General features: G+C 41.5%; 86 protein-coding genes, 5 tRNA genes and 1 other RNA gene. 68 read left to right on the top strand and 24 right to left on the bottom strand.

Translation table 11 applies throughout. The annotated features are described in order from the left end of the window. The 7 genes from AN214_RS11740 to purF form a co-directional block, all read left to right on the top strand. On the top strand, nucleotides 1-1616 hold a 1616-nt coding region (locus tag AN214_RS11740), incomplete at its 5' end, for a FimV/HubP family polar landmark protein (RefSeq protein WP_327077694.1). Nucleotides 1617-1716: 100 nt separating this feature from the next. After that, nucleotides 1717-2508, top strand: a complete 792-nt coding sequence (truA, locus tag AN214_RS11735; protein WP_054979893.1) for a tRNA pseudouridine(38-40) synthase TruA — start codon at nucleotides 1717-1719, stop codon at nucleotides 2506-2508. A gap of 132 nt (nucleotides 2509-2640) precedes the next feature. Beyond that, nucleotides 2641-3516, top strand: coding sequence for an acetyl-CoA carboxylase, carboxyltransferase subunit beta (accD, locus tag AN214_RS11730; protein WP_010559658.1), 876 nt, complete (start codon nucleotides 2641-2643; stop codon nucleotides 3514-3516). Between the two features lie 29 nt (nucleotides 3517-3545). Beyond that, nucleotides 3546-4814 carry a bifunctional tetrahydrofolate synthase/dihydrofolate synthase gene (gene folC, locus AN214_RS11725; RefSeq protein ID WP_054979892.1) on the top strand — a complete coding sequence of 423 codons (1269 nt, stop codon included), beginning with the start codon at nucleotides 3546-3548 and terminating at the stop codon, nucleotides 4812-4814. Nucleotides 4815-4816: 2 nt separating this feature from the next. Beyond that, the gene (locus AN214_RS11720) at nucleotides 4817-5467 is read left to right on the top strand and encodes an SPOR domain-containing protein (protein WP_054979891.1); all 651 of its coding nucleotides are present in this window, start codon (nucleotides 4817-4819) and stop codon (nucleotides 5465-5467) included. 60 nt (nucleotides 5468-5527) lie between these two features. Next, nucleotides 5528-6016: a CvpA family protein gene (locus AN214_RS11715; protein WP_010559661.1), complete on the top strand. Its 489-nt coding sequence runs from the start codon at nucleotides 5528-5530 to the stop codon at nucleotides 6014-6016. A gap of 26 nt (nucleotides 6017-6042) precedes the next feature. Then, nucleotides 6043-7563, top strand: coding sequence for an amidophosphoribosyltransferase (gene purF / locus AN214_RS11710; RefSeq protein WP_054979890.1), 1521 nt, complete (start codon nucleotides 6043-6045; stop codon nucleotides 7561-7563). A 92-nt stretch (nucleotides 7564-7655) separates the two neighbouring features. On the opposite strand, the gene AN214_RS11705 is transcribed toward purF, so the two are convergent. Then, nucleotides 7656-8258 carry a Yip1 family protein gene (locus AN214_RS11705; RefSeq protein ID WP_010559663.1) on the bottom strand — a complete coding sequence of 201 codons (603 nt, stop codon included), beginning with the start codon at nucleotides 8256-8258 and terminating at the stop codon, nucleotides 7656-7658. Between the two features lie 262 nt (nucleotides 8259-8520). Between AN214_RS11705 and miaE the strand changes: the two genes are divergently transcribed. Then, a complete protein-coding gene (miaE, locus tag AN214_RS11700) occupies nucleotides 8521-9297 on the top strand; it encodes a tRNA isopentenyl-2-thiomethyl-A-37 hydroxylase MiaE (RefSeq protein ID WP_054979900.1) in 777 nt (258 codons plus the stop codon). Nucleotides 9298-9321: 24 nt separating this feature from the next. On the opposite strand, the gene AN214_RS11695 is transcribed toward miaE, so the two are convergent. Further along, nucleotides 9322-10047 (bottom strand): UDP-2,3-diacylglucosamine diphosphatase, encoded by a 726-nt coding sequence (locus tag AN214_RS11695; protein WP_054979889.1) that lies wholly within the window; start codon nucleotides 10045-10047, stop codon nucleotides 9322-9324. Between the two features lie 44 nt (nucleotides 10048-10091). Next, nucleotides 10092-10586 carry a peptidylprolyl isomerase gene (locus AN214_RS11690; protein WP_054979888.1) on the bottom strand — a complete coding sequence of 165 codons (495 nt, stop codon included), beginning with the start codon at nucleotides 10584-10586 and terminating at the stop codon, nucleotides 10092-10094. Between the two features lie 141 nt (nucleotides 10587-10727). Between AN214_RS11690 and cysS the strand changes: the two genes are divergently transcribed. After that, the gene (cysS, locus tag AN214_RS11685; protein ID WP_054979887.1) at nucleotides 10728-12104 is read left to right on the top strand and encodes a cysteine--tRNA ligase; all 1377 of its coding nucleotides are present in this window, start codon (nucleotides 10728-10730) and stop codon (nucleotides 12102-12104) included. A 68-nt stretch (nucleotides 12105-12172) separates the two neighbouring features. Here the strand turns inward: cysS and folD are convergent, their stop codons facing one another. Continuing rightward, entirely contained in the window at nucleotides 12173-13027 is an 855-nt protein-coding gene (gene folD / locus AN214_RS11680) for a bifunctional methylenetetrahydrofolate dehydrogenase/methenyltetrahydrofolate cyclohydrolase FolD (RefSeq protein ID WP_054979886.1), read from the bottom strand. Between the two features lie 271 nt (nucleotides 13028-13298). Between folD and AN214_RS11675 the strand changes: the two genes are divergently transcribed. The 11 genes from AN214_RS11675 (at nucleotide 13299) to AN214_RS11625 (ending at nucleotide 22694) form a co-directional block, all read left to right on the top strand. Continuing rightward, nucleotides 13299-13375 (top strand) — tRNA-Pro (locus AN214_RS11675). Between the two features lie 43 nt (nucleotides 13376-13418). Then, a tRNA-Arg gene (locus tag AN214_RS11670) sits at nucleotides 13419-13495 on the top strand. Between the two features lie 37 nt (nucleotides 13496-13532). Then, nucleotides 13533-13608, top strand: a tRNA-His gene (locus AN214_RS11665). A gap of 19 nt (nucleotides 13609-13627) precedes the next feature. Further along, nucleotides 13628-13704, top strand: a tRNA-Pro gene (locus tag AN214_RS11660). Between the two features lie 26 nt (nucleotides 13705-13730). Next, nucleotides 13731-13807: transfer RNA gene (locus AN214_RS11655), tRNA-Pro, on the top strand. Between the two features lie 306 nt (nucleotides 13808-14113). Further along, a complete protein-coding gene (tig, locus tag AN214_RS11650) occupies nucleotides 14114-15418 on the top strand; it encodes a trigger factor (RefSeq protein WP_054979885.1) in 1305 nt (434 codons plus the stop codon). A gap of 190 nt (nucleotides 15419-15608) precedes the next feature. Then, on the top strand, nucleotides 15609-16220 hold the full coding sequence (gene clpP, locus AN214_RS11645) for an ATP-dependent Clp endopeptidase proteolytic subunit ClpP (RefSeq protein WP_054979884.1): 612 nt from the start codon (nucleotides 15609-15611) through the stop codon (nucleotides 16218-16220). Between the two features lie 110 nt (nucleotides 16221-16330). Continuing rightward, nucleotides 16331-17614: an ATP-dependent protease ATP-binding subunit ClpX gene (gene clpX, locus AN214_RS11640; RefSeq protein WP_054979883.1), complete on the top strand. Its 1284-nt coding sequence runs from the start codon at nucleotides 16331-16333 to the stop codon at nucleotides 17612-17614. A gap of 173 nt (nucleotides 17615-17787) precedes the next feature. After that, nucleotides 17788-20145 (top strand): endopeptidase La, encoded by a 2358-nt coding sequence (lon, locus tag AN214_RS11635; RefSeq protein WP_054979882.1) that lies wholly within the window; start codon nucleotides 17788-17790, stop codon nucleotides 20143-20145. Between the two features lie 204 nt (nucleotides 20146-20349). Next, nucleotides 20350-20622, top strand: a complete 273-nt coding sequence (gene hupB / locus AN214_RS11630) for a nucleoid-associated protein HU-beta (protein WP_010559673.1) — start codon at nucleotides 20350-20352, stop codon at nucleotides 20620-20622. Nucleotides 20623-20786: 164 nt separating this feature from the next. Further along, nucleotides 20787-22694, top strand: coding sequence for a SurA N-terminal domain-containing protein (locus AN214_RS11625; protein WP_054979881.1), 1908 nt, complete (start codon nucleotides 20787-20789; stop codon nucleotides 22692-22694). Between the two features lie 100 nt (nucleotides 22695-22794). On the opposite strand, the gene AN214_RS11620 is transcribed toward AN214_RS11625, so the two are convergent. The 6 genes from AN214_RS11620 to pspF are packed head-to-tail and all read right to left on the bottom strand — an operon-like array spanning nucleotide 22795 to nucleotide 29205. Next, a complete protein-coding gene (locus AN214_RS11620) occupies nucleotides 22795-23556 on the bottom strand; it encodes an ATP-binding cassette domain-containing protein (protein WP_054979880.1) in 762 nt (253 codons plus the stop codon). Next, entirely contained in the window at nucleotides 23556-24554 is a 999-nt protein-coding gene (locus tag AN214_RS11615) for an oligopeptide/dipeptide ABC transporter ATP-binding protein (RefSeq protein WP_054979879.1), read from the bottom strand. The genes AN214_RS11620 and AN214_RS11615 overlap by 1 nt, the downstream gene beginning before the upstream one ends. Next, a complete protein-coding gene (locus AN214_RS11610; protein WP_010559677.1) occupies nucleotides 24555-25448 on the bottom strand; it encodes an ABC transporter permease subunit in 894 nt (297 codons plus the stop codon). Continuing rightward, complete coding sequence (locus AN214_RS11605) at nucleotides 25435-26469, bottom strand: ABC transporter permease subunit (RefSeq protein ID WP_054979899.1); 1035 nt, start codon at nucleotides 26467-26469, stop codon at nucleotides 25435-25437. The genes AN214_RS11610 and AN214_RS11605 overlap by 14 nt, the downstream gene beginning before the upstream one ends. Next, on the bottom strand, nucleotides 26469-28151 hold the full coding sequence (locus AN214_RS11600) for an ABC transporter substrate-binding protein (RefSeq protein ID WP_152960759.1): 1683 nt from the start codon (nucleotides 28149-28151) through the stop codon (nucleotides 26469-26471). Before AN214_RS11600 ends, AN214_RS11605 begins: the two co-directional genes overlap by 1 nt. After that, a complete protein-coding gene (gene pspF, locus AN214_RS11595; RefSeq protein WP_054979878.1) occupies nucleotides 28135-29205 on the bottom strand; it encodes a phage shock protein operon transcriptional activator in 1071 nt (356 codons plus the stop codon). Before pspF ends, AN214_RS11600 begins: the two co-directional genes overlap by 17 nt. A 184-nt stretch (nucleotides 29206-29389) precedes the next feature. On the opposite strand from pspF, the gene pspA reads away from it, so the two are divergent. The 8 genes from pspA to AN214_RS11555 all read left to right on the top strand — a co-directional run bounded on the left by pspA (nucleotide 29390) and on the right by AN214_RS11555 (nucleotide 36061). After that, nucleotides 29390-30055 (top strand): phage shock protein PspA, encoded by a 666-nt coding sequence (gene pspA, locus AN214_RS11590; RefSeq protein ID WP_054979877.1) that lies wholly within the window; start codon nucleotides 29390-29392, stop codon nucleotides 30053-30055. 31 nt (nucleotides 30056-30086) lie between these two features. Beyond that, a complete protein-coding gene (gene pspB, locus AN214_RS11585) occupies nucleotides 30087-30320 on the top strand; it encodes an envelope stress response membrane protein PspB (RefSeq protein ID WP_010559682.1) in 234 nt (77 codons plus the stop codon). Further along, on the top strand, nucleotides 30317-30727 hold the full coding sequence (gene pspC / locus AN214_RS11580) for an envelope stress response membrane protein PspC (RefSeq protein WP_010559683.1): 411 nt from the start codon (nucleotides 30317-30319) through the stop codon (nucleotides 30725-30727). Before pspB ends, pspC begins: the two co-directional genes overlap by 4 nt. Nucleotides 30728-30764: 37 nt before the next feature. Further along, nucleotides 30765-32201: a YcjX family protein gene (locus AN214_RS11575; RefSeq protein ID WP_082428562.1), complete on the top strand. Its 1437-nt coding sequence runs from the start codon at nucleotides 30765-30767 to the stop codon at nucleotides 32199-32201. Next, nucleotides 32198-33229 carry a TIGR01620 family protein gene (locus AN214_RS11570; protein ID WP_054979876.1) on the top strand — a complete coding sequence of 344 codons (1032 nt, stop codon included), beginning with the start codon at nucleotides 32198-32200 and terminating at the stop codon, nucleotides 33227-33229. Before AN214_RS11575 ends, AN214_RS11570 begins: the two co-directional genes overlap by 4 nt. A gap of 125 nt (nucleotides 33230-33354) precedes the next feature. Continuing rightward, a complete protein-coding gene (locus AN214_RS11565) occupies nucleotides 33355-34536 on the top strand; it encodes a PLP-dependent aspartate aminotransferase family protein (protein WP_054979875.1) in 1182 nt (393 codons plus the stop codon). A gap of 372 nt (nucleotides 34537-34908) precedes the next feature. Further along, complete coding sequence (gene phhA / locus AN214_RS11560) at nucleotides 34909-35706, top strand: phenylalanine 4-monooxygenase (RefSeq protein WP_054979874.1); 798 nt, start codon at nucleotides 34909-34911, stop codon at nucleotides 35704-35706. Nucleotides 35707-35719: 13 nt separating this feature from the next. Beyond that, entirely contained in the window at nucleotides 35720-36061 is a 342-nt protein-coding gene (locus AN214_RS11555) for a 4a-hydroxytetrahydrobiopterin dehydratase (RefSeq protein ID WP_010559688.1), read from the top strand. Nucleotides 36062-36133: 72 nt separating this feature from the next. Here AN214_RS11555 and dapD read toward each other — a convergent pair whose 3' ends face one another. Genes dapD through map form a run of 3 tightly spaced genes read right to left on the bottom strand, consistent with a single transcriptional unit; the run spans nucleotide 36134 to nucleotide 40389 of the window. Next, a complete protein-coding gene (gene dapD, locus AN214_RS11550) occupies nucleotides 36134-36961 on the bottom strand; it encodes a 2,3,4,5-tetrahydropyridine-2,6-dicarboxylate N-succinyltransferase (protein ID WP_054979873.1) in 828 nt (275 codons plus the stop codon). Between the two features lie 9 nt (nucleotides 36962-36970). After that, nucleotides 36971-39586, bottom strand: coding sequence for a [protein-PII] uridylyltransferase (gene glnD, locus AN214_RS11545; protein ID WP_054979872.1), 2616 nt, complete (start codon nucleotides 39584-39586; stop codon nucleotides 36971-36973). Nucleotides 39587-39597: 11 nt separating this feature from the next. Then, nucleotides 39598-40389: a type I methionyl aminopeptidase gene (gene map / locus AN214_RS11540; RefSeq protein WP_054979871.1), complete on the bottom strand. Its 792-nt coding sequence runs from the start codon at nucleotides 40387-40389 to the stop codon at nucleotides 39598-39600. Between the two features lie 303 nt (nucleotides 40390-40692). Between map and rpsB the strand changes: the two genes are divergently transcribed. The 19 genes from rpsB to AN214_RS11445 all read left to right on the top strand — a co-directional run bounded on the left by rpsB (nucleotide 40693) and on the right by AN214_RS11445 (nucleotide 61409). Further along, nucleotides 40693-41421 carry a 30S ribosomal protein S2 gene (rpsB, locus tag AN214_RS11535; RefSeq protein WP_054979870.1) on the top strand — a complete coding sequence of 243 codons (729 nt, stop codon included), beginning with the start codon at nucleotides 40693-40695 and terminating at the stop codon, nucleotides 41419-41421. 111 nt (nucleotides 41422-41532) lie between these two features. Continuing rightward, complete coding sequence (gene tsf, locus AN214_RS11530; protein ID WP_054979869.1) at nucleotides 41533-42384, top strand: translation elongation factor Ts; 852 nt, start codon at nucleotides 41533-41535, stop codon at nucleotides 42382-42384. Between the two features lie 119 nt (nucleotides 42385-42503). Then, the gene (pyrH, locus tag AN214_RS11525) at nucleotides 42504-43241 is read left to right on the top strand and encodes a UMP kinase (protein ID WP_010559694.1); all 738 of its coding nucleotides are present in this window, start codon (nucleotides 42504-42506) and stop codon (nucleotides 43239-43241) included. 22 nt (nucleotides 43242-43263) lie between these two features. Next, entirely contained in the window at nucleotides 43264-43821 is a 558-nt protein-coding gene (gene frr, locus AN214_RS11520) for a ribosome recycling factor (protein WP_054979868.1), read from the top strand. A 111-nt stretch (nucleotides 43822-43932) separates the two neighbouring features. Then, nucleotides 43933-44694, top strand: coding sequence for a polyprenyl diphosphate synthase (uppS, locus tag AN214_RS11515; RefSeq protein WP_010559696.1), 762 nt, complete (start codon nucleotides 43933-43935; stop codon nucleotides 44692-44694). Nucleotides 44695-44714: 20 nt separating this feature from the next. Further along, nucleotides 44715-45581 (top strand): phosphatidate cytidylyltransferase, encoded by an 867-nt coding sequence (locus AN214_RS11510; protein ID WP_054979867.1) that lies wholly within the window; start codon nucleotides 44715-44717, stop codon nucleotides 45579-45581. Next, entirely contained in the window at nucleotides 45581-46786 is a 1206-nt protein-coding gene (gene ispC / locus AN214_RS11505) for a 1-deoxy-D-xylulose-5-phosphate reductoisomerase (RefSeq protein WP_054979866.1), read from the top strand. Before AN214_RS11510 ends, ispC begins: the two co-directional genes overlap by 1 nt. After that, nucleotides 46786-48132, top strand: coding sequence for a sigma E protease regulator RseP (gene rseP, locus AN214_RS22500; RefSeq protein WP_054979865.1), 1347 nt, complete (start codon nucleotides 46786-46788; stop codon nucleotides 48130-48132). The genes ispC and rseP overlap by 1 nt, the downstream gene beginning before the upstream one ends. A gap of 18 nt (nucleotides 48133-48150) precedes the next feature. Beyond that, nucleotides 48151-50622, top strand: a complete 2472-nt coding sequence (gene bamA, locus AN214_RS22495; protein ID WP_054979864.1) for an outer membrane protein assembly factor BamA — start codon at nucleotides 48151-48153, stop codon at nucleotides 50620-50622. A gap of 13 nt (nucleotides 50623-50635) precedes the next feature. Further along, nucleotides 50636-51157 carry an OmpH family outer membrane protein gene (locus tag AN214_RS11490; protein ID WP_010559701.1) on the top strand — a complete coding sequence of 174 codons (522 nt, stop codon included), beginning with the start codon at nucleotides 50636-50638 and terminating at the stop codon, nucleotides 51155-51157. Beyond that, nucleotides 51157-52185 (top strand): UDP-3-O-(3-hydroxymyristoyl)glucosamine N-acyltransferase, encoded by a 1029-nt coding sequence (gene lpxD / locus AN214_RS11485; protein WP_408002962.1) that lies wholly within the window; start codon nucleotides 51157-51159, stop codon nucleotides 52183-52185. Before AN214_RS11490 ends, lpxD begins: the two co-directional genes overlap by 1 nt. Nucleotides 52186-52260: 75 nt before the next feature. Then, nucleotides 52261-52713, top strand: coding sequence for a 3-hydroxyacyl-ACP dehydratase FabZ (fabZ, locus tag AN214_RS11480; RefSeq protein ID WP_010559703.1), 453 nt, complete (start codon nucleotides 52261-52263; stop codon nucleotides 52711-52713). Nucleotides 52714-52716: 3 nt separating this feature from the next. After that, the gene (lpxA, locus tag AN214_RS11475) at nucleotides 52717-53487 is read left to right on the top strand and encodes an acyl-ACP--UDP-N-acetylglucosamine O-acyltransferase (RefSeq protein WP_054979862.1); all 771 of its coding nucleotides are present in this window, start codon (nucleotides 52717-52719) and stop codon (nucleotides 53485-53487) included. Further along, nucleotides 53487-54647 (top strand): lipid-A-disaccharide synthase, encoded by a 1161-nt coding sequence (gene lpxB, locus AN214_RS11470; protein ID WP_054979861.1) that lies wholly within the window; start codon nucleotides 53487-53489, stop codon nucleotides 54645-54647. The genes lpxA and lpxB overlap by 1 nt, the downstream gene beginning before the upstream one ends. Further along, a complete protein-coding gene (gene rnhB, locus AN214_RS11465) occupies nucleotides 54640-55242 on the top strand; it encodes a ribonuclease HII (RefSeq protein WP_054979860.1) in 603 nt (200 codons plus the stop codon). The genes lpxB and rnhB overlap by 8 nt, the downstream gene beginning before the upstream one ends. Nucleotides 55243-55273: 31 nt before the next feature. Continuing rightward, nucleotides 55274-58765, top strand: coding sequence for a DNA polymerase III subunit alpha (gene dnaE / locus AN214_RS11460; protein ID WP_054979859.1), 3492 nt, complete (start codon nucleotides 55274-55276; stop codon nucleotides 58763-58765). Nucleotides 58766-58777: 12 nt separating this feature from the next. Beyond that, entirely contained in the window at nucleotides 58778-59734 is a 957-nt protein-coding gene (accA, locus tag AN214_RS11455; protein WP_054979858.1) for an acetyl-CoA carboxylase carboxyl transferase subunit alpha, read from the top strand. Nucleotides 59735-59779: 45 nt separating this feature from the next. Further along, nucleotides 59780-61084 (top strand): tRNA lysidine(34) synthetase TilS, encoded by a 1305-nt coding sequence (gene tilS, locus AN214_RS11450; RefSeq protein WP_054979857.1) that lies wholly within the window; start codon nucleotides 59780-59782, stop codon nucleotides 61082-61084. Then, nucleotides 61074-61409 carry a hypothetical protein gene (locus tag AN214_RS11445; RefSeq protein ID WP_054979856.1) on the top strand — a complete coding sequence of 112 codons (336 nt, stop codon included), beginning with the start codon at nucleotides 61074-61076 and terminating at the stop codon, nucleotides 61407-61409. Before tilS ends, AN214_RS11445 begins: the two co-directional genes overlap by 11 nt. Nucleotides 61410-61437: 28 nt before the next feature. Here the strand turns inward: AN214_RS11445 and AN214_RS11440 are convergent, their stop codons facing one another. After that, entirely contained in the window at nucleotides 61438-62331 is an 894-nt protein-coding gene (locus AN214_RS11440) for a GGDEF domain-containing protein (RefSeq protein WP_054979855.1), read from the bottom strand. Between the two features lie 181 nt (nucleotides 62332-62512). On the opposite strand from AN214_RS11440, the gene AN214_RS11435 reads away from it, so the two are divergent. Next, nucleotides 62513-64498: a cation:proton antiporter gene (locus AN214_RS11435; RefSeq protein ID WP_054979854.1), complete on the top strand. Its 1986-nt coding sequence runs from the start codon at nucleotides 62513-62515 to the stop codon at nucleotides 64496-64498. A 16-nt stretch (nucleotides 64499-64514) separates the two neighbouring features. Here AN214_RS11435 and AN214_RS11430 read toward each other — a convergent pair whose 3' ends face one another. Next, nucleotides 64515-65672, bottom strand: a complete 1158-nt coding sequence (locus AN214_RS11430; protein WP_054979853.1) for a patatin-like phospholipase family protein — start codon at nucleotides 65670-65672, stop codon at nucleotides 64515-64517. A gap of 77 nt (nucleotides 65673-65749) precedes the next feature. Between AN214_RS11430 and AN214_RS11425 the strand changes: the two genes are divergently transcribed. The 9 genes from AN214_RS11425 (at nucleotide 65750) to AN214_RS11390 (ending at nucleotide 75690) form a co-directional block, all read left to right on the top strand. Then, nucleotides 65750-66601: a DUF3014 domain-containing protein gene (locus tag AN214_RS11425; RefSeq protein ID WP_054979852.1), complete on the top strand. Its 852-nt coding sequence runs from the start codon at nucleotides 65750-65752 to the stop codon at nucleotides 66599-66601. A gap of 125 nt (nucleotides 66602-66726) precedes the next feature. Further along, nucleotides 66727-66823, top strand: an RNA gene (gene ffs, locus AN214_RS22235) — signal recognition particle sRNA small type. 521 nt (nucleotides 66824-67344) lie between these two features. Continuing rightward, nucleotides 67345-68601: an efflux RND transporter periplasmic adaptor subunit gene (locus AN214_RS11420; RefSeq protein ID WP_054979851.1), complete on the top strand. Its 1257-nt coding sequence runs from the start codon at nucleotides 67345-67347 to the stop codon at nucleotides 68599-68601. 24 nt (nucleotides 68602-68625) lie between these two features. Then, nucleotides 68626-69330 carry an ABC transporter ATP-binding protein gene (locus AN214_RS11415; protein ID WP_010559735.1) on the top strand — a complete coding sequence of 235 codons (705 nt, stop codon included), beginning with the start codon at nucleotides 68626-68628 and terminating at the stop codon, nucleotides 69328-69330. 2 nt (nucleotides 69331-69332) lie between these two features. Then, a complete protein-coding gene (locus AN214_RS11410) occupies nucleotides 69333-70646 on the top strand; it encodes an ABC transporter permease (protein WP_054979850.1) in 1314 nt (437 codons plus the stop codon). Between the two features lie 10 nt (nucleotides 70647-70656). Further along, on the top strand, nucleotides 70657-71865 hold the full coding sequence (locus AN214_RS11405) for an ABC transporter permease (protein ID WP_054979849.1): 1209 nt from the start codon (nucleotides 70657-70659) through the stop codon (nucleotides 71863-71865). A 68-nt stretch (nucleotides 71866-71933) separates the two neighbouring features. Then, the gene (locus AN214_RS11400; RefSeq protein WP_054979848.1) at nucleotides 71934-73265 is read left to right on the top strand and encodes a sigma-54 dependent transcriptional regulator; all 1332 of its coding nucleotides are present in this window, start codon (nucleotides 71934-71936) and stop codon (nucleotides 73263-73265) included. 9 nt (nucleotides 73266-73274) lie between these two features. Continuing rightward, nucleotides 73275-74597, top strand: a complete 1323-nt coding sequence (locus AN214_RS11395; protein ID WP_054979847.1) for a PAS domain-containing sensor histidine kinase — start codon at nucleotides 73275-73277, stop codon at nucleotides 74595-74597. Between the two features lie 265 nt (nucleotides 74598-74862). Then, nucleotides 74863-75690: a hypothetical protein gene (locus AN214_RS11390; RefSeq protein WP_054979846.1), complete on the top strand. Its 828-nt coding sequence runs from the start codon at nucleotides 74863-74865 to the stop codon at nucleotides 75688-75690. A gap of 16 nt (nucleotides 75691-75706) precedes the next feature. Here the strand turns inward: AN214_RS11390 and AN214_RS22230 are convergent, their stop codons facing one another. The 6 genes from AN214_RS22230 to dinG form a co-directional block, all read right to left on the bottom strand. After that, complete coding sequence (locus tag AN214_RS22230) at nucleotides 75707-75871, bottom strand: YbaM family protein (protein ID WP_082428560.1); 165 nt, start codon at nucleotides 75869-75871, stop codon at nucleotides 75707-75709. Next, nucleotides 75864-76136: a late competence development ComFB family protein gene (locus AN214_RS11385; RefSeq protein WP_054979845.1), complete on the bottom strand. Its 273-nt coding sequence runs from the start codon at nucleotides 76134-76136 to the stop codon at nucleotides 75864-75866. Before AN214_RS11385 ends, AN214_RS22230 begins: the two co-directional genes overlap by 8 nt. A 61-nt stretch (nucleotides 76137-76197) precedes the next feature. After that, nucleotides 76198-77094, bottom strand: coding sequence for a histone deacetylase (locus tag AN214_RS11380; RefSeq protein WP_082428559.1), 897 nt, complete (start codon nucleotides 77092-77094; stop codon nucleotides 76198-76200). Further along, nucleotides 77094-77690 (bottom strand): primosomal replication protein, encoded by a 597-nt coding sequence (locus AN214_RS11375; RefSeq protein ID WP_054979895.1) that lies wholly within the window; start codon nucleotides 77688-77690, stop codon nucleotides 77094-77096. Before AN214_RS11375 ends, AN214_RS11380 begins: the two co-directional genes overlap by 1 nt. Further along, on the bottom strand, nucleotides 77683-78459 hold the full coding sequence (locus AN214_RS11370; protein WP_054979844.1) for a TSUP family transporter: 777 nt from the start codon (nucleotides 78457-78459) through the stop codon (nucleotides 77683-77685). Before AN214_RS11370 ends, AN214_RS11375 begins: the two co-directional genes overlap by 8 nt. Further along, nucleotides 78459-80531: an ATP-dependent DNA helicase DinG gene (dinG, locus tag AN214_RS11365; protein ID WP_054979843.1), complete on the bottom strand. Its 2073-nt coding sequence runs from the start codon at nucleotides 80529-80531 to the stop codon at nucleotides 78459-78461. The genes AN214_RS11370 and dinG overlap by 1 nt, the downstream gene beginning before the upstream one ends. 120 nt (nucleotides 80532-80651) lie before the next feature. Between dinG and AN214_RS11360 the strand changes: the two genes are divergently transcribed. The 9 genes from AN214_RS11360 to AN214_RS11320 all read left to right on the top strand — a co-directional run bounded on the left by AN214_RS11360 (nucleotide 80652) and on the right by AN214_RS11320 (nucleotide 93302). Continuing rightward, a complete protein-coding gene (locus AN214_RS11360; RefSeq protein ID WP_054979842.1) occupies nucleotides 80652-82994 on the top strand; it encodes a DNA polymerase II in 2343 nt (780 codons plus the stop codon). Between the two features lie 316 nt (nucleotides 82995-83310). Then, complete coding sequence (locus AN214_RS11355) at nucleotides 83311-86166, top strand: TonB-dependent receptor domain-containing protein (RefSeq protein WP_054979841.1); 2856 nt, start codon at nucleotides 83311-83313, stop codon at nucleotides 86164-86166. Nucleotides 86167-86263: 97 nt separating this feature from the next. Beyond that, nucleotides 86264-87964 carry a tetratricopeptide repeat-containing sulfotransferase family protein gene (locus tag AN214_RS11350; protein ID WP_054979840.1) on the top strand — a complete coding sequence of 567 codons (1701 nt, stop codon included), beginning with the start codon at nucleotides 86264-86266 and terminating at the stop codon, nucleotides 87962-87964. A 348-nt stretch (nucleotides 87965-88312) separates the two neighbouring features. Beyond that, the gene (locus tag AN214_RS11345) at nucleotides 88313-89083 is read left to right on the top strand and encodes a DUF3450 domain-containing protein (RefSeq protein ID WP_010559750.1); all 771 of its coding nucleotides are present in this window, start codon (nucleotides 88313-88315) and stop codon (nucleotides 89081-89083) included. 5 nt (nucleotides 89084-89088) lie between these two features. Further along, nucleotides 89089-90453 (top strand): MotA/TolQ/ExbB proton channel family protein, encoded by a 1365-nt coding sequence (locus AN214_RS11340; RefSeq protein WP_054979839.1) that lies wholly within the window; start codon nucleotides 89089-89091, stop codon nucleotides 90451-90453. Further along, nucleotides 90453-90977 (top strand): MotA/TolQ/ExbB proton channel family protein, encoded by a 525-nt coding sequence (locus AN214_RS11335; RefSeq protein ID WP_010559752.1) that lies wholly within the window; start codon nucleotides 90453-90455, stop codon nucleotides 90975-90977. The genes AN214_RS11340 and AN214_RS11335 overlap by 1 nt, the downstream gene beginning before the upstream one ends. Before the next feature lie 14 nt (nucleotides 90978-90991). Next, the gene (locus AN214_RS11330) at nucleotides 90992-91396 is read left to right on the top strand and encodes a biopolymer transporter ExbD (RefSeq protein WP_054979838.1); all 405 of its coding nucleotides are present in this window, start codon (nucleotides 90992-90994) and stop codon (nucleotides 91394-91396) included. Beyond that, nucleotides 91396-92010, top strand: coding sequence for an energy transducer TonB (locus tag AN214_RS11325; RefSeq protein ID WP_054979837.1), 615 nt, complete (start codon nucleotides 91396-91398; stop codon nucleotides 92008-92010). The genes AN214_RS11330 and AN214_RS11325 overlap by 1 nt, the downstream gene beginning before the upstream one ends. Nucleotides 92011-92018: 8 nt before the next feature. Then, on the top strand, nucleotides 92019-93302 hold the full coding sequence (locus tag AN214_RS11320) for a lipopolysaccharide assembly protein LapB (RefSeq protein ID WP_054979836.1): 1284 nt from the start codon (nucleotides 92019-92021) through the stop codon (nucleotides 93300-93302). A 387-nt stretch (nucleotides 93303-93689) separates the two neighbouring features. Here AN214_RS11320 and AN214_RS11315 read toward each other — a convergent pair whose 3' ends face one another. Then, a complete protein-coding gene (locus tag AN214_RS11315) occupies nucleotides 93690-94196 on the bottom strand; it encodes a GGDEF domain-containing protein (protein ID WP_054979894.1) in 507 nt (168 codons plus the stop codon). 42 nt (nucleotides 94197-94238) lie between these two features. On the opposite strand from AN214_RS11315, the gene AN214_RS11310 reads away from it, so the two are divergent. Further along, nucleotides 94239-95219: a hypothetical protein gene (locus AN214_RS11310; RefSeq protein WP_054979835.1), complete on the top strand. Its 981-nt coding sequence runs from the start codon at nucleotides 94239-94241 to the stop codon at nucleotides 95217-95219. 3 nt (nucleotides 95220-95222) lie between these two features. On the opposite strand, the gene AN214_RS11305 is transcribed toward AN214_RS11310, so the two are convergent. Both AN214_RS11305 and AN214_RS11300 read right to left on the bottom strand, forming a co-directional pair. Further along, nucleotides 95223-95552: a TraR/DksA C4-type zinc finger protein gene (locus AN214_RS11305; protein ID WP_010559758.1), complete on the bottom strand. Its 330-nt coding sequence runs from the start codon at nucleotides 95550-95552 to the stop codon at nucleotides 95223-95225. Nucleotides 95553-95634: 82 nt separating this feature from the next. After that, a complete protein-coding gene (locus AN214_RS11300) occupies nucleotides 95635-96600 on the bottom strand; it encodes a tRNA-dihydrouridine synthase (protein WP_054979834.1) in 966 nt (321 codons plus the stop codon). Nucleotides 96601-96824: 224 nt separating this feature from the next. Here AN214_RS11300 and AN214_RS11295 point away from each other — a divergent pair. Next, on the top strand, nucleotides 96825-97184 hold a 360-nt coding region (locus AN214_RS11295; protein WP_054979833.1), incomplete at its 3' end, for a hypothetical protein.

Here is a 97184-nt window from a genome sequence, read left to right as displayed (position 1 = left end):
ATGTTGCTGATGTAAACGTTGAAGCAGCTGCCCTTGAAGATGAAATAATCTCTGAAGAGTTAGACGAACCAGTAGAAGAATTTCTCGAACAATCGCTAGATGAAGCACTTGAAGAGTCGTTGGATGATTCACTTGCATCAAGTGAAGAGACGTTAGCGGGATTAGATGAACTTGATGCGATTGAGCCTGAAGCGGATGAAATAGAAGCGCTTGAATCTGATGAAGCGTCTAGTGAAGCTGAAATTGATGTTGATGATGTAAACGATGAAGCTGCAGCCCTTGAAGACGAAATCATCTCTGAAGAATTAGACGAGCCTGTAGAAGAATCAGTTGAAGAGTCACTTGAAGAATCATTAGATGATTCACCTGTATCTAATGAAGAGGCGTTAGACGAGTTCGATGAACTTGATGCAATTGAGCCAACAGCCTCAGAAGATATTGACGCACTTGAGTCTGATTTAACGGATATTGATGCTAACAACTTCGAAAATTTAACTGAGCAAACGGCCGAGCATGATTTATCGATGCTTGATGAATCTGCATCTGACGTGCAAACAGCAGATGAAGCGTTACTCGATGCACTTGATGGTGACGATGCATTATTAGATGCGCTTGATGAGCCCCTTGAAATAGCTGAGCAGACTGAATCAGTAGAAAGTGATGAGGTAACGGATACGCTTGAGTCAGAGCAATTGCTTGAAGATATGGCTTTTCCTGATGGTGAATCGTTAAGCGACGATGAATTAGAGAATGATCTTAATGACGCGCTTGATATTGGCATCGACGACAGCATTCTATCTGAAGAAAATGTTGATTTTGGTGATGATCCATTAGCAATTGATGTCGATCTCGGTGCTGAAGATGAGCGTCTGTCTGAGCAATTTGAAAGTGACGAGCAATTACGCGCCGATACGCCAAGTCAAACGCTTGATGAATACCCAGAACTTGAACTGGATGAAGCGCTTGAAGAATTGGATGCGCCAGTGTTTGATAACGAGCAACCGTTACCAGAAATTGAACAAGCGCAAGCAATTAATGATGAAGTCATTACAACAGAAGATTTATCAGCGACAGAATCAGAAAATGACGACTTACTTGATGATGATTTGTTAGGTAGTGACTTAGACAATAGCAATGATATGCTAATCGATGAGCTAGAGAGCACTGACTTTGACAGCTTGTTGAATGAATTAGCTGAGCCTGAGCCTATTTCTAGTGAATCTCAGAAAGATTTTGAATTAGATTTTGATTCTTTGCTTGATGAAAAGTCAGAAGCGCAACCGTTTGAAGTAGAAGAGATTGATACTGCCGAATCAGATTATTTAGATATTGATGATCTGCTTGACGAAAGTGATGACTTAGATGTCGATAATGAGCCTTATCAAAATGTTGATATGGACGTTGGTTTAGGTGATTTTGACGATTTACTGGCAGGGGAAGATTCGCTCGATGTAGATACCGAGAACCAAGGCTTTTCTGCAAAACTAGACCTTGCCCGCGCGTACCTTGAAATTAACGATTCAGAAAGTGCGCTGAAAGTTATTGACGAAGTGATCAAAGACGGACCGCCAGAAGTACAAGACGAAGCGATTGCATTAAAACAGCAACTGTCTTAAGTTTAATTTGAAAAAGCCCGCATAGCGGGCTTTTTTATACTTGGTATCAAGGCAAGCTCTCGGTATAATTAGGGTTTTTCAAATTCACGGAATAGTGTTCATGCGAGTCGCTCTAGGCGTAGAATATGATGGTTCTCAGTACAGTGGTTGGCAGCGCCAACAACACGTAAACAGTGTACAAGAAGAGCTCGAAAACGCGCTTTCAAAGATCTGTAACGAAAAAATAGAAGTGACTTGTGCGGGTAGAACCGATGCTGGTGTACATGGAACAGGGCAGGTAGTGCATTTTGATACCACCGCTGACAGAGCCATGGTGGCGTTTACGCTCGGTGTGAATGCCAACTTACCGGATGCCATTGCAATTCGCTGGGCAAAACAAGTAAGTGAAGACTTTCATGCGCGTTATAGCGCAACAGCAAGACGCTATCGCTACATTATATATAACAGTACTTATCGACCAGGCATTTTACGTTCGGGTCTTAGTCATTATCACCACCCACTCGATGTAAAACAAATGCAGTTAGCTGCGCCTTATTTGTTGGGCGAGCAAGATTTTACATCGGTGCGCGCTGTGCATTGTCAATCAAAAACGCCGTTTCGAAACATTCTGCATTTAAATGTTGAACGTTATAACGACTTTATTGTGATTGATATTAAAGCCAATGCGTTTGTGCATCACATGGTACGAAATATTGCCGGATGTTTAATTGATATTGGCCAAGGCAAGTACCCACCAGAGTGGATGCAACACGTATTAGCGCTTAAAGATCGCACCCAGGCATCTGCAACGGCAAAGCCTGGTGGGTTATATTTAGTGGAAGTGGATTATCCTGAACATTTTGAAATACCTAAATCGAATCCAGGGCCGCTATTTTTACCAAATAGCTTATAAAAAAACCGATTAATTAACACAATTTAGCGACATATTAGACCAGTTTTTTATACCTTAGTCGCACGATTAGTGTTTTAATTGCAAAAATTTTCTGTGTAGTTCAAAGCAGATATAGCAGTGAGAGAGATTTAAATGAGCTGGTTAGAAAAAATCTTACCAAAAACAACCAAGTCTACGGGTCGTAAAGAAATTCCTGAAGGTGTTTGGGCTAAATGTGGTGATTGTGACACGATCGTTTACAAGGCAGAACTAGAAAAACAACAACATGTTTGCCCTAAATGTGATCATCATATGCGTATCGGCGCACGTAAACGTCTTGAGCAGTTTTTAGATGACGGTGAGCGTCTAGAGCTTGGCCAAGAGTTTGAGCCAAAAGATGTTTTAAAATTTAAAGACTCAAAGAAATACTCAGACCGTATTTCAAGCGCACAAAAAGTAAGTGGCGAAAAAGACGCACTTGTTGCGATGACTGGCCGCTTAAAAGGTGTACCGGTTGCTGCTGTGGCATTTGAATTCTCATTTATGGGTGGTTCAATGGCATCGGTTGTTGGTGCGCGCTTTGTTGAAGCAGTTAACAAATGCTTAGAGCATAAAATGCCGCTAATTTGTTTCTCTGCATCAGGTGGTGCACGTATGCAAGAAGCCCTTATGTCACTAATGCAAATGGCAAAAACCAGTGCTGCACTGGACAAAATGAGCGAGCAAGGCTTGCCGTTTATTTCTGTACTTACTGACCCAACTATGGGTGGTGTTTCTGCATCATTAGCAATGCTAGGTGATATTAATATTGCTGAGCCGAAAGCACTAATTGGTTTTGCCGGTCCGCGTGTAATTGAGCAAACAGTACGTGAAACGTTACCAGAAGGTTTTCAGCGTTCTGAGTTCCTTTTAGAGCACGGCGCAATTGATATGATTGTTGACCGTCGTGAAATGCGTGACACCATTGCACGCCTAGTTGCGAAATATATGCACTTGCCGTCAACTGAACAAGAGCATAGAATTGCATAATCTAAACTGATTTAGCAACTTATTGCACTATGACACATGTTGTACCAAGCCAATCATCGAGTCTAGATGATTGGCTTTGTTATTTAGAAAGTATTCATCCTTCAAACATTGATATGGGTTTAACGCGCGTTCGCCTGGTCGGTGAAAAGCTCGGTTATACCACACTTCCTAATGTTATTTTAATCGCAGGTACCAATGGTAAAGGCACAACAGCACGTTGTTTAGAAGCCTTATTACTATCTCAAGGTTATTCAGTTGGCACTTATGCATCTCCCCATTTAATTCGTTATAACGAACGTGTACGTATTAATGGTTCGGAATTATCAGACCAAGATCATGTTGCAGCGTTTCATGCGCTAGAGCAGGGGCGTGGTGATATTAGTCTGACTTATTTTGAATTTGGTACACTGGCGGCACTTGAAGTATTTAAGCAAAAACAGCCAGATTACATTTTGTTAGAAGTAGGATTAGGCGGGCGCTTAGACGCAACTAATATTGTAGAGCCTATCGCTTCTGTTATTACTACTATCGATTTAGACCATAAAGAATACTTAGGTGATACACGTGAGTTGGTCGGTCGCGAAAAAGCAGGTATTTTCAGAGCTAATGCACCTGCGATTGTTGGTGATTTGGCTATACCAAGCTCTATTTGGCAATATGCAAAAGAGCTGGGCACACAGGTAACTGCGGCACAGCAAAACTATTCATTTGCACTGACAGCTGATTTGCTAACATACCAAAATGGCGATTTAACTTTGTCTTTACCGGTACCGAATATTCCAGCGCAAAATGTGGCAACGGCGATTACAACGCTTTACACATTAGGTTTGCTGCCAAATGAAAATACCATTTGTGATGTATTGACTAACCTTACGGTTGAAGGACGTTTTCAATGCTTGAGCGAACAGCCGCTGGTGTATGCAGATGTTGCACATAACCCTGAATCGGCACGATATTTAGCATCGAAATTAGCGACATTTCAAGCACAGGGAAAAACGATTATTGCACTTGCCGGTATGTTGCAAGACAAAGATCAAAAAGCCGTGTTCAATGCGGTTAAGTCAAATATTGATCAATGGCATTTAGCCAATCTAACGTGCTTTAGAGGCGATAAAGCCGATAATTTATTACAGCAATTACACAGTGAAGTGGACACGGCAAACGCAACAATTCATGACAGTGTGGCAAGCGGCTTGCAAACGGTTTTAGCAAATATGACCGAAGATCAGTTGCTAATTGTATTTGGCTCATTCTACACTGTGGCTGATGCAATCGCGTTTTGGCAAAATAAGGAGTAAAGGTGAATAGTCAATTTATCAATCGCTTAGTGGGTACGGTTATTGTTGTAACAGCGGCGATTGTATTTATTCCTAATATATTAGATGGCGAAAAAGTACAAAAACGCGAAACGTTTAAAGATATACCTGAACGCCCAGAATTTAAAGCTATCGATTTAGATCCAGAACCAGATCAAGTGCTTGCACGCGAGTCATTGCCAAGTACGCCAGTGATTGAAGAAGCCGCAATCGATGAAGGCGAAAATTCGCCATTCAATATTGATTTGGTTGAAAAAGCGCAAAATGAAGCTGAGTTTACGGAAGAAAAGAAAGTCGCAACGGTTGATTTAGGTGAAACACCAACAGTGAACGATACTAAGGTTGAACCAAAAGTTGCGGTTAAACGACCTGAAAAAAGTAATCTTGAGGATTTCGCTTGGGTGATTCAATTAGGTAGTTTTTCGCATAAAGCGAACGTTGAATCGTTACTAGCGAAGCTTAAAGGTGCGGGCTTTACCGCATTTACAAAACCGATTAAAACCCCATCAGGCACACTAACAAAAGTGTTTGTAGGGCCTGAGCTTGATAAGCAAAAGTTAGAATCACAATTACCCCAATTGAAAAAATTAACCAAGCTGAATGGCCGAGTGACACAATTTGAAATCACAAATTGAGCTGGCAATTAGGCGTAAGCTTATATAAAATGCGCGCGAAACATAAAAGGGCAGGTTAATATGATCTGGGTAGATTACACCATTTTGGGTATCATCGGACTTTCATCCTTAGTAAGTTTGATGCGCGGCTTTGTTAAAGAAGCAATGTCGCTTGCTGTATGGATCGCTGCCTTTTTTATCTCAAGCATGTTTTATGAACATCTCGCCGTCTTCCTTGCTGACACTATCTCCGAACCCCTAGTACGTAATGGCGCTGCAATCGCAATCTTGTTTTTCTCTACCTTGATTGTTGGCAGTTTAGTGAATTATGTACTTGGAGAACTCGTTCAGCGCACAGGTTTATCAGGTACAGACCGAATTATTGGTTTAGTGTTTGGCGCATTGCGTGGCGTGCTCATAATTAGTGCACTATTATTTTTTCTCGATGCTTTCACCAGTGCCCCAAGTAAAGACTGGTGGAGTAGTTCAAGTTTAATTCCAGAGTTTAGCTTTATTATCGAATGGTTTTTTGAATACCTCGAAGATAATTCAAGCTTCTTAACTCAATAACCCCTTATCAGGCGAGGATTTTTCTCATGTGTGGTATCGTTGGTATCGTCGGAACTACCCCGGTAAATCAAACTCTTTATGACGGTTTAACCGTTTTACAACACCGTGGTCAGGATGCGGCGGGTATTATTACCATTGACAATAACACCTTTAGCTTACGTAAAGACAATGGCCTAGTGAAAGATGTATTTCACACACGCCATATGAAGCGTTTACAAGGCGATATGGGTATTGGTCATGTTCGTTACCCAACGGCAGGTTCTTCGAGCTCAGCTGAAGCACAACCGTTCTACGTAAACTCGCCATTCGGTATTGCGCTTGCGCACAATGGCAACTTAACCAATGCAGAAGCGTTAAAAGAAGACTTATTTAAAACAGCAATGCGTCACGTAAATACGACGTCAGACTCTGAAATTTTACTTAACATCTTAGCGCATGAGCTAGCCAAGCCGAATAAACTTGAGCTATCGCCTGAAGATGTATTCACTGCAGTAACAACGGTAAATAGCAAAGTTGTTGGTGGTTACGCGTCAATTGCGATGATTATCGGTCACGGTATGATTGCATTTCGTGATGCTAACGGTATTCGTCCACTTGTATTTGGTAAACGCGAAACTGAGCAGGGTGTTGAGTACATGTTTGCATCAGAAAGCGTTGCACTAGATGCTTGTGGTTTTGAATTTATTCGTGATGTTGCGCCAGGCGAAGCCATTTTTGTATCAAAAGACGGTCAGCTACATTCACAACATTGCGCACAAAATGCAGCATACAGCCCATGTATTTTTGAATTTGTATACTTTGCACGTCCAGATTCGACAATCGATAAAATCTCGGTTTACGCTGCACGTGTAAACATGGGTACTAAACTAGGTGAAAAAGTAAAACGCGAGTGGGCTGACAAAGAAATTGATGTTGTTATTCCAATTCCTGAAACTTCGTGTGATATCGCACTAGAAATGGCAAACGTACTTGAGCTTCCTTATCGTCAGGGCTTCGTTAAAAACCGTTACATCGGTCGTACCTTTATTATGCCTGGTCAAGAAATGCGTAAAAAATCGGTTCGCCGTAAGCTAAATGCCATCGCACAAGAGTTTAAAAGTAAAAACGTATTACTTGTAGATGACTCAATTGTACGTGGTACAACATCGGCACAGATTGTTGAAATGGCGCGCGAAGCAGGTGCTAAAAATGTTTATTTCGCATCAGCAGCACCGGAAATTCGTTTCCCTAACGTATATGGTGTTGATATGCCATCAGCGCAAGAACTGATTGCGCATGGCCGCGAAGTTGAAGACATCAATGCAAGCATTGGTGCAGATGGACTAATTTATCAATCGCTGCCTGATCTTATTAGTGCAGTAAGCAAAGAAAACCCTGAAATTACTAATTTTGAAACATCTGTATTCGATGGTAACTATGTTACAGGTGATATTGACCAAGCTTATTTAAATCGTATCGATGCACTGCGTAATGATGCAGCTAAATCTGGTCGCGAATCAGCGATGTCATCGGGTTTAGAATTGCATAACCAAGATGCGAGTGAATAATTTCTAAGAAGTAAATCGATAAAAAAGGAGCTATTTAGCTCCTTTTTGTTTTTTTAACTATATAGTTTGCTGGAAATAGGAATTTATTGGGTTTAGCCCGATGTAAACATAGGGCCAAAACCCGATGTCCACATAATCGCGGTTGCCGCAAGAATTATCACCAGTAACACTAAACCGCAGGTCACTACTGAACTTGCGTAAATAAAGCCTCGCTCTTCAGGAATGTGCATTAAAATAGGTACGCCGGTATACAATAAGTAGACTGAGTAAGCGACCGCGCCACAACCCACAATCACGATAAACCATAGCTCTGGATATACCGCCGCTAGTGCCGACATGAAAATAGGTGTTGAAGTGTAAGCGGCAAGCTCAAGTGTTTGTGTATAACTTGGCTCTGCACCAAACGTAATTGCCATCCAATGTGCTAGGTAGGCGAGTGTAAATACGCCGGCAATGAGGGCGAAGTACATTGATATAGCAAGTAGCATTGCGCTTGATTCAGTTAAGAAAATCCGGTCGCCTACGCCAACACTCCAGCCTAAGTAAACCGATGAAAAATACCCCATAATGCTTGGTACTAAAGCAATCAGTAAAATATGTGACATGCTGTATCCAAAGCTTTCGTGGCGAGCATCAATTGTTTGCCATTCTTCTTTTGGGTGAGCATATAAGCCCCAAAGATGATTTAATATCATAGTGTGTTCCTTGTATTACCCTACACGGATTGGCTAATGTGGTTTTTGACTTCAAATTCATCACTTAGCGTTTGTTGTTTTTTTAAACAAGCTCACTACTACTTATTGGTTATTGTTAATAAAATGTCAAGAAATATAATTTAAGGTTGCTTTTGAAATCTGATAAAGATCAATCTAAGCAAAGGCGGTGCAAGAAGAATCAAGACTTAGTTTAAGTTGTTATGATAAAATTAATTATTATTCATTTTTGTCTAACATAGATATGAGTCTAGCGAAATATCAGGAACTACTTGCGCCCATTTATCAGTTTTTACAGTGTGAAACTCCCGATGAATGGATCACTGAAGCCAAAAAAGCAGAAAACTTACCGGTTTTATTACTCGATCATTTAATTTGTGAATTAAAAGCTGGGCAAACGGCTATGTGGTTAATTCGTAAATATGCCGCAGACAAAAAAAGTGGCGAAGCCTTACTTGAATGGTTTCAGCCATACGAGAAGTTTGTCTATAAAAAAGAAGGTTCGCTTGAATCCTTGGCTGAACATTACAAATTAAGTAAAGAAATTGTTCCAAAGAGTGACTCTAACTTTGGTCAAGACTTAATTGATAAAATGGTATTGCTAATTAAAGAAGAGCTTCATCATTTTTACCAAGTATTAGAGATAATGGCTGCTCGTGGTATTGATTATGAAAATATTACGGCAAGCCGTTACGCTAAAGGCATGATGACTCATGTACGTACTCACGAGCCTGCGATTTTGGTAGATAAACTGATTTGTGGCGCTTACATTGAGGCACGTTCTTGCGAGCGTTTTGCCAAGCTCGCACCACACTTAGATGATGAACTGTGTAAGTTCTATATTTCATTGCTTCGCTCAGAAGCGCGTCATTATGAAGATTATCTGGCCCTTGCAGAGCAAGTTGCCGGAGAAGATATTTCCGATCGCGTAAAGTTTTTCGGTGAAATAGAAGCCGAACTTATTTCATCACCGGATGATGATTTTAAATTTCACAGTGGAAAACCAAAAGAGCGCAGTTAGCGCTCTTTTTGATTGTGTTACATTTTATAAAGGCTCACTAATCAGTTTAATGCCTTGTTGTGATGCCTCGATATACCATAAATCAGTATACCAATCGCCAAGTACATAGCGCGTTTTATTATTATCATACTTATGTACATTAGGGCGGTGAGTGTGGCCGTGGATCATCTGGCTGACGTTAAATTTAGTAAAGATGTCACTCACAGCTTGCTCGTTAACATCCATAATGGCCTGTGACTTCATTTTTTTTGATTGTTTGCTGTGCGCACGAATCTTAGCCGCTTTTTTTTGGCGAAAACTGAGCGGTAAATTAAGCATTAATGTTTGCCACCACCAAGAGCGACTCTTTTTACGGAATTTTTGGTATTCGATATCGTCGGTGCAGAGCTCATCGCCATGACAAACTAGCGTTGGCGTGCCGTATAAATTAATGATTGTTTGCTCTGGCAGGAGCGTCATATTGCAGGCTTTGGCGTAGCGCTTTTTAATTAAAAAGTCGCGATTACCATGGGTAAAATAGAGTTTTACCCCTGCCTGACTCAATTCGTTTAATTCATTGGCAACTTTTTGATTGAGTGCTGTTTGATTGTCATCGCCAATCCAGGCTTCAAAAAAGTCACCCAAAATATACAGGGCATCTACCGATTTTGCGTTCTGCTTTAAGTTATCTATAAAGTTAAAAAAGCCTTGATTGATCAAGGAGGTGTCGTCGCTTAAGTGCAGATCTGCAATAAAGTAGGTTTTATTCATAGTAGGTAAGAATTTGCCCCAGTTACCCGAGGCAAATATGCTTATTAAGCGTCGATAGTTGCGCTTTCAATCACAACTGAATCAAGCGGCACGTCTTGGTGGAAACCATAACTACCTGTTGGTACTGCTTTGATTTTCTCTACGATGTCCATGCCTTCAACAATCTCGCCAAATACACAGTAACCCCAACCTTGCGATGTTTCGCTAGTGAAGTTTAAGAAGTCATTGTTGTTCACATTAATGAAAAACTGTGCTGTTGCTGAGTGTGGATCTGGCGTACGCGCCATTGCAACCGTGCCTACTTTGTTTTCTAGGCCGTTATTTGCTTCGTTTTCAATTGGTGCTTGTACGTCTTTTTGTTCCATGTCAGCAGTGAAACCACCACCTTGAACCATAAAGCCGTCAATAACACGGTGAAAGATAGTACCGTCGTAAAAACCCGATTTTACGTAGTTAATAAAGTTTTCTACTGTTTTCGGTGCTTTTTCTGCATTTAAAGCGATTTTGATGTCGCCAAAATTGGTTTTAATAGTAACCATGTTTATTCCAACTGTTAGTTTTTAATAAGTGTCAGGCTATTTTATAAAATATCTGGTAATAGAACAAAGAAAGATTTATCCGTAAACCACAACCATGTTAAAATGCGGCTTTAGTATGCGCAAACATAGAGGAAATTATAAATGTTGCAGATTTACAACACACTTACACGACAAAAAGAAGCCTTTAAACCACTTGTAGCTGGCAAAGTAGGCATGTATGTGTGTGGTATCACCATTTATGATTACTGTCACGTTGGTCATGCACGCACATATGTGTCGTTTGATGTGATGAATCGTTTTCTTCGCCACAGTGGCTTTGATGTTACTTATGTACGTAATATCACAGACGTTGATGATAAAATTATTAAACGTGCAAACGAAAATGGTGAAGCAATTGATGCGCTAACCGTACGTATGACCAAAGCGATGCACGAAGATTTTGATGCGCTGAATATGTTGCCCGCTGATATCGAGCCAACAGTAACCGGTCATATGGATGAAATCATTGAGATGATTGAACGTTTGATTGAAAAAAAGAATGCCTATGTAGCAAGCAATGGTGATGTGCTTTTCGATGTATCAACCTTTGAGCAGTACGGTTCACTGTCGCAGCAAGATTTAGATATGTTGCAAGCAGGTGCGCGCGTAGACGTTGCTGAAGGCAAAGACGATCCACTTGATTTTGTTCTTTGGAAAAAAGCCAAAGTAGACGAACCATCATGGTCAAGTCCGTGGGGTGAAGGCCGCCCAGGTTGGCATATTGAGTGTTCAGCAATGAGCAACAAGCATTTAGGCGCGCATTTTGATATTCACGGTGGTGGTTCAGATTTACAATTCCCTCACCATGAAAATGAAATTGCCCAGTCATGCTGCGCTACCGGTGAAAAGTATGTGAATACGTGGATCCACACTGGCATGGTACAAGTAAATAAAGAAAAAATGTCTAAGTCGTTAGGCAACTTCTTTACACTGCGTGATGTACTGAAAGAGTATGACCGTGAATCGGTACGCTTTTTCTTAATTAACGGTCATTATCGTAGTCAGCTAAATTACTCAACCGAGAATTTAGAACAAGCGCGTGCAGCAATGGAGCGTATCTATACTGCACTTCGTGGTGTTGAGGTGGTCGAAACTTCACTTGAAAATGACTATGTAGCACGCTTTAACACTGCGATGAATGATGATTTCAATACGCCTGAAGCACTACCTGTTATTTTTGAACTGGCAAAAGAAATTAACCGTTTAAAAGATGAAGATGCGAACCAAGCTGGTCAACTTGCATTTATTCTTAAAACACTCGGTGAAATTCTAGGTATCGCACAGCAAAATCCTGAAAGCTTTTTGCAAGGCGAACAAGCTGATGATGAAGTAGCAGAAATTGAAGCGCTGATTTTACAGCGTAATCAAGCACGTGCTGACAAAAACTGGGCACTAGCAGATGAAGCCCGTGATAAGCTAACCGCTATGGGTGTTGTGCTAGAGGATAGCGCAGGTAAAACAACGTGGCGTAAAGCTTAACGATTTAAGCTATTAATAATAAAAAAGGTTGCCACGGCAACCTTTTTTATTAGAGTGAACTCTAAACTCTAGCTGTGATATGTCTCACATGCTTCAAGCGTGTTAGCAATTAAGCTTGCCACTGTCATTGGGCCAACACCACCTGGTACAGGGGTAATAAAGCTGGCGTTTTCAGCGGCAACATCATATGCCACATCACCCACTAATTGACCTGACTCTAGACGGTTAATACCTACATCAATAACAATGGCGCCTTTTTTAATCCACTCACCAGGAATAAATTCAGCTTTACCTACTGCCACAACAACTAAGTCGGCACGGCGAACATGCTCTTCAAGGTTTTTAGTAAACTTATGACAAACGGTTGTTGTACAACCAGCAAGTAACAATTCTAACGCCATTGGGCGACCTACAATATTAGATGCACCAACAACTACTGCGTCCATACCTTTGTATTTAACGCCAGTTGAATCAAGCAATGTAATAATACCTTTAGGCGTACATGGACGAAGCGCAGGCATACGCTGTGCTAATCGACCTACGTTATAAGGGTGGAAGCCATCAACATCTTTATGTGGTGTAATTCCTTCTAAGATTTGCTCTGCATCTAAACCTTCAGGTAACGGCAGCTGTACTAAGATACCGTCAACTTCTGAGTCATTGTTTAGCTGTTCTACTAAATCGAGTAGTTGCTGTTGTGTTGCATCACCCGGTAAATCGAACGACTTAGACACAAAACCCACTTCTTCACATGCTTTACGTTTTGAGCCAACATAAACTTGACTAGCAGGATCTTGACCTACTAACACAACCGCTAGGCCGGGGGCGCGTAGTCCTTGTGTTTTACGTTCTGCTACACGTTCTGCAACAGATGTTCTAACTTGTTTTGCAATTGCTTTGCCGTCAATGATGTTTGCTGACATTAAAAAACCTACATATAAGATACTAAAGTGTGGAGTGGGGCGCATTTTCTCATGAATTTAAACAATAGCCAACAGGTGTTAGCGGACAAATGTCCGATATGTTTGATTGTCTTTTATGCGTTAAAGTCATGCTTTTAACAAAATGTGAACACTTAGGGTTAAATTTAACCAGTTGAACAGTTTTTTCAAAAAAAAGGTTTGACGGGGCAAGGTCAAATCACTATTATGCACCCCGTTGTTTACGAGCACTCACATGAATGTTCAAAACAGTCGGCGTTTAGCGCAGCTTGGTAGCGCACTTGGTTTGGGTCCAAGGGGTCGCAGGTTCAAATCCTGCAACGCCGACCACTTTTTTATAAAGGGTTTCTGCACGTAAGGTGTGGTTCGAAATGCGCCCGTAGCTCAGCCGGATAGAGCAACGGCCTTCTAAGCCGTCGGTCGAAGGTTCGAATCCTTCCGGGTGCGCCATTTTATAAAAGTAAACAACACACTGCATAAAGTAGTGGCGGCTGTAGCTCAGTTGGTAGAGCCCTGGATTGTGATTCCGGTTGTCGCGAGTTCAAGTCTCGTCAGTCGCCCCATCTTACTTTAGTACTGTTTCGGCGTTTAGCGCAGCTTGGTAGCGCACTTGGTTTGGGTCCAAGGGGTCGCAGGTTCAAATCCTGCAACGCCGACCATTTTTACAGTACACGCATCTTATTGTCGGCGTTTAGCGCAGCTTGGTAGCGCACTTGGTTTGGGTCCAAGGGGTCGCAGGTTCAAATCCTGCAACGCCGACCACTTTATCTCCCTCAAAAATCTTTAATTTCACTTCAAAATTCATCGAAATTATTCATGTTTTTATCCATTTTCATTAATTTCACTAGGATGCTCGACTATCTCAATTATTGCGTTATAATGCCGCGTCTAAAGTTTAACTTGAAACGCTTCATACCAATCTGATAAGCAAATTTGATGGTTTGATTATCAGATTGGTATTAGGGTTATTCCACAGTGAGCAATAAAGCGATACAAACTCTTTTTTGCACATGTCACTGGGTAAAGGAAGGCGTAAAAAACGCCATATTTAAAAGATTGAGGTAAAACATGCAAGTTTCTGTTGAGACTACTCAAGGCCTAGAGCGCCGCATTACAATCACTGTTCCAGCTGAGAACATTGATACAGAAGTTAAAAAACGCTTACAACAACTTTCAAAAACACAGCGTATCGATGGTTTCCGTCCAGGCAAGGTTCCTGTGTCAATCATCAATAAGCGTTATGGTGCAGCAGTACGTCAAGAAGTTGCTGGTGACCTTATGCAACGTCAGTACATTGATGCGGTAATCGCTGAGAAACTAAACCCAGCTGGCGCGCCTTCATTCGAGCCAAAAACGCTTGAAGCTGGTAAAGACCTAGAATTCTCTGCAACTTTTGAGGTTTACCCAGAAGTTGAAATCAAAGATTTAGAAAAAATCTCAGTAGAGAAGCCAGTTGCAGAAGTAACTGACGCAGATCTTGAAAACATGCTTGTAACACTTCGCAAGCAGCACGCTACTTGGGTTGAGACTGAAGAAGCAGCTGCTGAAGAAAGCCGTGTAACAATCGATTTCGTTGGTACTATCGACGGTGAAGATTTTGAAGGCGGTAAAGCTGAAAACTTCCCACTAGAACTTGGTCAAGGGCGTATGATCCCTGGTTTCGAAGACGGTATCGTTGGTAAAAAAGCGGGCGAAGAAGTTGTTGTTGACGTAACGTTCCCTGAAGAATACCACGCAGAAAACCTTAAAGGTAAGCCTGCTCAGTTCACTATCACTGTAAACAAAGTTGAAGCTCAAGAACTTCCTGAACTTACAGATGAGTTCGCAGTAACATTCGGTGTTGCAGAAGGCGGTTTAGACGCACTTAAAGAAGAAGTGAAGAAAAACATGAGCCGTGAACTTGACCAAGCTGTTAAAGCACAGGTTAAAGATCAGGTAATCAAAGGTCTTCTTGAAACTAACGAAATCGAAGCGCCTAAAGCACTTATCGGTCAAGAAATCGACGTACTTCGTCAGCAAGCGGCACAACGTTTTGGCGGCGACGCTAAAAACATGCCTGAGCTTCCAGCTGAGCTATTCCAAGAGCAAGCAGCGACTCGCGTAAAGACTGGCCTACTTTTAGGTGAAGTAATCAAGTCAAACGAGATCACAGCTGACGACGCTAAAGTTGAAGAGCTAATCGCAACTATGGCTTCAGCATACGAAGATCCGACTGAAGTTGTTGAGTACTACAAGTCAAACGAGCAACTTATGCAACAGATGCGTAATGTAGCACTTGAAGAAGCTGCAATCGATTCAGTACTTGCAAAAGCAACTGTTTCAGAAGTAGCAAAAGGCTTTGACGACATCATGAATCCACAAGCTGCGCAATAAGTCATTGACTTAAACGTTAGCTAACGATTAAATGGCTCGTGTATCTCTGCAAAATTTGCAGTTTGTACCGGGCCATTTTTATTGCCGGTAATCTGATAATCAGTTGGAATATTAATTCCGCATAGTTTCAGCGTCATATGTTAACAAAATTACGTTTGGACTTTGTTAGCACAAAAGGAAAGTATTAATAATGTTAAATAACCCAGTCGATCCTTTAAATGCATTAGTGCCTATGGTAGTTGAGCAAACTGCTAAAGGTGAGCGCTCATACGACATCTATTCGCGATTATTAAAAGAACGTGTTATCTTTCTAACAGGTCAAGTTGAAGACAATATGGCTAACTTAATTGTGGCTCAATTATTGTTTTTAGAATCAGAAAACCCTGAAAAAGACATTTTTATTTATATTAACTCGCCAGGTGGCTCGGTTACTGCGGGTATGGCAATTTACGATACCATGAAGTTTATCAAGCCAAATATCAGTACGGTATGTATGGGTCAAGCGGCAAGCATGGGCGCATTTTTGTTATCAGGTGGTACTAAAGGCAAACGTTTCTGTTTACCAAATTCTCGTGTGATGATTCACCAACCACTGGGTGGCTTCCAAGGTCAGGCATCTGATTTTGAAATTCATGCTAAAGAAATTTTATCAATCAAAGATAAACTAAATAGATTAATGGCCGAGCACACTGGACAGCCGTTAGAAGTTGTATCGAATGATACAGATCGTGACAACTTTATGAGTGCTCAGCAAGCAGTTGACTACGGCTTAGTTGACGGCATACTTTCACAGCGAGATTAATTTAGCGTTGCTAATAAACCTTTGCCATAATGGTAAAGCAGCTCGTTGTAAACAAACGCCTTTTATTTAGGTAAAATAAAAGGTCGGGAAGAATATTAAGAGGTAGCTTAATGTCTGAAAATCGGAGTGACGGCGATAAGAGCGGAAAATTACTCTACTGCTCATTTTGCGGTAAAAGCCAGCACGAAGTTCGTAAACTTATCGCAGGACCATCTGTGTATATCTGTGATGAGTGTGTTGAACTGTGTAATGACATTATTCGTGAAGAAGTAAAAGATATTGCGCCAGCACAAGCTAGCCAAGATCGCTTACCAACACCAAAAGAAATTCGTAGTAACTTAGATGACTATGTAATTGGTCAAGAGCATGCGAAGAAAGTACTTTCGGTTGCAGTATACAATCACTACAAACGTTTACGTCATTTAACTGGCAAAAACCCTGTAGAGCTAGGTAAAAGTAATATTTTGCTTATCGGTCCAACAGGTAGTGGTAAAACATTACTTGCTGAAACCATGGCTAAGCTACTTGATGTACCATTTACGATGGCAGATGCAACCACGTTAACTGAAGCAGGTTACGTGGGTGAAGATGTAGAAAACATCATTCAAAAGCTGCTACAGAAATGTGATTACGATGTTGAAAAAGCGCAGCGTGGTATTGTTTATATTGATGAAATTGACAAAATTTCACGTAAAGCAGACAACCCATCGATTACTCGTGATGTATCGGGTGAAGGTGTGCAGCAAGCATTACTTAAGCTAATTGAAGGTACGGTAGCGTCAGTTCCACCACAAGGTGGCCGTAAGCATCCACAGCAAGAGTTTCTGCAAGTAGATACATCTAAAATCTTATTTATCTGTGGCGGTGCATTTGCAGGCCTAGATAAAGTGATTGAAGCGCGTGGTAGCAAAAATACCGGTATTGGCTTTGGTGTCGATGTAAAATCAAGCGATTCAAAACGTTCACTTACGGAAGCGTTCCAAGATGTTGAACCGGAAGACTTGGTTAAATATGGTCTTATTCCTGAGTTTATTGGTCGTCTACCGGTTGTTGCAACACTAGGTGAACTTGACGAGGCTGCACTTGTGCAAATCTTAAGTGAGCCGAAAAACGCATTAACCAAGCAATATGGTTCATTGTTTGAAATGGAAAACGTTGAGCTAGAATTCCGCGAAGACGCACTTAAAGCGATTGCGCATAAAGCAATGGAGCGCAAAACAGGTGCACGTGGCCTACGTTCAATTGTTGAAGGTGTACTGCTTGATACTATGTACGAGTTACCATCAATGGATGAAGTATCGAAAGTCGTAATCGATGAAACAGTAATCAAAGGTGAGTCAGACCCAATTCTGATTTACGAGAATGCAACGCCTGATAAAGCAGTATCAGAATAGTTGTTTGATTATTGAACGAAAAAGGGGCCAAATGGCTCCTTTTTTTATAAAAGCATTGATCTCTTGATTAACTATCCCCATATTCACAAATAATCTAAAAATTTATAATTTGCTGACTAAACTGAATACAGTTTAAAAAAGCTAAAGTTACCAGTTTTACGCAAGGAACAAGTATGACCCTTGAACGTACCGATACGATTGAAATTCCAGTTCTCGCACTACGCGATGTAGTTGTGTATCCACACATGGTTATTCCGCTCTTTGTTGGCCGTGAAAAGTCAATAAAATGCTTAGAAGCCGCAATGGATAATGATAAGCAAGTGTTGCTTGTTGCACAAAAAGACTCAAATATCGATGAGCCAGAAGCGTCAGATATTTATGAAGTAGGCACAGTTGCCACTATTTTACAGTTATTAAAACTGCCAGATGGTACTGTTAAGGTACTTGTTGAAGGTACGCAACGTGCTGCAGTAAAAGAATTTGTAAGCACTGATGAGTTTTTTGTTGCGACTGCCGAGTTTTTAGAATCAACCGAAATCCCAGAAGCTGAGCAAGATGTATTTATGCGCAGCGCTGTAAGCCAGTTTGAAGGCTACGTTAAGCTAAACAAAAAGATTGCACCAGAAGTATTGAGCTCAGTGCAAGGTATTGAAGAAACAGCGCGCCTAGCTGATACCATGGCTGCACATATGCCACTAAAAGTGTCTGAAAAGCAAAAAGCGCTCGAATACGCTGATGTTAAAGAGCGTTTAGAGTTTTTAATGGCGCTGATGGAAGGCGAAATCGACTTATTGCAAGTTGAGAAGAAGATTCGCTCACGCGTTAAAAAGCAAATGGAAAAAAGCCAGCGTGAGTATTACCTCAATGAGCAGATGAAAGCGATTCAAAAAGAATTAGGTGACATGGATGATGTACCTGATGAGTTTGAAGGCTTAACCAAAAAAATTGAAGAAGCGGCAATGCCGGCAGAAGCAGAAGAGAAGACCAAGTCTGAGCTAAACAAGCTGAAGATGATGTCACCAATGTCTGCTGAGGCGACCGTGGTACGTACTTACATTGATACAATGATAGGTGTACCTTGGAAAAAACGCTCTAAGGTTAAAAAAGACCTCGCGAAAGCAGAGGAGATTTTAGATGCCGATCACTATGGTCTTGATAAAGTTAAAGAACGCATTATTGAGTATCTAGCAGTACAACACCGTACCAATAAGCTAAAAGGCCCAATTTTGTGTTTAGTGGGTCCTCCTGGTGTTGGTAAAACGTCACTAGGCCAATCAATTGCTCGCTCAACAGGCCGTAAGTATGTGCGTATGGCGCTCGGTGGTGTGCGTGATGAAGCTGAAATTCGCGGTCACCGTCGTACTTACATCGGCTCGATGCCGGGTAAAATCGTACAGAATATGTCGAAAGTAGGCGTTAAAAACCCGTTATTCTTATTAGATGAAATCGATAAAATGTCGTCTGATATGCGTGGTGATCCGTCATCTGCATTATTAGAAGTACTTGATCCTGAACAAAATACAAGCTTTAACGACCACTACTTAGAAGTGGATTACGACTTAAGTGATGTAATGTTTGTGGCAACATCAAACAGCTTCAATATTCCAGGTCCGTTACTGGATCGTATGGAAGTTATTCGTCTTTCTGGTTACACCGAAGATGAAAAGCTGAATATCTCGATTCGTCACTTAATTCCAAAGCAAATTAAACGCAATGGATTAAAAGAATCTGAAATTTCAATTGAAGACAGTGCAATTATTGGCATTATACGTTACTACACCCGTGAAGCAGGTGTGCGTAGCTTAGAGCGCGAAATTTCAAAGTTATGTCGTAAAGCAGTTAAAAATATTTTACTAGATAAGTCGCTGAAACAAGTTGTCATTAACGAAGACAACCTAGAAGACTACTTAGGTGTTAAGCGCCATGATTACGGCAAAGCGGAAGATAGCAACAAAGTAGGCCAGGTAACCGGTCTTGCATGGACTGAAGTAGGCGGTGACTTGCTGACTATCGAATGTGCTTCAATGGCGGGCAAAGGTAAGCTTAACTACACAGGTTCACTTGGCGATGTAATGCAAGAGTCGATTCAAGCGGCAATGACAGTCGTACGTAGTCGTGCTGAAGCGCTGCGCATTAATGAAGATTTCTACGAAAAACGCGATATTCACGTTCATGTACCAGAAGGTGCGACACCAAAAGATGGCCCAAGTGCGGGTATTGCAATGGTGACAGGACTTGTATCGAGCTTAATGGGCAATCCAGTGCGCTCAGAAGTGGCGATGACAGGTGAAATCACTTTACGCGGTGAAGTATTGCCAATTGGCGGCTTAAAAGAAAAACTGTTAGCGGCACACCGTGGTGGCATTAAGACCGTGATTATTCCAAAAGAGAATGAGCGTGACTTAAAAGAGATCCCAGAAAACGTAATGGAAGGGCTTTCTATCCACCCTGTTAAGCGAATTGAAGAGGTACTTGAACTCGCTTTAGCTGAGCCAATTGCTAGTTTTTCAATCGAAACGGCAAAAAATTAAAAAAATTCATCAAAAACCGTCGAAAAGGGCTTTTCAAATAAAATGTCTGTGCTAATTTAGGCACTGTAATTTTGCTAGCCCTTTAAATACGGTGATTAGCGCGAATTTTTATTGTTAATTTAACGCATTATTTTGGTGCATTAACTTAGCCTTTGTGTGGTCTTATACCACGATTAAATAATAACAATGGAAGGGGATGATATAGTGAATAAGTCTCAACTAGTTGATCAAATCGCAACAGATGCAGATATTTCTAAAGCAGCGGCAGGCCGTGCGTTAGATTCATTTATCGAATCAGTAACAGGTGCACTAAAAGACGGTGACTCTGTTGCATTAGTAGGTTTTGGTACTTTCTCAGTACGTGAGCGTGCTGCTCGTACAGGCCGTAACCCACAAACTGGTGAATCAATTGAGATTGCTGCAGCAAATATTCCATCTTTTAAAGCGGGTAAAGCGCTAAAAGACGCAGTAAACTAATTGACTGTAGAAGGCTAAACTTGCCAATTTCAAAATAACCTTTGAAACAGCAATTTTAATCTTCAAGTAAAAAGGCGCATCTGCTAAGATGCGCTTTTTACATATATAGCGTGCTGTAATTTCAGTCTGAAATTGACACTGAAACAGAATAAAAGAGAAAAACAATGCTAGAGAGAATTAGAGAAGGCTCACAAGGTGCTACGGCAAAAGTCATTTTAACCTTAGTGATTATATCATTTGCTCTTGCCGGTATTGGTAGTTATTTAGGTCAACCTACGGAAACGCCTGTTGCAACTGTCAATGGCAAGGAAATTAGCCAGATGAGCTTCGCTCGTGCTTACGAGAATGAACGCAGTCGTCTAGAGCAGCAATTTGGTGAATATTTTTCACAAATCGCGTCAGACCCTGCATATGTTGCACGTATGCGTGAAAACGTAATGCAACGTCTAGTGCAACAAGAACTACAAATGCAACTTGCACAAGAACTAGGCCTGCGTGTAAGCGACGAAGCAATCAAAAAAGAAATCCGCAATATTCCTGCATTTCAAGTTGCTGGTCAGTTTAATAATGATCGTTACCTTCAAGTAATTCGCCAAATGAACTATCAGCCTGATGGTTTCCGCGATTACTTACGTAAAGAAATGACGCTAAACCAATTAGCGACAGCGTTAATTGCAACTGACTTCACGTTAGATAACGAGCTTGCGAGTGCAGTAAAACTGCAGAACCAATTACGTGATATTGAAACTGTGACGTTAAGCGCGGCAAACTTCAAAGCAGACGTAACGGTTTCAGAAGACGAAATTAAAGAATACTATCAGCTTAATCAAAACCAGTTTATGGCACCTGAAATGGTGGCATTAGAGTACATTGAGTTAAAAGGTTCAGAGCTACCACTTGAAGAGGCGGTAACAGACGCTGAAGTTGCGGCTAATTACGAAGAAAATAAGGCACTATACATGGAGCCTGAGCGTCGCCGTGTTGCACATATTCTTGTTGAGAACTTAGAAGACGATGCAGCTGCACAAGCAAAAGCGGAAGAAATTTTAGCTGAGTTACAAAACGGTGCTGATTTTGAAAAGCTAGCTGAAGAAAAGTCAGATGACTTAGTCAGCGCGGAGCTAGGTGGTGATCTTGATTGGATCGACCGCGATATGATGGACCCTGAGTTTGAAACGGCAGCGTTCGCGCTTGAAAGCGTAGGCGATATTTCTGAAATCATTAAAACAGAATTCGGTTACCACATCATTAAACTAACAGATTACGAGCCAGAGCAAGTAAAAGAACTTGCTGAAGTATCTGCAGACATCAAGGCGCAGTTAGAACTTGATAAACGTTTAAATCAATTTTATGAAGTACAAACACGTGTTGCAGATCTTGCATTTGAAGTTGCAGACAGCTTAGCAGATGCAGCAGAAGTTGCAGGTGTTGAAGTTAAGAGCACTGAGTTATTCTCACGTAATAACGCACCAGCGCCACTTAACAACCCTAATGTGTTAAACACAGCATTTTCGGTAGAGATTTTAGAAGATGGTGTTAACTCTGAGCTGATTGAAATTGCTGATGAACACATTGTATTTATTCGTGCAAAAGAACATAAAGCGGCAGCGGTAAAACCACTTGAAGAAGTAACCGCGGGTATTCAATTAACACTTGAGAACCAAAAAGCGAGCGAACTTGCAAAATCTAAAGCACAAGAGTTATTCGCAAGCCTACAAGCAGGTACTGCACTTAGCGAAATCGCAACACAAGCAAATGCTGAAGTAGTTGCGACTGAAGCGGTAACACGTCAGTCATTTGCACCATCATATGAAGTAGTTCAAGCTGCATTTAAAATGCCAACACCTAGTGATGCGCAAAGCGCTGAGCTAGTAACACTTGGTAACGGTGATGTTAGCTTAGTTGTGTTAAATAAAGTGTATGACGCACCAGCGGCAGAAATTAACGACCAACTACGTGATGGCATTGCACGTCAGCAAATGAATAAACATTATGAGAGCTTTATCGAAGCGTTAAAAGATGATGCTGAAGTGAAAACAGCAGCAGTTGAAACGCAAGAGCCAAATTTATAATGTTTCGCTATTAAAAAAAGCGCCTAAGGGCGCTTTTTTTGTGTCTTTAATACTTCTTTTAACAGTTATGTTAGTTGGTTTTGGTCATTATGCACTTTGCTTAGTTAGCAAGCATGCGCTCAGCCAACTTAGTTTGTGGCTTTGCAAAGACTTGATGTGTTTCGCCATACTCAACCACCTTGCCTTTGTGAAGCAGTAATAAGCTATCACTCATATGCTTAACTAAGCTTAAGTGGTTAGTGATAAGAATATAACTCAACCCCGTCTCGCGTTGTAATCGCAACAAAAGGTTTACTGTTTGCGCCCGTACGGAAGGGTCGAGCGAGGACAGCGCTTCATCTAACACTAAGATTTTAGGATCGAGAATAATTGCCCGAGCAAGCGCGACGCGCTGGATTTGGCCGCCTGAGAACATATGCGCGTAGTAGTTGCGGTGTTCGGCAAGTAAACCTACGTTCAACAGCGTTTGGTTAATGCGTTCTCTGCGCTGCTGTTTATCTAAGTCGGTATTTAGCACTAAGATTTCGCCCAAGATACTGCCAATAGTATTGCTTGGGTTTAAGCTTTTCATCGGATCTTGGAAAATCAGGCGAATATCTTTACTGTTTTCTACGCGTTTTCCGCTATCTTCAATGATTTGGCCATTTAGTAGAATTTGTCCTGAACTTGCGGTATCAGCGCCGGCTAAAATTTTACCTAATGTACTTTTACCTGAACCTGTTTCACCAATGATGGCGAGCGTTTCACCTTTTCCCAAACAAAACGATACATCAGAGACAGCATTAAACTGCTTACTTCTAAAAAGCCCAGCACGCACGTTAAAGTGTTTGTGCAATGCTTGTACCTTAAGGATTGGTTCCATTAGCACTTTTCCTTGTCTTGATTAAGCGGAAAGTGACAAGCATAGGTGTGACCATGGCTATCTGACACTGGAGGTGTTGCCACACATTCTCGCTGAGCTTGCGGGCAGCGTGGTCCAAGTCGACAACCAATAGGAAGGTGATGCAAGGTCGGGATTGTGCCTTTGAGCGCGTACAACGGTGCTTTATGGGCTAGGCTTTGGTTATATTCAGGTAGACTTTTAAGTAACGCTTGCGTGTAAGGGTGTTTTGGCTTGGTAAATAACGTTTTAGTACGTCCAGCCTCTACCATTTGTCCGCAATATAAAACGTGTAAGCCATGAGTCCAATCACTTAGCTCTGATAATTCATGACTGATCATTAAAATAGACATGCTTTTGAGCTGATTTAAACTGCGTAGCAAACGAAAAATTTGTGCGCGTGTTGTACTTTCAAGCGCTGTTGTCGGCTCATCGGCAATCAGTAACTTAGGCGAGCGTGCAATCGCCATTGCAATCATCACTTTTTGACAAATACCTTCCGAAAGCTCATGGGGATAGCTGTCAAATACGTGCTCATGCTCTTTAATGCCTACTTTGTGTAGTAATGCCTTTGCGCGTTTTTTTAACAATAAGCGCTTTTGAAAAAAGTGACCGTTAATTTTATCGCGCGGAATACTTTCAATCAGCTGATCGTAGATTTTCGCTGTGGGATCTAAACAACTACTGGGTTCTTGATAGATCATCGCGATTTCATTGCCGATTAACTGGCGACGTTTTTCGCCACTTAATCGCATTAAATCAATGCCACGCCAATGCATGCGGTCGGCAGTGATACGCCAGCGCGCATTTAACACACCCATTAACGCCTTTGCGATTAAACTTTTGCCCGAGCCAGATTCACCAACGAGGGCATGCACTTCACCTTCTTTTAGGCTAATACTAACGCGGTCGACCGCGCGGATCACTGTTTCACCGGTATCTAACTCTATCGTTAAGTTACGAATATCGAGCAATTGCATTTAGCTGGCCTTACGTTTTTGCAGTGCTTGGCGCAAACCATCACCAACTAGGTTAGTAGATAAAATAGTAATAAATAGCAAGAAGCCGGGCAGGGCTACTGTCCATGGGGCAAGGTAAATTAAACTTAAGTTTTCTGCCAAAATTGCGCCCCATTCTGCAGTAGGCGGTTGAGCGCCTAATTGCAAAAAGCCTAGTGCTGCGATATCCAGTATGGCAGTCGATAACGACATGGTAAAAATTAATACAATTTGTTCGTATATATTGGGCAAAATACCTTTTAATAGAATGCGCCATTTGCTTGCACCATCAAGGCGGTGGGCAATCACATAGTCTTTGCTTATTTCTTGGCTAACAATATTTCGGATTGAATGAATGTATTGTGGTAACAGTGACAGAATAATTGCCCACACTGTATTCATTAAACCAGGCCCAAGAATTGCCACAATAATAATTGCCAATAATAAACTTGGGATCGCCAGTGTTACATCAAGTAGGTGATTTAAAACCGAAGAACGCCAGCCTTTAGTGAGCGCGGCTAAAATGCCTAAAATGACACCAAAAAGGGTTGTTAATAATGCCGTGATAATGGCAAGACCAAAGGTCATAGTGGCACCGTTCATTAAGCGTGAAAGTAAATCGCGCCCTAGGCCATCGGTTCCAAGCAAAAAGTTTACGCTACCTTGGTCATCCCAAGACGGCGGTAAAATAAGCGAATTATTATGCTGCTCGTTGATACCATAAGGTGCAATAAGCGGCGCAAACATGGCAAGTACCGTTAAAAATAAAAACACCCAAAGACCCAATAACGCAAGGTGGTTCGACTTAAAGTTACGCCACAAATGGCGTAATGGCGACTTGTTTGAGTCTTCGGTAAATAACTTAAACTTTGCCATGACTTTGATTTCTCGAAACTGGGTCTAATAGGTTGTGTAAAATGTCCGCCGCAATATTCGCGATAATCACAAATAACGATACAGTTAATAAGCCACCTGAAATTGCTGGGTAATCACGCTGATAAATACTATTAATCAGCCATTGTCCAACGCCTGGCCATGAGAAAATAACTTCGGTTATCATTGCGAGCGTAATAAGTGTACTAAACTGCAAACCAATTTGTTTAATAATGGGTAGTAGGGCATTTTTCAGCGCATGGCGTGTGATAATTTCATATCGAGTCAAGCCTTTAGCGCGTGCAGTTTTAATATACGGTTTATCTAATACGGTGAGTGTAGAGTCTTTGGTAAAGCGTGTGAGTACGCTGGTTGGATAGGTTGCGAGCACTAACGTTGGTAGTGTTAAGTGTTTAAACGCATCAATAAATGCCTGTTGTTTATAATCGATATCGCTAAGGGCAATATCAATCAAAATAAACCCAGTCGTATCAGGAATTTCATACAGTAAGCCGACGCGGCCACTCATTGGCAGCCAACCTAGCTGTAAGCAAAACACCATGATTAAAATAAGCGCCAGCCAGAATATAGGGGTCGAAATGCCTATCAGTGCAAATGAGTTAATAGTGTAGTCGGGTAGTCGTTTGTGATACGCCGCCGACAAAATCCCCGCCGGAACACCAATAATAATCGACACAATAAGGGCATAAAATGCAAGCTCTATCGTTGCAGGGAAAAGCTCTTTAATATGGTCAAACACCGGTTGTCCTGATGAAAAAGACGTGCCCCAATCACCATGGAAAATATTTGAAATAAACTTGCCATACTGCGCAATATAACCTTTATCTAGGGCATATTTTTGGCTCAGCGCATCGCGTTCCATTGGTGTGGGTGTTTGCACACCACTTAAATTTGAAATCGCTTCACCTGGAAACAAATACGCCAATGAAAACGTAAATGCGCTTAATAACAGCAGCATAAAGAAGAATAGCGTTAGCCTTCTAGCAAGGTAGTCACGTAACATCATTGTGCTTTCCTCGCATTAGCGAGCGAAATACCACCAAATGGTGGCACCTCAACACCTGTGATATGTGTTGATTTAGCCTGAAGGCGCAGTCCGTGGGCAATTGGCAGTAAAGGTAATTCTTGAGCAACCATTTGTTGCGCAGCAAAGTAAATTTCTTTTCTCGCCTCAATATCTTCGGTGTCGTGGGCTTTTGTTAGCAGTAAATCAAATTCGGCGTTACACCAATTTGAAGGATTCTTACCGCTAAACACTGATGCACAGCTTAAAATCGGGTTTAAAAAGTTATCGGGTTCTGGCGAGTCAGCAGCCCAGCCTATTAAAACCGAATCGTGTTGATGCAGGGTTAATCGCTCAAGAAACGTATTCCACTCATACTCAATAATATTCACTTTTATGCCAATTTGCTTTAATTCGCTTTGAATAAGCTCGGCCATTTTTCGGGCATTAGGATTATAAATACGGCTTACTGGCATCGCCCATAGATCCATGGTGAAGCCATCTTTATAACCTGCGGTTTCGAGTAATGATTTTGCTAGCTCTAAGTTATAGCTAGGGTAGTTTGGTTGGGCTTGGTAGGCCCAAGATTCTGGCGGCAAAATAGATTGTGCCATATCCGCGTTATTAAAATAGACCGCTTGCAGTATTTTTTGTTTGTCGATGGCGTGTGAAATTGCGCGACGTACTTCAACTTTATTAAATGGTGCTTTTTGCGTATTAAAGGCTAAATAGCCCACATTTAAATTTGCTAATTTTTCAACGGCGATGTCTTCACGGTTATTTAACACTTCGATGTGCGCACTACTTGGGTGAGCAGCAATGTCACACTCGCCAGTAAGCGCTTTAGCGATGCGCGTGTTGGAGTCTGATGTAATATCAAATACCAATTGTTCAATGGCCACATCACTTTTCCAGTAATCTTCATTGCGATAAAAGCGCACAAAGGCATCTCGTTTAAAACGTTTATATTTATAAGGGCCTGTGCCGATAGGTAAGCGGTCGATATCTTCCAAAGACTCATTTTTACTTAGCATATCGGCATATTCTTTTGATAGCACAATGGCAAAATCGGTGGCCATGTTGGATAAAAAGCTGCTATCTGGGCTAAACAACTCAAACGTAACTTGGTACTCGCCTGTTTTAGTGACTGAGCGAAATGACTGATCTAAACCAATACTTTGGAAATACGGGTAATTACCACCACCTACAAAGTGGTAAGGGTTATAAACGTCAAATAAGCGGGTAAACGTAAACACCACATCGTCTGCGTTAAGTGAGCGGCTTGGTGTAAAGTAATCGGTTTGATGAAACGCCACATCCTGGCGTAAATTAAATACCACTTTTTTGCCACTATCTTGCAACGACCAACTGGTTGCCAGTTCAGGTATAAATTCGCCACTGGATGGATCGATTGATAGTAAACGGTTATAGAGTTGATGCGAGATAATGTCGATGGTTGACCCTGTTGTGGTCAACTGTGGATTAAATGCCACCGGGTTTGCTTCTGAGCAGTACACTAGGCCATTAATGGTTTTTTGCTCTTCAAAGGTGCACGCAGCAAGCAAGGTGCATGCGAAAATAGCCGACACCTTTGAGCAGTTAGTACGAAGTAATTCGAGTAATTTTGGCAAGTTACTTCTTTTTTTATCCGTTTGTGTTGTTGTGTTACAACGTTCGCGCATTGGCATCTAATAAATTGTATTTTTTTAAGTAGCCCCGCAGCTGATGGTAGGTTAACCCTAAGCTATCGGCCGTTTTTCTTTGATTATATTGGCAATACTTCAATGCGTCATTAATTAAATCAATTTCGTACTGATTTGATAATGTTTTTAAGTCACATGGAAAGTTAAATTCTGGCTTGCTCGTTACTGGCTCTTCTACAACTGGTGGCGCAACAGCATCAGTTGGGGCGACGCTTACACGGTCGTTTGTTTTGACTTTTTGTTTTGGTCTAAACGGGCTAATGAATGGGTCGAGTATAATTTCATGTACTGGCACATGCGGGTTGGCGGCGCGATAAACACTTCGTTCAACCGCATTTTTAAGTTCACGAATATTGCCTGGCCAGTGGTAGTCGAATAAGGTTTCTTGTGCTTTTCGTGTAAAACCGCTGAATAACTCCCACTCAAGATCCCGCGCCATATTAATCGCAAAGTTTTCAGCAAGCAGCATAATATCTTCTTTACGTTCTCTTAAAGGCGGCAGTGTGATCACATCAAAAGCCAAGCGGTCGAGTAAGTCACTGCGAAACTCGCCTTGCTCAGCAAGACTGGGTAAATCTTCATTGGTTGCGCAAACTAGACGCGTATTAACGCGTACAGTGGATTTACCGCCAACACGCTCAAACTCACCATATTCAATGACACGTAATAGTTTTTCTTGAATAAGTCCCGATGTATTGGCTAATTCATCTAAAAACAGTGTGCCACCATCAGCCCGCTCAAAACGCCCTTCATGACGTTTGCTTGCGCCGGTAAATGCGCCTGATTCATGTCCGAATAATTCACTTTCTAACAGGTTTTCGTTTAGTGCCGCACAATTAAGCTTCACATAATTTTGGTCCCAACGACTCGAAAGGAAATGTAAACGTGCAGCAATCAGTTCTTTACCTGTTCCGCGCTCGCCAATTATGAGTACGGGCTTATTAAGCTGTGCTACTTGCGATACATGCTCTAATACTTCTAAAAAGCTGTTAGACTGACCTAAAAGATTGTCCTGTTGATTAGTGCGACTCATTTTTGCTAACTCTTAGTCAAATTTACTAACATCTAGTGTATTTTAATTCCGGATGTGTTTAAAGTATTTTGTATTTCAAAATGTTTCATTTTAAAATCAGTGTGTTAGGTGTATTTAAAAGTTGGCAAGCATCTTGATACAGTAAAAGCGGTCAGTCATAAATTTTAAAATTGAGGAAAGTATTATGGGAATTTTTTCACGCTTTGCAGATATTGTGAATTCAAATATCAATGCTTTGTTAGATAAAGCAGAAGATCCAGAAAAAATGGTTCGTCTGATTATTCAAGAAATGGAAGACACGCTTGTAGAAGTGCGTTCTACCTCGGCAAAAACCATTGCCGAAAAGAAAGAACTAGTACGTCGTGTTGAAAAACTTGAGCAGGAAGCTGCTGATTGGCAAGCAAAAGCTGAGTTAGCACTAAGCAAAGAGCGCGAAGATCTAGCGCGTTCAGCACTTGTTGAAAAGAAAAAATCAACCGAAGCGGCAACCGCGGTAGCGCATGAGCTTGCGCAAGTTGAAGAGCACATTGAAAAATTGCAGCAAGAAGTTGCAGCATTGCAAGACAAACTAGCTGATGCTAAAGCACGTCAAAAAGCAATTATTCTTCGTCAACGTTCTGCTGAGTCGCGTTTAGGTGTTAAAAAAGCGCTTGATTCATCTAAAGTGGAAGATGCGTTAAATCGTTTTGAACATTACGAGAATAAAATTGATGGCCTTGAGTCGCAAATTGAATCGTATGAAATGGGTAAGAAAACATTGTCTGATGAAATCGCCAGTCTTCAAGATGAAGAAAAAATCGATGATGAACTAGCAGCTCTTAAGAAAAGCATGGCTAAAAAAGATAAGTAATAATTAAAGCTTGGGAGAGCAGGAGGGCACTATGAGTGGGTTTGAAGCAATAGCAGTTCCAACAATCTTGTTTATGATTTTTGTTGCACCATTATGGCTAATTTTACATTACCGCAGCAAAAAGCAAGTGAGCCAAGGTTTAAGTGAACATGAACATCGTCAGCTAATTGAACTGGCAAACAAAGCAGAAAAAATGGCCGACCGCGTGAAAACGCTAGAGTCTATTTTAGACGCGGAGGCGCCTGAGTGGAGGGCTAAGGTATGAGTAGACGTAGAGGCGAATTATATCGTGACCCAAAGCGTGGCAAAGTAGCTGGTGTTTGTGCAGGGTTAAGCGACTACTTTAATATGGAGCTGTGGCTGGTAAGAATTATTTTTATTTCAGCAGTACTCTTGCTCGGTGGCCCATTCTTTATTGTTGCTTACATTGCATGCTGGTTTATTTTGGAGGTAAAGCCAGAAACTTTACCTAATCAAAGTAAAACAGAAACGGTTAATACTGAAAAACCGATCGAAGTTAAGTCAAAAGTGTGGCAAGCAGGTGAACCACCACGTCGTGCGCTTCACGACTTAAAAGAACAGTTTGATCGCATTGATGGCCGCTTACAAGCGATGGAAAAGTATGTTACTTCACCGGAGTTTACTGTAAGCCGTGAAATCAACAAACTGTAGCGATAAGACAACGTACCTAAACGGATAAGTTTTCCCATTGGCAAACTTATCCGTTTTGTTTGTTAAGGAGAAAGTTATCAACCAATCGGAAAAGTTACAAAAACTGCGTGCCAAAGCACAAAAACTAGTAAAACGCGGTTTAGACCAACATGTAAAACTTGCCGTAACAGGACTGAGTAAAAGTGGTAAAACCGCTTTTATTACATCGTTTATTCATCATTTAACACAACCTAAAAGCAAGCTGCCATTTTTTTCATTACAACAGCAAGAGCGTTTTATTGCGGGCAAACTCGTAGGGCAAGATGATTTAAGCGTTGCTAGCTTTGACTATGGTAACGCGTTAAATCAGTTGCAATTGGGTAAATGGCCTGCATCAACCAACCGATTAAACACCTTACGTTTAAACATTAAATATAAGCCGAATAGTGGTTTACGCGCCCATCTAACAGATGTTAGCACCCTAACAATTGATATTTTTGACTACCCTGGCGAATGGTTACTTGATTTACCTATGCTTGATGAGTCGTTTCTGACATGGAATAACCGTCAGTTTGCATTGCTTAAAGAAAAGCCGCGAGCAGCTCATAGTGAAACGTTTATAAATAAATTATCGCAATTTGATTGGGCCCAAGAAGTCGACTTCGACCAACTTAAACAGTTCGCACATGAATATCGAGATTTATTACTGATATTTAAAAATCAGTGTCAATTAACGCAGTTACAGCCTGGCCGTTTAATTATGCCAGGTGAGTTGGAAGATGCGCCAATTACCCATTTTTTCCCAATCCCTGATATTGATGAACAAGCACTGTTAAGCGCTCCGGAGAACAGTTATTTAGCAACCCTTAAAACGCGTTATGAGCAATATAAAAAAGACGTTGTTAAGACTTTTTACAGTAATTTTTTTGGCGGCTTTGACAGGCAAATTATTTTGGTTGATTTATTAGGTGCGCTAGATAAAGGACGCGATGCACTGGTAGAGCAAAGTGATGTCCTTAAGTCGCTGTTAAAGCATTTTGATTATGGCAAAAATAACTTTTTAAGCCGCTTGTTTTCACCCAAAATCGACAAAATTTTATTTGCTGCAAATAAAGTTGACCATTTGAGTGTTGAGCATCATAAAGACTTGGCGTTATTACTCAATAATTTAGTGCTTGATGCGCAAAATGAATTGAATTACCAAGGCGTCATGGTAGAAACCATGGCGATGAGTTCAGTGAAAGCAACCAAGCAGGTACAAGTAAACGAAAACGGAGAAATACTTAATTGTATTTATGGTAAATCAATCGAAAGTGAGCAGTTGCTAATGTATTTGCCAGCGCAACCACCAATGCGTTTGCTTTCACCCGAACAGTGGCCAAAAAGTGGTTTTAACTTTCCAAGCTTTTACCCGATGTTAAACGCGCAGCATCAGCTTGAACATGTCAGGTTAGACCATGTAATAGAGTATTTAATTGGAGATAAGGTGCTATGAGTGAGTTGCAACAAGGCCGAGTTATCAAAGAATACGACCCGCAGAACGATAGCCAATTGGAGTCATTATTAGAACAAAGTGAGCAATTGCAGCAAGGTAAAGTTGTTGCCCAATCACATATCGAACTAGAAACGGCTGAAACGCCACTTGAAACCGAATTAGACTCGTTAACAAAGCCAACTAAGCCTAACTGGCTGGCGCGTATTTTTGTTTTATCGCTGGTGACGTTAGTGTTGTCTGAAGTCATTTTTACGATTGTTGAGGCGATTAGCACGTCACCGTTTTTAGCTGTTGTGTACGGCGTGGCAGTATCTACAGCTTTGGCTTTAGTTGGTAAAGTCGCATTTCGTGAATTCCGGTTATTACGAAAATTAAAAAATACGAAAATTCAGCAGCATGATGCCGCTAGATTAATGCAATCTGTGCAAATTGGCGAAGCGGAAAGATTTCTAACCAAAATCAACGGTCACCTCAGTAATGATAAGTTAGCGCAGATGCTCTCTAAGCTCGACGCCCATCACACAGACCAAGAAGTGATGTCTCTGTATGCCAATACCGTTTTGGTCGAGCAGGACGAAAAAGCACAGAATATCATAAAAAAATACGCTTCTACTTCAGGTGTGATGGTGGCGATATCGCCTATCGCATTAGTCGATATGGCGGTGGTGCTTTGGCGTAGCACTAAAATGATTGAAGACATCACGCAAGTGTATGGTTTGCCGTTAGGGTATGTTAGCCGCATAAAATTGTATCGTATGACATTAAAGCAAATGCTGTTTGCTGGCAGTGCTGAGCTTATCAGTGATTTTGCCACAACAGCTTTAAGCGCTGAACTAGCTGGCAAACTATCTGCACGCGCCGCGCAAGGTGTGAGTGTGAGCATCTTTACGGCACGTATTGGCTACAAAGCAATGGAGTTAAGTCGCCCTCTACCAGGCTTACCTAGTAAGAAAAACTTGTTAACATCGTGCGTTAAACTCGCTATAGACAGTGTGAAAAACAAAGACAGCGGACAGAGTGGAAAATAAACTTTACGTATTCTTGGTCTTTTGTATACAATTTTAGCCGTCTAACAATCTAGCGTGCTTGTTGTTTTTTCAGTTGTGCATTAATTATGTAGTTAATAATTATGACAACAATTTAAGCAAGTAGTATGAAATCACAACTTTCGGATAACAGTTTATGTATCCATGGCGGAAAGCAACACGATCACGCCCATGGTCCTCTTAGTACGCCTATTTACCAATCTTCTACCTTTGTTTTTGATAACGCAGCGCAAGGCGCTGCGCGTTTTGCGGGCGATGAAGCAGGCTATATTTATTCTCGCCTTGGCAACCCAACAACCCGAGAGCTAGAACTTAAAATCGCAGCATTAGAAGAAATGGAGGATGGCGCTGCCACGGCCACCGGCATGGGCGCTGTATCAGCATCTGTTCTGAGCTTTTTAGCGCAAGGCGATCACTTGATTGCCTCAAAAGCGGTGTATGGCTGCACCTTTGCTTTGTTTTCTCATATGTTACCTAAGTTTGGTATTGAAGTGACATTTGTTGATATGGAAGACCATAACGCAGTTGAAAACGCACTTAAACCAAATACTAAAATGATCTTTGCTGAAACGCCTATCAACCCAAACCTTGTGGTTATTGATCTTGCGTTTATTGGTGATTTTGCTAAGCGCCATAATTTAATTTCGGTAATCGATAACACCTTTCTGACGCCGCTACTGCAAAAACCAAAGCACTTTGGAATCAATATTGTGCTGCACAGCGCAACTAAATACTTAAATGGTCATGGCGATGTGGTTGCGGGCTTAGTATGCGGTAGCAAAGAGCATATCGAAACTATTAAGTTAACTGTGTTAAAAGATATTGGTGCAACCATTAGTCCGCACGATGCCTGGTTAATTATTCGCGGTATGAAAACACTCAGCGTTCGTATGGAAAGACACTGTAACAACGCACAAAAAGTCGCGGAATTTTTAGCACAGCACGAAAAAATCGAACAAGTATATTACCCTGGCCTAAAATCTCATCCAGGTAACAAGTTTATTGGCACGCAAATGAAAGCGGCCGGCGGTGTAATTGCGTTTGAGCTAAAAGGCACACTTGAAATGGGCGCGCAATTTATTAACGCAACGAAATTGTGCACGTTAGCAGTAAGCTTAGGTGATGCCGAAACCCTGATCCAACATCCCGCATCGATGACACACTCTCCTTATACACCTGAAGAACGCTTAGCAGCAGGGATTTCAGATGGGTTAGTGCGTATTTCTGTTGGCCTTGAAGAATCTGATGATATTATTGACGATTTAGCACAAGCATTAGCGCAAATTTAATGTTCTCTATTTGGTTAAGTTGAAGAGGCGTTCAGCCTCTTTTTTTGTTTCTAAGTAACTAGTTAAAGCTGAAAACGGTTTTTGTTAACATTTATCTCCTTGTGAAAGTAATATTGTGTAATGTTATTTTTACAGTTGTGTTAGTTTTAAGCTCTTTATTTATAAGATTGGTTTTAAATGTTTACTCTTGTGTAATTTTAAGTTTACGTTTTGCGGGTTTGTAGTAAGTAGCAAAACTGCCGCAGTCATTACCTTTTAAGTAACTTTGTCATAACATCTAGAACATCTGAATTCAGCGTGTAATGTCACCGTTTTGCGTTTGAATGTTGTGCTTAAGCAAGTACGTCACTTGCTGATGAAGAGATGAAATTTATGGGCAAAAGTAGTAGTTATATTTCTAAACAGCCAGATGATAATGGGTTTATCAATTGGTCTGATGAAGAAAATCAAATTTGGTCAGAGCTGATCGCACGTCAATTAGAATGCATACAAAACAAAGCGTGTGATGAGTATATGCAAGGGTTAGAGAAAATAAATCTACCTTTAGACCGTATTCCTCAGTTAAAAGAAGTAAGCGAAGTGCTGCGCGAATCGACAGGTTGGGAATGTGCGCCAGTACCTGCATTGATTGATTTTGATGAGTTTTTCCGTTTGCTGGCAAATAAAAAGTTCCCAGTAGCGACCTTTATTCGCTCACGTGAAGAGTTTGATTATTTACAAGAGCCAGATATTTTTCACGAGATCTTTGGTCACTGCGCGATGTTAACGCATCCCGCGTTTGCTGAGTTTACCCATAAATATGGTCAACTTGGCTTAGCTGCTGAGAAAAAAGACCGCGTATATTTAGCGCGTTTATATTGGTTTACCGTTGAGTTTGGCTTAATGCAAACTAGAGATGGTTTACGCATTTATGGCGGTGGTATTTTATCAAGCCCAGGCGAAACCCAGTATGTCTACTCAGATGTGCCACAAATCAAGCCGCTTGAACCACTTGATGTGTTACGCACGCCGTATCGTATCGATATTATGCAACCTTTGTATTACACCATTAATGCAATTGAAGATTTATTTGATATTTCACAGCTCGATATTATGTCGCTTGTAGAAAAAGCAAAAGCGCTAGGGCTCCACGAGCCACTATTTCCACCTAAACAAAAGAAAGCAAGTTAGAAAAGGGTTTATTATGTCTGAATTAAGTGCTCAAAAATGTGAAGCGTGTCGTGCTGACGCACCAAAAGTTTCAGATGAAGAGCTAGCCGTATTAGTTAAGCAAATACCAGATTGGACACCAATTGTGGTTGACGGCATTATGCAATTAGAGCGTGTATTTAAGTTCAAGAACTTTAAACTCGCATTAGAATTCACCAACAAGTTAGGTGCAATGGCAGAAGATGAAGGTCACCACCCTGGTATCTTAACTGAGTGGGGCAAAGTGACCGTAACTTGGTGGAGTCACTCAATTAAAGGTCTTCATAAAAATGACTTTATTTGTGCCGCTAAAACAGATGCACTGCTAGAAGACTAATTAACTTCTAAGTAGTAAAAAGAGCGCTAATTAGCGCCCTTTTTTGTGTTTTTAGTTTATGCGTTTAACGCATTATTCGCTTACTGAGCGAAGTAGGGCGTTGATACCTACTTTTTCACGTGTTTGCTGATCAACTTTTTTCACGATAATTGCAGCATATAAGCTGTGTGAGCCGTCTTTTGATGGCAGTGAGCCTGGTACAACTACGGCGCCAGCTGGTACGCGGCCATAATGGGTTTCACCGGTTTCACGGTCATAAATACGCGTGCTTTGACTAATATATACGCCCATTGAAATTACCGCGCCTTCTTCAACCACTACGCCTTCTACAATTTCAGAACGAGCGCCAATAAAGCAGTTATCTTCGATAATGGTTGGGTTAGCTTGCAGTGGCTCTAGTACACCACCAATGCCTACACCACCTGATAAGTGTACGTTTTTACCTATTTGTGCACATGAACCTACGGTTGCCCAGGTATCTACCATAGTACCTTCATCAACGTAAGCGCCAATGTTTACATAAGAAGGCATTAACACAACATTTTTGCCTACGAAGCTGCCCTGACGAGCCACCGCGTTTGGTACTACGCGCATGCCTTCTTGCTTAAACTGCTCTGGCGTGTAGTCAGTAAACTTAAGCGGTACTTTGTCGTAAAACTGGTTAACACCGTCATTCATTGGCGCGTTGTCACGAATTCGAAATGACAATAACACCGCTTTTTTAAGCCATTGGTGTACAACCCATTCGCCAGAGATTTTTTCAGCCACACGTGCTTTACCTGAATCTAACAAAGCAAGGGATTCGTTAATAGCGTTGAAAACCTCATCAGAAACTGATGCCGGTGAAATATTATCGCGATTTTCCCATGCTTGCTCGATGGTTAATTTCAATTGTTCCATAGTGTGCCTTTAATCGTTTTCGGAATTGAATCTTTCAAGAAGGCGGTTTTTTAAATCGCCACATTCTTGTTCATTTAATGCGTTATAGTCAGCGTTAGATACCACAAAGAAATCTTCAGCACGTTCGCCTATGGTTGTGATGCGTGCGGCGTGTATATGTAACGCTAAACTTGAAAATACATCGGTTATTTTGGTTAATAAGCCTGGAATGTCAACCACTTGAATTTCTACAAGGGTGCGGTCTTTACGCCCATGTGGTGACACTATAACTCGGGGCTTAATATTAAAGCCTTTAAAGCGCTTTTTACGGTTCTTTTTGACTCGAACTTTCTTATTTGGTTCGTCAATAACTTGTTGAATTGACTTTTTGATTGAACTGGCGCGGCTTTGACTCGTTACCGGCTCACCGTTTTGTTCTAAAATAACAAAATTATCAACCGCATAACCGTCTTTGGTGTTCATTATTTGCGCGTGCAATATGTTGGCTTTTTTAGCGCCCAACACCGCTACTAAACGCGCAACTAAATTGGCTTGATCTGGACAGTAAACAAATACTTGGCTACCGCCATTAATAGGCTGACCAGAAAGCAGTACCAATCCTTTACTAGGATCTTTTGACGCCAAGATATGCTCGCATTGCCATGCAATCATTTGCGTTGAAAATCGCGTGAAATAATCGGGTTTAAAACGAAGCCACAATGCATCAATTTGGCCTTCTGCAAAATCTAAATTAAGTAAACGTTGTTTTGCTTGTGCTTTTTTATCGCGAATTTGGTCACGTAAATCCATTGGGTTTTCAAGACCGCGGCGCAACGCACGTTGTGTGTGGGTATAAAGGTCGCGCAGCAGTGTACTTTTCCAATCATTCCACAAGTTGTCGTTGGTGGCGCGAATATCAGCAAGTGTTAAGCAATAAAGGTAATCGAGTTGCTTTTCATTTTTAACACGCGCCGCAAATTCAGCAATCACGTCAGGGTCGTTAATGTCTTTGCGCTGTGCAGTCACCGACATAAGCAAATGGTTTTCCACAAGCCACGCAATAAACTTACCCTCAAAGGTCGTTAAGCCGTGTAATTTGGCAAACTCTCTGGCATCTACCGCACCTAGTTCTGAGTGATCACCACCGCGACCTTTGGCAATATCGTGGAAAATACCCGCTAAATACAATAGCTCTGGTTTTTCCATGCGTACTACAATTTCACGACACAGCGGAAACGTATTGGCGCACTCTGGCTGGAAATAATGATACAAATTTTGAATTAAACGATGGGTGTGTTCATCTACCGTATAAGCATGGAATAAATCAAACTGCATTTGCCCGACAATATTACGCCAATTCGGTAAATACGCCGATAAAATGCCGTGTTTATGCATTAACGTAAACGCACGCCCCATGCCATTAGGGTGCGAAATAAGTTTAAGCAGCATAGTGCGACACAGCGAATAATCTTGTAGGTCGCCTAATAAGCGGCGCCTTACTTGGCGCAGTAAACGAATAGTGCTCGGGTAAATATGGGTAATTTGTGGGTTGTTGGCAATGTGCCAAAACAGCTCAATAATTTTTTCACGGTGAAAAAACACTTGTGGGTCTTTCACCCGAATTTGATGGCCGATTTGTTCAAAGTCTGCGTTAATACTGGTTACTTTATAGTTTACATGGCCTGTTAAAATGCTTTGTTCGAAGTAGGATAACAGCATTTGATTAAGTTCACGCACACGCCCCATAATGCGAAACAGACGCTTCATCATGCGCTCAACGGCGGCACGTCCATCGTCGCCAAAACCGAGCAGCTTTGCTGCTACTGGTTGATGATCAAAGAGTAACCGGTTTTCCATGCGCCCAGCTGCCAGGTGCAGTGCAAAGCGAATATTCCACAGGTTTACAATACATTCTTGCAATTCTTGATGCTCTTCAAACGTTAAGTAACCGTGTTCTACTAGTTCTTCGAGCGTTTGTGAGCGGAAATGCTTTTTTGCGACCCAAATAATGGTTTGTACGTCGCGTAATCCGCCCGGGTTTTCTTTTAAATTAGGCTCTAGGTTATATGCTGTTCCATGACATTTTTTATGCCTTATTTCTTGTTCATCGCGTTTCGCGATAAAAAAGGTATCCGACTTCCATGCTGACGTTTCAACTAACTTTTTTTGTAAATGAGCAAAATTATCAGGATCACCACAAACCAACCGAGATTCAAGCAAGCTGGTGGCAAAATTAACATCGTTTTTTTTATGTTCTATGGTTTGCTTGATAGTACGAACGCTATGACCAATATCGAGGCGCAGGTCCCATAAAAAAGTGACAAATTTAGCGATAGTTTCTTGCGTTTCTTTGTTAGGTTCTTTGTTTACCAGTAACAAAAAGTCGATATCGGAAAAAGGGTGCAGTTCACCGCGGCCATAACCGCCAATGGCAATTAAATCGCCGTGTTGGTGTAATTGATAGTGATCATAAAGCTGGCTTAAAATCGCGTCGACAAGTGCCGCGCGGGCTTTCACTAAGCGCTCAACAGGCTGATGTGAAAATTGCTCTTCGAGCCAAAGGTAGAACTGTTCTAGAAGGTGTTTGTAGTCATCAAGTTGCTCGCATTTTGCGAGCAACTGGGTAAATTTTTTTGTTATTGCCATTGATGGCCTTCTTATTCGCTGTGTTCGATCACTCTCGGAAGCTCATCATCTGATCGTAGCGTAAGAATTTCAACTCCGTTTTTAGTCACAAGTAGCGTGTGTTCCCATTGTGCCGACAGTGAACGGTCTTTTGTTACCACAGTCCACTCATCTTTTAGCAGCTTACATTGGCGTTTACCAACGTTTACCATAGGTTCAATCGTAAAGCACATGCCTTCTTGCAGTACTTCACCTGTGCCCGGTTTGCCGTAGTGCATTACTTGTGGCTCTTCGTGGAATTCAGCGCCAATACCATGGCCACAGTATTCACGTACAATTGAGTAATTGAAGCCTTCAGCATATTTTTGAATTGCGGCACCGATGTCACCTAAGCGAACACCTGGTTTTACCATTTCGATAGCAAGGTATAAGCTTTTTTGGGTAATTTCACATAAACGCTTTGCTTGAATTGACGGTTGACCAACGTAAAACATTTTAGAAGTATCGCCGTGGTAACCATCTTTAATTACCGTAATATCAATATTGATAATGTCGCCTTCCTTTAGCGCTTTATCGTTTGGAATACCGTGACAAATTACGTGATTTACTGAGGTACAAATTGACTTTGGAAAACCATGATAATTTAGTGGAGCAGGGATCGCATCTTGCTCGTTTACAATGTAATCGTGGCAAATCTGATTTAACTCTTCTGTGGTCACGCCAACCTTAACGTGAGGCTCAATCATTTCTAACACTTCAGCTGCTAAGCGTCCTGCAACTCGCATTTTTTCGATTTCAGCTGGGGTTTTAATCACTGCACTCATTTAGGCTCCAAAATTCTTTAAATTGTGGTCAAACACGACACTTTTTAGATAAGTTGTTTGACTGAAAATTACTCATAAAATTTGAGTTCTGTTTGTTAATATGGTATAAAGCGCGCCGTCTTTTTACAATTAAAATTTAAATTTCCTCGGGATTTTTGAGTTGATTGTAGTGAAGGCACTTAAACTTTAATTTTAACACACACACATATCGGCACATACACTTGGGTGCAGTGAGCAAAATGCAAACTGTTGGTGCTATGGGATATGTGGAGGCCTAACCCAAAATTACAGAGGAATATTAAAATGGCAAACGTTTCTATGCGCGATATGCTACAAGCTGGCGTACACTTCGGTCACCAAGCACGTTACTGGAACCCTAAGATGAAGCCGTTCATCTTTGGTGCACGTAACAAAGTACATATCATCAACTTAGAGAAAACTGTACCTTTATTCAACGAAGCAATGTCTTTCCTTAAAGGCGTAGCATCAAACAAAGGTAAAATCCTTTTCGTTGGTACTAAGCGCGCTGCAAGCGAAGCAGTTAAAGAAGCTGCACTACGTTCTGACCAGTTCTACGTAAACCACCGTTGGTTAGGTGGTATGCTAACTAACTGGAAAACAGTTCGTCAGTCAATCAAGCGTCTTAAAGACCTTGAAACTCAAAGCCAAGACGGTACTTTCGAGAAATTAACTAAGAAAGAAGCGTTAATGCTTACTCGTGAAATGGAAAAGCTTGAAAAGAGCCTTGGCGGTATCAAGAACATGGGCGGTCTTCCAGACGCTATCTTCGTTATCGACGCTGATCACGAGCACATTGCTATTAAAGAAGCAAACAACCTAGGCATCCCAGTAGTATCTGTTGTTGATACTAACTCAAACCCAGACGGTGTTGATTTCATCATCCCTGGTAACGACGATGCTATCCGTGCTATCCAGCTTTACACTAACGCTGTAGCTGACGTGTCTGTAGCAGGCCGTGAAAGCAACATCGCTGTTCAAGCTGAAAAAGACGACTTCGTAGAAGCTGAGTAATAGCGCTTATCAAGCTTTCATGAAATCATCATAGAAAGCTTGGTATCCTGATGATTAGGGGGAGCTTGCTCCCGCTTATTTTAAATAGATTTTGGATTTGAGGACATACTAATGGCTGTAACTGCTGCCCTAGTTAAAGAATTACGCGAGCGCACAGGCGCTGGCATGATGGATTGTAAAAAAGCACTAACAGAAACTAACGGTGACATCGATCTAGCGATCGAGAACATGCGTAAGAGCGGTGCTGCTAAAGCTGCTAAAAAAGCGGGTAACATCGCTGCAGAAGGTACAATCCTTATCAAGCAAGGTGCTGGTTTTACTGCACTTCTAGAAGTTAACTGTCAAACTGACTTCGTTGCTAAAGACGAAAACTTCCTAGGTTTTGCTAATACTGTTCTTGATGCTGCTACTGAAGCAAAAACTGACATCGAAACACTTAAAGCACAATTCGAAGAAACACGTGTTGCGCTAGTTGCTAAAATCGGTGAAAACATCAACGTTCGTCGCGTTGAGTACATAGATGGTGACAACGCTGCTGCATACCGTCACGGCGACCGTATCGGTGTTGTTGTAACTGGTGAAGCTGACGAAGAAACACTTAAGCACGTTGCTATGCACGTTGCTGCTTCTAAGCCTGATTTCCTTAACCCAGAAGATGTACCTGCTGAGGTTGTAGAGAAAGAAAAAGCGGTTCAAGTTGAAATCGCAATGAACGAAGGTAAGCCAGCAGAAATCGCTGAGAAGATGGTTGTTGGTCGTATGAAGAAGTTCACTGGTGAGATCTCTCTTACTGGTCAAGCATTCATCATGGAACCTAAGAAAACAGTTGGCGAATTCCTTAAAGAGAAAGGCGCGACTATCTCTGGTTTCACTCGCCTAGAAGTAGGTGAAGGTATCGAGAAGAAAGAAGAAGACTTCGCTGCTGAAGTAGCTGCACAAATTGCAGCAGCTAAAGGCGAGTAATCGACTTTTTTCACTTAGCAAAATAGCTTTTGCTTTTGCGCTAAGAGATAAAATTATTTAGAATAACCGCGCTATCATTAGCGCGGTTATTTTTTGCAACTTTTTCAGCCAGGATTACTATGAACACAAATCGTAAGCCAGTTTTTAGACGAGTTTTACTTAAATTAAGCGGTGAAGCTTTAATGGGCCAAGAAGGCTTTGGTATCGACCCATCAATTCTTGACCGTATGGCACAAGAAATTAAAGAACTTGTAGAGTTAGGCGTTGAGGTAGGTGTAGTAATCGGTGGTGGTAACTTCCTACGTGGCGGTACACTTGCTGAAAACGGTATGAACCGTGTTGTTGGCGACCACATGGGTATGCTTGCAACAGTGATGAATGGCCTTGCAATGCGTGATGCACTGCACCGTGCCTATGTAAATGCACGTTTAATGTCTGCGATTCCACTTAACGGTGTATGTGACGCGTATAACTGGGCTGAAGCAATTAGCTTACTAAAAACTGGTCGTGTTGTTATTTTCTCTGCGGGTACCGGTAACCCATTCTTCACTACTGATTCTGCTGCGTGTTTACGCGGTATTGAAATTGAAGCCGACACAGTATTAAAAGCAACTAAAGTTGACGGCGTATACAGCGATGATCCGGTTAAAAACCCTGAAGCAACGCTTTACCCAACATTGACTTACAACGAAGTAATCGAAAAAGAATTAAAGGTGATGGACCTAGCGGCATTTACCCTGGCTCGTGACCACAATATGCCAATCAGTGTATTTAACATGAATAAACCAGGCGCGCTAAAACGTGTTATCCTTGGTGAAGATGAAGGTACGCTGATTACACATAAATCAGCAGAATAAGCTATTAGTTAGGAAGATTAACGTGATTAAAGAAATCCAACAGCATGCTGCAGAACGTATGCAAAAAAGTGTTGACGCGCTTGGCTCACAATTATCAAAAATTCGCACAGGCCGCGCACACCCAAGCCTTTTAGATGGTATTCAAGTATCTTACTACGGTGCTGATACACCACTTAACCAAGTGGGTAACGTAACAATTGAAGACAACCGTACACTTGCTATCACTGTGTTTGACAAAACACTTACGCAAGCAGTTGAAAAAGCAATTATGGCGTCAGATTTAGGTTTAAACCCAATGTCTGCGGGTACGGTTATTCGCGTACCATTACCACCGCTTACAGAAGAGCGTCGTAAAGATCTTATTAAGATCGTACGTGGTGAAGTTGAAGGTGGTCGTGTTGCAATTCGTAACATTCGCCGTGATGCTAACTCAGATGTTAAAGCATTACTTAAAGATAAAGAAATTTCAGAAGATGAAGCGCGTCAAAGTGATGACGAAGTTCAGAAGCTAACAGATAAATACATCAAAGAAATGGATACTATTTTAGCTGCTAAAGAAGCGGAATTATTGGAAATCTAAATCAATTTTTGAGCGCTTTTGCGCTCAATCATTGAACAACTAAATTATTAGTTTTAAAGCGCTGTCTAGGGTATACTAGACGGCGCTTTTTACTTTAGGAAACGACACTTAATGACAATCACTAAGGATGCTATTACCCAACAAAGCTTACCGCGTCATGTTGCTATTATTATGGATGGCAATGGGCGTTGGGCACAAGCTAAGGGTAAGCCTCGTGTGTTTGGTCATAAAAAGGGCGTCGAATCGGTGCGTAATGCGGTAAAGTTTTGTCGCCAACTAAATATCGAATCATTAACGCTTTTTGCATTTAGCAGTGAAAACTGGCGACGTCCGGAACAAGAAGTCAGCACCTTAATGGAGCTTTTCATGTTTGTGTTGACCAACGAAGTAAAAAAACTCGATAAAAATAACGTCAAGTTGAAAGTAATTGGTGATATTAGTCGTTTCTCTGAGAAGCTACAAAAAAGCGTAGCAAAAGCAGAGCAAATGACCATGGATAACACTGGCTTAACACTTAATATCGCAGCTAACTATGGCGGACAATGGGACATAGCAAACGCGGCGAAACAACTGGCAAAACAGGTTGAGAATGGCGAAATAGCCGCTGATGATATTGATGAAACTAAACTGTCACAGTACATTAGTATGCAAGAACAAGCGCCACTTGATTTGTTAATTCGCACAGGAGGCGACTTACGCATAAGCAACTTTTTATTATGGCAAGCTGCTTACGCTGAACTTTATTTTACTGATACACTTTGGCCAGATTTTAATGAACAGGCATTTGCAGATGCAATTGCGTGTTATGTTTCACGAGAGCGTCGCTTTGGTTGTACTGGCGAACAAATAAAAGAACTACTCGCTCAATCGTGATTTTTATAGGGTAATTTGATTTGTTAATAAAACGCATACTGACTTCTTTAGTGCTAGCGCCAGCTGCACTTGCACTAGTTTTTTTTACACCACTTGAATTGTTTAGCTTAATTGCCGGATTAATTGTATTGCTCTCAGCGTGGGAGTGGTCGGCATTTATGGGGCTTAAAAAATTCGCTTCTCGCATAAGCTATGTTGCTGGCATGGCAGTTATTCTATTTATTGCGAACATGTACTGGCCGATTGAAAGCTTATGGCAAAATGGCCAACTTGTCGGCTCGGCGAATTACGTATTTACGCTTGCTGTTGCTTGGTGGCTTGTTGCTTGCGCACTGGTATGGACGTACCCTAGAACCGCAAAAGCATGGCACGCAGGCTTAATGATGCGCGCAATTGCAGGTTTGTTAACGCTTCTGCCTATGTGGTTAGCGCTTAATGTGCTTCGCAGCAGCGAATATGCAACAAACGCGACACAAGGCTCAGTTCTGATTATGGTTGTACTAGGTATTGTGTGGAGTGCTGATATTGGCGCTTACTTCTCAGGTAAAAATCTTGGCAAACATAAATTAATGCCATTAGTTAGCCCAAATAAAACCATCGAGGGGCTAGTGGGCGGTCTAATTTGTTCTGCGATTTTTGTTTTAGTATTTTGCTATTTTACTAAGGTACCCAGCGATAAATGGTTTATTTATGCGGCAATGGCTGCTGTTGTTGCCTTGTTCTCAGCTGTCGGCGACTTATTAGAGAGTATGTTTAAGCGTGAAGTTGGCTTGAAAGACAGCGGCTCATGTTTGCCTGGCCACGGCGGTATTCTCGATAGAATTGATAGTTTAACCGCTGCAGCACCGCTTTTCGCTGCATTTTATGCGTGGACCTTGGTGGCGTAATGCAACGTATTACCGTTCTTGGCTCTACAGGTTCGATTGGCACTAGCACCTTAGACGTAATCGCAAGAAACGCAGAAGCTTACCAAGTATTTGCGCTGGTTGCTGGTCGAAATTGGCGCTTAATGGCAAAGCAATGCACGCAGTTTTTACCACAATACGCTGTAATGCAATGCCCAAATGCGGCAAAGCAACTTGAGGTTGAAATTACGCGTTTGGGAATTTCAACCAAGGTGCTCTGTGGTCAACAAGCGGCAGCTGATGTGGCCAGTGACGATAACGCTGATGCGGTAATGGCTGCTATCGTTGGCGCAGCGGGGCTACTGCCAACACTTGCAGCGATTAAAGCCGGTAAGCGTGTGTTACTTGCAAATAAAGAGTCTCTTGTAATGTCAGGCGAGCTTTTTATTGATGCAGTTAAACAATCAGGCGCCACGTTATTGCCGATTGATAGTGAACACAATGCGATTTTTCAGGCGATGCCTGCAAGTGTGCAAGAGCATTGTTACAGTGCAAATTTACAGCAACATGGTGTTAGCAAAATTTTGTTAACGGGCTCAGGCGGACCATTTAGAACGCGCGATTTAAGCACTTTTGCCAATATTTCAGTTGATGAAGCCGTCTCCCATCCAAATTGGGATATGGGTCAGAAAATATCGGTTGATTCAGCCACCATGATGAATAAGGGCTTAGAGTTTATTGAAGCTAAGTGGCTATTTAACGCTGAGCCTAGTGATATTCAAGTAATCATCCATCCTCAAAGTATTATTCACTCAATGGTGCAATACACCGATGGTTCGGTATTGGCACAAATGGGTAATCCCGATATGCGTACCCCAATCGCACATGCTTTAGCGTTTCCAAAGCGCATTGAAGCGGGCGTTCAACCGCTGGATTTCACTAATATGCTTGATTTTAGTTTTAAGGCACCAGACTTTGAACGTTACCCAAATTTAAAGCTTGCAATAGATGCCTGTTCAGAAGGGCAGTATGCAACAACCACAATCAATGCTGCGAATGAAGTGTCTGTGGCCGCATTTCTGGCAAAGAAAATCGGCTTTTTAGACATTTATAAAATCAATGCTCAGGTACTCGATAAAATCGCAAAGAGTCATAAACAGCTAAAAATTAATGACCTAGATATTATTTTGCAGCTTGATAGCGAAGCGCGTCATTATGCAACGAATATGATTGCAAGGAGTTGTTAATGGAATTTTTGTGGAACTTACTGTCGTTTATATTAGTCATTGGCATTATTGTTGTCGTTCATGAATATGGTCACTTTTGGGTAGCAAGGCGCTGTGGTGTTAAAGTGCTGCGTTTTTCAATTGGTTTTGGCAAACCTTTGTTTAAATGGCACGACAAACTCGGCACCGAATACGTTGTCGCGGCGATCCCACTTGGTGGTTACGTGAAAATGCTCGATGAACGTGTTGAAGAGGTTGCAAGCGATGAACGTCATTTAGCGTTCAATAACAAATCAGTTTACCAACGAATTGCGGTGGTTGCAGCAGGACCAATGGCGAATTTTATTTTCGCCATTATTGTATCTGCCATTATGTTTATGGTTGGTGTGCGCTCACTTCTGCCTGTTATTGGCGAGGTGGTGCCTGGCAGCTTAGCAGAGCAAGCAAGGTTGCAAGCAGGACAGCAGATTACCGCGATAAACGACAAAGACGTATATGGCTGGCGTGAAACCTTATTGGTTTTGATGGAAAATATTGGCGAGCAGCAAGTACGTGTTAGTGTTAAAGACGATGATTTAGGCTATCAACAAACGTATCTTAATTTATCTAATTGGCAGTTAAAAGACGACGGAAACCCCATTGTTGATATCGGTATTAAACCATTCAGACCTGCAGAGACCATGCGCCTTGGTCATGTACAAAAAGGCAGTCCTGCTGAATTTGGTGGGCTTCAGGTAGATGATGAAATTCATTTAGTTAATGGTGAAGCAATGCCATCGTGGCATGCATTTGTCACTCGAATTCAGCGCTCGCCAAATACGCCATTATTGCTTACTATAAGCCGCGGTAATGACAAGCTAAATATTGAGGTTACTCCTGGTAGCAAAAAAAGTGAGCAAGGGCTTAATCAAGGCTACTTAGGTGTGATACCCTTTGTTGAAAATTGGCCATCGTGGATGATTTCAACACAACAATACGGCGTATTTGATGCCATTGTTTTGGGTGTTGATAAAACAATTCAACTAATCAATGTCAGTTTTGCAACAGTAGTTAATTTGATAACAGGACAAGTCTCTGTTGCGAATCTAAGTGGTCCAGTGGGAGTGGCAATTGGCGCTGGAGCCAGCACCAGTAGTGGCATTATGCCGTTATTGGAGTTCTTAGTATTTGTTAGTGTAAGTATTGGTTTTTTCAATTTGTTGCCGCTACCAATTTTAGATGGCGGTCATTTAATGTATTACATCATTGAACTTATCCGAAAAAAGCCAGTCTCTGAAAAGACACAAGAATTAGGTTTTAGGATTGGTGCGCTAATCCTTATATTGTTAACTTGCCTTGCGCTGTTTAACGATTTTACGCGGTTATAAAGGAAATCAAATAATAACATGGCTATAAGAAAACAATTGGCTGTAATAAGTTTATTGGGAGCGAGTTTTACTGCTCTCGGCCAACAAGACTCCTTTATTGTAGAAGATTTAAGAGTTGAAGGATTGCAGCGTGTTGCACTAGGTGCAGCATTAACGCATATTCCAATTAACATTGGTGATAACCTCGACAGTTACACAATTTCAAAAACAATCAAAGCGCTTTACGGCTCAGGCCACTTTGACAACATCAAAGTGGTACGTGATGGTGATGCGGTTATCTTTCAAGTAACCGAAAGACCAACCATCAGCATTATCGAGTTCGAAGGCAACAAAGATATTAAAGATGAGCAACTAAACGAAAGTTTAGAGGGGCAAGGTATCCGTAAAGGTGAACCGCTTGATATGGTTGTTGTAGATGGCCTTGAAAAAGGTCTTGTTGAGTTTTTCCACGGTATTGGTAAATACAACGCTGAGATTGAAGTATCAGTGTCACGCTTGCCACGTAACCGTGTAAAGCTAAAGCTTGAATTCAAAGAAGGCGATGCTGCGTCAATTCGTCAAATCAACATCGTTGGTAACGAGTTATTTTCTGACGAAGAACTTCTCGCATTGGCTGAATCGCGTCAAGATTTGCCTTGGTATATGTTTATGTCAAATGACAGATACCAAAAACAAACAGTACAAGGTGATTTAGAAAAAGTACGTAGCTACTACTTAGACCGCGGTTATTTGAAGTTCAATATTGATTCAACGCAAGTTTCAGTAAGCCCTGATAAAGAATCAGTATACGTTACAGTAAACGTTACCGAAGGTGAGCAGTTTACTGTTAAAGAATTCGATTTTATGGGTGACTTGCTCGGCCGTGAAGAGTTAATTCGTGCGGTTATTCCACTTAAAACGGGCAAACTATACAACGGCTCGGTGGTTACTGCATCGGAAGAGTTTATCAAAAACTACCTTGCACGTTTTGGTTATGCCAACGCTGAAGTACGTACCATTCCTGATATTGACGAAGAAAATAAAGAAGTAAAATTAACCTTATCAGTTGATCCGGGTAAGCGTATTTATGTGCGTCGTATTAACATCGGTGGTAATGAAATTACCTCAGACGAAGTAATTCGTCGTGAAATTACCCAGTTAGAAGGTGCGTGGCTATCAAATAACACGCTTGAGCGCTCTAAATTACAAGTGCAGCGCTTAATGTATATGGAAAACGTTGAGTTTGATGTATCACCGGTACCGGGTAAAGATGACCAAGTTGATGTAGATTTCACTGTAAAAGAGCAATCAGCGGGTAGTTTTAATGCTGGTCTTGCATACGGCTCATACAACAAGCTGCAATTTAATATTGGTGTAAGCGAGTCGAACTTCTTAGGTACGGGTGACCAAGTTGCCTTTAACGTAAGTACGGCTAAAGGTTCTCAAAACGTAAGCTTGTCACATACCGACCCGTATTTCACCAAAGACGGTATCAGTTTAGGTAACTCAATTTTCTTCTCAAACTTTGATGCAAGTAAATACAGCCTAATCAACTATAAGAGCAAACGTTATGGTATTGGTTCAAATATCGGTATTCCGGTAAACGCCAACAACCGACTTAACTTTGGTGCGACTGTTTCTAAAGAATTCTTATCTGAACTATCAGAATATGAACAAACACGTATTATGCGAGAGACGTTCTTAGATCCAGAAAACCCAGATGCAGGTTTTGAGTTCTTAAAGCTTGAATTAAGTGCGGGATGGTCACGTGTAACGCTTAACCGTGGTATGTTCCCAACGGCAGGTTCTAAACAAAGTTTAACGTTTAAAGCGACGACGCCTAATTCGGACCTTAACTACTTTAAGGTTAACTACGATTCGCGTTTCTACTGGCCGTTAAGCACTAACCACAAGTGGGCATTTTCAGCGAAAGCTGGATTTGGTTACGGTAATGGTTACGGTACTACCAATGGTTACGATCAGATTTTACCAGTACAGGAATTCTTCCGTATTTCTGAAATGGATTTACGTGGCTTTGAGCGTAATACAATCTTACCACAAGCTATTGTAGTATCTCCTAATTGGTTACCGGGCACACCAAATCCTGATGGTACGCAAGGGCCAATTGGTAGTGATCCTCAATTTGATACAATTCGAACAGCGGGTCGTATCGGTGGTAACGTAAAAGCCGTTGCTGGCCTTGAAATGATCGTACCTACGCCATTTCTTGATGACGAAAACAGCAGTTCGGTGCGTACCAGCTTATTTATTGATGCGGCGAATGTTTGGGATACAGAGTTCGATGTAGATCGCTATTCTAACTTAACGCCGGATGAGCGAGCGATACTTGAAGATTATTCAGATCCAAGTCGTTTCCGTTCATCAGCAGGTTTATCTATCCAGTGGATTTCGCCTATGGGCCCTATGGTAATTAGTTTTGCCTACCCACTGAAAAAAGAAGATGATGATAAGACTAAAGGCATCAGCTTCAATATTAGTAACACATTCTAAAAGGAATAAATTCGTGAATAAAATGATTAAAACAACCGCCATGACTTTGTTAGCTACTTTTCTAATGGGTGCTTCTGCAAGTTCATTCGCTCACAAAGTTGCTGTTGTAAATGTACAACAAGTATTTAGTGGTTCTCCGCAGGCGTCTGCGATTAAAGCGACGTTAGAAGAAGAGTTCCGCGAGCGCAGACAAGCACTTGAAAAGCTACAAGGCGATATTCGTTTTGAAGTTGAAAAATACCAGCGTGAAAACGCAACAATGAGCAAAGCGCAAAAAGAAGCAAGCCAAAAGAAAATTCAAGAGCTACAAAAAGCATTGCAAGAGCAAGGTCAGCCACTTCAGCAAGAAATGCAAATGCGTCAAGCACAGGAAACTAAAAAGCTAGAGACTGTGATTTTTGATGCTATCGCTGCAGAAGGTAAAGCAGGTAAGTATGACGAAGTAAAACCAGCGGGTTCACTTCTTTACTTCAACGAAAAATCAGTGGATAACATCACCTCTAAAGTAGCAGAGCGTGTAGCAAAGGCTAAATAATAAAGCTTATGAAATTACAGCAAATCGCTGAGATTTTAAATGCTGAGCTGGTCGGTGACGACTCGCTCAGCATTTCTCGTATAGCAACCCTAGAAAATGCGACCGGCAACGAGATTGGTTTTCTCGCTAACAAAAAATACCGCAGCAAACTTGCCAGTACCCAAGCAGGTGCGGTGATTTTGTCACCACAAGATGCAGATTATTTTACTGGTAATAAGATTATTGTTGCGAATCCGTACTTAGCCTACGCGCTGTTAGCGCAAGTGATGGACACCACGCCAGAACCTGCGACTAATGTTCACCCTTCGGCAATCATTGACCCAACGGCAAAGCTTGATAAATCAGTATCAGTTGGCGCTAATGTGGTGATTGAAGAAGGTGTTGAAATCGCTGCTGGCAGTTCAATTGGTGCTGGTAGCTTTATTGGTAAGGGTGCTAAAATAGGGACCAATACGAAAATTTGGGCTAATGTAACGATTTATCATCAAGTTGAAATTGGTAATTCGTGTTTAGTTCATGCTAATACCGTAATCGGTGCCGATGGATTTGGCTACGCCAATGAAAAAGGTCAGTGGGTGAAAATCCCGCAGCTTGGCACTGTTGTTATTGGCGATAATGTTGAAGTTGGCGCAAGTACAACCATCGACCGTGGCGCCATTGAGGATACTATCATCGAGCGCAACGTGATTATCGATAACCAAGTACAAATCGCGCATAATGTCGTGGTTAAAGAAGGCACCGCGATTGCTGGGTGTACGGTAATTGCAGGCAGCACAACCATTGGCAAGTACTGCCAAATTGGTGGCTTGTCAGGTATCGCAGGGCATATTGAAATTGCCGATGGTGTTGTTTTAACGGGTATGTCAATGGTAATCAGTGGCATTGATAAACCAGGTGTTTATTCTTCGGGTGTACCGCACAGTGAGAATAAAGACTGGCGTCGTAATATGGCACAGTTACGACAGCTTTCAGCAATTAATAAGCGATTAAAGGCAGTGGAAAAATCACTGCCGGAGCGTGACGAGTAGTCTTCGTCACGTACTAAATTATCGCGCAGTATAAATACGAGCGCGAAGAGATTAGTTAGGTTAAGGAAACACATTTTGGCAGAACAACTAAACAGCTTTGATATTCAAGAAATCCTAAAGCTATTACCGCATCGTTACCCAATGTTATTGGTTGATAAAGTCGTTGACTTTGAGCCGGGCAAAACGCTTCACGCGATTAAAAATGTCACAGCAAATGAGCCAATTTTCACAGGCCACTTCCCTGAGCAGCCAATTTTCCCTGGCGTAATGATTTTAGAAGCATTAGCACAAGCAACAGGTTTATTAGGTTTTAAAACAACTGAAAACCGTGGTGACAATGAGCTATATTTATTTGCAGCCATTGATAACGCGCGCTTTAAACAACCTGTGTTACCGGGTGACACAATGCATTTACACGTTGAATTCTTAAAAGAACGCCGCAACATGTGGAAGTTCTATGGTGAAGCGAGAGTTGACGGCAAAGTAGTGTGTTCAGCTGAGTTAATGTGTGCAAGAAGAGAGTTATAATACGTGATCCATCCTACTGCAATTATTGAGCCTGGCGCTCAACTTGGCAACAACGTAAAAGTTGGTCCTTACAGCTACATCGGCAACGACGTGGTGATTGGTGATGATTGTATCATCGAATCACACGTCGTAATTAAAGGGCCGTCAACAATTGGTTCTGGTAACCATATTTTCCAGTTCGCTTCAGTGGGTGAAGCGTGCCAAGACAAAAAGTACAAGGATGAACCAACCAAGCTGATCATTGGTGATAACAACGTGATCCGCGAATGTGCTACAGTCCACCGTGGTACCATTCAGGACGAAGGCATCACCAAGATTGGCTCAAATAACTTATTTATGGCGTATACACACGTTGCCCATGACTGCGTGATAGGTAATAACTGTATTTTCGCTAATAACGCAAGTGCCGCTGGTCACGTACACATTGGTGACTGGGTAATTTTGGCCGGCAACTCAGGTATTCATCAGTTTTGTCATATCGGTTCACATGCGTTTATTGGTATGTACTCTGGTGTTAACCAAGATGTACCGCCGTTTGTAACAACTATCGGCACACCAGCACGTCCTGTGGCAATCAACACTGAAGGTCTAAAACGTCGTGGCTTTGAGTCAGACGAAATTATGGCATTACGTCGTGCATACAAGCAGTTATACCGCAAAGGTAATAAACTGGATGCGGCACTTGTTGAAATGGAAAAAGAAGCCGAGCAGTTTAAAGCAGTGCAAAACATGATTGATTTTGCCAAAAGCTCAAATCGAGGGTTAATTCGTTAATGATCTCGAATGAGCCACTTCGAATTGCACTTATCGCCGGGGAACACTCCGGCGATATTTTAGGTGCAGGTTTAATTAAAGCACTAAAACAACATTACCCAAATGCCACATTTGAGGGCATTGGCGGTCCGCGTATGCTGGCTGAAGGATTCAAAACCCATTTTCAAATGGAAGAACTCGCCGTAATGGGCGTTTTTGAAGTACTGCCTAAGTTATTTCGTCTACTCAGCATTAAAAAGCAAATTGTACAGCGCTTTATCGCTAATCCGCCGGATATTTTTATTGGCATTGATGCTCCCGACTTTAACTTACGCGTTGAAAAGCTGTTAAAGGCTGCTGGTATTAAAACCGTGCATTATGTTAGCCCATCGGTATGGGCATGGCGTGAAAAGCGTGTTTTTAAAGTAGCAGAAGCCACTAATTTAGTGCTTGCATTATTACCATTTGAAAAAGCGTTTTACGATAAACACAATATTCCATGTGCGTTTGTCGGCCACACTTTGGCGGATGAGTTGCCGCTCGAAGATGAACAAACTGCTAGTAGAGCACTGTTTGATTTATCAGCTACAGATAAAGTGTTGGCAGTGCTGCCGGGCAGCCGAGGTTCTGAAGTCACGTTGTTAAGCGAACCCTATATTCAAGCGGTGTTGTTACTTAAAGCAGAGATACCAAAGTTAAAAGTGTTGGTGCCTTTAGTTAATGAAAAACGCAAAGAAGAGTTTTTAGCTGTCGCAACTAAGCTCAATGCGGAAGAGATATTTACCTTTGTTGATGGCAAGTCGCGTGAAGTGATGACCGCCGCTGATGCGGTGTTATTGGCGTCGGGTACGGCAGCACTTGAATGCATGTTGCTTAAACGCCCAATGGTGGTTGGCTACAAGCTAAAAGCCCTGACATATCACTTAGTGACACGCTTATTTAAATTTAACATTGAGCACTTTTCACTGCCTAATTTATTGGCGGGCAAGCAGTTGGTACCTGAGTTATTACAAAATGATTTAACACCTGAAAACTTGGCTGCAACCTTAAAACCATTGCTAGAAGAAGATCAAACAGCTTTAAAACAAACGTTTTATGAAATGCATAAGTCATTAAGGCTCGACGCTAGTAAACAAGCGGCGCTGGCTGTAAGTAATGTAATAGAGAACAAACATGACTGAAATTATTCGTCCAAATACACAACTTATTGCAGGTGTTGATGAAGTAGGGCGTGGTCCGCTTGTGGGCGACGTGGTAACCGCTGCGGTTATTTTAGATCCATCAAAGCCAATCGCGGGTCTCGCCGATTCAAAAAAGCTAACCGAAAAAAAACGCTTGGCACTTTACGAAGAAATTATTGAAAAGGCGCTGTGCTTTAATATTGCCCGCGCCAGCGTTGCAGAAATTGACGAGCTTAATATTTTGCATGCTACCATGCTTGCCATGAAGCGCGCGGTAGAAGGGCTTAATATTCCTGCTGAGTTTGTCTTTATTGATGGCAATCGTTTACCCGATATTAATGTACCTGCACAAGCCGTTGTTAAAGGTGATAGCTTAGTTGCCGAAATTAGCGCAGCATCAATTCTTGCCAAAGTGACCCGTGATAACGAAATGAAAGCACTGGATACTGAGTACCCAAATTATGGCTTTGCTGGCCATAAAGGTTACCCAACCAAGGCACATTTAGAAGCACTTGCACTTCACGGTGTTACGCCGCATCATAGACAAAGCTTTAAGCCCGTAAAAACAATAATAGAACAGACCAACAATTGCTAATCAATGCTTGGTCAATCAAGTTAGGCAGATAATGCAAGACCCTAAATTTATACACTTACGTGTTCACAGTGATTATTCAATGGTGGACGGCTTAGCAAAAACTAAGCCTATCGTCGGTAAAATTGCAGAGCTGAATATGCCTGCATTTGCCATTACTGATCAAATGAACTTGTGCGGTTTAGTGCGCTTTTACGGTGCTGCGCATGGTGCTGGTATTAAACCCATTGTTGGCGCTGATCTGTGGTTACACAGTCCTGAATTTCCCGATGAGCCTTGTCGTTTGGTCGTACTTGCTAAAAATAATGCGGGCTATAAGAACCTTACACTGCTTATTTCCAAAGGCTATCAACGCGGCCACCTTATGCAACGTCCTATGGTTGATAGAGAGTGGCTTATTGAGCATAAAGAAGGCCTTATATTACTCTCAGGCGCTAAAGACGGTGATTTAGGTAAAGCCTTATTAAAAGGCAATAATGATTTAACCAAATCCATTGGTAACTTTTATTTAGAACACTTTAAAGATCATTACTATATTGAGCTAACGCGAACCGAACGCGAGCAAGAAGAAGATTATTTGCATAGTGCTGTGGCTTATGCTCAATACTCAGGGCTGCCGGTTGTTGCCACCAACGAAGTCGTGTTTCTCAATAAAGAAGACTTTGAAGCCCATGAAATTCGTGTGTCAATTCATGATGGTTACACTTTAGATGATAAACGCCGTCCAAAACGTTTTTCAGAGCAGCAGTATTTAAAAACCGAAGAACAAATGTGTGAGCTGTTCTCGGATATTCCAGAAGCACTGGAAAACTCAGTTGAGATTGCCAAGCGCTGCAACGTGACCATTCAACTCGGCACCTACTTCTTACCAGACTACCCAACGGGCTCTTTGTCGATTGAAGACTTCTTAGTAAAAGTATCGGAAGATGGTCTGGAAGAACGTTTGCAGTTCTTATTCCCTGATGAAGAAGATCGCAAAGTCAAACGCGTCGAATATGATGACCGCTTAAGAATTGAACTTGACGTAATTAACCAAATGGGTTTCCCAGGTTACTTCTTGATCGTAATGGAATTCATCCAGTGGAGTAAAGATAACATTATTCCTGTGGGTCCAGGCCGTGGTTCGGGTGCTGGTTCATTAGTTGCTTATGCGCTCAAGATCACCGATCTTGATCCACTGCAATTTGACTTACTTTTCGAACGTTTCTTGAATCCAGAACGTGTATCCATGCCCGATTTCGACGTCGATTTCTGTATGGACCGACGCGATGAAGTAATCGACCACGTTGCTAAACTCTATGGCCGTGATGCGGTATCGCAGATCATTACTTTTGGTACGATGGCGGCAAAAGCGGTAATACGCGATGTAGGCCGTGTGCTTGGTCACCCTTATGGTTTTGTTGACCGTATTTCAAAATTAGTACCGGGCGATCCGGGCATGACATTGGCAAAAGCCTTTGATGTTGAACCGCGTTTACCAGAAGCCTACGACACAGACGATGAAGTAAAAGAACTTATCGATATGTGCCGTATTTTAGAAGGCTGTACACGTAATGCAGGTAAACACGCCGGTGGTGTTGTTATTTCACCGACAACCATTACCGACTTCGCCGCACTTTACTGTGATGATGAAGGTAAATTCCCGGTTACCCAATTTGATAAAAATGATGTAGAAACAGCGGGTCTGGTTAAGTTCGACTTTTTAGGGTTACGTACTTTAACCATTTTGCAGTGGGCTATTGATATGGCCAATGAGCGCTTAACGCGCGAGCAAAAAGAACATATCGATATCGCCGCTATTCCGCTAAATGATCCACCGAGCTTTGAATTATTACTGCGCGCAGAAACAACAGCAGTATTCCAGCTTGAATCTCGCGGTATGAAAGACCTTATCCGTCGTTTAAAGCCTGACTGCTTTGAAGACATGATCGCACTGGTTGCACTTTTCCGCCCAGGTCCGTTGCAATCAGGCATGGTAGATAACTTTATCGACCGTAAGCACGGTCGAGAAGAAGTATCTTACCCCGATGCACAATATCAGCACGAAAGCTTGCAACCTATCTTAGAGCCAACCTACGGCATTATTCTATACCAAGAACAGGTAATGCAGATTGCTCAGGTACTGGCAGGGTATAGCCTTGGTGGCGCTGACTTACTGCGTCGTGCCATGGGTAAGAAAAAGCCTGAAGAAATGGCCAAGCAGCGTTCAACCTTTGAGGATGGCGCAAAGCAAAATGGCGTAGACGGCGAACTTGCAATGAAGATCTTCGACCTCGTAGAAAAATTCGCAGGTTACGGCTTTAACAAATCGCACTCGGCAGCATACGCACTGGTATCTTATCAAACGCTGTGGATGAAAACCCATTATCCAGCAGAGTTTATGGCGGCAGTTATGTCAGCCGACATGGATAACACCGATAAGATTGTTACCCTTGTTGATGAATGTGAGAATATGAAACTCACATTATTACCGCCTGATGTGAACTCGGGTCTATATAAATTTACGGTAAATAATCAAGGCGAAATTGTTTACGGTATTGGGGCGATTAAAGGTGTAGGTGAAGGCCCAGTAGACGCAATTTTAGAAGCGCGAGAAGCTGGCGGCCCATTTAAAGATTTATTCGATTTCTGTGCGCGCGTCGATATTAAGCGTTTAAATAAACGTGTGATTGAAAAGCTAATAATGTCCGGCGCGATGGATAAATTGGGTCCAGAGCAAACACAAAGTGCGCGCTCTATTTTAATTGCCAGCTTACCTGATGCGCTTAAATCGGCCGATCAACACAATAAAGCTGAAGCACTAGGCCAAAGCGATTTATTTGGTTTATTGGCAACGGAGCCAGAGGAAGTTGCCGCAGCATTTGTGCAAGCGCCTAAATTTACCGATAACGAATGGTTGGAAGGTGAACGCGAAACACTGGGACTTTACTTGACCGGTCACCCAATTAATCAATACCGTAGTGAGCTTAAAAATTATGTGTCGGGTCGACTTGTCGATTTACAACCGACGGAACGTGATGTAACGTCTACAGCGGCAGGTTTAGTGATTAATGCACGCACCTTAATTAATAAAAAAGGAAAGCGTTGGGGGCTACTGACACTGGATGATAAAAGTGCCCGAATTGATATTCGTTTATTTCCTGAACAGTTCGAAACTTACCAAGAACTGCTGCAAATGAACAATATCTTGGTGATATCTGGTGTGGTCAGCTTTGATAACTTCTCAGGTGGTATTACAATGACCGCTCGCGAAGTTGCAAGTATTGAATCTGTTCGTGAAAAGCGGGTTAAAAACATAAAAATGACGGTGAAAATGCAGGAAGTGAGTGATAACTTCTTGTCTCGATTAGAGCATACCATCACCCCGTATAAATTTGGTACTTGCCCAATAAGAATTCAATATGAACGCCCAGATGCAACAACTGAGCTTTCATTAGGAACACAGTGGTGTGTTACACCCAGTGACGAGTTACTTGCTAATCTCTCACGCTTAGTAGCACAGAATATTGAACTAGAATTTAATTAGGTAGTTTAGAGCATGAGTCTCAATTATCTTGATTTTGAACTTCCAATTGCAGAGTTGGAAGCAAAAATTGAAGAACTTAAAAACGTAGGTCGCGGTGGTGAACTGGATCTGAGTCTAGAAGAAGAAGTTTCACGCCTTAAAGATAAGAGCGTAGAGCTGACCAATAAAATTTTCTCGGATCTCGGTCCATGGCAGGTTTCACAACTTGCTCGTCACCCGCTACGTCCGTATACCAAAGATTATATCGAGCGTATTTTTACCGAATTCGACGAATTAGCAGGCGACCGCGCATTTGCTAACGATCCGGCTATTGTAGGCGGTATTGCGCGTTTAGATGGCGAACCAGTAATGGTTATCGGTCAACAAAAAGGCCGCGATACAGCAGAGAAAATTAAGCGTAACTTTGGTATGCCAAAGCCAGAAGGTTACCGTAAAGCGTTACGTTTAATGGAGATGGCTGAGCGTTTTAATATGCCAATCATCACGTTTATCGACACGCCAGGAGCATACCCAGGTGTTGGTGCTGAAGAGCGTGGTCAAAGTGAAGCAATCGCTAAAAACCTTAAAGTGATGGCAGGCCTTAAAGTACCAGTGATCTGTACGGTAATTGGTGAAGGTGGTTCAGGTGGTGCGTTAGCAATTGGCGTGGGTGACCGTGTTAATATGCTTCAGTACAGCACATACTCAGTAATTTCACCGGAAGGTTGTGCGTCAATTCTTTGGAAAAGTGCAGAAAAAGCCCCGCTTGCCGCAGAAGCTATGGGTGTAAGCGCTGATCGTGTTAAGAGCTTAGACTTAATTAACTCGATTGTTGAAGAGCCACTAGGCGGTGCACATCGTAACTACGATGCAATGGCGAAATCGCTTAAAGCACAAATTAAACGTGACTTAGGTGATTTGAAAGCTTTATCATTAGAAGAAATGTTAGAGCAGCGCTATGAGCGTTTAATGTCTTTTGGTTACTGCTAATTAAAAGATTTTGGAAAAAGCCGCATTTTGCGGCTTTTTTTGTTTATGAAAGATATTTATTCCACTTTTAAATATGAGCTTACCAACACCGAAAAAATGCGCTTTACTGTTGCGCTTTCAGGCGGTGTTGACTCGGTTGTATTATTACATTTAGCGAAACGTTTTCGTGATGAGTTCACGCACATTGAAATCGACGCTGTACATGTCAATCATGGCTTAAGTGATAATGCCGATATGTGGCAGGCGTTTTGTGCCGATTTATGTCAGCAATGGCAAATCCCGTATACGGCTTACCGAGTAAGCGTAAAGAAAGCTAATCGTGAAAGCTTAGAGGCGGTGGCGCGAACCACGCGTTACAACGCACTAAAAACGCACTTGCATAGCGATTCAGAATTATTACTTGGGCAGCACCTTGACGATCAAGTCGAAACGTTTTTTATTCGTTTAAAACGCGGAGCAGGGCTGTTGGGATTAGGTGCGATGAAGCAACGCTCTCGCATTGAAAATGGTTTACCTGTATTTCGCCCATTACTAGGCATTATGCGAAAAGAAATTGTTGAGTACGCAAAGGCTCAGCAACTTTCACATATTAATGATGAATCAAATCACGACGATCGCTTTGACCGAAATTTTTTACGTAATAAAATCCTTCCTGAACTTAATGTACGCTTTAAGGGCTTTAGCAATACCGTCGCTCGTGTAGTGAGCTTACTGCAATCTCAACAACAATTACTGGATGAATACATTGCCGAAGACGCGAAAAAGTGCATTTTTCATCAGCGTTTTCTGCTCAATGAGGTAATTGGTTTTTCGCGTGCGCGCATTAATAATTTAATACGTTATTGGCTACAGCAAAATAACCTAGTTTTGCCATCTCAAAAGGTGCTCAATCAAGTTAACCAGCAAGCATTTAAGGCAAAAATGGATGCGCAAGTGAGTATTGAATGTAGTGGCTTTGCGATTAAACGCTACCAAGATGCTTTGTTTATCGTGTTACCTCAGGCGGTGCCTGAAAATCGAGATAACATTGGGCTAAGTTCACTGGTTATCGGTAATCAAGAGTTTAGTGTAGAAAAAAAAGCGCAAGGTGTGCGTGCGCCATTTATGGATGAACACGTTAATCTGCGTTTTGATATTGGCGCTGAAAAATTTACCTTACAACACCGAAACTGTACTAAATCGGTTAGCACATGGCTAAAAGAGGCTGGTATACCACCTTGGCAACGCCCATTGGTTGCAGGAATTTACTATAATAATCAACTTGTTCAAGTAATTGGCTTGGGCATATCAAAACATGCATACGCCGAAAATGGCCTATGTTGGCAACAAAAGGAAGCAAATGAAAACTAGTCAAGCAGTTGGTTTTTCACTTATCGGGCAAGCTTATATCGGCTTAATTGTATTTGCAGTGGTGTTGGCGGTGAGCCTTATTTTTTCGTTTAATCTTACTGTGGTGCTCTATGGCGCTATTTTTGGCGCGATTACTGCTGCATTGCTGCTGTGCTATTGGTTAGGAAAAGGCGGAAGTTTCTTTTTGTTAGCGGTAATGTGTCCCCTTATTTGTATTATCGTGACACCTATTACCAGCTTTTTTGAAATAGCCAATGTGCTCGGGGCTTTTTTTGTCGGTTTGTGTTTGCTGCTTACCGGTTATCGTCTAAAAAAAGGAAGCTAATGCTTCCTTTTTTCATTCTGGCTACGCCTTAGTTTGTTTTGCAACAATCTCGTCCGTCTTGTTTTGCAGCATAAAGCGCTCTATCTGCACGTTCAAAAATGCTGTTAGGAATATCTTTTGCCTTACTTAAGGAAAAACCAATACTGGTGGTTACAGAATGGGTTTTCAGCAGTTGGTGACTGTGCACGCGTTTTTTAATGCGATTAGCTAAGATATGACTTACTTCAAAGTTGTCGTCATCAATTAAAATGGCAAATTCATCACCACCAAACCTAAATACGGTGTCTGTGCCTCTTACACAGTCTGTCAGAATATTGGCAAAATCGATCAATACTTGATCGCCCACTTGGTGCCCATGTTGATCGTTTACTTGCTTAAAGTTATCTAAATCTAACAACATTAAGCCAAAGCTGCGGTGATGACGGCGGCTTCGCTCAAGTTTGCGATATAGACAATCATCAAACATGCTGCGGTTATTTAGCCCGGTTAATGCATCTTTGGTAGCCAGTTTCTTCACGCGTGAAAACAACAGTGCATTGCGCAGAGGGTAGACAAGTGCGGTATGTAATCTTGCTAATTTCTGCTTTGCGTATTGTGGTAGATTTTGGGAAAAGTAAATAAGCTGGCCAAGACGTTCGCCATCAGCCATCAGATCAAAGGCGTGGTTTTCACCTTCAATTTTACTGCCAGTCATTTCAATTACCCCTTCGGTACTATGAAATTGTAGGCCTGCAAATTGCACTACGCGTGATGCTTCAACCGAAAAGATGTTTAATAATTTTGTAAGCTCAAGTGTTTTTTGAAGTTGCGTTACTAACGCATGGGTATGGCTTATGTCATTCTGTTCAGAATAGATCTGGCCATACGGCAAATAATCGCCGTTGCTGTCTGTTTGACGCGTTAAAACATGTACGTTTTCCACTTAACTACCCTCATACTACCGCAAAATATTAAGTACATGGATGTTTAAGCAAAATCTAAGCCACTTTTATTAAGTGGCAGAAAAACAGACACTTGCTATATTTAATTGATTAGAGAGACTCGTTTCTAATGAATTCGTCATTTTTTCGACATAACGCTTATTACGATAGCAGAGGTGGTGTTTGCAGCATACGTTTGGTGTTTACTTCTATATATTGATTGCCGCTGTGGTTCTGATTTGGCTGTTTAAACGCTTTAATCTGCCACCCATTTTAGCTTATTTAGCGGTGGGCATCCTTGCCGGTAAAGACGGCTTTGCGTGGCTTGAACAAAGTGAACAAATGCACTTTATTGCCGAACTTGGCATCGTTTTTTTGCTGTTTAGCTTAGGGTTAGAGTTTTCAATTCCTCGTTTACTGGCTATGCGCCACATTGTTTTTGGCGTTGGCGTAATGCAAGTCGTAATCACTACCTTAGTGGTTATGGTGCTATTGTGGTTATTTGGAATTTCAATGATAGCGGCGTTTAGCATTGGTAGTTTAGTTGCCTTGTCGTCAACTGCTATTGTGGTTAAACAAGTCAGTGGCTCGCCATTATTGCGCTCAAGACCAGGGCAGCTGGCAATTGGCGTTTTGCTATTTCAAGATATCGCGGTAGTGCCTTTATTAATCGCGCTTCCGCTTTTGGCAAATGGCTCAGAGTCGTTATGGACCACCATTTTAACGGCGTTGGCAAAAGGCGGTGTGGTTATTGCGCTATTGATGGCCGTTGGCAAATGGGTACTTCCGAGAATTTTCAGTGAAATAGCGCAAACACGCAGTGATGAGTTATTTGTGTTGACCACCATATTGGTTGCACTTATTGCGGCAGCGATAACGTCTGCTTTTGGTTTATCCATGGCACTAGGTGCTTTTCTAGCAGGCATGATGTTAGGTGAAAGTGAATATAAGCATCAACTAGAAGCCGATATCCGTCCATTTAGAGATATCCTAATGGGGTTATTCTTTATCACCATCGGTATGCAGCTTGATATGACGTTTGTTGTGGCTAACTTGCAATGGATTGCACTTGGGTTATTTAGCTTGCTGACACTGAAAGTGGCGATTACGTATTTTGTGACGAAAGTGGCGGGCGAGAATCATGAAAATGCGTTGGCAAGTGCACTTATGTTATGCCAGATGGGTGAGTTTAGCTTTGTCTTAATCTCACTCGCATTAAAATACGCTTTGTTAAACTCGGCAAACGCATCCTTGCTGTTGTCGGTTGGCGTATTAAGTATGGCGATAACGCCTTATTTGGTGGATAACGGCGCTTTGCTGTCATATAAAATTCTCAATAAAGTTGCCCCTAATTTACTGACAAAAAATAGTCAAAGTTATGATAACAGTGATGCTCAGTTTGATGAGTTTAGTCAACATGTTGTGATTTGCGGCTATGGCCGAGTAGGCCAAATAATCGCGCGCTTTTTAAAAACGGAAGCAATTCCGTTTGTTGCGATAGATAGTGACACAGTGCGCGTTAAAGAGGCGCAGGCCGCTGGAGAAAATATCTATTTTGGTCAGGCAAAGCAAAAAGAGGTGCTAAAAGGTGCCAATATCGCAAAAAGCCGCTTAGTGATTATTACTTTCGCCGATAAAGACAGTGCATTTGCAATTATTAATAGTATCAAGCAGCTTGCGCCCAAGGTTAAAATTTTAGTGCGCATGCGAGATGATAGGTATTTATCTGAGCTTAAAGATAAAGGCGTTACAGAAGTGGTGCCGGAAAAGCTAGAGGCCAGCTTAATGTTAGTATCACATGTACTGTTTTTAACTGGGGTGCCCATGCGCCGTATTTTAAGGCGTGTGCAAGCAGAGCGTAGCAATCGCTATGGCTTACTGCACGGTTATTTCCCAGGCGATAGTACGCCATTGTCACCCGATTCATCTGATCACCTTGAATTTTTGCATGCAATCGCGATTACCGAAGATGCCTATGCACGAGGATTATCCTTAGGTGATTTAAACTTAACTAAACGGCGGGTTGATGTAACCGGACTTCGCCGTGATGGTAATGAATTAAGTTTCCCGCCAAGTGATACTGTATTAAAAGCGCAGGATATTTTAATTGTGCGCGGCAAACCGCGCCGTGTTGAACGTGCTGAGCGTTTTATACTAGAGGGGCGCTAGCCCGTTTACAGTAAACTTACTGCATATTGGTGAACTCTAAAAACGCCATTATTTCATCTAATTGTGCTAAACCATCTTGGTAGCCAATATCAATCAAATGCTGGGTGTATTCCTTTTCAAAGAGTAAATAACTTACCAGTGACGATTCTGAATGTTTTTTCACACCAATACTGCGCAGTAGCATTTTTATTGGCACAGGCATAGTGTCGTAGTACTGAGTGGCAATGGCATTAAAGTTTTGCGAGGGGTTTATTACAAAGTGCGCGATGCGCTTAAGTTCTTTATGTTTGTCGCGCGCTGGAATAAGTGACAACGTGCGGTTAATACGTTCTAGTCGTTCAATGTCTGCACGTAAGGTATCGGAGAAAATGGTATCAAGCAAATGGCCGGCGATTGTAGAAATACCGGGGTAGTGTGGCTGAAAACCAAAATACTTATTATCAATAGGTTGCTCAACACCAATTACAAAGACTTTTTCCGCGCCTAAATGAATTGCAGGACTCAGTGGTGCATGTTGGTGCACCGAACCATCGCCAAAGTAGCCTTGACGAATTTTGGTACTTGGGAAAACCATAGGAATGGCACTGGACGCCATTAAATGTTCAATATTAATTGTTGTTTTCTCACCACGTCTTTTGGCTCTGCGCCAAGAGTTGGCATGCTTAGCTTGGAAAAACGCGACGGAATCACCGCTCGAATAGCTTGAAGCAGTAATCGATAGTGCCTCTAAGTAGTCATTGCGAATATTATTGTCGATGCGTTTTAAATCGAGCACTGAGCGCAATAATTCTCGTAATGGTTGGTTATTGAGCAAGCTCGCGGGTGGGTGGTTTTCATAATCCGACTGAAAACTACGTAACATATTAATAAAAATATGACCAAATACCGATGAAAAGTTGGTGTGATAAACCTGCTCGGTGCGAAAATTTTTCCACACATGTTCTAACTTTTTAACGGCTAGTTGATAACACGAAGCGTAACAACCGAGTGCCGTTGCATTAATTGCTCCCGCAGACGTACCATTTATGATAGCAAATGGCGTTACTTGATTACGCGGCAAGTTTTTCGCAATCGCTTTTAAAACGCCTACTTGATAAGCCGCTCGTGCGCCACCACCAGTAAGTAGTAATGCAATTTTTGTTTTATGTTTTGAACTATTCCCGCTACTATTCATCAGATACTTTGTATTCTCCCTTTATTGTTAATTTAGAGCACTTTAGATCTAAAATAAATATTTGAACAGTGAAAAATATGACAACGAATTCTCAAAATAAATTACCTTACATTGTCGGACTCTCTCTGGTAGCAATCGTGATTGCGGTAGCAGCCATGCAATTAATGAAAGGCGACAAACCAGTAGAGCCGGGTGAAAGGCAAGTAATTGAATTGCCACAACCCACTGAGCCTGTAGAGCCAGAGCAAGAAACACAAGTTGTGACCAACGACCCTGTGATTGAGCCGGTGGTTGAGCAAGTGGTTGTAACTAAAGAGCCTGAAGCTGAAGAGCCAGTAACGCCAGAAGTGACACGTACGCTGCCTTCGCTTGATGATAGCGATTCAGTTGTACGAGAGTCGCTAGCAGATGTTGTATCGGTTAATTTGTTAAAGCTTGTTGTTAGCGATGATTTAATTCGTCGAGCGGTGGTTTACACCGAAAACTTAGCGGACGGTAAGCTTGCTAAAAAGCATCAAATGTTTGTTTCGCCAAAACAAGCGTTTAGCGTAAACGACGGTGCAATTATTACCGTAAATCCAGAGAGTTTTGAGCGCTACGATCCGTATGTTAGCTTATTTACTAAGCTTTCGGAAAAACAAATTATCGCATTAATTGATGAATATAAACCGCTGATCCAAGATGCGTATGACGAGATTGGTTTATCGGATTATGAGTTTGAACAACGTCTTGCACTGGCGATTCAGCATTTACTTGATACTCCAGCTGTTCCGCTAGATACGCCGCTTACAAGCCAGTCTGTAACATATAAATATGCGGTACCTGAGTATGAAGCGTTATCTGATGCACAAAAACAGCTACTGCGTTTAGGTCCAGATAATATGGCACAGGTGAAAACCAAGTTATCGCGTTTGTTAAAACAGCTTTAAGGTTAATTGTTGCGCAGTTGATTAGCATGAACAAAGTTTTGCTTGAACTTCATCAGCAAAATAGTGATAATCCCTGCGCGCAGTTGAGCAAAACCCTTTGTTTAACTGAGTTATTATGGTGATCTTATTGGTCCTCCCGCAATAATAGCGCGTGAATCTGGTCAGGCCCGGAAGGGAGCAGCCACAGCGTGTGACTTATGTGCCGGGATGTGGCTGGTAAGATTGCCACCCAACTTCTCTCGTTTACTTTTCAGTGTTTAGCTTCTCAGTTTCTACTTTCTCATTGATTATTAGTTATATTTTCTTATTTTACTCCTTTACTTAACAGTCACTGCTAAATAGCCACACCTTGTATTTATTTAACACGTAGCAACGCAATACGCTTGTTTTGATTGCCCTGCTTCGAGCACGTCTTTTTTCTCTCTTTCCTATTTTTTGTTTCTGTACTTCTGTGTCATCTAACTATCAGTTTTTATTCGGTTAATTGATGACGCATTAAAAGTGTCCGCAGCGGACACTTTTTCTGTCCGCGGACAATCTGATTTTTACATGTTCAAAGTTAACTTATTGAAATTGTTATAAATTAAAATTTGGCATGCAACTGGTATTAAGTTAATCAGTTTATCGTTTAGGAATAGAACAATGGTAGTAATGTCCGCTTTCTTTATTGTGCCAGCGTTTATGTTATTGGCTTCATTGTTTATCAGCGTACTTGAACAACACACACGATTTTAGGGAAAAACATGATTAAAGATACCAGTGGCCAAGATCAAGTAATCAAACAAAAGCCAAAACTATTAAAACCGGCTTTAGCGATTACGTTAATGCTATCTGTTGTTACATGGACGGGATTTGCCATGTTTAACAGTGATAACGCTAGTATGTCGATAGATAAAGCGCAGCTGCAGTTAGCAAAAGTAGAGCGTGGTAACCTTGTTCGTGATGTTGCTGCAACCGGTAAAATTGTAGCGGCGAATGCACCAAAAGCGTATAGCCCTGAACAAGGCTTTGTCTCATTGAATGTAAAAGCGGGCGACACAGTTGAAAAAGGCCAAGTGATTGCTGAGGTTGACAGTCCTGAGCTTAACAATAGCTTAAAACAACAAGAGTCAGAATTGGCTAGGCTCAAGGGCGAACTTGCACGAAGTGAACTGGCGGCAAGACGCCAAGCACTCGCACTGACCAAAACGCTTGATTTAGCACAAGTAGAGTTAAACGCAGCAGAACGTGAAAATCGCCGCGCTCAACTTTCAATTGAAAAGCGTTTGATCAGCCAAATTGATTTAGAAAAAGCGGTTGATGATTTGGCCAAAGCCAAGCTCACTTATAAACATGCACAACAAGAAGTTGAATTAGCAAAAGATACCTTGTCATTTGAGCTTCAATCATCGAAAAGCCAAGTTGCAAGACAACAGCTGGTGGTTGATGAACTGCAGCGTAAAGTGGGAAATTTAGCAATAAAAGCCAGTGTATCGGGCATTGTTGGCAATTTATTAGTTCAGCCAAAGGCGATGGTGGTAAAAAATCAGGCCCTGTTAACGCTTGTCGATTTATCGGCATTTGAAGCTGAACTGCAAGTGCCAGAAAGCTACGCGAATGACTTAGGCATCGGCATGACGGTTGAATTAAAAATTGGCTCAGAGCAAATAAAAGGACAACTTTCGGCGATTTCGCCAGAAGTGAACAACCGTGAAGTGACCACCCGAGTGCGTTTTGAAACCAGTAATATCAGCAATATTCGTCAAAATCAGCGATTGTCAGGACGCATTTTACTTGAAAACCGAAGTGATATTTTAATGGTGAGACGCGGTGGGTTTTTAAATGCTGGGGGCTATGTTGCATATAAGATAAACGGCGACCTTGCGCAAAAAGTCGAAATTACCACAGGCGTTACCAGTATTAATCATGTAGAGGTGTTAGCTGGGTTAGAAGCTGGCGATGAAATAATTATTTCAAACTACGACACATTCAAAAACGCGGATGCGCTATTGCTACGCTAATCAACAGGAAAGAAGGCAAAAGAAATGTTAAAAATGAATAATATCAGCAAGGTGTATCAAACAGAAATGGTACAAACTCATGCACTACGTGATTTTAATTTAAGTGTTGAGGAAGGGGAATTTATTGCCGTTACAGGGCCATCGGGTTCAGGTAAAACCACCTTTTTAAATATTGCCGGTATGTTAGAGCCATTTACCAGTGGTGAGTATCTACTTGATGGCATTGATGTCGGTAAGCTCAATGATAATCAACGTGCCGATCTGCGCAATCAAAAAATTGGATTTATTTTCCAAGGGTTTAATTTAATTCCAGACCTTAATTTATATGAAAACATTGAAGTGCCGTTGCGCTACCGCGGTATTAAAGCCGCAGAGCGTAAACGCCGTATTGAACAATGTTTAGAGCAAGTGGGGCTCGCAAGTCGCGCGAAGCATTTGCCGCAGCAACTTTCCGGTGGACAACAACAACGTGTAGCAATTGCGCGTGCGCTTGCCGGTGAGCCTCGTTTTTTACTTGCCGATGAACCAACGGGTAACTTAGACAGTTTAATGGCACGCCAAGTAATGGAATTACTCGAGCAAATCAATCGCGATGGCGCAACTATTATTATGGTAACTCATGATGCAGAACTCGCACGTCGTGCACCACGTAATATCCAAGTTGTCGACGGTCAGCTTGCTGATTTTACCTTGTATCAAGGTAACCCTAATGTGGCTGTAGGAGCATAACCATGTTGAGTCATTATATTGATTTAAGCTGGCGGAGCTTTAAGCGTACGCCGCTTGTTAGCTTTTTAATGGTGCTGGCAATTGCTATTGGCATAGGTGTCACTATGACGAGTCTATCGGTGTATCACATGATGTCGATGGATCCAATTCCTAATAAAAGCAATAAGTTATTCGCTGTTCAATTGCAAATTATGGATGAGGTTGAAACATGGTTCTCGTCAGATAATGTGCCTTATCAGTTGACCTATAAAGATACAACTAATCTGCTCAATGCAGATTTACCGTACAAACGCGCAGCCATGATGAAAACGGGATTTTCGGTACATTTAAACTCAGATAAGGTTAAACCGTTTTTAGAAACTACTCGTGTTTTTTCGCGTGATGCATTTGAAATGTTTAATTTATCGTTTATTCATGGCGGTGTATGGAGTGTTGAGCAAGAAGAAAGTGCCGCACCTGTCGTGGTGATTTCTCAAAGCATGAGTAAAAAGCTATTTGGCAGCGAAAACAGTGTCGGGCAAACGCTTTATCTTGACGACCTCAGTATGCGCGTTGTCGGTGTGATTAAAGACTGGCAGTTACACGTTAAATATTATGATTTAAACAATGGTTCATTTAACGACCCCGAACAAATCTTTATTCCGTTTTCGCTAATTAAAGCGAATGAAATTAATACTTGGGGTAATACCAATGGTTGGAAACATGAGGTTGTAAAAACGTTCACAGATAAATTAAATTCAGAAAAAGTATGGTTACAGTTTTGGGTGCAGCTCAATAACGCCGATGAAAAGCAAGCTTACAGCGAATATTTGGCAAACTATATTGCACAGCAGCAAACTCAAGGGCGTTTCAATCGTGAAGATGCCGAGTACAAACTAAGAGATGTAAACGAGTGGATTGCTTACTGGGAAGTCGTGAACGAAGACAACAAAATAATGGTGGCACTGAGCTTTATGTTTTTGGCGGTGTGTATTGCCAATATTTTAGGGCTGCTGCTCGCTAAGTTTTTACGTCGTGCACCGGAAGTTGGTGTTAGGCGTGCACTTGGCGCGAGCAAACGTCAGGTGTTTTATCAGCATATTGTTGAGGTTGCGATGCTTGGTTTATTTGGTGGTGTAGTAGGAATTTTAATTGCACAACTTGGTCTTTTGGGTATTCGCCAAAGCTATAGTTATTACGACAGTCTTGCCAATATGGACCTTATTATGTTGCTTACAGCGCCGGTTATCGCGATTGTTGCATGCATAATAGCGGCATTATATCCAGCGTGGTTGGTGTGTAAAACCAATCCATCTACGTATTTGAAAACCCAATAAGGACCGTATTATGTTAGAGATTAAGCCTATTTTTAATGCGCTGTTACGCTCCAAAGTGGGAGCCGTGTTGCTGCTTATTCAGATTGCGATTACCACTGCAATTGTCAGTAATGCCGCGTTTATTATTAACGACCGTATTGAATATTTAAATCAACCCACCGGCTATCAAGAAGACAACATGTTTAAGTTTAATGTGATGATGTTTGGTAGCGATGTGGATTTAATCCAGCAGGTTGAGCTTGATGAAGCAACACTGCGTCAAATACCAGGCGTAATGGATGCAGTGCATATTAACGCCGTACCTTTGTCGGGCGGCGGTTCTTCAACGACATTTCGTTTAAAGCCTGCGCCTGATAAATCGAAAACAGATAACGCCAGTTATTTCGAGACCGATGAGCATGGTTTAGATACATTGGGTGTAGAGCTTATTGCAGGGCGCAACTTTACTCAAGACGAAGTAGTTATAAATCGCGATTTTAGCAAGCACCCGAATGTTGCATTGGCGACAAAAGCATTGATGGACGAGTTTTTTCCCGATGGCGACGGGCTAGGTAAAATTCTGTACATGGGCGATCAACCGCTAAAAGTGGTTGGTATTATCGGCATGATGAAAGGCCCATGGTTAAAGCTAGAAGAACGCAAAGATAAATCAGTAATTTTGCCATTGCTGTACCCTCATAAGTTACAGCAGTTTTTGGTGCGCACTGAACCGGGTCAACGCGCTGAGGTAATGAAGCAAATTGAGAGTGTTATGCATCAAAGCTACAGCAAACGCGTTATTCAAGACTTAACAGGACTAGACAAGAAAAAAGCGAATTATGTAGCGGAAGACTTATTAATGATGCGTATGTTGGTGATTTTAATTAGTGTACTGGTGTTAGTGACTGCACTAGGTATCTTTGGTTTAACGCTGTTTAATATTAACAAGCGGACAAAGCAAATTGGTACACGACGTGCACTGGGCGCGAGAAAATCGGCAATTGTTAAGTTTTTTGTTGTCGAAAATAGCCTTATTTGTTTGGCGGGCTTAGTGTTAGGTGTGTGTGGCGCAATCGTGTTAGGCCAACAATTAATGACCCAATACTCAGTGCCAGCACTATCATATGAGTATGTTGCAATTACCGCGTTGGGCGTATTTGTGATGAGCTTACTTGCTGTAATCGGCCCAGCCAAGCGCGCGGCCAACATTGCGCCAAGTATTGCGACACGAACGATTTAACCATTTGCAATGTCTTCGTGCTACACTCTGAATTGTCGGTGTAGCACGAATAAATAAAAGAAAAACAAATGGATAAAATTCTAATCATTGATGATAACCCAGCCGTTCTCGAAGCATTATCGCTGCTATTGGAAATTCACGGCTATGATGTTGTAACGGCCAAAACACCGTTTGAGGCAGAGCAAACGGTACGTTATCAACGTATTGCGTTGGCGATTCAAGATATGAACTTTGCCGCCGACACCACCTCTGGAAAAGAGGGTATTAGTCTTTTTTATACGCTACGCGAATTAAATGCCAACCTACCGATCATTCTAATTACAGCTTGGACTGAACTTGAAACTGCTATCGAGCTAGTTAAAGCTGGCGCTGCGGATTACATTGCCAAACCATGGGATGACAACAAGTTACTCACCACCATTGCAAATTTAGTGGCGTTAGGCAAAGCGCAGCAAGATAATGCAGTTTTAACGCGGCAACACGATGAGCGTCATTTAACACATCAACAAGCAAATTTAGCAGGGCTTATTTATGCAAGTACTGCGATGGAGCGGGTAGTGGATATGGCACTGCAATTAGCTAAGTCAGATGTGTCAGTGTTGATCACAGGGCCCAATGGCAGTGGTAAAGAACGCATCGCTGAAATTATTCAACTCAACTCAAATTTAGCCCATCAACCATTTATTAAAATGAATGCAGGCGCATTACCCGGAGAATTAATTGAAGCCGAGCTATTTGGTGCGCAAGCGGGTGCCTACACCGGTGCCAATAAACAGCGTATCGGACGTTTTGAAGCAGCCGATGGCGGCACGTTATTTTTAGATGAAATTGGTAACTTACCACCTTCAGGTCAAATGAAGCTATTGCGCGTACTGCAAACCGGTGAGTTTGAACGTTTGGGTTCAGTACAAACAAAGCAGGTTAAAGTACGAGTTATTTCGGCAACTAATGCTGATTTACAACAAGATATTAAAGCAGGGCGTTTTAGGGAAGATCTCTATTATCGCCTCAATGTAATTGAGTTACGCTTGCCGCCGCTGGCTGAGCGAAAAGACGATATTATGCCGCTCGTTAAACACTTCTTACCAAACCGTGAATGTGGATTAGCAACTGAACAAGCGCTGGTAAATTACCCTTGGCCTGGTAATGTTCGCGAGCTTGAAAATGCCTGTAAACGCGCAGCTGTATTAAAACCAAGTGGCCAATTAGCATTAACGGATTTTGGCTTGGCGACACCAATGAGCGAAGTTAAAACCGCGGTAAATAATGAACCAAACAAAACAGAAATCGAAGCGGCGATGCGCGAATATCAAGGCGTTATTGCAAAGGTGGCTCGTCATTTTGGCTTATCTCGCCAAGCGCTTTATCGTCGTTTGCAAAAATTCGATATTGACTATTGATAACAGATTATGAAAACTTTTTTTGCTCACTATCGTATCCAAACTAAATTGCAGTTGGCGGTTGTAATAAGCCTTATTCTGGTGCTGATCCCGTTATTACTGGTACTGGATGTCTCGCTGAAACAAAGTGCCCTGGTTATATTAATTTCACTGTGTGCGACATGGTTTATTAGCGACCTACTCACGCAATCGGTCAGCTCAGGGATTCAAGCCCTTGAAACCGGATTGTTAAATTTCAAAGATGGCGAATTTTCTAGCCTGCTAGCATACGATGCGCCAGATGAATTGGGCCGCCTTTGCCACATTTACAATCACACGGCAGAGCATTTACGCCAAGAAAAGCAGTGGATTTATCAGCGGGAATTAATGTTGGATAAAGTACTGCAATCTTCCCCCCAAGCTTTGGTGTTGATTGATAGCAATGATTATGTGGTGTTTAGTAACCACAGTGCTAATCGATTATTTAATAGTGAGCAAGAACTTGAAGGTTTACAGCGTGAAGAACTTTACAGCGCCGCTAATGAACAAATAAAACAAGCAATGGAAGCAGGCAGAGATGGCTTGTTCCATTTACAGCACGAAAAAGATGAAAGTGAAACATGGCATCTTTCTAAAGGTCAGTTTCTATTAAACAATCACCAACACCGTTTGTACATTTTTAAACAGCTTACGCGCGAATTGAGTCGTCAGGAAGTTGCGGTATGGAAGAAAGTGATACGTATTATTAGCCATGAATTAAATAACTCGTTAGGGCCAATGTCATCGATGTTACACAGTGGCAAGTTGTTATCGCAAAATGTGGATGAACCTAGATTGGAGCGTGTTTTCTCAACATTGCAGGAACGAATTAGTCACTTGAATGAGTTTGTGCAGGGTTATGGTAAGTTTGCCAAGCTACCGCTGCCTAAATTGGAGTTACTTGATTGGCAAAGTGTGCTGAATAATGTGCAGCAGCAATATGCCTTTAACCTTGATGGGCACGAGCCAAAGCACCGATGTTTTGCTGATCATATTCAACTTGAACAATTGTTGATTAACTTACTCAAAAACGCCCATGAATCAGGCTCGAAGCCACAAGAAATTGCGGTTAGTATTGAAAACAAACAAAGCGGCACCGTTATCAGCGTGATTGATGAAGGGCCCGGCATGAGCGAAGCAGTTATGGCAAGTGCATTAATTCCATTTTACTCAACGAAAGCCAGCGGCAGTGGTTTAGGTTTAGCGCTATGTCGTGAAATTGCCGAAGCCCATCACGGTCAGCTCAGTTTGCATAATCGTTCGAGCGGTAAAACGGGGTTAGTGGTAAAAGTATTTTTACCCCATGTAAAATAAATAGGTAGTCACTGAAGGTGTTAAATCACTTTTAATTTTATTACATCAAAGTTTTTACCTTATGTTGTTAGTTGCATCAACAACATAATCGAAACGAAATATAAACTGACCTAGGTTACAATAACTAAAATCGGTTGTTTGTCCCCAAATTATGCAGTGTGTCTCTAATCAATGGCTTCTTTTCTAAAGTTTTGTTAAATTTTTATGACTGATTTAGATAAACAGCAATTAGCACGTTAAATATTACTTCCCCAGCAGGTTACCTTTGAAATTCCCGTTCACTAAATTTAGCATTTTTGTTTTTATTTGTTGGTGTTTGCCAGCCACAGCAAAAATAATATTACACACCGATAATGCACATGATTTAGCAAGCTTTCAAAACGGTGACATGCGCAGCTTATCGTCTGAAACAAATATTTTAGCCTTAACACAGCAAACTCATAAATTACATTTTGAGTTTGTGCCGCTTAAACGTTCGTTAAAGTTTATGGCAAAAGGCCGATCGATTTGTATTACGAATAAAATCAAAACGCATCAGCGCGCTCAGCAATTTATCTTTAGTAAACCCATTAATTTGTTTTTGGGCAGACGGCTCTATCAGTTCTCAGATTTATCGTCGCAAGGTATTAACGAGCCAATTAGTTTGGCTGAATTGTTTGTGCAGTATCCACAACGACGCTTAATTGTGTCAGACCAGATTTCATACGGCGATAAATTAGATCAGCAAATTATCAAGTTACCTGAGCAAAACAAGATTGTGCGACGCGGCGCATCTCATGTGCAAGGTATGCTTGATATGTTTAGCGAAAAACGCGGTGAATACGCGCTTTTTTATCCACTCGAAATGAGTGCGAGGCAATGGCAAGAATCAACGGTAAGTTATACGGTTGCGGGCATTGAACCTTATCTTTTAGGTCGTTTAATGTGTGTAAATAACACGGAAACAAGACAGTTTATTAAAAAAGTGAATAAGCAAATTGATACGTTAAATCAAGAAGGGGCGTTGTTGCGTGCTCATCTTAAATATTATCATAGTGATTTTCATCAAGATGTTACACGCTTTTTATCAACTGAATTTTCAGCCCCGCATTAGCTAATCAAAGAGTGGGTTAGGAAGTTTGCTCTTGGCATTTTTGTGAAAAGTCTTTTTGCACAATTTCAAGCGCTTGCAGTACAGTTTTTGCGTCAAGCTCATGTTGTTCTAGCAGCATAATTAAATCCACCGCCAATTGAACGTGTTTAGGCGCGTTTGCCAGGGTATTACTCTCAGTCATCACTGTTCCCACGTTTTGCAACGGCAGCGGTTGCAAACTCGATGGCGTCTCGTACGCGTTGTTCCATTTCTAAGCGTTCACTTTGTGACGAATAAAACGCCATATCAACTTCAAAACGAATGTAGCGTGCAGGTAATTGATTTAATGCGGTACAACAAAAATCAGCCAATGTGTCTTTGTCGTACTTCGCTTCAATTTTTTGCTTTTCAATTTCGTCGGTTAATAGTTTTTCGTAATAATTATGAATATCGTCATGTAATTTCATGCTATTCCTTAAGATTACTTAATGAGACTGTTCTTAGTATTGCTTATATCTTTGGAATCGTCTATGCATTTGTCATGCTTAAATAAAGTTGTTTATGAACGTTTACTAAGTTCTCAACATTTCGCTGGTAACCGCCACCTGACGCGGTAAAAATAGGTATGTCATGGGATGCGCAAAATGAAATCACGCTTTGATCGCGTTGTTTTACGCCCGCTAAGCTGACGTTAAAATAGCCCAGCTCGTCGCCGCTAAAAATATCGGCTCCGGCATTGTAAAGCACGATATCAGGTTGCTCTATGAGCAATGTAAGTAAGCATTGCTGTAACATCGTTTGGTATTCTTGGTCATTAGCGTGTTTATTGAGCGTAAAATCGTAATCTGAATGTTGCTTTTTGGCTGGGAAGTTTTGCTCACAGTGCAATGAAATTGTGACGATATCGTCCATCGCTTGTGCGCACACCGCTGAACCATCACCTTGGTGTACATCAAGGTCGAGAATAACAACTTTGCTTACTAGGTTGTTATCAAGTAAATGGCGCGCGGCAATTACCAAATCATTAAATATGCAAAAGCCACTGCCAAAATTGGGGAAGCTATGGTGATACCCGCCGCTTATTTGACTCGCGATTTGTGTTTCGAGGGCAAGCTTTGATCCTTGAATTGATGCGCCAATTGAATAAAGCGTGCGTTCAACAAGTTGTGGTGACCACGGAAATCCCATTTTACGTATCGCTTTTGGCTCAAGGGTGCCTGTTACAAACTGCTGTACAAAAATAGGGCAATGCACATTGCTAATATCATCTAAACTTGCTTTTTCGGGCGTGATAAAGCGAAATTGTTCAGCCAATTCATGCTTAATAAATTGATAAAGCAATTGGTATTTCTCAATTGGAAAGCGATGGTTTTCAGGCAGTGATAAAGATGAGTAACTAGGGTGATAAAAAATCGGTATCGTCATTATCGGTTTGATTTCTCCGCCAGTTGAATTTTTTCCTCGACAGCCGTAATGGCTTTGCGACAACGGCCCAACCTGCCATGTAGCACAAGAATTTCGTTATTTAATACCTTGGCACGCTCACTACTGCAGTTTATTTTTTCGTTTTGCCTAAGCTCAATCATTTCTTGTAAGCGACGCTCAAATTCATGGTTTTGAGATAGTTCACGATACAACTCTTGCGATGATTGAATGATCTTTTTAACTGCTTTTTTGTAGCGGGTAACTGGCTTAAACTGCTGTTCTTTTTGCCAAACGCTGGTTGCTTTTAACGCGGTAATAATAGCGTTAATTTGCTGTGAAATTGACTCAAGAGCAAAGCGCTGAGCATGTCTTCGCTCGCTTGAAGGTAGTGCGTCGATGTTATCAAATACTTCAGTTAGGTAATCGCTAAGCTTTACGCTTTTTGTACGAAACAAATGATGTTCAAATAAACCATGTTGGTTTTTAACAAAGCGCTCACTTTTAAATAAGTTTTGCTGGTCAAACTGTTGGCAGCTAACTTTTAAGCGTTCTACTTGGTTTTTAAGTGTTTCGACTTGTGCACTTGTTTTAAGCATAGACATCTAAAATTAATTTAATCGCTAACACAATGACAACGGTATTGAACACAGGTTTAATTAACTTACTGCCGAATTTAATCGCTGAATGTGCGCCTATCCAGGCGCCTAGCATGATAAACGCGCCCATAGTTAAACCTAGCATAAAATGCACATGGCCAAGTGCTACAAAGGTGGCCAGCGATACCACATTACTGATGAAGTTCATCGAGCGTGCTAAACCACAATTCAGTAATATACCCATTTTATACAGAAAGCTGTTTGAAGCGGTCCAAAATGTGCCCGCACCGGGCCCTGCAACACCATCATAAAAGCCTAGAATAAGCCCTTGCCAGCTTTGCTTTACTTTTAGCTGTGAGTTTTCGGGAGGTAGCTGCATATTTTCTGCGAATTGGCTTTTATTAAATAAGCTATATATTGCAACTACAATAATTACTATGGGAAGTAGCAAGTTAAGAAACTCTTGAGTAAGAAAATCAACAATTAATGTGCCAAGGATGGCACCTAGGGCAGTTGCACAGGCTGATACCAACCAAAAACGCGGATTAAAAAGCTTTTTCTTATAATACGTAAAACTCGCAGTTAGTGAACCAAAACTAGCGGCTAATTTGTTGGTGCCAAGTGCTAAATGCGGTGGCAGGCCAGCGGTTAAAAGGGCTGGCACGGTTAGCATACCGCCACCACCGGCAACAGCGTCTATAAACCCAGCGGCCAATGCTGCGGAGCAGAGCACAAGCCAAGTTGTTGGCTCTAAAGCTAGTTCTATCATTAATACTCGATTTTTCGTTTGAACGGGGGCAGTGAATCCAACATGGCTTTACCGTAGCGCTTGGTAACTAAACGCCTGTCTAAAATGGTTATTTCACCACTGTCAGATTCTTTACGAAGCAGTCTACCACAGCTTTGTACTAATTTCTTTGCCGCTTCAGGTACGGTGATAGACAAAAATGGATTACCACCTTTCGTTTCGATATATTCACTTTGTGCTTGCTCTATCGGCGAAGTGGGTACGGCAAATGGAATTTTGGTGATGATTAAGTTTGTCAGTAAATCGCCTGGTAGGTCTAACCCTTCTGAGAAACTTTGGGTGCCAAACAAAATTGACCCTTTTCCATTTTTAACTTTGTCGCGATGAAGCGTAAGTAACGCATCGCGAGAGGCCTCACCTTGTAGTAATAAACTGAAGCCTTTTTTTCTAAGGCCCTCTGCCACTTGGTTCATTTGCCAATAAGAGGCAAATAACACCAGATTTGCCTGATCTTTTTTAATGTAATTAGGCAGGGTTTTAATTAACTCGTCGCTGAATTCTTTGTGATTAGGCTCTTTGCTGATGTTTGGAATAGTCAACACTGCATTTTCTTTATAATCAAAGGGCGATTGCGCTTTGATGTACTTAACTCCTTCGATAGGTTTTAAACCTGCTTCAAAGGCAAAATGGTCAAATGAACCAAGTGCCGATAAAGTAGCGGAGCAAAGCACAGCACCTGCACATTCTTGCCACAACTTATCGTGTAAATAATAGCCAACTTGAATAGGGCAGTCAGCCAATAGATAATCAACGTGATTTTTGTATTCAAGTTGCTTAAGCCAGCGAGCATGGGGCGGATTAGATTGTTCGATGGACAAGCTCCCCCACAATTTAGCAAAGCCATCTAGGCGCGTTAAGTAATGGCCACTTTCAGATAGTAGCGGTTCGGCCACTTTTTTACTCACGTCGCCATCAGACAAATCTAACGTAAGTGCGTCGTGCATTTTGGTAAGAAACTTAAGCATGTTGTTAGATGATTGCTTTAAATCTTTCACCCAATTGCTGATACCTTTTGGTAGCTGCCCTTGTTCAAAGCGGTGCACATTATCTTCGTTAAATTCAAAGTAATTATCGGCAAAAAACGTTTTCACATTTTTTAAGTCTTTTGCACTGTCGTTAATGGCATCTGCAAGTTTAAAGTTGAGACCCGTTGCGCGTGTTGAGCTGATCGCATTAGCCATTTTTTGGTTAAATTTAGCTAGCTTATCTAACCACTCTAAGGTAGCGACTAAAGTACTTGACGCCGATGAAAAGTCGCGTGCTACTTGCGGCAAATGATGTGCTTCATCGATAACGTAAATACTGTCTGACGGTTCAGGTAAAATAACCCCACCACCGAGTTCTAGATCTGCCAGTAATAAAGAATGGTTTACAATAATCACATCAGCTTTAGCTAAACGATCGCGAGCGCTATGAAAAGGGCAGTGCGCATGGCTAGCTAATTGACGCTGGCACGAGTGTTTGTCACTTTGAATTAAACGCCATACATTGTCGGAGATGACTTTAGGCCAAGTATCTCTATCACCTTTCCATGTGCCTTTCTTATAGGCGGCTTGCAGTTGTTTTAAACTCTCTTGCTCTTTTTCATTTAGAGGCGCATCGGTGGTCGCTAAAAAATTAAGCTGCGATGGATCATCAACGAGCGCGTTGTATAAACGCTCAGCGCAAACATAACGCTGGCGCCCTTTTGCGAGCTCAAAGCTAATTTCAATACCTGAGTTCTTTGCAAAAAATGGCAGCTCTTTATTGATTAATTGTTCTTGTAAAGCGACTGTGGCGGTTGAAATGATCAGGCTCTTTTTGTGCTGCTTTGCGTAGGGAATAGCACCGATACAATATGCTAACGATTTCCCTGTACCTGTGCCAGCTTCTATTACAGCTATGCGCTCTGTGCGGTGGTAATTTCCCGCTAAGGTTTTAGCTATTTCTGCCACTAGGTAATTTTGACTCGGACGTGAGCGGTAATCAGGTAATTTGGCTGCAATATTAGTATGAATAGTGCGAATGTTTTTTTTTAGGGAGTCAGCCAGCATGTTAGGTCCGAGAAAAGGCGTTTTCGCGATTTTAAAGGTGCTTGTAACTAATAACAATGCAATACAGGTATTTTTTCTTTTGTTAGACTGTCGCGATAATTAAGTTTAATAATAGTTGTAATGGTAATTGAGCGTACTTTTTCTGGGTTAATTTTAACTAAACAACAGTTTGACCGCGACGGAAAGCTGATTTTAGTGTTTTGGTTAAAGTCTAAAGAAGGTCCTGTACGTGTTGAAGTTGCAGGTGAGCAGGCGGTGGTATTTTGTTTATCAGAAGATGCCAAATGGTATGCCGATGCGCTTAATCGAGAGGGGATTGCTTTTGAACAAAAGTCGCTGTCGCTGAAACATTTTAATCAAAGTAACGTTAGCGGCTTTTATTTCACGAGTCTAAAAGCCTTTTTTGCCGCAAAAGAGACAGCAAATGAAGCCGGTGTGATCCTGTACGAACAGGATGTGCGCCACGCTGAGCGCTATTTAATGGAGCGTTTTATCCAAGGCCAAGCATGGGCAAAAGGGCAATATAAGTTAAGCCAAGGTGTGCATTGTTTGTATCAAGCAAAACTTGCTAAAAGTGAACAAGCGAGTTTAGCTGCGCACGAATTGACTTGTGTCTCACTTGATATAGAGTGCAGTGGGTTAGGGGTGCTCTATTCGATAGGCTTTTATAATGCGCATTACCAAAAAGTGGTAATGATAGGGCAAGGTGAAAGTTATGAGTGGTTGGAGTGGGTTGCTGATGAAACCACGTTACTCAAGCGCTTTGTTGCTATCACACAAGAATTAGACCCAGACGTATTCATCGGTTGGAATGTTATTGATTTTGACTTTGTGATGTTAGCTAAGCGAGCAGAAGCGCTTGGTATAAAGTTGCCGCTTGGTCGCTTTGCTAGCCAGCTTCGAGTGACGCAATCAAAAATCAATAAACTTAACTTACCCGGGCGTATGGTGCTTGATGGCATTGATATGCTGAAAAACGCAAGCTACCATTTTTCCAGCTTTCGTTTAGGACAAGTAAGCCACGAATTACTCGGTGAAGAAAAGCTGATCCAAGGTGGCGATACGCTTGCAGAAATCGAACGCCAGTTTAAGCACGAAAAACTAGCGTTAGCTAAATACAATCTGCAAGACTGTAAGCTGGTATGGGATATTTTTCAGAACAAATCGCTAATCGATTTTGCGATAGCAAGGTCCAAACTAACAGGGCTTGATTTAAACCGCCTAGGTGGTTCCGTCGCAGCGTTTACCAATTTATATTTGCCGCATTTACATCGTGCTGGGTATATCGCCCCTAATTTAGGTGATTCCCCAGTACAATTTGAAAGCCCTGGTGGCTATGTAATGGACTCACTTCCTGGTCTTTATCAGAATGTCTTAGTACTCGATTATAAAAGTCTTTATCCGTCAATTATTCGTACTTTTAAGATTGATCCTATGGGGTTAGTTGAAGGGTTAATGCAAGATGACGCGATTGAAGGGTTTAACGGTGCTCAGTTTTCTCGCACCAAACATTTTATTCCTTCGCTTATCAAGCAGCTATGGCAAGCAAGAGAGGCGGCAAAAAAAGCCAAAGATGAAACAATGTCTTACGCCATAAAAATAATTATGAATAGTTTTTATGGCGTATTAGGTTCGACCGGATGCCGGTTTTATGACCCGCGCTTGTCAAGTTCGATTACCATGCGTGGTCATGAAATCATGAAAAAAACCAAGCAGTTAATTGAAGAAGCCGGTTACCAAGTAATATACGGCGATACAGATTCAACCTTTGTCTCGATAGACGGAGAAGCCTCTAAAGCAAAGTGTAACGACATAGGTAAGCAATTAGTTAACAAAATAAATAGCTACTGGCAGGCTGAATTGTGTGAAAAAGGGTTAGACAGCGCACTAGAAATTGAATTTGAAACTCATTATCACCCATTTTTTATGCCGACACTGCGCGGTGAAGCAACTGGATCTAAAAAGCGTTACGCCGGTATTAACCAAGATGGAGAGTTAATATTTAAAGGTCTTGAAGCGGCACGTGGCGATTGGACTCGCCTAGCCAAAGAGTTTCAGACTGAGTTGTACCAACGACTATTTAACAATCAAGCTGTCGATGATTACATCACACAACAGGTTAGTGCCCTTAAATCAGGTGCTTTTGATGACAAACTTGTGTATCGCAAGCGATTGGGACAAGAGCTTGAAATGTATCGTCGTAATATCCCACCTCATGTTAGAGCAGTGTTAGATTACCAGCTAAAACACCCCGATTTTTTCATCAAACGAGGTGACTGGGTGAATTATCTTGTAACACTTGACGGCCCCGTTTACTTGGCTGAAGGTGGTGTGTCAGAAGTAAATCGAATCGATTATCAACATTACTTAGATAAGCAACTAAAGCCAATTGTAGAGGCGCTTGAAAAGGCGTTAATGTTAAATTTTGAACAATTGGTTAATGAGCAACAAAGCCTTTTCTAAAAAGTTCAAAAAAAATGTAATTTTTTGATTACAATTTTAAAATCTCTCGTAATCCCTACTTAACACCATGTTTTTAAATGATTTTAATTGTTTCGGATAGGCTTTTTGAAATGTTTCCAAGTGTGTATAAATGTGATCTTAAAGAAACATATGAGGCTTAAATGTTAAAACTTTATAAACACATGTTGACCGATGTTTACCCTTATGATTATTATTGCCCTCGGATAAATGAGTTTTAACTCAAAAAAATCAATCAACAAATTGTTAGATTGTAAATAAAAGTAAATCCACAAATGTGGTCCAGGGAGAAATCTAAATGTTAAATAATAAACTAGCAAAAGCTGTTCGCTTAGCGATCGCTTTTGGTGGTGCTAGCACTGCTGTTTTCGCAGCAAATGCTAATGCCGCTGAAGAACAAGCTGCTGAACAAGTAGAACGTATTGAAGTTACTGGTTCTCGTATCAAACGCACCGATATGGAAGGCGCGAGCCCTGTTACTGTGATGACTGCGGAAGAGATTAAGCTTTCGGGTTATTCACGCGTTGAAGACATCCTTAACCAGCTTCCTCAAATCGAAGCCGCAGAAACTTCTTTTCTTGCAAATGGCGCGACTGGTACAGCGACACTTGATTTACGTGGTTTAGGTTCTAACCGTACTCTTGTACTTGTTAACGGTCGTCGTCTTCAAGCAGGTTCAATTACTTCTCAATCGCCAGACGTTAACCAAATCCCAGCTTCACTAATCAAGCGAGTTGAAGTACTAACTGGTGGTGCTGCAGCGGTATATGGTGCAGACGCAGTAGCAGGTGTTGTTAACTTCATTATGAATGACGACTTTGAAGGTCTTCAAATGAACGTAGGCGCATCAGGCTACCAGCACAATAATGATAACAAATACATCCAAGGTTTAATGGATGATAAAGGGTTTGAATACCCAAGCGGTAGTACAGGTATCGATGGCCGTTCATACAGCATTGATTTAGCAATTGGTGGTGCATTTGATGGCGGTAAAGGTAACGCAGTTGCTTACGCGGTATGGCGTCGTAACGATGAGCTACTTCAGGGTACTCGCGATTATTCGTCATGTGCATTAAACCGTACTCAATCTGCTTGTGGTGGTTCTGCTACGACGCCTAACCCACATTTTGATATGTATCCAATTGTTGATGGTGAAGTAGATTACACACAAAACTTCTTTGGTTACCTAAATCCAAATGGTAACGGTTTTATTGAAGATGATGGTTACCGTTATAACTATGCCCCAGTTAACCACTTCATGCGTCCAAATGAGCGTTTCTCTTTCGGTACTTTCGTAAATTATGAAATCAATGATAATTTCCGCCCGTATCTAGAAGCATCATTCATGCATAACCGTACTGCGGGTCAGATTGCAGAGTCAGGTACTTTCTACAACGAAGAATTTGTATTTGATTACGACAATCCACTTATTTCAGATCTTCAGAAACAGCAATTACAAACATGGTTTGGCCAAACTGATGCAGACCAATTCGTTGGTTACATTGGTAAGCGTAACGTTGAAGGCGGTCCTCGTGCCGATAATCTAGAGCATTCATCTTACCGTATCATCACGGGTGTTGAAGGTGAAATCAATGATACTTGGTCATATGATGTTAGCTACAACTATTCAGCTACAACATCTAGCTCGGTTTATATCAACGACTTACTAGCGCCTAAGATTGGTCCACGTGTTGGCGCTGTAGGCACTGAGTGTGTTGAAGAAGATGGTTGTTTATATTACAACGTATTTGAGCTAGGCGGTGTTACACCTGATCAAGCAGCACAACTTGCAGGTGTTGGTATTCAAACAGGTTTAGTAACTCAGCAAATCTTAAACGGTTATGTTTCAGGTGAAATTGAGCAGCTACATATTCCATCAGCTCCAGCTCCAGTAGCAGCTGTATTTGGTTTTGAACGTCGTGAACAAACTTACGAGCGTATTTCTGACACAGTTTACGCAGAAGGCCAATTACTTGGTCAAGGTGGTCCTTCAGCAAGCCTAAACGGTGAAATTGATGTAACTGAATTCTTTACAGAATTCCAGGTTCCAGTTCTTGACGAATTAAACATGAACGGTGCATTACGTTGGTCTGACTACTCAACTTCAGGTTCAGACACAACATTCACTGTTGGTGCTGACTACACACTAGCTGACGCATATAAGTTCCGTGCAAGTTTTGCAAAAGCAATTCGAGCTCCTAACGTAGGTGAGCTATTCTCATCTCAAAATATTGGTCTTTGGACTGGTGATGACCCTTGTGCTGGCACTGATCCTTCATACTCACTTGAACAGTGTCAACGTACGGGTATGACAGCTGCGCAATACGGCACAGGTGCTGTTTCTAAGTCTCCTGCTGGTCAATACAACCAAGTTTCTGGTGGTAACACTGAACTTAACCCAGAAGAAGCAGATACAATTACTGTTGGTTTAGTTGCGAACCCATTTGAGGATTTCAACTTCACTATCGATTACTTTGACATCAAGATGGAAAATGTAATCGCATCAGTAGGTGCTGAGCGTATCCTAAATAACTGTGCTACAACGGGCGATGCATTCTTCTGTGATAACGTTAAGCGTAGTCCTTCTGGCAGCCTTTGGTTAGGTCAAGAAGGTTTTGTTACTAACTTAAGTGATAACATCGGTGGTCGTCACTGGCGTGGTGTTGACGTAACAGCTAACTACAGCATGGCTGTGGGTGAAGGCACTCTTGATTTCAACATCAATGGTTACTACAACATCAAAAAGCTAGTTCAACCAGTTCTTGCTGATTCAAGCCTAGACTATGATTGTACTGGTACTATCAGCACTGACTGTTTCACAACTCCTAAGTGGCGTCATACTTTCCAAGCTGATTACTCTATGAATGATTGGCGTGTAACAGCTAAGTGGCGTTTCTACGGTGAAGTTGATTATGACGGCACTGCAGATACTAAACTTGCTGAAGAAGGTGGTGTTGATGCATATAACTTCTTTGATGTATCAGGTAGTTATTCAATCAACGAACACGTAACAGTTATCGGCGGTGTTAACAACATTCTTGACGAAGAGCCACCAATGGTTGGTAACTCTCTATCAACTAACGCTAACACTATCTCTGGTTTCTATGATTCGCTAGGTCGTTTCATTCACGTAAGTGTTAACATGACATTCTAATTTAAGCCTACGCGCTAAATTAGCAAAAAGCCTGCATATGCAGGCTTTTTTTATGAGAGAATGAAAATTATGTCGTAATTAATAGAGTAGTCGTGTAATGAAATTAGATAACCACAAACTCACTCCACAACAAGCGAATTTATATGAAATAGCAACAAATGCTAGGCGCAATAAAAACTACTCAGTGGCTTTACATCGTGTAAATGATATCTTAAATAACTTATCTCATTTTGAACCCGCAGTTTTAGAAGCAGCATTAATATTATTTGAAACAAGTAATTTTGAAGCTGCTGAAAATATTCTTCTTAAATTAATTGATTCACCCTTTGAGGTTTATGCTAAAAGTCATGCTCTTGCAGTAATAAATAAAAGCAAGCGAAACTTCAAAAACGCAATTTATTATTATCAAAAAGCATGCGTACACAAACCAAATTCTGCTGTTGACTTACTAGGATTAAGTTTTTGCTATTCACAGGTTGGTGATTTTGAGAGTGCAATTGAAGTGTGTAAGACACGCTTGGATAATAGTGCAGAGAATGTACTATTGGACGATTATCTAGCCACTTTATATACACAATCTAATCAGTATGAAAAAGCAGAAACCTTATTACAAAAAAATATCAAGGCTAACAGGGATAATTCAAAAGCTCTGTATTCTCTGGCAAATATAAAAAAAGCCAAAGGTGAAATAATAAAAGCCAAAGAGCTTTACAAAAGGGCAATCGAAATAACCCCCAATCTAGTTATGGCTCATTATGGCCTCTCTGTTGTGACAAATTATAAAAAAGAAGGGGAAGGTCACTTAGCGCAACTTAATGATCTGTATTCTAATGCGCAACTACATGCTCAAGATCGTATTTTATTAGCATTTTCCTTAGCGAAAGCTTATGAGCAAAATGAAAAATATAAACAGTCTTTTAGCTATCTTAAACAGGGTAATGATTTACGATTTAAAATGTTAAATTATGATGTAAGAGCGGATTTAGCATTTATTGATAATATAAAGTCTGCTTTCACAAGAAAAGATATCGAACCATTACAAATACATGGAAATAAGTCACAAAAACCAATTTTTATAGTTGGTATGCCAAGGTCAGGAACTTCCCTGATTGAAAAAATAATTGGGTCTCACACCTCGGTGTTTAATGCAGGCGAAATAGAAACGTTTTTCTCGTTGAGTTGTACTTTATTAGATTCTAACACTTACTTATTTGAAAACGTTGCTAATCTTCATGAAAAGCAAATTAAGGCTTTATCAGATCAGTATCTAGCGAAAATAAATAGTTTGTCGAGTGGAAGCTGTTTTATTACCGATAAACTGCCTTTAAACTTTCTTATGGTAGGTGTAATCAAAATTCTTTTCCCAAATGCTAAGATTATTCACTGTAAGAGAGACAGGAACGACACGTGTTTATCTATTTACAAAAAAAATTTCAGTAACGATAACTATCGCTTCGCCTATAACTTAGAAGCCCTTGCCAAGTATTACAAAAGCTATGAGATATTAATGGCTCATTGGCATGCTGAGTTTCCAGGAGAAATACTAGATGTTCATTATGAAAAGCTTGCGTTGAATCCTACTGAAGAAATTCAAAATCTAATTGCTCAATGTGGCTTAGAGTGGCAAGAGTCATGTCTTGATTTTCACAAAACTCCTAGCATTGTTAAAACAGCAAGTGCAGTACAGGTAAGACAACCTATGTATACAAATTCTATAGGCCTTTGGCATCAATATGAAGAAGAATTGTCGGAGCTTATTAAGTTATTAAACAGTAAAGCTGATAGTTATAACTTATAAGTCAAAGCAAATCATTGTTCATGACGATATTTTCAAAAAAAAAATATAAACTTTTAAACTGTTAATAACTTTTTACTAAAATTGCTGTAATGGTAGCTCTATCGCTTTTGTTGTGTGGCTTGTATCTATGCTAATTTAAATTCAAATGTAAACAGAATGTTTATATTTTTGAGGGTGAGAGTTACTAAACTAACTCGAAGCAGTATTTTACTAAGTTTGGCTGTTGACACTCTTCTATGCATTTAGCATTATTGGTGAGTTGGTGCATTTTTTATGTGCACCATTCATGATTGAGTTTTAATCAGTTTAAATTCTAAAAAAGTAACATTACTTAATTGGTTGGGAACTATGTCTGTTAAAATCAGAAAAAGTCTTGTAGCTTCAGCGTTGGTTGGCGCGGTTGCACTTACAAGCAGCAATGTGATGGCAGATCCTTTGAAAGACATTCACAATGTTGAAGGTCAGACTATTAAGGCTGCACAAAAGTCTCAGAACAAAATCGATAACGTATTCGAGCAAACAGTTGAACTGAAAGCGGAGTATGACACTACGATTAACCAAACTGAGATCCTAAAAGTTTATAATGATCACCTAGCACGTTTGGTTGCAGACCAAAATGCGGGCATTGAATCATTAAATAAACAAATCAAAGAAATCGATACAACTAAACGTAACGTTGTGCCTTTGATGTATCGCATGATCGATACGCTTGAGCAATTCATCAAAGCGGACGTTCCTTTTGACACTGAAAAGCGTTTAGACCGTGTTGAAAAGTTACGTGAGTTAATGACTAACTCATCAGTAACGACTTCTGAAAAGTACCGTCAGGTTCTTGAAGCTTACCTTACAGAGAAAGATTACAGCACTGTTGTAACTGCTACTCAAGGTGCTATCAACCTAGATGGTCGTGATATCACTGTAGACTTCGGTCGTGTTGGTCGTATCGCTTACGTAGCTCAGTCTCTAGACCTTAAGAATGCTTGGGTTTGGAACAACTCTACGAAGCAGTGGGACAAGCTAGGTGACGAATACATCAGCCCTATTACTGATCTTATTCGTATGGCGCGTAAGCAAAAAGCTTACGATATTGTTAGCCTTCCAATCTTTGGCGCGGAGTAATCACGATGAAGAAACTATTTAAAGGTTTAGCAGTTGCTACTGTTCTTTCTGTTTCTGCAGGTGGCGCGCTAAATGCACACGCAGATACAGCTGCTCTAGATAAAATCCTTGAGCAAGTTAAGCAAGACCGTATCTCGTCTGGCAAAATTAACAAGCAACGTGAGCAAGAGTTCTTATCAGCTCGTGCTGACAAGCAAGCGTTATTAAAGAAAGCTCAACGTGAACTAGCGGCTGAAGAAGCTCGCGGTGATCGTCTTAAGAAGCAATACGCACAAAACGAAGCGACACTAGCGTCTAAAGAAGCAGAATTAGAAACTGCTAAAGGTACGCTTGGTGAGATGTTCGGTGTTGTACGTCGTGCTGCATCTGAAACAATCGGTTCAATCGAAGCGTCACTAGTTTCTGCTGAAAAGCCAGGACGTGAAGAAGTTCTTCGTTCTCTAGCTGCTGCTAAAGAACTACCAACTACTCGCGAACTAGAAGAGCTTTGGATTGGTCTTCAAACTGAAATGACTGAGTCTGCGAAAGTATCATCTTTCGAAACTACAGTTGCTCAGTTAGACGGTTCAGAAGTTAACGCTAAAGTTACGCGTATTGGTAACTTCAACCTTATCTCTGATCAAGGTTACTTAATTTACCACCCAGAAACTAAGCAAATCCAGCCGCTAGGTCGTCAGCCTGATGGTTACGTATTGTCTTCTGCTGAAGCGCTACGTGCTACTCCAGCTGGTTCATACACTGGTTTCTATACAGATATCACTCGTGGTTCAATTCTACGTCTAAACACGCAGAAAGCGACTCACGAAGAGCGTTTCCACCAAGGTGGTACAGTTGGTTACCTAATCGCAGTACTACTAGTTATTGGTTTCATCATCGCGATTATTCGTCTTGCTGACCTTACTCTAACTACTGGTAAGATCCGTTCACAGCTTAAGAATCTTAACACACCAAACGAAAACAACCCGCTTGGTCGTATTCTTAAAGTTTACCAAGACAACAAATCAGAAGATGTTGAAAACCTTGAGCTTAAGCTTGATGAAGCGATTCTACGTGAAACGCCACGCATCGAAGCTGGTGTTAACATCATCAAGATCTTCGCAGCTATCGCACCTCTAATGGGTCTATTAGGTACTGTTGTAGGTATGATCGAAACATTCCAGCAAATCACGTTATTCGGTACAGGTGATCCGAAGATCATGGCTGGTTCAATCTCAATGGCACTAGTAACTACTGCTCTAGGTCTAATTGCGGCACTACCGCTAATCCTAGTTCACGCTATCGTTGCAAGCCGTTCTAAGTCTGTACTACACATCCTAGATGAGCAAAGCGCTGGTATTATTGCTGCTCACGCGGAGAAGGAGAAAGCCTAATGCTAGTCCTGATGGAGATCTGGGAATCTGTCAGGGATTTTGTGGCTACAGGCGGCCAGGTACTATATGTGGTCGCAATAGCACTCTTTCTTATGTGGGTATTAATGATTGAGCGCTATTGGTTCCTGACCAGCGTGTTTCCTAAAATGAAAAAGGGAATCATCGCTAACTGGGACGCCCGCCAGGACACTACGTCTTGGTATGCACACAGAATCCGTGAAGCATGGATTTCTGAAGCGTCTGAGAAATTAGATGAGCGTATGTTGTTGATCAAAACATTAGTAGCTGTATGTCCACTTATCGGCTTATTAGGTACTGTAACGGGTATGATCGCGGTTTTCGAAACCATGGCTACCCAAGGTACTGGTAACGCACGCTTAATGGCATCAGGTATTTCAATGGCGACGATCCCAACAATGGCTGGAATGGTTGCAGCACTATCAGGTGTATTCTTTAGCACACGTCTAGAAGCGAAAGCGAAGATGGCTAAGAATAAACTTATCGATAGCTTGCCGCATCACTAGAGAGAGATTTGAATATGGCACGTAATAAACGTATTCGTGAAGAAGATGAAGCAGCGGTAGATATGACACCGATGCTCGACATCGTTTTCATCATGCTTATCTTCTTTATCGTAACAACGTCATTCGTTAAAGAAGCCGGTATTGAAGTTAACAAACCAAAAGCAGCACAAGCTACCAAGAAGAAAAATGCAAATATCTTTATTGCAATTCGTGGTAACGGTGAAGTTTGGATGGATAAGCGCCAAGTAGATGTAGAACGTGTATCTGCGAACATCGAGCGTCTCTTAGCTGAACAACCTACTGAAGTCGTGATTATCCAAGCGGATAAAGAAGCGAAGCACGGTGTGGTTGTGAAAGTTATGGACCAGATCAAGGCTACTGGTGACTATCTGAAGATTTCAATCGCTGGAGAAAAGTAATGATTCGTTTTCTGTTTTCACTGATTGCAGGTGGGGCAGTTACTTTCGGCTTATTTTATTTCATGGCGTTCTTGATCTCTGGCGGCGATAAACGCGCCGCCAATGACCAAGAGCAGATTGTAGTCGAAATTATGACGAATCCGCCTGAATCAAAGGTGCAGGAGAGGAAGCGTGTACCGCCTCCGCCTCCGCCGCCACCTAAGCAGCCGCCTAAACCGCAGCCGCCACAACCTGATAATTCGAGTAATAACAACTCTGGGTTACAGTTTAATATGCCATCAATTGATGTTGGTGGTACGGCAGGTGGTCTAGATGGCCCAGGCGCATTTGGCCGAGATGGTGATGCTACACCAATCGTTCGAATTGAGCCTAAATATCCGCCACAAGCTGCGCGTGATGGTAAAGAAGGTTGGGTACAACTTCGCTTTACAATCGATGAAGTAGGTGGTGTAACTGATATTGAAGTTATTAACGCTGAACCAAGACGTATTTTCGACCGTGAAGCAAAGCGTGCTCTACGTAAATGGAAATACAAGCCTAAGATTGTTGATGGTAAACCACAACGTCAAGCAGGCATCGAAGTTCAACTTGATTTCAAACTTGACCAAGGTTAGGAGGCAGTATGAAAACTTTATCTAAAGTGACCGCGCTTGCCTTATTAATTTCACTTGGTGGTGCAGTTTATTCTGCACCAACTTTGGCTAAAGCAGATCCTGCGAAGATTGAAGAGCGCAAGAAACGTAAAACCAAAGTTATGGGTGAACGTACTGGTAAAAAAGTTGTTAGAGCATTTGATGTTTACAATGGCGACCAGGAAAAAGGAATCGAGGGCGATGTAGCTGGTGCGCTTCAAATGATGAAGGAAATTGAGCCTTCAGACGAGTTTGATAGAGCACAAGTTAACTATTACATGGCGCAAATGAGCTATCAGCTTGAAAAGTTTGATGAAGCAATTCGTCTTGCTAAAGCGGCAGCTAAGCCAGATGTTCTTAACTTTAAAGACCAAGCAACTGTAATGAAGCTTATTGCAGACTTACAGCGTCAAGAAAAACAGTATAAAGATGCTCGTGATTCTTACTACGCTTGGATGGACTTTACGGGTGAAGAAGATGCAAAAGTTTATTTAGCAATTGCATCTATTTACTACGAAACAAAAGAGTATAAGAATATTCTTGGTCCAGCAGATCGTGCAATTGAACTATCTAAAAAAGAGCCTATAAAAAGTGCTTACGACTTAAAAGTTGGTGCGTACGTAGAGCTTAAGCAGTTCAATAATGCGGTTAAAACAAGTGAAGAACAAATTAAGATTTGGCCAAAAGAGTACAAACTTTGGACTCGTTTAGCTTCTTTCTACATGACAGTTGAAGACTACAAAAAAGGTCTTGCAGCTGCGAAAGTAGCAGAGCGTAACAATGCGTTAGAAACAGCTAACCATTTTAAATTCCTTGCAAGTTTGTATTCACTTAACGAAATGCCTTACCAAGCAGGTGTTACACTTGAAAAAGCGGTAAAAGCAAAGAAAGTTAAGAAAGACAAATCGACGGTTTCGACGCTAGGTGCATATTTCCATAATGCTAAGCATTATAACAAAGCAGCGAAGTTCTACATTGAAGCAGCTGATTTCGATAATGACTCTGAGTTATATCGTAAAGCAGGTTCAATGTTCGTAACGAGCGAAGATTATGCACTAGCGGTTAAAAACCTTAGTAAAGCACTTGAGCTTGGCAATAAAAAGAAAGGTCAGATCCACTTAGACCTTGCAGAAGCATACCTTCAGCAAGAAAAGTATAAGCTGGCTTATCAAAATGTTCGTAAAGCGACAGAATATCCGCAAACGAAGAAATTTGCTAAGAGCTGGTCTCAGTATATTAAAGACAAAGCGATCCGTAAGGGCGTTAAAATTTAATAGCTGAACACGCACAAAAAGCCCCAACAGGGGCTTTTTTAATGCCTAAAATTTATCGTTTATTTTCGGCAATTAATTAGGGTCTGTTGACCTTTTAAGTTCGTTTTTGCTGTAGTTTGATTGGGTCTTATACAAGACATAGGCTTAGTTATTCTATGTGAGTCAGCCGATAACACAGTAGAAAACCCAATCAAGCGCTGCCGAACGGTTCTTTTGAGCGCAATCGGATTAATTCACATACTCGCCACATAAAATGCATCAGCCGCAGCAGCTTTAGTCGAATATCGACATCAATATCACACTTGTTTGCTACAACACGGCACGCAGCGCTAAATCTACTCACTACAAAGTAGCGATGGTGCTACTCTTAAAATGCTGTTTTAAATGTTAGTGAATGGTATATGTTTCTAGTTGATACGCATTTACACCATTTTGTTCTGCATAATGAAGGGCGGTGATTGTTTTTTCAAAAATAGCACCAGGTTCAATAGTAAGCTCTGGCTTCACGTTCACAGCACCAATGCTTAAGTTGCAGTGCAATAAGCCCAGCTTTTCTTGCTCTAATAACGCGTTTTGAATGCGGGTAACAATCACTTTAGTGCCTTCGGTATCGAGCCCAAATAGCCCCATCGCAAAGCAATGCTCGTTAAAGCGACACGTAATATCGGTGCTGCGTAGTGTTTGCTCGGTCAGAATATTACCTACTTGAATTAGTTTTGCTTTTTCTGTCTCAGAAGAGGTTCTGATATGTGGATTAAATAACAGAATAGACAAACTATCGTTATCACGTATTAACCTATGCCATTCGCGGTTAAAAATTTCCATAAAGTATGCTTGGTTGTATAATCCAGTTTCCGTATCGCGAAATGAGGCGTTTTGAAAAGAAAAAATCATAAGCGCTCTCCAGATTACCATCTCTTTTAAGGTTAGATTAAATTGATTAAATTTACGCAATTATTACTACCAATTTGTTTCGCTTTTTTATTATTTGGCTGCGATGACGCCTCAAATAATCGCTCAGAGGCCGAGTTAGTAACGTCTTTAACGCAGCTTAATACTTTGCTTTACCCGTCACAGAGCGAATCTAACGACCTTTTGTGGCCTATGAGTGACCGTTATTTAACGCAAAGAGATAGTTTATTTAAACAATTATTGCGAACATCCGAAAAACCTAGCCCAGAAGCCCAGTTGTTAGCGATAGAGCAGCGCTTTACCGAACGTTTCTTTCCTTGGCCGTATAATGCTAATCCGGTATTAAACTACTTACAGAGCGCGCCTCATGTTGAAGATGCTGACCTTGCAGACTTTATTGCCTTCAGTCAGCAAAAAATGAGCAATGCCTATCAAGACAAAGTTCGCCTCAGTCGCTTTGAGCTAACCGCGCTGTTACGCCAAATAGCTAACGCGGAACAACAGCTAGAGACATTCACAGCAGCAAAAACTGCATTGGCTGAATTTGAGAGTTATTTAAAAGACTACTCACCACGCAGAAGCCCAGGCATTGGGGCCTTACCTAATGGCGAAGATTGGTATCAAGCACGTTTAAACTATTTTACTAATGCAGCGCAAAAACCGGCGGATGTATTAAATAGCTTGTTAATAATCAAGCAAAGTGTAAACAGTGAACCGCAGTTTGTTGTTTGCTTTACAACTCAAAAATGCGCTAATAACTCAGGCTTAGATTGGCGTACAAAATACAGTGATCGCCGCGCGGAATTTTCAGCCGTGCCATTTGGTAAAGAGCAAGCGGTAATTGCAGAAGTTGATTTCGGTATTCATGCGCAGGCATGGAGTAGTGAGCATGCACTTACAGTGCTAACCAAGCAGTTAGAGATTGATGAAGAACGCGCTAATCGTGTACTAGCAAAAATATTACAAGAGCCAGCGCTTGCGATGGTAAATATCCCATTAGGCTAATGCCTAATGGGAACATGCTTTACAGCGTTGTGTTGCTGGGTCGTTATCGAGTAACTCTAGCTCAATAGGTTCTTCACAGTCTGCACAATAGCCATATTGGCCAATTTCAAATTGCGCAATTGCCGCCTCTAACTGAATTAAACGACTCAGTTTAGGTTCATGATTTAATAGAAAGTGCTGTTCCAGAAAGTCTGGCCAATCGCTATAGTTAATAGCATGTAAGTCATTAACAATTGCGGGCTGAACTTGTCCATAATGTTCAATTACCTCTTTGCGTAACGCTTCCAATTCTACTTCAAGCCTACGTTTGAATAACTCAAGTGACACGGTCATTCTCATTCCCCTTTTTATTCCTAGCACCTAAGGGTGCAATATTGAATTATAGGGACTTGATAAACGCGCGATATGATATGAATCAACAAGTAGTAACTTTGTTACTCGCCTGTAAAATTTTATCGAGCACTTCTTGACTCGATTTAAGTCGTTTTATTTCTTCAAAAAAGAGGTTTGCATCGGTGTATTGCAGTTTTAAATAGCCAAGCCACTGTTTTGTGCGACTGGCGAAGTAACGTTCACTGTTACCGCCATCACAATGCATTGATGAGTCAATTATATGGTGTAATATTTGCTGCCACGATAATGCAGTGTAATGTTCACCATTGCGCTTGCTGACAATTTCAGCTGCCAGATCGGGCTTTGCTAACGCACCACGACCTAGCATCACATCATCACAGCCACTGCGTTGTTGGCACAATCTATAATGGTCAAAATTCCACACCTCACCGTTGGCAACCACATTGATATCAGAGGTGACTTTGAGTGGTTTTATTTTTTCCCAATACGCAGGAGGGCGGTAGCCGTCACGTTTTGTTCTTGCATGAATCGCGATACTTGATGCACCAGCACTACAAACAGCATCAAAAATTTCTTGGCTTTGAGAACAGTCATCAAAACCAAGGCGAACCTTAGCTGATACCTCATCATCCACAGGCACCGCATCTCGCACAGCTTTTACAATTTGATAAATTTGCTCTGGTTCTTTGAGTAGTACTGCGCCGCCTTTACTTTTATTGACTGTTTTTGCGGGGCAGCCAAAATTCAAATCAACACCGTGAGAACCAAGTTCAACTGCACGCTGTGCATTTTCTGCAAGCACATTTGCGTGTTGTCCAAGTAATTGAATACGCACAGGGGTGCCAGATTGGGTTTTTCCCTGATTGTTTAACTCAGGGCAGTATCGATGAAATACACGAGCAGGTAATAATGCATCAACAACACGGATAAATTCAGTAACACACAGGTCAAATCCACCAATATCGGTGAGTAATTGTCGCATATGGAAGTCAACAACACCTTCCATCGGTGCCAAAATCAGTTTCATTGTAACCCGTGTAATAGCTATCTCGGCGGCGATTTTAACGAGCTTATGAGCTAAACACTATTATTTTTTTTATTACAAGGCTAAACTGATATTGCTCAATGGGTTAGCTGTACCATAATGAGATTTACAAAACGAATTGATCAAAAAATTTAAATTTATTTGAAAGAATATTTTTAAAAGCTAGGTCATTTTAAACAATCAAGTAAACGTAAAACGAGACAACTATGAAAACACTTAATAAAAATTCAGTAGCTTTAACAGTAGGTGCAGCAGTAATTGGTGCATCAAGCTTAGTTTCTACAGCGGCAAACGCTAACCCTTTCCAAGTTACCGCAATGCAATCTGGCTATATGCTTGATGCTGGTGAAGGCAAATGTGGTGAAGGTAAATGCGGCGGCGATAAAAAAGCTGAAAAAGAAGGCAAATGCGGCGAAGGTAAGTGCGGCGGCGACAAAAAAGCTAAAAAAGAAGGTAAGTGCGGCGAAGGCAAATGCGGCGGCGACCACAAAGCTAAAAAAGAAGGCAAGTGTGGCGAAGGTAAATGCGGCGGCGACAAAAAAGCTAAAAAAGAAGGCAAGTGCGGC

Source organism: Pseudoalteromonas sp. P1-9, from assembly GCF_001399975.1.
GTDB lineage: Bacteria > Pseudomonadota > Gammaproteobacteria > Enterobacterales > Alteromonadaceae > Pseudoalteromonas.
The sequence above is the reverse complement of the archived record's forward strand: the minus strand, read 5'-3'. Positions and strand labels throughout refer to the sequence as shown.

Excerpts from the sequence above, each read along its gene's own strand:
- truA (WP_054979893.1), top strand. The coding sequence starts at position 1,717 with ATGCGAGTCGCTCTAGGCGTAGAATATGATGGTTCTCAGTACAGTGGT.
- accD (WP_010559658.1), top strand. The coding sequence starts at position 2,641 with ATGAGCTGGTTAGAAAAAATCTTACCAAAAACAACCAAGTCTACGGGT.
- folC (WP_054979892.1), top strand. The coding sequence starts at position 3,546 with ATGACACATGTTGTACCAAGCCAATCATCGAGTCTAGATGATTGGCTT.
- AN214_RS11715 (WP_010559661.1), top strand. The coding sequence starts at position 5,528 with ATGATCTGGGTAGATTACACCATTTTGGGTATCATCGGACTTTCATCC.
- purF (WP_054979890.1), top strand. The coding sequence starts at position 6,043 with ATGTGTGGTATCGTTGGTATCGTCGGAACTACCCCGGTAAATCAAACT.
- AN214_RS11705 (WP_010559663.1), bottom strand. The coding sequence starts at position 8,258 with ATGATATTAAATCATCTTTGGGGCTTATATGCTCACCCAAAAGAAGAA.
- miaE (WP_054979900.1), top strand. The coding sequence starts at position 8,521 with ATGAGTCTAGCGAAATATCAGGAACTACTTGCGCCCATTTATCAGTTT.
- AN214_RS11695 (WP_054979889.1), bottom strand. The coding sequence starts at position 10,047 with ATGAATAAAACCTACTTTATTGCAGATCTGCACTTAAGCGACGACACC.
- AN214_RS11690 (WP_054979888.1), bottom strand. The coding sequence starts at position 10,586 with ATGGTTACTATTAAAACCAATTTTGGCGACATCAAAATCGCTTTAAAT.
- cysS (WP_054979887.1), top strand. The coding sequence starts at position 10,728 with ATGTTGCAGATTTACAACACACTTACACGACAAAAAGAAGCCTTTAAA.
- folD (WP_054979886.1), bottom strand. The coding sequence starts at position 13,027 with ATGTCAGCAAACATCATTGACGGCAAAGCAATTGCAAAACAAGTTAGA.
- tig (WP_054979885.1), top strand. The coding sequence starts at position 14,114 with ATGCAAGTTTCTGTTGAGACTACTCAAGGCCTAGAGCGCCGCATTACA.
- clpP (WP_054979884.1), top strand. The coding sequence starts at position 15,609 with ATGTTAAATAACCCAGTCGATCCTTTAAATGCATTAGTGCCTATGGTA.
- clpX (WP_054979883.1), top strand. The coding sequence starts at position 16,331 with ATGTCTGAAAATCGGAGTGACGGCGATAAGAGCGGAAAATTACTCTAC.
- lon (WP_054979882.1), top strand. The coding sequence starts at position 17,788 with ATGACCCTTGAACGTACCGATACGATTGAAATTCCAGTTCTCGCACTA.
- AN214_RS11625 (WP_054979881.1), top strand. The coding sequence starts at position 20,787 with ATGCTAGAGAGAATTAGAGAAGGCTCACAAGGTGCTACGGCAAAAGTC.
- AN214_RS11620 (WP_054979880.1), bottom strand. The coding sequence starts at position 23,556 with ATGGAACCAATCCTTAAGGTACAAGCATTGCACAAACACTTTAACGTG.
- AN214_RS11615 (WP_054979879.1), bottom strand. The coding sequence starts at position 24,554 with ATGCAATTGCTCGATATTCGTAACTTAACGATAGAGTTAGATACCGGT.
- AN214_RS11610 (WP_010559677.1), bottom strand. The coding sequence starts at position 25,448 with ATGGCAAAGTTTAAGTTATTTACCGAAGACTCAAACAAGTCGCCATTA.
- AN214_RS11605 (WP_054979899.1), bottom strand. The coding sequence starts at position 26,469 with ATGTTACGTGACTACCTTGCTAGAAGGCTAACGCTATTCTTCTTTATG.
- AN214_RS11600 (WP_152960759.1), bottom strand. The coding sequence starts at position 28,151 with ATGCGCGAACGTTGTAACACAACAACACAAACGGATAAAAAAAGAAGT.
- pspF (WP_054979878.1), bottom strand. The coding sequence starts at position 29,205 with ATGAGTCGCACTAATCAACAGGACAATCTTTTAGGTCAGTCTAACAGC.
- pspA (WP_054979877.1), top strand. The coding sequence starts at position 29,390 with ATGGGAATTTTTTCACGCTTTGCAGATATTGTGAATTCAAATATCAAT.
- pspB (WP_010559682.1), top strand. The coding sequence starts at position 30,087 with ATGAGTGGGTTTGAAGCAATAGCAGTTCCAACAATCTTGTTTATGATT.
- pspC (WP_010559683.1), top strand. The coding sequence starts at position 30,317 with ATGAGTAGACGTAGAGGCGAATTATATCGTGACCCAAAGCGTGGCAAA.
- AN214_RS11570 (WP_054979876.1), top strand. The coding sequence starts at position 32,198 with ATGAGTGAGTTGCAACAAGGCCGAGTTATCAAAGAATACGACCCGCAG.
- AN214_RS11565 (WP_054979875.1), top strand. The coding sequence starts at position 33,355 with ATGAAATCACAACTTTCGGATAACAGTTTATGTATCCATGGCGGAAAG.
- phhA (WP_054979874.1), top strand. The coding sequence starts at position 34,909 with ATGGGCAAAAGTAGTAGTTATATTTCTAAACAGCCAGATGATAATGGG.
- AN214_RS11555 (WP_010559688.1), top strand. The coding sequence starts at position 35,720 with ATGTCTGAATTAAGTGCTCAAAAATGTGAAGCGTGTCGTGCTGACGCA.
- dapD (WP_054979873.1), bottom strand. The coding sequence starts at position 36,961 with ATGGAACAATTGAAATTAACCATCGAGCAAGCATGGGAAAATCGCGAT.
- glnD (WP_054979872.1), bottom strand. The coding sequence starts at position 39,586 with ATGGCAATAACAAAAAAATTTACCCAGTTGCTCGCAAAATGCGAGCAA.
- map (WP_054979871.1), bottom strand. The coding sequence starts at position 40,389 with ATGAGTGCAGTGATTAAAACCCCAGCTGAAATCGAAAAAATGCGAGTT.
- rpsB (WP_054979870.1), top strand. The coding sequence starts at position 40,693 with ATGGCAAACGTTTCTATGCGCGATATGCTACAAGCTGGCGTACACTTC.
- tsf (WP_054979869.1), top strand. The coding sequence starts at position 41,533 with ATGGCTGTAACTGCTGCCCTAGTTAAAGAATTACGCGAGCGCACAGGC.
- pyrH (WP_010559694.1), top strand. The coding sequence starts at position 42,504 with ATGAACACAAATCGTAAGCCAGTTTTTAGACGAGTTTTACTTAAATTA.
- uppS (WP_010559696.1), top strand. The coding sequence starts at position 43,933 with ATGACAATCACTAAGGATGCTATTACCCAACAAAGCTTACCGCGTCAT.
- ispC (WP_054979866.1), top strand. The coding sequence starts at position 45,581 with ATGCAACGTATTACCGTTCTTGGCTCTACAGGTTCGATTGGCACTAGC.
- rseP (WP_054979865.1), top strand. The coding sequence starts at position 46,786 with ATGGAATTTTTGTGGAACTTACTGTCGTTTATATTAGTCATTGGCATT.
- bamA (WP_054979864.1), top strand. The coding sequence starts at position 48,151 with ATGGCTATAAGAAAACAATTGGCTGTAATAAGTTTATTGGGAGCGAGT.
- lpxB (WP_054979861.1), top strand. The coding sequence starts at position 53,487 with ATGATCTCGAATGAGCCACTTCGAATTGCACTTATCGCCGGGGAACAC.
- rnhB (WP_054979860.1), top strand. The coding sequence starts at position 54,640 with ATGACTGAAATTATTCGTCCAAATACACAACTTATTGCAGGTGTTGAT.
- dnaE (WP_054979859.1), top strand. The coding sequence starts at position 55,274 with ATGCAAGACCCTAAATTTATACACTTACGTGTTCACAGTGATTATTCA.
- accA (WP_054979858.1), top strand. The coding sequence starts at position 58,778 with ATGAGTCTCAATTATCTTGATTTTGAACTTCCAATTGCAGAGTTGGAA.
- tilS (WP_054979857.1), top strand. The coding sequence starts at position 59,780 with ATGAAAGATATTTATTCCACTTTTAAATATGAGCTTACCAACACCGAA.
- AN214_RS11445 (WP_054979856.1), top strand. The coding sequence starts at position 61,074 with ATGAAAACTAGTCAAGCAGTTGGTTTTTCACTTATCGGGCAAGCTTAT.
- AN214_RS11430 (WP_054979853.1), bottom strand. The coding sequence starts at position 65,672 with ATGAATAGTAGCGGGAATAGTTCAAAACATAAAACAAAAATTGCATTA.
- AN214_RS11425 (WP_054979852.1), top strand. The coding sequence starts at position 65,750 with ATGACAACGAATTCTCAAAATAAATTACCTTACATTGTCGGACTCTCT.
- AN214_RS11420 (WP_054979851.1), top strand. The coding sequence starts at position 67,345 with ATGATTAAAGATACCAGTGGCCAAGATCAAGTAATCAAACAAAAGCCA.
- AN214_RS11415 (WP_010559735.1), top strand. The coding sequence starts at position 68,626 with ATGTTAAAAATGAATAATATCAGCAAGGTGTATCAAACAGAAATGGTA.
- AN214_RS11410 (WP_054979850.1), top strand. The coding sequence starts at position 69,333 with ATGTTGAGTCATTATATTGATTTAAGCTGGCGGAGCTTTAAGCGTACG.
- AN214_RS11405 (WP_054979849.1), top strand. The coding sequence starts at position 70,657 with ATGTTAGAGATTAAGCCTATTTTTAATGCGCTGTTACGCTCCAAAGTG.
- AN214_RS11400 (WP_054979848.1), top strand. The coding sequence starts at position 71,934 with ATGGATAAAATTCTAATCATTGATGATAACCCAGCCGTTCTCGAAGCA.
- AN214_RS11395 (WP_054979847.1), top strand. The coding sequence starts at position 73,275 with ATGAAAACTTTTTTTGCTCACTATCGTATCCAAACTAAATTGCAGTTG.
- AN214_RS22230 (WP_082428560.1), bottom strand. The coding sequence starts at position 75,871 with ATGACTGAGAGTAATACCCTGGCAAACGCGCCTAAACACGTTCAATTG.
- AN214_RS11385 (WP_054979845.1), bottom strand. The coding sequence starts at position 76,136 with ATGAAATTACATGACGATATTCATAATTATTACGAAAAACTATTAACC.
- AN214_RS11380 (WP_082428559.1), bottom strand. The coding sequence starts at position 77,094 with ATGACGATACCGATTTTTTATCACCCTAGTTACTCATCTTTATCACTG.
- AN214_RS11375 (WP_054979895.1), bottom strand. The coding sequence starts at position 77,690 with ATGCTTAAAACAAGTGCACAAGTCGAAACACTTAAAAACCAAGTAGAA.
- AN214_RS11370 (WP_054979844.1), bottom strand. The coding sequence starts at position 78,459 with ATGATAGAACTAGCTTTAGAGCCAACAACTTGGCTTGTGCTCTGCTCC.
- dinG (WP_054979843.1), bottom strand. The coding sequence starts at position 80,531 with ATGCTGGCTGACTCCCTAAAAAAAAACATTCGCACTATTCATACTAAT.
- AN214_RS11360 (WP_054979842.1), top strand. The coding sequence starts at position 80,652 with ATGGTAATTGAGCGTACTTTTTCTGGGTTAATTTTAACTAAACAACAG.
- AN214_RS11355 (WP_054979841.1), top strand. The coding sequence starts at position 83,311 with ATGTTAAATAATAAACTAGCAAAAGCTGTTCGCTTAGCGATCGCTTTT.
- AN214_RS11350 (WP_054979840.1), top strand. The coding sequence starts at position 86,264 with ATGAAATTAGATAACCACAAACTCACTCCACAACAAGCGAATTTATAT.
- AN214_RS11345 (WP_010559750.1), top strand. The coding sequence starts at position 88,313 with ATGTCTGTTAAAATCAGAAAAAGTCTTGTAGCTTCAGCGTTGGTTGGC.
- AN214_RS11340 (WP_054979839.1), top strand. The coding sequence starts at position 89,089 with ATGAAGAAACTATTTAAAGGTTTAGCAGTTGCTACTGTTCTTTCTGTT.
- AN214_RS11335 (WP_010559752.1), top strand. The coding sequence starts at position 90,453 with ATGCTAGTCCTGATGGAGATCTGGGAATCTGTCAGGGATTTTGTGGCT.
- AN214_RS11330 (WP_054979838.1), top strand. The coding sequence starts at position 90,992 with ATGGCACGTAATAAACGTATTCGTGAAGAAGATGAAGCAGCGGTAGAT.
- AN214_RS11325 (WP_054979837.1), top strand. The coding sequence starts at position 91,396 with ATGATTCGTTTTCTGTTTTCACTGATTGCAGGTGGGGCAGTTACTTTC.
- AN214_RS11320 (WP_054979836.1), top strand. The coding sequence starts at position 92,019 with ATGAAAACTTTATCTAAAGTGACCGCGCTTGCCTTATTAATTTCACTT.
- AN214_RS11315 (WP_054979894.1), bottom strand. The coding sequence starts at position 94,196 with ATGATTTTTTCTTTTCAAAACGCCTCATTTCGCGATACGGAAACTGGA.
- AN214_RS11305 (WP_010559758.1), bottom strand. The coding sequence starts at position 95,552 with ATGACCGTGTCACTTGAGTTATTCAAACGTAGGCTTGAAGTAGAATTG.
- AN214_RS11300 (WP_054979834.1), bottom strand. The coding sequence starts at position 96,600 with ATGAAACTGATTTTGGCACCGATGGAAGGTGTTGTTGACTTCCATATG.